Annotated in this window: 107 protein-coding genes, 1 tRNA gene and 2 other annotated features (1 of these 110 cut by a window edge); of the genes, 18 read left to right on the top strand and 90 right to left on the bottom strand. The window is 39.1% G+C overall.

Features of this window, described 5'->3' with window-relative positions:
- The 14 genes from mreD to HMPREF9707_RS02150 all read right to left on the bottom strand — a co-directional run.
- Positions 1-48 carry the beginning of a rod shape-determining protein MreD gene (gene mreD / locus HMPREF9707_RS02215; RefSeq protein WP_006701087.1) on the bottom strand. The gene continues 495 nt to the left of window position 1, outside the view, so the window shows 48 of its 543 coding nt (coding positions 1-48); it begins with the start codon at positions 46-48; its stop codon lies off the left edge, out of view.
- Positions 48-890, bottom strand: a complete 843-nt coding sequence (gene mreC, locus HMPREF9707_RS02210; RefSeq protein ID WP_006701086.1) for a rod shape-determining protein MreC — start codon at positions 888-890, stop codon at positions 48-50. The genes mreD and mreC overlap by 1 nt, the downstream gene beginning before the upstream one ends.
- Before the next feature lie 31 nt (positions 891-921).
- Complete coding sequence (gene mreB / locus HMPREF9707_RS02205; RefSeq protein ID WP_006701085.1) at positions 922-1,926, bottom strand: rod shape-determining protein; 1,005 nt, start codon at positions 1,924-1,926, stop codon at positions 922-924.
- 140 nt (positions 1,927-2,066) lie between these two features.
- Positions 2,067-2,267, bottom strand: a complete 201-nt coding sequence (locus HMPREF9707_RS02200; RefSeq protein ID WP_006701084.1) for a cold-shock protein — start codon at positions 2,265-2,267, stop codon at positions 2,067-2,069.
- Positions 2,268-2,410: 143 nt separating this feature from the next.
- Positions 2,411-3,106 (bottom strand): RadC family protein, encoded by a 696-nt coding sequence (gene radC, locus HMPREF9707_RS02195; RefSeq protein ID WP_006701083.1) that lies wholly within the window; start codon positions 3,104-3,106, stop codon positions 2,411-2,413.
- A gap of 51 nt (positions 3,107-3,157) precedes the next feature.
- Positions 3,158-4,483: a bifunctional folylpolyglutamate synthase/dihydrofolate synthase gene (locus tag HMPREF9707_RS02190; RefSeq protein ID WP_006701082.1), complete on the bottom strand. Its 1,326-nt coding sequence runs from the start codon at positions 4,481-4,483 to the stop codon at positions 3,158-3,160.
- 22 nt (positions 4,484-4,505) lie between these two features.
- On the bottom strand, positions 4,506-7,139 hold the full coding sequence (locus HMPREF9707_RS02185) for a valine--tRNA ligase (RefSeq protein ID WP_006701081.1): 2,634 nt from the start codon (positions 7,137-7,139) through the stop codon (positions 4,506-4,508).
- A gap of 40 nt (positions 7,140-7,179) precedes the next feature.
- Positions 7,180-7,376 (bottom strand) — a binding site (T-box leader).
- A 61-nt stretch (positions 7,377-7,437) separates the two neighbouring features.
- Positions 7,438-8,655 carry a tRNA uracil 4-sulfurtransferase ThiI gene (gene thiI, locus HMPREF9707_RS02180; protein ID WP_006701080.1) on the bottom strand — a complete coding sequence of 406 codons (1,218 nt, stop codon included), beginning with the start codon at positions 8,653-8,655 and terminating at the stop codon, positions 7,438-7,440.
- A 1-nt stretch (position 8,656) separates the two neighbouring features.
- On the bottom strand, positions 8,657-9,805 hold the full coding sequence (locus HMPREF9707_RS02175; RefSeq protein WP_006701079.1) for a cysteine desulfurase family protein: 1,149 nt from the start codon (positions 9,803-9,805) through the stop codon (positions 8,657-8,659).
- A 97-nt stretch (positions 9,806-9,902) separates the two neighbouring features.
- On the bottom strand, positions 9,903-11,627 hold the full coding sequence (locus tag HMPREF9707_RS02170; protein WP_006701078.1) for a septation ring formation regulator EzrA: 1,725 nt from the start codon (positions 11,625-11,627) through the stop codon (positions 9,903-9,905).
- 240 nt (positions 11,628-11,867) lie between these two features.
- On the bottom strand, positions 11,868-12,473 hold the full coding sequence (rpsD, locus tag HMPREF9707_RS02165) for a 30S ribosomal protein S4 (protein ID WP_006701077.1): 606 nt from the start codon (positions 12,471-12,473) through the stop codon (positions 11,868-11,870).
- A gap of 213 nt (positions 12,474-12,686) precedes the next feature.
- The gene (locus HMPREF9707_RS02160) at positions 12,687-13,388 is read right to left on the bottom strand and encodes a 5'-methylthioadenosine/adenosylhomocysteine nucleosidase (RefSeq protein ID WP_006701076.1); all 702 of its coding nucleotides are present in this window, start codon (positions 13,386-13,388) and stop codon (positions 12,687-12,689) included.
- 21 nt (positions 13,389-13,409) lie between these two features.
- The gene (locus tag HMPREF9707_RS02155; protein ID WP_006701075.1) at positions 13,410-13,685 is read right to left on the bottom strand and encodes a hypothetical protein; all 276 of its coding nucleotides are present in this window, start codon (positions 13,683-13,685) and stop codon (positions 13,410-13,412) included.
- Positions 13,685-14,251, bottom strand: coding sequence for an NUDIX hydrolase (locus tag HMPREF9707_RS02150; RefSeq protein WP_006701074.1), 567 nt, complete (start codon positions 14,249-14,251; stop codon positions 13,685-13,687). The genes HMPREF9707_RS02155 and HMPREF9707_RS02150 overlap by 1 nt, the downstream gene beginning before the upstream one ends.
- A 129-nt stretch (positions 14,252-14,380) precedes the next feature.
- Here HMPREF9707_RS02150 and HMPREF9707_RS08435 point away from each other — a divergent pair, with 129 nt between their 5' ends.
- The 3 genes from HMPREF9707_RS08435 to HMPREF9707_RS02135 all read left to right on the top strand — a co-directional run bounded on the left by HMPREF9707_RS08435 (position 14,381) and on the right by HMPREF9707_RS02135 (position 18,243).
- Positions 14,381-15,349: a 5-bromo-4-chloroindolyl phosphate hydrolysis family protein gene (locus HMPREF9707_RS08435; RefSeq protein ID WP_006701073.1), complete on the top strand. Its 969-nt coding sequence runs from the start codon at positions 14,381-14,383 to the stop codon at positions 15,347-15,349.
- 20 nt (positions 15,350-15,369) lie between these two features.
- On the top strand, positions 15,370-16,563 hold the full coding sequence (locus HMPREF9707_RS02140; protein ID WP_006701072.1) for a toxic anion resistance protein: 1,194 nt from the start codon (positions 15,370-15,372) through the stop codon (positions 16,561-16,563).
- Between the two features lie 114 nt (positions 16,564-16,677).
- Entirely contained in the window at positions 16,678-18,243 is a 1,566-nt protein-coding gene (locus tag HMPREF9707_RS02135; protein ID WP_006701071.1) for an AbgT family transporter, read from the top strand.
- 70 nt (positions 18,244-18,313) lie between these two features.
- Here the strand turns inward: HMPREF9707_RS02135 and ileS are convergent, their stop codons facing one another.
- The 30 genes from ileS to HMPREF9707_RS01980 all read right to left on the bottom strand — a co-directional run bounded on the left by ileS (position 18,314) and on the right by HMPREF9707_RS01980 (position 51,545).
- Positions 18,314-21,097 (bottom strand): isoleucine--tRNA ligase, encoded by a 2,784-nt coding sequence (gene ileS / locus HMPREF9707_RS02130; RefSeq protein ID WP_006701070.1) that lies wholly within the window; start codon positions 21,095-21,097, stop codon positions 18,314-18,316.
- Between the two features lie 262 nt (positions 21,098-21,359).
- Positions 21,360-22,124 carry a DivIVA domain-containing protein gene (locus HMPREF9707_RS02125; protein WP_232217653.1) on the bottom strand — a complete coding sequence of 255 codons (765 nt, stop codon included), beginning with the start codon at positions 22,122-22,124 and terminating at the stop codon, positions 21,360-21,362.
- 15 nt (positions 22,125-22,139) lie between these two features.
- Entirely contained in the window at positions 22,140-22,922 is a 783-nt protein-coding gene (locus HMPREF9707_RS02120) for a YlmH family RNA-binding protein (protein WP_006701068.1), read from the bottom strand.
- Positions 22,919-23,194, bottom strand: a complete 276-nt coding sequence (locus HMPREF9707_RS02115) for a YggT family protein (protein ID WP_006701067.1) — start codon at positions 23,192-23,194, stop codon at positions 22,919-22,921. Before HMPREF9707_RS02115 ends, HMPREF9707_RS02120 begins: the two co-directional genes overlap by 4 nt.
- 62 nt (positions 23,195-23,256) lie before the next feature.
- Positions 23,257-24,552, bottom strand: coding sequence for a cell division protein FtsZ (gene ftsZ, locus HMPREF9707_RS02110; protein ID WP_006701066.1), 1,296 nt, complete (start codon positions 24,550-24,552; stop codon positions 23,257-23,259).
- Between the two features lie 32 nt (positions 24,553-24,584).
- Entirely contained in the window at positions 24,585-26,162 is a 1,578-nt protein-coding gene (ftsA, locus tag HMPREF9707_RS02105; RefSeq protein WP_006701065.1) for a cell division protein FtsA, read from the bottom strand.
- 138 nt (positions 26,163-26,300) lie between these two features.
- Positions 26,301-27,389, bottom strand: a complete 1,089-nt coding sequence (locus HMPREF9707_RS08430; RefSeq protein WP_006701064.1) for a cell division protein FtsQ/DivIB — start codon at positions 27,387-27,389, stop codon at positions 26,301-26,303.
- Positions 27,390-27,421: 32 nt separating this feature from the next.
- Positions 27,422-28,543 (bottom strand): undecaprenyldiphospho-muramoylpentapeptide beta-N-acetylglucosaminyltransferase, encoded by a 1,122-nt coding sequence (gene murG / locus HMPREF9707_RS02095; protein WP_006701063.1) that lies wholly within the window; start codon positions 28,541-28,543, stop codon positions 27,422-27,424.
- 3 nt (positions 28,544-28,546) lie between these two features.
- Positions 28,547-29,944, bottom strand: coding sequence for a UDP-N-acetylmuramoyl-L-alanine--D-glutamate ligase (murD, locus tag HMPREF9707_RS02090; RefSeq protein ID WP_006701062.1), 1,398 nt, complete (start codon positions 29,942-29,944; stop codon positions 28,547-28,549).
- 17 nt (positions 29,945-29,961) lie between these two features.
- The gene (mraY, locus tag HMPREF9707_RS02085) at positions 29,962-30,915 is read right to left on the bottom strand and encodes a phospho-N-acetylmuramoyl-pentapeptide-transferase (protein ID WP_006701061.1); all 954 of its coding nucleotides are present in this window, start codon (positions 30,913-30,915) and stop codon (positions 29,962-29,964) included.
- An 8-nt stretch (positions 30,916-30,923) separates the two neighbouring features.
- On the bottom strand, positions 30,924-32,435 hold the full coding sequence (locus HMPREF9707_RS02080) for a UDP-N-acetylmuramoyl-L-alanyl-D-glutamate--2,6-diaminopimelate ligase (RefSeq protein WP_006701060.1): 1,512 nt from the start codon (positions 32,433-32,435) through the stop codon (positions 30,924-30,926).
- A 21-nt stretch (positions 32,436-32,456) separates the two neighbouring features.
- Positions 32,457-34,151 carry a peptidoglycan D,D-transpeptidase FtsI family protein gene (locus tag HMPREF9707_RS02075; RefSeq protein ID WP_006701059.1) on the bottom strand — a complete coding sequence of 565 codons (1,695 nt, stop codon included), beginning with the start codon at positions 34,149-34,151 and terminating at the stop codon, positions 32,457-32,459.
- On the bottom strand, positions 34,138-34,551 hold the full coding sequence (locus tag HMPREF9707_RS02070; protein WP_006701058.1) for a hypothetical protein: 414 nt from the start codon (positions 34,549-34,551) through the stop codon (positions 34,138-34,140). The genes HMPREF9707_RS02075 and HMPREF9707_RS02070 overlap by 14 nt, the downstream gene beginning before the upstream one ends.
- Positions 34,552-34,572: 21 nt before the next feature.
- Entirely contained in the window at positions 34,573-35,520 is a 948-nt protein-coding gene (rsmH, locus tag HMPREF9707_RS02065) for a 16S rRNA (cytosine(1402)-N(4))-methyltransferase RsmH (protein ID WP_006701057.1), read from the bottom strand.
- Positions 35,521-35,533: 13 nt separating this feature from the next.
- A complete protein-coding gene (gene mraZ, locus HMPREF9707_RS02060) occupies positions 35,534-35,965 on the bottom strand; it encodes a division/cell wall cluster transcriptional repressor MraZ (protein WP_006701056.1) in 432 nt (143 codons plus the stop codon).
- A gap of 541 nt (positions 35,966-36,506) precedes the next feature.
- A complete protein-coding gene (locus tag HMPREF9707_RS02050) occupies positions 36,507-36,704 on the bottom strand; it encodes a DNA-directed RNA polymerase subunit beta (RefSeq protein WP_006701054.1) in 198 nt (65 codons plus the stop codon).
- A 20-nt stretch (positions 36,705-36,724) separates the two neighbouring features.
- On the bottom strand, positions 36,725-37,789 hold the full coding sequence (mreB, locus tag HMPREF9707_RS02045; protein ID WP_006701053.1) for a rod shape-determining protein: 1,065 nt from the start codon (positions 37,787-37,789) through the stop codon (positions 36,725-36,727).
- Between the two features lie 9 nt (positions 37,790-37,798).
- Positions 37,799-39,109: a UDP-N-acetylglucosamine 1-carboxyvinyltransferase gene (gene murA / locus HMPREF9707_RS02040; RefSeq protein WP_006701052.1), complete on the bottom strand. Its 1,311-nt coding sequence runs from the start codon at positions 39,107-39,109 to the stop codon at positions 37,799-37,801.
- Positions 39,110-39,174: 65 nt separating this feature from the next.
- Positions 39,175-39,405, bottom strand: coding sequence for a DUF1146 family protein (locus tag HMPREF9707_RS02035; protein WP_006701051.1), 231 nt, complete (start codon positions 39,403-39,405; stop codon positions 39,175-39,177).
- A gap of 139 nt (positions 39,406-39,544) precedes the next feature.
- The gene (locus HMPREF9707_RS02030; protein ID WP_006701050.1) at positions 39,545-41,377 is read right to left on the bottom strand and encodes a heavy metal translocating P-type ATPase; all 1,833 of its coding nucleotides are present in this window, start codon (positions 41,375-41,377) and stop codon (positions 39,545-39,547) included.
- A gap of 97 nt (positions 41,378-41,474) precedes the next feature.
- The gene (locus tag HMPREF9707_RS02025) at positions 41,475-42,635 is read right to left on the bottom strand and encodes a hydroxymethylglutaryl-CoA synthase (RefSeq protein WP_006701049.1); all 1,161 of its coding nucleotides are present in this window, start codon (positions 42,633-42,635) and stop codon (positions 41,475-41,477) included.
- 8 nt (positions 42,636-42,643) lie between these two features.
- The gene (locus tag HMPREF9707_RS02020) at positions 42,644-43,921 is read right to left on the bottom strand and encodes a hydroxymethylglutaryl-CoA reductase, degradative (protein WP_156790219.1); all 1,278 of its coding nucleotides are present in this window, start codon (positions 43,919-43,921) and stop codon (positions 42,644-42,646) included.
- 65 nt (positions 43,922-43,986) lie between these two features.
- Positions 43,987-44,625, bottom strand: a complete 639-nt coding sequence (gene upp, locus HMPREF9707_RS02015; protein ID WP_006701047.1) for a uracil phosphoribosyltransferase — start codon at positions 44,623-44,625, stop codon at positions 43,987-43,989.
- 24 nt (positions 44,626-44,649) lie between these two features.
- Positions 44,650-45,876 carry a serine hydroxymethyltransferase gene (locus HMPREF9707_RS02010; protein ID WP_006701046.1) on the bottom strand — a complete coding sequence of 409 codons (1,227 nt, stop codon included), beginning with the start codon at positions 45,874-45,876 and terminating at the stop codon, positions 44,650-44,652.
- A gap of 113 nt (positions 45,877-45,989) precedes the next feature.
- Complete coding sequence (locus tag HMPREF9707_RS02005) at positions 45,990-47,012, bottom strand: L-threonylcarbamoyladenylate synthase (protein WP_006701045.1); 1,023 nt, start codon at positions 47,010-47,012, stop codon at positions 45,990-45,992.
- A complete protein-coding gene (gene prmC, locus HMPREF9707_RS02000; protein ID WP_006701044.1) occupies positions 47,005-47,883 on the bottom strand; it encodes a peptide chain release factor N(5)-glutamine methyltransferase in 879 nt (292 codons plus the stop codon). The genes HMPREF9707_RS02005 and prmC overlap by 8 nt, the downstream gene beginning before the upstream one ends.
- Positions 47,873-48,946, bottom strand: coding sequence for a peptide chain release factor 1 (gene prfA / locus HMPREF9707_RS01995; protein ID WP_006701043.1), 1,074 nt, complete (start codon positions 48,944-48,946; stop codon positions 47,873-47,875). The genes prmC and prfA overlap by 11 nt, the downstream gene beginning before the upstream one ends.
- A gap of 13 nt (positions 48,947-48,959) precedes the next feature.
- Entirely contained in the window at positions 48,960-49,538 is a 579-nt protein-coding gene (locus tag HMPREF9707_RS01990; protein ID WP_006701042.1) for a thymidine kinase, read from the bottom strand.
- 135 nt (positions 49,539-49,673) lie between these two features.
- Positions 49,674-50,360: a DUF554 domain-containing protein gene (locus HMPREF9707_RS01985; protein WP_006701041.1), complete on the bottom strand. Its 687-nt coding sequence runs from the start codon at positions 50,358-50,360 to the stop codon at positions 49,674-49,676.
- 18 nt (positions 50,361-50,378) lie between these two features.
- Positions 50,379-51,545 carry an AI-2E family transporter gene (locus HMPREF9707_RS01980; RefSeq protein ID WP_006701040.1) on the bottom strand — a complete coding sequence of 389 codons (1,167 nt, stop codon included), beginning with the start codon at positions 51,543-51,545 and terminating at the stop codon, positions 50,379-50,381.
- Between the two features lie 198 nt (positions 51,546-51,743).
- On the opposite strand from HMPREF9707_RS01980, the gene HMPREF9707_RS01975 reads away from it, so the two are divergent.
- Positions 51,744-52,583, top strand: coding sequence for an undecaprenyl-diphosphate phosphatase (locus HMPREF9707_RS01975; RefSeq protein WP_006701039.1), 840 nt, complete (start codon positions 51,744-51,746; stop codon positions 52,581-52,583).
- 291 nt (positions 52,584-52,874) lie between these two features.
- Here the strand turns inward: HMPREF9707_RS01975 and HMPREF9707_RS01970 are convergent, their stop codons facing one another.
- The 6 genes from HMPREF9707_RS01970 to HMPREF9707_RS08425 all read right to left on the bottom strand — a co-directional run bounded on the left by HMPREF9707_RS01970 (position 52,875) and on the right by HMPREF9707_RS08425 (position 58,432).
- Positions 52,875-53,081, bottom strand: coding sequence for a helix-turn-helix transcriptional regulator (locus tag HMPREF9707_RS01970; protein WP_006701038.1), 207 nt, complete (start codon positions 53,079-53,081; stop codon positions 52,875-52,877).
- A gap of 9 nt (positions 53,082-53,090) precedes the next feature.
- Positions 53,091-53,408 (bottom strand): DUF6442 family protein, encoded by a 318-nt coding sequence (locus HMPREF9707_RS01965; RefSeq protein WP_006701037.1) that lies wholly within the window; start codon positions 53,406-53,408, stop codon positions 53,091-53,093.
- Between the two features lie 251 nt (positions 53,409-53,659).
- Positions 53,660-54,961: a serine--tRNA ligase gene (serS, locus tag HMPREF9707_RS01960; protein WP_006701036.1), complete on the bottom strand. Its 1,302-nt coding sequence runs from the start codon at positions 54,959-54,961 to the stop codon at positions 53,660-53,662.
- A 43-nt stretch (positions 54,962-55,004) separates the two neighbouring features.
- Positions 55,005-55,215 (bottom strand) — a binding site (T-box leader).
- A 37-nt stretch (positions 55,216-55,252) separates the two neighbouring features.
- A complete protein-coding gene (gene trmL / locus HMPREF9707_RS01955; protein ID WP_040443010.1) occupies positions 55,253-55,780 on the bottom strand; it encodes a tRNA (uridine(34)/cytosine(34)/5-carboxymethylaminomethyluridine(34)-2'-O)-methyltransferase TrmL in 528 nt (175 codons plus the stop codon).
- Between the two features lie 72 nt (positions 55,781-55,852).
- Positions 55,853-56,473 carry a 50S ribosomal protein L25 gene (locus HMPREF9707_RS01950; protein ID WP_006701034.1) on the bottom strand — a complete coding sequence of 207 codons (621 nt, stop codon included), beginning with the start codon at positions 56,471-56,473 and terminating at the stop codon, positions 55,853-55,855.
- A gap of 183 nt (positions 56,474-56,656) precedes the next feature.
- A complete protein-coding gene (locus HMPREF9707_RS08425; protein ID WP_006701033.1) occupies positions 56,657-58,432 on the bottom strand; it encodes a cytochrome b5-like heme/steroid binding domain-containing protein in 1,776 nt (591 codons plus the stop codon).
- 364 nt (positions 58,433-58,796) lie between these two features.
- Between HMPREF9707_RS08425 and HMPREF9707_RS01940 the strand changes: the two genes are divergently transcribed.
- Positions 58,797-58,868: transfer RNA gene (locus HMPREF9707_RS01940), tRNA-Arg, on the top strand.
- Positions 58,869-59,011: 143 nt separating this feature from the next.
- Here HMPREF9707_RS01940 and HMPREF9707_RS01935 read toward each other — a convergent pair.
- Positions 59,012-59,749: a hypothetical protein gene (locus tag HMPREF9707_RS01935; RefSeq protein ID WP_040442823.1), complete on the bottom strand. Its 738-nt coding sequence runs from the start codon at positions 59,747-59,749 to the stop codon at positions 59,012-59,014.
- Between the two features lie 154 nt (positions 59,750-59,903).
- On the opposite strand from HMPREF9707_RS01935, the gene HMPREF9707_RS01930 reads away from it, so the two are divergent.
- The 3 genes from HMPREF9707_RS01930 (at position 59,904) to HMPREF9707_RS01920 (ending at position 61,803) form a co-directional block, all read left to right on the top strand.
- A complete protein-coding gene (locus HMPREF9707_RS01930; protein WP_006701031.1) occupies positions 59,904-60,332 on the top strand; it encodes an HIT family protein in 429 nt (142 codons plus the stop codon).
- A 20-nt stretch (positions 60,333-60,352) separates the two neighbouring features.
- Positions 60,353-60,703 (top strand): YtxH domain-containing protein, encoded by a 351-nt coding sequence (locus HMPREF9707_RS01925; RefSeq protein WP_006701030.1) that lies wholly within the window; start codon positions 60,353-60,355, stop codon positions 60,701-60,703.
- Positions 60,704-60,786: 83 nt separating this feature from the next.
- Positions 60,787-61,803 (top strand): peptidylprolyl isomerase, encoded by a 1,017-nt coding sequence (locus tag HMPREF9707_RS01920; protein ID WP_006701029.1) that lies wholly within the window; start codon positions 60,787-60,789, stop codon positions 61,801-61,803.
- A 45-nt stretch (positions 61,804-61,848) separates the two neighbouring features.
- On the opposite strand, the gene HMPREF9707_RS01915 is transcribed toward HMPREF9707_RS01920, so the two are convergent.
- From HMPREF9707_RS01915 to HMPREF9707_RS01880, 8 genes are all read right to left on the bottom strand, one after another.
- The gene (locus HMPREF9707_RS01915) at positions 61,849-62,796 is read right to left on the bottom strand and encodes a 3'-5' exoribonuclease YhaM family protein (protein WP_006701028.1); all 948 of its coding nucleotides are present in this window, start codon (positions 62,794-62,796) and stop codon (positions 61,849-61,851) included.
- A 9-nt stretch (positions 62,797-62,805) separates the two neighbouring features.
- Positions 62,806-65,592 carry an ATP-binding protein gene (locus HMPREF9707_RS01910; protein ID WP_006701027.1) on the bottom strand — a complete coding sequence of 929 codons (2,787 nt, stop codon included), beginning with the start codon at positions 65,590-65,592 and terminating at the stop codon, positions 62,806-62,808.
- 16 nt (positions 65,593-65,608) lie between these two features.
- Positions 65,609-66,853, bottom strand: a complete 1,245-nt coding sequence (locus tag HMPREF9707_RS01905; RefSeq protein ID WP_006701026.1) for a metallophosphoesterase family protein — start codon at positions 66,851-66,853, stop codon at positions 65,609-65,611.
- An 87-nt stretch (positions 66,854-66,940) separates the two neighbouring features.
- On the bottom strand, positions 66,941-67,288 hold the full coding sequence (locus HMPREF9707_RS01900) for a YlbF/YmcA family competence regulator (RefSeq protein WP_006701025.1): 348 nt from the start codon (positions 67,286-67,288) through the stop codon (positions 66,941-66,943).
- A gap of 76 nt (positions 67,289-67,364) precedes the next feature.
- Positions 67,365-69,449: a PBP1A family penicillin-binding protein gene (locus HMPREF9707_RS01895; RefSeq protein ID WP_006701024.1), complete on the bottom strand. Its 2,085-nt coding sequence runs from the start codon at positions 69,447-69,449 to the stop codon at positions 67,365-67,367.
- A gap of 339 nt (positions 69,450-69,788) precedes the next feature.
- The gene (gene gloA, locus HMPREF9707_RS01890) at positions 69,789-70,172 is read right to left on the bottom strand and encodes a lactoylglutathione lyase (RefSeq protein WP_006701023.1); all 384 of its coding nucleotides are present in this window, start codon (positions 70,170-70,172) and stop codon (positions 69,789-69,791) included.
- A 21-nt stretch (positions 70,173-70,193) separates the two neighbouring features.
- On the bottom strand, positions 70,194-70,598 hold the full coding sequence (cdd, locus tag HMPREF9707_RS01885; RefSeq protein WP_006701022.1) for a cytidine deaminase: 405 nt from the start codon (positions 70,596-70,598) through the stop codon (positions 70,194-70,196).
- Positions 70,599-70,613: 15 nt separating this feature from the next.
- Entirely contained in the window at positions 70,614-70,868 is a 255-nt protein-coding gene (locus tag HMPREF9707_RS01880) for a hypothetical protein (protein WP_006701021.1), read from the bottom strand.
- A gap of 139 nt (positions 70,869-71,007) precedes the next feature.
- Between HMPREF9707_RS01880 and HMPREF9707_RS01875 the strand changes: the two genes are divergently transcribed.
- The gene (locus HMPREF9707_RS01875; protein WP_006701020.1) at positions 71,008-71,850 is read left to right on the top strand and encodes a DUF368 domain-containing protein; all 843 of its coding nucleotides are present in this window, start codon (positions 71,008-71,010) and stop codon (positions 71,848-71,850) included.
- 50 nt (positions 71,851-71,900) lie between these two features.
- Here HMPREF9707_RS01875 and HMPREF9707_RS01870 read toward each other — a convergent pair whose 3' ends face one another.
- The 9 genes from HMPREF9707_RS01870 to recX all read right to left on the bottom strand — a co-directional run bounded on the left by HMPREF9707_RS01870 (position 71,901) and on the right by recX (position 80,914).
- Positions 71,901-72,434: a hypothetical protein gene (locus tag HMPREF9707_RS01870; protein WP_006701019.1), complete on the bottom strand. Its 534-nt coding sequence runs from the start codon at positions 72,432-72,434 to the stop codon at positions 71,901-71,903.
- A 202-nt stretch (positions 72,435-72,636) separates the two neighbouring features.
- Positions 72,637-74,607 carry an alpha/beta hydrolase family protein gene (locus HMPREF9707_RS01865; protein ID WP_006701018.1) on the bottom strand — a complete coding sequence of 657 codons (1,971 nt, stop codon included), beginning with the start codon at positions 74,605-74,607 and terminating at the stop codon, positions 72,637-72,639.
- A gap of 12 nt (positions 74,608-74,619) precedes the next feature.
- Positions 74,620-75,084: an S-ribosylhomocysteine lyase gene (locus tag HMPREF9707_RS01860; protein ID WP_006701017.1), complete on the bottom strand. Its 465-nt coding sequence runs from the start codon at positions 75,082-75,084 to the stop codon at positions 74,620-74,622.
- A 41-nt stretch (positions 75,085-75,125) separates the two neighbouring features.
- Positions 75,126-76,043, bottom strand: a complete 918-nt coding sequence (locus tag HMPREF9707_RS01855; protein ID WP_006701016.1) for an aldo/keto reductase — start codon at positions 76,041-76,043, stop codon at positions 75,126-75,128.
- Between the two features lie 20 nt (positions 76,044-76,063).
- Positions 76,064-77,560, bottom strand: coding sequence for a glycerol kinase GlpK (gene glpK / locus HMPREF9707_RS01850; protein WP_006701015.1), 1,497 nt, complete (start codon positions 77,558-77,560; stop codon positions 76,064-76,066).
- 93 nt (positions 77,561-77,653) lie between these two features.
- Positions 77,654-78,199 (bottom strand): TIGR01440 family protein, encoded by a 546-nt coding sequence (locus tag HMPREF9707_RS01845; protein WP_006701014.1) that lies wholly within the window; start codon positions 78,197-78,199, stop codon positions 77,654-77,656.
- A gap of 87 nt (positions 78,200-78,286) precedes the next feature.
- Entirely contained in the window at positions 78,287-78,841 is a 555-nt protein-coding gene (locus HMPREF9707_RS01840; RefSeq protein WP_006701013.1) for a DUF402 domain-containing protein, read from the bottom strand.
- 104 nt (positions 78,842-78,945) lie between these two features.
- Positions 78,946-80,106 (bottom strand): A/G-specific adenine glycosylase, encoded by a 1,161-nt coding sequence (mutY, locus tag HMPREF9707_RS01835; protein WP_006701012.1) that lies wholly within the window; start codon positions 80,104-80,106, stop codon positions 78,946-78,948.
- Positions 80,090-80,914, bottom strand: a complete 825-nt coding sequence (gene recX, locus HMPREF9707_RS01830) for a recombination regulator RecX (RefSeq protein WP_006701011.1) — start codon at positions 80,912-80,914, stop codon at positions 80,090-80,092. Before recX ends, mutY begins: the two co-directional genes overlap by 17 nt.
- Before the next feature lie 108 nt (positions 80,915-81,022).
- On the opposite strand from recX, the gene HMPREF9707_RS01825 reads away from it, so the two are divergent.
- On the top strand, positions 81,023-81,796 hold the full coding sequence (locus HMPREF9707_RS01825; protein ID WP_006701010.1) for a threonine/serine exporter family protein: 774 nt from the start codon (positions 81,023-81,025) through the stop codon (positions 81,794-81,796).
- Positions 81,793-82,251 carry a threonine/serine exporter family protein gene (locus HMPREF9707_RS01820; RefSeq protein ID WP_006701009.1) on the top strand — a complete coding sequence of 153 codons (459 nt, stop codon included), beginning with the start codon at positions 81,793-81,795 and terminating at the stop codon, positions 82,249-82,251. The genes HMPREF9707_RS01825 and HMPREF9707_RS01820 overlap by 4 nt, the downstream gene beginning before the upstream one ends.
- Positions 82,252-82,318: 67 nt before the next feature.
- Here HMPREF9707_RS01820 and HMPREF9707_RS01815 read toward each other — a convergent pair whose 3' ends face one another.
- The 9 genes from HMPREF9707_RS01815 to galE all read right to left on the bottom strand — a co-directional run bounded on the left by HMPREF9707_RS01815 (position 82,319) and on the right by galE (position 92,203).
- A complete protein-coding gene (locus HMPREF9707_RS01815; RefSeq protein ID WP_006701008.1) occupies positions 82,319-83,278 on the bottom strand; it encodes an NAD(P)-dependent oxidoreductase in 960 nt (319 codons plus the stop codon).
- A gap of 45 nt (positions 83,279-83,323) precedes the next feature.
- Positions 83,324-84,085, bottom strand: coding sequence for a glycosyltransferase family 2 protein (locus HMPREF9707_RS01810; protein WP_006701007.1), 762 nt, complete (start codon positions 84,083-84,085; stop codon positions 83,324-83,326).
- A gap of 12 nt (positions 84,086-84,097) precedes the next feature.
- Positions 84,098-85,156, bottom strand: a complete 1,059-nt coding sequence (locus tag HMPREF9707_RS01805) for a YveK family protein (protein WP_006701006.1) — start codon at positions 85,154-85,156, stop codon at positions 84,098-84,100.
- Positions 85,131-86,438, bottom strand: coding sequence for an O-antigen ligase family protein (locus HMPREF9707_RS01800; protein WP_006701005.1), 1,308 nt, complete (start codon positions 86,436-86,438; stop codon positions 85,131-85,133). The genes HMPREF9707_RS01805 and HMPREF9707_RS01800 overlap by 26 nt, the downstream gene beginning before the upstream one ends.
- A gap of 13 nt (positions 86,439-86,451) precedes the next feature.
- The gene (locus tag HMPREF9707_RS01795) at positions 86,452-87,870 is read right to left on the bottom strand and encodes a lipopolysaccharide biosynthesis protein (protein WP_006701004.1); all 1,419 of its coding nucleotides are present in this window, start codon (positions 87,868-87,870) and stop codon (positions 86,452-86,454) included.
- 8 nt (positions 87,871-87,878) lie between these two features.
- Positions 87,879-89,030 (bottom strand): glycosyltransferase, encoded by a 1,152-nt coding sequence (locus HMPREF9707_RS01790; protein WP_006701003.1) that lies wholly within the window; start codon positions 89,028-89,030, stop codon positions 87,879-87,881.
- A 62-nt stretch (positions 89,031-89,092) separates the two neighbouring features.
- Positions 89,093-90,259, bottom strand: a complete 1,167-nt coding sequence (locus HMPREF9707_RS01785; RefSeq protein ID WP_006701002.1) for a nucleotide sugar dehydrogenase — start codon at positions 90,257-90,259, stop codon at positions 89,093-89,095.
- A gap of 32 nt (positions 90,260-90,291) precedes the next feature.
- Positions 90,292-91,182: a hypothetical protein gene (locus HMPREF9707_RS01780; protein ID WP_006701001.1), complete on the bottom strand. Its 891-nt coding sequence runs from the start codon at positions 91,180-91,182 to the stop codon at positions 90,292-90,294.
- A gap of 1 nt (position 91,183) precedes the next feature.
- A complete protein-coding gene (gene galE / locus HMPREF9707_RS01775; protein WP_040442998.1) occupies positions 91,184-92,203 on the bottom strand; it encodes a UDP-glucose 4-epimerase GalE in 1,020 nt (339 codons plus the stop codon).
- Positions 92,204-92,369: 166 nt separating this feature from the next.
- Here galE and HMPREF9707_RS01770 point away from each other — a divergent pair, with 166 nt between their 5' ends.
- The 4 genes from HMPREF9707_RS01770 to galU all read left to right on the top strand — a co-directional run bounded on the left by HMPREF9707_RS01770 (position 92,370) and on the right by galU (position 95,144).
- Entirely contained in the window at positions 92,370-92,828 is a 459-nt protein-coding gene (locus HMPREF9707_RS01770; protein ID WP_006700999.1) for a flavodoxin, read from the top strand.
- Between the two features lie 88 nt (positions 92,829-92,916).
- A complete protein-coding gene (locus HMPREF9707_RS01765) occupies positions 92,917-93,123 on the top strand; it encodes a hypothetical protein (protein WP_006700998.1) in 207 nt (68 codons plus the stop codon).
- 8 nt (positions 93,124-93,131) lie between these two features.
- Positions 93,132-94,262: a glycosyltransferase family 4 protein gene (locus HMPREF9707_RS01760; RefSeq protein ID WP_006700997.1), complete on the top strand. Its 1,131-nt coding sequence runs from the start codon at positions 93,132-93,134 to the stop codon at positions 94,260-94,262.
- Positions 94,263-94,265: 3 nt separating this feature from the next.
- A complete protein-coding gene (gene galU / locus HMPREF9707_RS01755) occupies positions 94,266-95,144 on the top strand; it encodes a UTP--glucose-1-phosphate uridylyltransferase GalU (RefSeq protein WP_006700996.1) in 879 nt (292 codons plus the stop codon).
- Between the two features lie 65 nt (positions 95,145-95,209).
- On the opposite strand, the gene map is transcribed toward galU, so the two are convergent.
- Positions 95,210-95,962, bottom strand: coding sequence for a type I methionyl aminopeptidase (gene map, locus HMPREF9707_RS01750; protein WP_006700995.1), 753 nt, complete (start codon positions 95,960-95,962; stop codon positions 95,210-95,212).
- A gap of 152 nt (positions 95,963-96,114) precedes the next feature.
- Here map and HMPREF9707_RS01745 point away from each other — a divergent pair, with 152 nt between their 5' ends.
- Entirely contained in the window at positions 96,115-97,044 is a 930-nt protein-coding gene (locus HMPREF9707_RS01745; RefSeq protein WP_006700994.1) for a nuclease-related domain-containing protein, read from the top strand.
- 388 nt (positions 97,045-97,432) lie between these two features.
- Here the strand turns inward: HMPREF9707_RS01745 and HMPREF9707_RS01740 are convergent, their stop codons facing one another.
- From HMPREF9707_RS01740 to HMPREF9707_RS01730, 3 genes are all read right to left on the bottom strand, one after another.
- Positions 97,433-97,690 carry a GlsB/YeaQ/YmgE family stress response membrane protein gene (locus HMPREF9707_RS01740; protein ID WP_006700993.1) on the bottom strand — a complete coding sequence of 86 codons (258 nt, stop codon included), beginning with the start codon at positions 97,688-97,690 and terminating at the stop codon, positions 97,433-97,435.
- A gap of 102 nt (positions 97,691-97,792) precedes the next feature.
- On the bottom strand, positions 97,793-98,812 hold the full coding sequence (locus tag HMPREF9707_RS01735) for a Gfo/Idh/MocA family protein (protein ID WP_006700992.1): 1,020 nt from the start codon (positions 98,810-98,812) through the stop codon (positions 97,793-97,795).
- A 9-nt stretch (positions 98,813-98,821) separates the two neighbouring features.
- Complete coding sequence (locus HMPREF9707_RS01730; RefSeq protein WP_006700991.1) at positions 98,822-100,522, bottom strand: M3 family oligoendopeptidase; 1,701 nt, start codon at positions 100,520-100,522, stop codon at positions 98,822-98,824.
- 151 nt (positions 100,523-100,673) lie between these two features.
- Here HMPREF9707_RS01730 and HMPREF9707_RS01725 point away from each other — a divergent pair, with 151 nt between their 5' ends.
- Positions 100,674-100,994: a hypothetical protein gene (locus tag HMPREF9707_RS01725; protein WP_006700990.1), complete on the top strand. Its 321-nt coding sequence runs from the start codon at positions 100,674-100,676 to the stop codon at positions 100,992-100,994.
- Positions 100,994-102,805, top strand: a complete 1,812-nt coding sequence (gene uvrC / locus HMPREF9707_RS01720; protein ID WP_006700989.1) for an excinuclease ABC subunit UvrC — start codon at positions 100,994-100,996, stop codon at positions 102,803-102,805. The genes HMPREF9707_RS01725 and uvrC overlap by 1 nt, the downstream gene beginning before the upstream one ends.
- Before the next feature lie 387 nt (positions 102,806-103,192).
- On the opposite strand, the gene HMPREF9707_RS01715 is transcribed toward uvrC, so the two are convergent.
- The 9 genes from HMPREF9707_RS01715 to HMPREF9707_RS09175 all read right to left on the bottom strand — a co-directional run.
- Entirely contained in the window at positions 103,193-104,569 is a 1,377-nt protein-coding gene (locus tag HMPREF9707_RS01715) for a L,D-transpeptidase family protein (protein WP_006700988.1), read from the bottom strand.
- 209 nt (positions 104,570-104,778) lie between these two features.
- On the bottom strand, positions 104,779-106,206 hold the full coding sequence (gene gatB, locus HMPREF9707_RS01710; protein ID WP_006700987.1) for an Asp-tRNA(Asn)/Glu-tRNA(Gln) amidotransferase subunit GatB: 1,428 nt from the start codon (positions 106,204-106,206) through the stop codon (positions 104,779-104,781).
- A 12-nt stretch (positions 106,207-106,218) separates the two neighbouring features.
- Positions 106,219-107,676, bottom strand: coding sequence for an Asp-tRNA(Asn)/Glu-tRNA(Gln) amidotransferase subunit GatA (gatA, locus tag HMPREF9707_RS01705; RefSeq protein ID WP_006700986.1), 1,458 nt, complete (start codon positions 107,674-107,676; stop codon positions 106,219-106,221).
- A 3-nt stretch (positions 107,677-107,679) separates the two neighbouring features.
- A complete protein-coding gene (gene gatC / locus HMPREF9707_RS01700) occupies positions 107,680-107,976 on the bottom strand; it encodes an Asp-tRNA(Asn)/Glu-tRNA(Gln) amidotransferase subunit GatC (RefSeq protein ID WP_006700985.1) in 297 nt (98 codons plus the stop codon).
- A gap of 11 nt (positions 107,977-107,987) precedes the next feature.
- On the bottom strand, positions 107,988-109,232 hold the full coding sequence (locus HMPREF9707_RS01695) for a CamS family sex pheromone protein (protein WP_232217652.1): 1,245 nt from the start codon (positions 109,230-109,232) through the stop codon (positions 107,988-107,990).
- A gap of 15 nt (positions 109,233-109,247) precedes the next feature.
- Complete coding sequence (gene ligA / locus HMPREF9707_RS01690) at positions 109,248-111,269, bottom strand: NAD-dependent DNA ligase LigA (RefSeq protein ID WP_006700983.1); 2,022 nt, start codon at positions 111,267-111,269, stop codon at positions 109,248-109,250.
- 94 nt (positions 111,270-111,363) lie between these two features.
- Positions 111,364-113,667 (bottom strand): DNA helicase PcrA, encoded by a 2,304-nt coding sequence (pcrA, locus tag HMPREF9707_RS01685; RefSeq protein WP_006700982.1) that lies wholly within the window; start codon positions 113,665-113,667, stop codon positions 111,364-111,366.
- 128 nt (positions 113,668-113,795) lie between these two features.
- Entirely contained in the window at positions 113,796-114,926 is a 1,131-nt protein-coding gene (locus HMPREF9707_RS01680) for an ATP-grasp domain-containing protein (RefSeq protein ID WP_006700981.1), read from the bottom strand.
- Positions 114,927-115,107: 181 nt separating this feature from the next.
- A partial coding sequence (locus HMPREF9707_RS09175) for a hypothetical protein (protein ID WP_232217651.1) occupies positions 115,108-115,343 on the bottom strand: 236 nt, incomplete at its 5' end.

Genomic DNA, 115,343 nt, shown 5'->3' with positions numbered 1-115,343 from the left:
TATAAGTGGAATCGTCCACTTTAGACGATGCCAGCGATTAAATTTCATCAAGATTCATTCCGCCCTTCTCGACGAATAACGGTCACAAAACGAATATCCGTCATTTCACCAGCCGGAATCACTTCGACAACTTGAAAGAGCCCATACTCATCCATATAAGTCTCCGCTACTTTCCCAATCAATAAACGACTTGGAATCACACCACCCAGACCAGATGTAATCACCATATCCCCCGGCATAATTTCTGCAGATGGATCAACCTGTGTCATTAAGTAATGTCCGTTCCGGCGATTATAACTACTAATAACCCCATTCGCTGAGGACTCCCCTTGGGTTTGAACACGTGCTGCTACCATACTATTGTTCTGTTGTTGTGTTGTCAATAATTCAACTTTAGAACTGGTTGGATTCACCTCAACAATTCGTCCGATAAGACCATTCCCTGCCATCACAGCCATATCCTTAGTGATGCCATCATTTTGTCCTAAGTTAATCGTCAATGTTTCCATCCATTGGTCTGGATTTCGTGAAATAACGGTGCCATGAATAATATCATAATTTCCTAGAACTTCAGTTAATTTTAATTCCTGACGCATCTTCTCATTTTCAGTTTCTAAATCAACCACTTTCACTTGAAGCTCATCAATTTCATCAATTTTCAACTTCAAACGTTGATTTTCTTCGTGAGTATTAATTAAATTATCGATTGAATCGACAAAACGCACTACGCCATTGACTGGATTTGAAAAGACTCGTCCTACCCAAGCCCCTGTTTCATTAAAGGCACTTGATATAACATTACTTGTACCGTTGGTTATGGAGTAAAATAGTAACGCGATAACCACGATACTTCCAATCAAGGCTCCAATTATTTTTTTATTATTTAACATTTTATTCATCCTTATATATTGTAATCTCAAATTATCCCTGTTTGCTCATTGAGGTCATATTTTTAATCAATTGTCCCGCCCCCATCGCAACAGCATCTAACGGTGAATCTGTTATATTTACCGGAATTTTTAACACTTTTTCAATTCTTTCACCAAGACGTGGGAGTAAAGCGCCGCCTCCCGTTAAGGTAATACCATTAGATAAGATGTCAACGGATAATTCAACATCCACTAATTCTAAAACTTTTTGAATCGCTGTAATAATCTCTAAAAATAAAGGATCAATGGATTCTAAGATAAATTGCTTCGTAATCGCTTGTTCAGTTGGCAATTGTGTCACAATATGACGTCCTTGAACTTTTTCAGAAATTTCTCTCTCGTCATCAAACACGATTGCGCTAGCTAATTTGATTTTTAATGCCTCAGCATCTTCTGGCGAAACTTTAATTTGATAATGTTGACGGATTGCCATCCGAATGGCATCATCAAATTGATTGCCAGCTATTTTGAGCATCTGTGATTTTATAATGTGTTGATATGATAAAATCGCAATATCGGTCGTACCTCCGCCAATATCACAAATTAATTGTCCTTCAGCTGCTTCTATATTTAACTTTGCACCTAGTGCTGCAGCATAGGGTTCTTCAATAATCATCGCACGAGTGATTCCCAAACCTTTGATCGTATCAGTTAAAGCTTTATGTTCTAATTTAGTAATGTTGCTAGGCACACAGATAACAACATCAGGATTAGACAATTTTCGGATCAAAGCTTTACGAATAAAAAATGCGAGCATTTCTTTAGTATAATTCAAATGGGCAATAACACCATTCACTAAGGGAGATATCACTTCACAATGTTCTGGAAGATGTCCAATCATTGCTGCGGCTTCTTTTCCAAAGGCAATTATTTGATTCGTCTGATGATCTACTACGACTAATGAGGGCTCTCTTAGCGCGACTCCGCGATCTTCAATATAAATTACAGTATTTACGGTGCCCAAATCAATACCTAGGCGCTGTCGATTGAATATCATTACGTCATCCCTCCGTGCTGTAGTAATACTTCAACCATTATAGCAAACTCAACAAATGAAAACTACTATCCTTGTTTTGTTTAATAAAAAATTAAAAACCTACTAAAAATAGTAGGTTTAAATGTTTAATGTTTTTAAAATTATTGTTTTACAACGTTTGCAGCTTGAGGGCCACGTGCGCCTTCTTCAATATCAAAAGTCACTTCTTGACCTTCTTCTAAAGTTTTGAATCCTTCACTTTGAATTGCTGAGAAATGAACGAATACGTCATCTCCATCTTCACGTTCAATAAATCCAAAACCTTTTTCTGCATTAAACCATTTTACTTTACCTTCTGCCATGGGCTAATTCCTCCTATTCATGCAATGCATGTTCTTTATTGATATTCTTGCATAGTATGAATTGGAGTTAAACCTCTAACAATCAATCTAATACAAAAACACATTATTATTGTAGCATACTGTCAAATAATTGCAAGTTAAAGCTATTCATCAAATACGTTTGTCTTTTCACGTAAACTTAAATATTTGTCATGTCCGATAATTAAATGATCTAATAACTCAATCCCCATCAGTTCACCGCATTGAATTAACCGCTCGGTAAAATAAAGGTCTGCCTGGCTTGGCATAATATCTCCGGATGGATGATTATGGGCCACAATCATCCGTGCTGTTGGATACTTACATGCTTCTTTAAAAATTTCCCGTGGATGTGCTACGGAACTATTGACGGTTCCAATAAAAATAGTTTTTTTACGAATAATATGATTTTTAGAATTTAGAAAAACAACACTTAAATGTTCTTGGTGCAAATCACCCATCTCACTAATAAACCACTTCCCAGCATCTTGCGTTGATAAAATATGCCCTAACTTAGGTAGTTCTGCGCGGTGAATTCGACCACCTAACTCGATTGCGGCTTTTAATTCCACCGCTTTTACAGGTCCTATCCCAGACACTTCTTGCAACTCTTCGAGACTGGCATTTTTAAGGCCATATAGATGCTCGAAATGATGTAATAATTTCATTGCTAAATGAAATACATTCTTTTGTCGCGTCCCAGTTCGAAGTAAGATTGCAAGCAATTCATGATCAGCTAGGGCTTTCTCCCCATAAGCTAATAACCTTTCACGCGGTTGTGAATTGATGGCAACTTCTTGAATATAATTTTGTTTAAACATATTTTCCCCTCCTGCATAATAAATACACTGGAGGGGAGATAAATACTTATTTTAATTTAAAGTTTCTAAAATAAATTTTCGGACCGCTGAGATAAAGTACAATGAACCTGTAATCAACAACAACGAGTCCTGTTTATTTTCAGTAAAAAATTGTTGAATTAATTGTCGCCAATCCGCCACTAAGTGAAATTGTTCACGTGGCAAGTGATGTGATTTAATAAGCGCATCGAATTGTTCAAGCGACATCGCTTCGAAGTGATCAAACGTCGTTAAATCAACTTCTTCGCTTGAAAATTGTCGTAATATTTCCAGTTGTGCTTCTTGATTTTTTCGTTCAAGTCCCGCATAAAGAACGTGGATATGTTTATCTGAAAAGTTCTCCTCAATCAACTGTTTAACTGCTTCTAAGCCTTGTACATTATGGGCTCCGTCAATATAGATTAATGGCATTTGATGCACGCGTTCCATCCGACCAATCCAATGGGTTTGACTCAACGCTTGTCGTGCGGCATCCCAATTGATAGCACGTTGATGCTGTTGCATCCACTCATAGAACGCGGTTAACGCTACTGCACTATTATCTACTTGATAAGCGCCAAGCATCGAAATTTTCCAATCTCTCCAAGCTTGTCCTCCAAATTGATAAGTGTATTCAGCACCTTCGCCAGGGTTAACTTGGATATCTATTGCATCAAAGTCTTCGTGATAGACACGTAATGTCGCATCTTGCTCGTTAGAAAATTGCTTTATCACACTGAGCGCTTCAGATGGGACATCTCCAACTACCGCAATGGCTCCTGGTTTGATAATACCCGCTTTTTGGTAAGCGACTTCTTCAAAGGTATTACCTAAACGATCTGCATGATCAATACCCACAGTCGTAATAACTGCAACTTCACCATCCATAATATTGGTCGAATCATGTAAGCCACCAATCCCTACTTCGACGACGACAATATCTGGCTGGACCTGTTGAAAATATAGAGCCATCATCACGGTATAGTTTTCAAAAAACACTAGTCGTCCGTATTCAGTAGTCGATAAATATTCATTCACATCATACATCTTTTCAATAATCGCCAATAAATCTTCGTCTGAGATAGGTTGTCCGTTCACCGCAATCCGTTCGTTGATTCGTTCGATATGTGGTGAAGTAAACGTCCCTACTGTAAGTCCTTGACTCATCAGTAAGTCTCTTAAATAACTCGTAACAGAACCCTTACCATTGGTTCCAGTTACATGAATAATTGGAAAAGTTTCGTGTGGATTATTAAAAAAATCCATCGCGACTTTTATTTTTTCGTTGAATCGTTTGGATTCGTTATTATGCTGTGACTCTAACCATTTTAATCCTGCTTCTAACGTCTCAAATTTCATACTTTACTCCTACTGCTTGTTTTTATAACATCGCTTGTAATTTTTGAATTTGTTGAACCACGCCCGCTAACTGAGTCTCATAGTTTTCAAGTTTTTCTCTTTCTTGATTCACTAACTTTTCTGGCGCATTTTGAACAAATTTTTCATTGTTCAGCTTACCTTGTGCTCGCTTCACTTCTTGCTTTAATTTTTGTTGTTCTTTTGTTAATCGCTTAATTTCATCCTCTAAAACAACTAATCCCTTCAGGGGCATATAAATTTGAGCAAAAGCGAGACTTTGAGTAACGACCTCTTCAGGCGTTTCTACTTCAAGGGCAATTTGTAGATCATTTGGATTACAGAATCGGCGAATATACTCTTCATTGGATGTTAAAATTGCTAGACTCTCTTCATTTTTAACTTGTATCATCATATCAACCGGTTTACTCAATGGGGTATTCATTTCATTACGAATTTGACGAACAGCAATAATGACATCCATCAATTGTCCCATCGCTTTTTCACTCGTTTGATCGATAAATTCTGATTGAACTACCGGGTAATCTGCGACCACAATTGAACGATCATCACCCGCTAGATGCCCCCAAATTTCTTCAGTTACAAATGGCATAATCGGATGTAGTAGGCGTAAAAATTGGTCTAACACATAAATTAAAATACTTTGTGTCGTTGTTTTGTCAGATGTCTCACTTTGTAAGACTTCCTTAGTCATCTCAATATACCAATCACAATAGTCATCCCAAATAAAGTGGAATAATAATCGACCCGCTTCACCAAATTCAAATTTTTCAAATAGTCGCGTAACAGATTCAATGGTTGACTGAAGTCGCGATAAAATCCAACGGTCAGCTAATGTTTTCTCACCCGAAAGATCAATTTCATCGAATGTTTTTCCGTCGACGTTCATCAATACGTAGCGGCTCGCATTCCATATTTTATTGATAAAATTCCAAGCAGAGGACAATTTTTCAGGCATATAACGCACGTCTTGCCCTGGAGCGGAACCATTGGCTAAGAACCAGCGCAATGCATCAACGCCATATTCTTCGATGACGTCCATTGGGTCAATTCCATTACCTAACGATTTACTCATCTTACGGCCTTCGCTATCACGAATTAATCCGTGAAGCAGAACATTTTTGAAAGGTGCTTTATCTGTAAATTCCAGCGATTGGAAAATCATTCGGCTAACCCAGAAGAAAATAATGTCATAACCCGTCACTAACGTGTTCGTTGGGAAATAACGTTGATAGTCAGCTGCTGATTCATCTGGCCAGCCCATCGTTGAAAATGGCCATAGTGCACTAGAGAACCAAGTATCCAATACATCCGGATCTTGAGTGTACTCTTCAATATTAGTAGGAGGTTCCTCACCAACGTAGATTTCACCAGTTTCATTATGATACCATGCCGGAATTTGATGTCCCCACCATAATTGACGTGATATTACCCAATCGTGTACATTTTCCATCCATTGGCGGAAAGTATCTTCAAAACGTGGTGGATAAAAATCGACTCGATCGTCTGTCATTTGATTTTCGAGAGCTTGTTTTGCTAATGGCTCCATCTTAACAAACCATTGCGTTGATAAATATGGCTCCACCACTGCGCCAGATCGTTCAGAATGGCCAACACTATGGACCATCTCTTCAATCTTAATAAGGTACCCTTGCTCTTTAAGATCTGCTACCACTCGTTTTCTAGCTTCAAAGCGATCAAGATTTGCATAAGGACCTCCGGCTTCATTAATCACTCCCGCTGTATCCATAATATTGATGCGCGGTAAGTCATGACGATTTCCAACTTCAAAGTCATTCGGATCATGAGCTGGTGTAATTTTAACAACACCTGTTCCAAATTCCATGTCGACATAAGTATCCGCCACGATAGGAATTTCACGATTGACGAGTGGTAATAAAACTTTCTTACCAATCAAATGTTGATAGCGTTCATCATCTGGATGAACCGCAATCGCAGTGTCTCCGAGCATCGTTTCTGGACGCGTCGTTGCGATTTCAACGCGTTCATCTGAGTCAACAATAGGATATTCAATATGATAAAAAGCCCCTTGAATATCTTTATAAATTACTTCAATATCCGATAATGCTGTTTGAGCTTCAGGATCCCAGTTAATAATATATTCCCCACGATAAATAAGTCCCTTGCGATATAATTCAACAAATACCTTATTAACTGCTTTATTTAAGCCCTCATCTAAAGTAAATCGTTCACGGCTATAATCTACTGAAATCCCCATTTTTGCCCATTGTTCGCGGATTGTTGCAGCATATTCATTTTTCCATTCCCAAACTTTATCGAGGAATTTTTCACGACCTAAATCATATCGGCTAATTCCTTGTTCGCGTAAACGTGCCTCAACACGCGCTTGGGTCGCAATCCCAGCGTGGTCCATCCCTGGGAGATAAAGTGTGTCGTACCCTTGCATACGCTTTTGGCGGATAATCATATCTTGCAACGTCACATCCCATGCGTGACCTAAGTGCAACTTACCTGTCACGTTCGGCGGTGGAATAACAATCGAATACGGAGCGGCTTTAACATCTCCTGACGGTTTAAACACGTCTTGGTCAACCCATTTTTGATATCTACCTTTTTCTACATCATGCTGATTATATTTACTGGCCATTTCAACCATTGTATCGCCTTCCTTTCTCAATAAAAAAACGTCCTACATAACATAGGACGCTGTGAATCGTGGTACCACCTAATTTAATGACATCTGTCATTCTCAATGTTGATAACGGAAATCTATCCGTAATGCACTCAATTATTCGTACACTATTGCTCCGAGCTACCTTCGTCAACGTAAAGACTTTCACCATCCGTCTTCTCTCTAATATTTGTTAACTACTCTTCTCTTCTTCGCTTCAATTATATACGCCTAGTTTAGCAGATGTCACCCTAATAAACAAGTAAGTTTTGAGAGGGTGTCATTATAAGAACTGATCGTATTGCTCTATTTGTCTCGCTTGATAATGCTCATCAATAACTTCAATCGTTAAATTATTAATCGCATCTTCAACGAGCACTTCAATCGGCAATCGTGATTCCAGTTCTTCAATCTTCTCAATTCTCGGCTTAGTATGTGGAGATGCTGGAGCAAAAACTGTACAACAATCTTCAAAAGGCTCATTTGAAATATCATGCGTCCCGATATTTTGGGCAATATCGATAATGTCATTTTTATCATAAGCAATTAAAGGCCTTAAAATCGGTGTGTGTGTCACTTCATTAATCACTCGCATACTTTGAATCGTTTGAGAGGCTACTTGTCCGAGGGATTCCCCATTCACAATCGCATCAGCTTTTCGTAACACAATTAAGCGATCCATAATTCGTAACATCATTCGCCGCATGACCGTCATCGACGCTTGATCATGAACATGAGCTTTAATTGACTCTTGAATCTTAGCAAAGGGGATATTAATAAATTGAATCGGCATCCCGTAATGTGCTAAAGCACCCGCTAACCGTTTTGCTTTGTCTAATGCCTGAGGACTCGTATAAGGAGGGCTACTAAAGTGAACAGCTTCAATCTCGAGACCGCGCTTCATCATTAGATACCCTGCCACTGGTGAATCAAACCCACCTGATAACATCAGTAGACCACGCCCGCTGGAACCGTATGGCATTCCTTGCAATCCTAGATAAGTCACTAAGCTTAAATAAGCATGGTTCCCTTGATCAATTTGAACGGCTAAGCGATAAGTCGGTTGGCGCATTTCAACTTTGAGTTGTGGAAAAATTTCTCCGATGACATGCCCAACTTCACGCTGTATATCATAAGTATCGTAAACAAAATTTTTATCCGAACGTTTTGCTACAACTTTAAAGGAATCTCCTGGTTCAATAGATAATTCGTTAAATAATTCTACTGCACGTGATTGAATCGCTCCCAGATTTTTTTCGACTTGATAAACCGGTTCAAATCGAGCAATTCCAGGAATTGTTTTAATAATTTCAATGATTGATTCATAAGGTGTTGTTTCCCACTCTAAATACATAAAATCAAAATTAGCTATGATTTTAATTTTTTCGAGTGATTTGGTCTTATAGCGAATTTGTTCGGCTAATTTCTGCTGAAACATTCGACGATTTTTCCCTTTAGTTGACAATTCCCCATAATGAATTTTAAGTCGTTTGGTTGTCATTCTATGACTCCTTCCTGAGCTGTAATTGTTGACTGACTTTCGCAATCGCTTGAATAAGTGAATCCACCTCTTGTGGTGAAGTGTGTTGTGATAGACTAATACGAATAGCCGATTGACTGATTACATCGTTTACACCCATGGCTCTGAGCGTAGCGTGAGGTTGATGTTTACGACTTGAGCAAGCGCTCGTAGTAGAAAGGTAAATTTCGTTTTCTTCAAAAGCATGCACTAAAACTTCACCAGGAATTGGTGGCAATGCTGCACAAATAATATGTTCACTACTATGCGTTGGATTAAATAGTTGCCAGCCATACTGAGATAATTGGTGTATAATTTGGTCTTTAAATTGTACCAACGTAGCCTTTGCCACTGCTTGTCTTTCAGCAGTGAGGCGAAGAGCTTTGGCAGTTGCGACAATGCTGGCTAGGTTTTCTGTACTACTTCGCATCCCCATCTCTTGACCTCCCCCGTCCAAGAAAGGTAGGAGATTTACCCGTTGTCGACAAGCTAAAATTCCGGTGCCTCGCCCACTATGGAACTTATGCCCTGATAAAGTTAACATATCAATTCTTGGGTGAAGGATTGAATCTAATTGGGTCGTCAAACATTGGACCGCATCCACATGCCAAATCACTTGCGGATACGGCTCTAGCAACTTCGCAATTCGATCAAAATCTAGTAGGCTGCCTACTTCATTATTGACGCCCATCGTTGATAACATTCCAATCGGTTTATCGGTTAACAACTTTTCTAACGTTTCATAATCACAAGCACCGCTAGAATCAATCGGTAAGTATTCAATCGAGTGGCCCGATGATTGCAAATATTGGACGGATTCACGAATCGATGGGTGCTCATAAGACGTTGTAATTAGAGTTGCTTTTTTTGCACCACTTATATAGGATGGCGCAATCGCTTTAATGACCCAATTATTTACTTCCGTTCCACTTGAAGCAAAGTAAATTTCATCGCTACGATACGATAGTATTTCAGCAACTTGCTTGCGAGCTTGTTCTAATAATTGACGAGCCCTTTGCCCTAGTTCATGCGCACTCGATGGATTGGCGAAAAACTGGGTAGCTACTTGCTGATACGTTCCCATCACTTCAGGTAGTGGCTGAGTCGTGGCACTATGGTCAAAATAATTCACGATGATCCCCTCTTTTCAATAAAAAATTGAACAAAACAGGTGTCTTGTTCAATTTAAAATATTTAATATCAAATTGTCCGAAAAAATGTGCTTTAATTTAATAAATTCGATGTTGTTTTTCTTGTTGATACATACGACGAACTTGAGTTGGTCCTTCTCGATCAACACGATAAAGTGCTTTTTCAATTACATTTAAAGCTTCACCGTAGCGGAATTGCTCATAAAATAGAAACTCTGCTTCACGAATCGCTTGTTCCATTTCTGGAATATCATAACGGAATCGATTACTATGTTGAATCATATATTCCGTGAGTGTTGCATTATCAATGTATTCTTCCGCCATCTCTTCTAATGTCGCCATATTTTCGGCCAAATCTTGTTCTAATGCTTCTACTTCATTCATATCGACTTGGACCCGATTAAGTTCTTTAGACATATACTCGATTTGATCAGTCACTAAGTAGAACTTATCGTAAAATGATTGCGACAATCCAGGTAGATGTTGTTTTTCCAAACGTCGCTTCATATTTCGTAAATCAAGTTCAAATAAATCTAAATTGCTCTTTGCATCTTTTTCGCGTTGACTCAACGAAGCAAGACTTTGGATAATTCCTTGTTGTTGTGTGAGATATTCATCGATTCTCTTTTCAATACGCTTAAGCCGTTGTAATACCTTGGTATAAATCGCTTCATGTTCTTTAACTTCTTGGCTTAATTGAGCAAATTCTTCCTGATCACGTTGGATGTTTTCGGTAATATTCGCAATCCGGTCTTCTTGATTATCATGCAAAACATAACTTTGCGCAATCCGATCTACTTCAATAGTCGTATAGCGATTATCATCTTTAATTTGTGCTAATGATTGAGTTAATTGATGCATTAATCCCTGTACAGCCTCTTTAGCATCAATTTCTGCTTGTAAGAAATCGTACATGGCGTTAATATCGCGTTCAGATTTATCCATCAGTGTCTGTGCTTCAGCTAAGTCGGCATTCTTAATATGCGTTTTTGCTTCATTCAAACGTTCTTGAATCTCATCTACACGTTCTAAGACATGGACATCATCAAATTTGAACTTGCTCTCTTCCATGCGCTTATAGCCTTGGGCAATATCTTCTAGATTCTCCTCATACTCACTGGTGATCTTCGAATACATCTTAGGTAATTTTTCTAAAATTTCCTCTAACGTAGATAAATCTGAATCAGTTTTGCCAAGCATATCTTGCGCCTCAAGATAATCTCCTTCACTCATTAATTCATTGTAACGAGTAAAGTTCAACTCTAAATACTGTAAATTCTTTTCTAATGTCTCGATCGCTGGACCGTAGTCAAAAGAATGGTTCATAATATTTTTGCGGGATGTATTGTATCGTTCAAGTAAGCTTTCATAGCGAACTTGATTTGATTCCGTCACATCAATTAACTTCGTCAATTCATCATGCAACTCATTGACTTCAATTTCCGTCGATTCGAGTAAATCGGCTGCTTCATTCATTGCATTTTTGGCTTTAATTAATTTCATTTGATCAATGTACTGTTCAGCAATAATAATCGTAGATTCTATCTCAGTAAATTGATAATTGGTTAAAGTTTGCCATGTCGCTACTAAACTTTCATATTTCCGTTTAGTCTGACCGGATAACTCCATATTTTTTAAGGTAAATAATTGATCCGCTATTGAAACTGTCATCATCTCATCTTTTCGATTCTCTAACTCACGAACTTCTTTTGTTCGTTGAGTTTTCATGAAAAAGACAATTCCTGATATGACCAAGAAGATAACAACAATCGCAAATAGGATATCTGTGAAAGTCACACTCATTGTCTACGTCCCTTCTAACACTCGTACATAATGATTATATAATTCCTTTTAAAGTATACCATTGACCATCGCTAAATAAAAGTATTTCTCATTAATTAAACGTATTTTACCCTGGTTGAGCCTATACATACCGTATTTTTTGATAATTTTTGACACACAGCGTTTTTCATTCGAATTAACTCAGAAAAAAACCACTTAGAAATCTTGAAACCAACATTTCTAAGTGGTGCGTTTTTGTAATTAACCTAATTTGTTGTAGTATTCAACAACGAATGATTCGTCGATTTCAGCGTTTAATTCGCTACGTTCAGGTAAACGAGTCATTTTACCAGATTTAGAATTTTCATCAAACTCGATAAATTCTAAACGAGTTACTGTGTTTTCTAAGTTATCTTTAATCAATGCTAAGCTTTCTGAACGCTCACGTAGACCAATCACTTGACCTGGTTCTACTAAGTAAGATGGAATATCAACACGTGATCCATCAACTTGAATATGACCGTGGTTAACTAATTGACGTGCTTGGCGACGTGTGTTCGCAAATCCTAAACGATAAACTAAGTTATCTAAGCGTGTTTCAAGTAAGATAAGGAAGTTTTCACCATGTTTCCCTTCCATCTTACCTGCACGGTCGTATAACTTACGGAATTGACGTTCGTTAATACCATACATAAAGCGAAGTTTTTGCTTCTCTTGAAGTTGTAATGCGTATTCTGATAATTTTTTACGTTGGTTACCATGCTGTCCTGGTGGGTAGTTGCGTTTTGCAATTTCCTTTCCAGTTTCTGTTAAAGAAATACCAAGACGACGTGATTTTTTCCATGCTGGTCCTGTATAACGTGCCATATTTAAATTCCTCCATTAATTTCATTTTGGAGTAAAATAATTCGATGAAAATCCGAATAAGTACATTCTTCTTATAAGCTTTCACATTTAGCAGCCGCAGTTACTCACTCTCCGTATGGATTCCGAATGAAAGCCTTACTCTATCTTCAATGCTGCATTATTTTACACAATCGCTATTGTATCAGATATATTCAAGTCTTGCAACTTTATTTCTTATTTTGTTAAAGTTCCTATTTGTTCCACTAAATACATAACTAGCGTAGCAGAAGATTGACTCGCAACCTCCAGAAATTCATCAAAGCTGAGATGCGCTTGTCCATCTGCTTGATCTGAAATTGCCCGAATAATAATAAATGGAATATCAAATCGATAGCACGCTTGCGCAATGGCAGTGGATTCCATTTCACAGGCTCGAGCAAAAGGCAGTTTCTCAAGAATTGCTTGACGTTCCTCGGCACCAGCCACAAATTGATCGCCAGAGACGATCATTCCAACATAAGGCTCGATTCCAATATGATGACTCGCTTCTTTCGCTAAGGATTGTAGCTGAGAATCCGGATAATACGCTTCAGGCATCCCAGCCATTTGTCCATATTTATAGCCGAAACTCGTGACATCCACATCATGATATACGAGTGAATGAGCGATGACGACATCACCTATACTTAAAGCTGAATCAAGTGCTCCGGCACTTCCAGTATTAATAATATAATCGACTTCAAAGAGCATCTTGAGTAGCGGAACGACGATGGCTGCATTAACTTTCCCAATCCCGGATTGAACCACTACCACCTCCTGTTCTCCCAATTGTCCTGTATAAAATTGATGCTCGTAATGTTCAATCAATTGACGGTTTTGTAACTGCTCCTTTAATATTGCAACTTCTTGGGCCATTGCCCCAATAATTCCAATCATCTCTATAAGTAACTCCTCTCGTTAAATTAAAAATGCTATTACTAATACTAAAATTAGAAGTACCGCTGTAACGACAATGCTATTGTTTAAAAAGTAATCAATCTTCGCACTATAGTGAAGTCGTTGCTCCGGAAGCTCCTCTTCAAAGTCTTCTTGCAATGGGATTTCCCCCCGTTCTGATTGGGGCTTTGAATCCATTGAGTATGGCATTTCATCTAACGGCGGTTCTGATGCATTCGATTGGTAATCCAAATAATCTTGGTACAGTGAATCTGATTTTTTTTGATTCAATGGCATTATATCCCTCCTAATAGCCATAGTTTAAGAATTAGATGTGTCTTCATATCTGAAATAAGTCTCTCATCCAACATAGATTGAATAGTTGAGCGAGAATATTTTTTAACCGTAATAAACTCATCCTCGTCCCCTGCTATCGGATGTGGAACTCCTTTAACATCTCTAGCAATATAGAATTCCATCGCCTCATTACAAAATCCCGGTGAGCAATCTAACTTGCCATAATACTCCCAACAATCGGATTGCATCCCAGTCTCTTCTTCGAGCTCGCGTTTAGCCGCTATCAATGGATCTTCAGCTGCCAACTGATGAATATCAATCAACCCTGCAGGTAATTCGAGTAATACTTGATCTACTGCTGGACGATACTGTGAGACTAAAATAATTTCATCGGTGTCGGTAATAGGAAGAATTACTACCGCGTTCTGATGGTTAACCAATTCACGCGCCACCACAACTTGCGGATGAATTTCAACTTGATTACGATATAGCTGAATAATTTGCCCGTCATAAATCAGTTCACTCGCACGTAAACGGTCACTTTTCATAAACTCTGCTTCTAACATACTCTCTCACATCCACTCTTATTTTTTAGAATATCAGCCTTGAGTCCGATAACCAGCACCCAAAGCTATGCTACAATTATTATACAATAACTAAGATTATCTACCTACTCGAATAGGAGGAATTTCGATATGGATACAATTATTCTAATGCTAGCGTTAGCATGCTTCATTTACCAAGGATATTACTATGTCCGACTTAACGCCACTTACCCATTAAGTCTATTTGTTCTACAACACTATGGCGCCTACATTATTATAGCATTGATGTTTACTTTTCTAACGGGTCTTTCAGCAGCTCATATTACTGTTTGGTTTACTGGCTTTATCTTTTTAGACTTACTTGCCCATGTTTACCGAAAATATTTTAAAAAAAGCAACGTAAGATTGCGACATCTAATCTACGGAGGGATGGTAGGTGTCGTGACGCTAGCCACGCTATTAGCGATTGAGAATACCCCCTACATGGGCACTGGCCACCTTATGAGTTTAATAATAACCTACGGTACCATCGCTATCCCAACACTATTGATTTTGTGGCTCAACCAAAAAGGTTCAATCGACTTTAATCGTCTGTTTAAACATAACACAGCTAGTTCCTTTAAGAAAAATTCGACATTAACCAAACATTATCACGATGCTGGATTAAGCGATGAAGATATTCAGTATTTCCGACAAGAAATGTCTGTCCTACGAGATTTAATCATTCAATTAGAAGATGAGATGAATCAAGCAGCTAAATTAAAAGCAGTCAATGTACGTCATAATACGATTGATGTCGCGCAAAAATTCTTTCAAGCAATTGTTAAAGACCCAACGCGCATTGTCAATGCTAGTAATACAATTTACCGAACCATTCCATCATTAGCCGATTTAGCTGCAAAATACAACGAGATCAATCATCATATTGCTAAGACTAAGCAGACTTATTTACTACTTGAACGCACCGTTCAAACAATTGAAGAATTATCCGAACAATTGACCGAAGAATATCTAGCTTTCCATCAAGAAATGATTAATGATCTTGATGATGAGATTAAGTTTGCTGAAAAAAATATTCATCGCTCTCAACATGATTTCAATGACACATCGAACTTATAAAATATTTAGGAGGGGTTCTTATGACACAACCTACATCTAATTCACCTCAAACCATTGAAGATTTAATCCAAAATCCTTTTCTCGATCCAACCCACGAATCATCTCAAAAATTTGATGATTTAGGAGTCATTTCAAATAAAGTCATCACAAACCATCAGTTGATTCAACAACTGCCTGAACATCGACAACAACAGGCACGAGAATTAGCGAAACAAATTAATGAAGAAGATATGCAATCCATTATTACTTATGGTGCCAATGCTCAAAGTCAACTGAAAGATTTTTCAAATGCGATGCTAGAGCACATTCAAGTAAAAGATGTAACCGGGATTGGTGATGCAATTGTCGATTTAATGACTCAATTGCAGCAAAACGACCCAAAAGAGTTAAGTGCTCGTCCAAATTTACTGCAAAAGGTATTCGGTAAAGTGAAAACGTCAATCTCTGAGACGACATTGCGGTATCAACAAATTAGTACCCAAATTGATCGCGTGGCGATTCGATTAGAGCGCGATCAAAATGAGCTCCTTAATGATAATGTGATGCTTGAGTCCTTTTATGAGAAAAATCGGGATTATTTTGAAGCACTCAATGTTTACATTGCTGCGAGTGAAGTAAAAATGCAAGAACTCCAAGAAAAAACAATCCCAGCTGCTTTGGAAAAAGCGCAAGCAAGTCAAGACGCGATGGATATTCAAAAAGTCAATGATCTCAATCAATTTCTTGAACGATTGGATAAACGGACCCATGATTTGCGCTTAACACGACAACTGACAATCCAACAGGCCCCACAAATTCGGATGATTCAAAATACAAATCAGCTCCTAGCTGAAAAGATACAAGCTTCTATTATGACGGCTATCCCACTGTGGGAGAACCAAATAACAATTGCATTAGCCATCTTGAGACAGCAAAATGCTGCAGTATCACAACAAATGGTGTCAGATACTACGAACAATCTTTTGCTTAAAAATTCAGAGATGTTAAAACAAAGTACCATTGATGTTGCTCGCGAAGCAGAGCGCGGCGTGATTGATATTGAAACTTTACGACAAACACAGAACAATCTTTTGTCTGCCCTCTCTGAAACATTACAAATCCAGCAAACGGGTCGCCAACAGCGAATCCAAGCTGAAACTGAATTGATTGAAATGGAAAATGATCTGCGTAATCAACTGCTATCGATTACTCAAAATAAACAAGCAAACCATTAAATATAATCTCCTTTGCGATTCGCGCAGGGGAGATTTTTTCTCCTTTACATACTTGTTTGAATTAAATATACTGAAAGAGTATAGATTATACAATTTTTTGCAAAGGAGAATGATATGAAAGAAAAAGAGAAAAAAAGCTTTGTCCAGCGTGGTTTAGACTTTATCGAACGCGTGGGGAATAAGTTGCCACACCCTGTCTTTATTTTTATTATTTTAGCACTGATTACCATAGTGGTATCAGAAATTATTTATCGCCTCGGCGTGACAGTGAGTTTCTACGATGCGAAAGAAGAAGCTGAACGAACGGTTGCTGCGATTTCATTAATGAATGCGGAAGGATTACGGCACATTTTTAACACAGCCGTTAAAAACTTTACCAATTTCGCACCTTTAGGTACCGTGATTGTCGCGATGCTAGGGGTAGGAATTGCTGAATGGGGCGGATTAATTGCGACTGCATTAAAGAAATTAATTACGCGTGTTCCACACTCATTACTAACGACGGTGATTGTTTTTGCAGGTATTATTTCCAACATCGCTAGCGATGCTGGATATGTCGTGGTCATTCCTTTAGGTGCTTTAGTTTTTGCTAGTGCCAAGCGTCATCCAATTGCAGGATTGGCAGCAGCATTTGCCGGTGTATCTGGTGGTTTCTCAGCCAACTTAATTTTTGGTCCAACGGATGCCATGCTAAGTGGTATTACCAATGCAGCTTTAGCGGGAACAACGTCAGGGTATACGGTTGATGTGAGTGGAAACTGGTACTTCTTAATTGTATCCACCTTCATTTTAACCATAGCCGGTACGCTTGTGACCGAATGGGTGGTAGAACCTTTCCTTGGAACTTATGAGGGAGATTATTCTGAGCATGAACAAGAAGATATCACTCCATTAGAGAACGAAGCTTTAGCGAAAGCGGGTAAAGCTTTATTAGTGACTTTAGTAGTTTTTGCTATTTTGATGAACCCATGGTTTGGGCCTTTACAAGAAATTGATCCTGAAACACAACAAAAAACGATTCAACCATTTATGAATAATGGATTAATTTTAATGGTATTCTTCCTCTTTGGTATACCAGGCTATGTTTATGGTAAAACAGTTGGAAAATACCAATCAACAAATGATATTGTTGAAGGCTTAACACAAGCTGTAAAATCATTAGCTGGATTTATTGTTTTAGCGTTCTTTGCTTCTCAACTCATCGCCTACTTTAACTACACCAACTTAGGCGTTTTACTTGCCAGTTCAGGAGCAGACTTACTCGAACGTGCTAACTTTACAGGTATTCCACTTGTCTTAGTCTTTATTATTTTATCAGCCTTTATTAACTTATTTATTGGTTCTGCTTCCGCGAAATGGGCTATTTTAGCTCCGATTTTTGTACCAATGTTTATGGCTGTCGGTCTATCACCTGAAATGACTCAAATGGCCTACCGTGTAGCGGACTCAGCAACGAATATTATTTCACCGTTAATGACATATTTTGCAATGGTTCTTGTCTTTATGCAACGCTATGATAAGAAGAGCGGGATGGGTACACTGATTTCAGTGATGTTACCCTACTCAATGGCATTCTTAATTATTTGGAGTATTCTATTAATCATTTGGTTTGCTCTAAACCTTCCATTAGGACCTGGAGCACCCGTATCGATGCAAGCGATTATCTCTATTTTGTTATAATCCATATTGATTCTTATCAAAATAATCAACGCCAGTCACATTAAAATGACTGGCGTTTTTATTGAATATTTTATTGGAAAAACTCTGGCGTTTCTTCTTTAACGATATCGTAGCAGCGTTGACAGAATTCAGGTGCTGCTTCAATTGTTCCTACTTCAGGACGTACCGCACGGCAGCGATCGCAAATATGGCCTTTCGCAGGTTCAACTTTCACTGCAAAATCATCAAAATCAACTGCGGATGTATCACGTTCACTGAATGGCTGAATATCCAATTCTGACACAATCAATAATTGATCTAAGTGCTCACTATACTGTGCTAATGCTTGGGCTAGATCTGTATCACAATACAAGGTAACTTTCGCTTCAAAACCTTTTTTAACTGGTGCATGCTCATCGTCTTTCGCTAATTCTTTCGCTTTATCGACACCTTCTTTAACTTTGAAGAATGTTTCCCATTGATCAACAAGCTCTTGATCTGCATCAACATTAACAAAATGTGGCATCTCTTGAAGTTGAATATAATTCTCTGCTCCTGGAATAAATTGCCAAATTTCTTCCATGGTATGCAGTAAAATCGGTGTTAGCATGCGAGTTAAACCAGATAATATTTCATAAAAGACGGTTTGAATACTGCGACGCTTACGATTATTCATTTGTTCAATATAGACAATATCTTTCGCAATATCGGAATAGAAAGCCGATAGATCGACTGTCACGAAATTAATTAATCGTTTATAAACTCGGTTAAATTCATAATGCGTATAGGCTTCATGCATGTCGTGAACCAATAGGCGATATTGACTCATCATATAGCGATCGACCGGTTCCATCTCCTCTTCTTGAACACAATCAACCGCTGGGTCAAAATCAGCTTCAATATTCGATAAGATAAAGCGGAAAGTGTTACGAATTTTACGATAAGCCTCAGCAACTTGATTTAATATGTCACGCGAAATTCGTACATCATTTTCATAGTCAACACTTGAAACCCAAAGACGGATAATATCCGCTCCAAGATCTTGCGTAATTTCTTCTGGCGTAATCACATTACCGATCGACTTACTCATTTTTTGTCCTTTACCATCCATCACAAAGCCTTGAGATAAGACCGCCTTGTAAGGAGGCATATCGCGCGTTGCAACGGAAGTCGTAAAGCTTGAGTTAAACCAACCACGATATTGGTCAGACCCTTCAAGATATAGGTCCGCTGGATAGCTTAATTCTTCGCGCGTCTCTAACACACCCGACCAAGAACTACCAGAATCGAACCACACATCCATAATATCTAATTCTTTAGTAAATTGGCCGTTCGGGCTTGATGGATGTTGGTAGCCTTCTGGTAATAAATCCTTTGGTTCCCATTCGAACCAAATATTTGTGCCATGCTCTTCAACGAGGTCCGCCACATGATCAATCACTTGTCGATCAATAATTGGCTCGCCATCTTCACCATAGAAAATTGGTAGTGGCACACCCCAAACGCGTTGTCTTGAAATAACCCAGTCCCCACGATCACGAATCATATTATAAATACGGCGAAGACCTGATGGGTGATACCACGTTACCTCATTTTCAACTGCATCGAGTAACTGATCACGGAATTTATCAATTGAAGCAAACCATTGTGGTGTCGCACGGAAAATAACCGGTTGCTTCGTACGCCAATCATGTGGGTAGCTATGTTCAATTTCACTTAAATAAAGTAAAGTGCCATTTTCTTCAATGATTTTTAAGACTTCTTTTTGGCCTTTTAAGTAGAACATTCCTTCAAAACCTGGTGCTTCATCGGTAAAATGGCCACGATTATCAACTGGACTTAATACTTCCAAGCCATAACGTTGTCCAATAATAAAGTCGTCTTCCCCATGCCCTGGTGCGGTATGAACTAAGCCAGTCCCAGATTCTAAGGTAACATGATCTCCAACCATAACTAATGAATCCCGGTCGTAGAATGGATGTTTTACTTTAAGGCGATCAAATTCTGCTCCTTGGTACTCTTTGACAACTTGGTAATTTTCCCAACCAATTTCATTTGCAATGGTTTCTAATAAATCTTTAGCAACAATAAATATTCTCGTGCCTACTTCAACTGCGACATAGGTTGCTTCACCCAAAACAGAGATTCCTAAGTTAGCAGGTAATGTCCATGGTGTCGTCGTCCAAATAACAAATTCTGCATGATCAGGTACAACACCAGAACCAGATCGAACTGGAAATGCAACGTAGATTGATGGAGACTTCACATCTTTATACTCAATTTCAGCTTCTGCGAGCGAAGATTCACTCGATGGCGACCAATAAATCGGCTTTAATCCCTTATAAATATACCCACGCTCTGCCATCTTACCGAAAACACGTAGTTGTTGCGCTTCATACTCTGGCGTAAGCGTTAAATAAGGATGGTCCCAATCTCCTGTGACTCCGAGACGTTTAAAGTCTGCTTTTTGATTTTCAACTTGTTTTAAAGCATAGGCTTCACATAGTTTTCTAAATTCTGCCGTCGATAAGCTTTTACGATCTACTTTATCAGAATTAACTAGCGCTTGTTCGATTGGCAATCCATGTGTATCCCAACCTGGCACGTACGGTGCACGATGACCATTCATCGAATAATAGCGCACAATAAAATCTTTAGAAATTTTATTTAACGCGTGCCCCATATGTAACTGGCCATTCGCATATGGAGGACCATCATGAAGAATAAAGGTAGGTTTCCCTTCATTTTTTTGTTGGATTTTTTGATAGATTGATTCTTTTTCCCATTCTTCTTGCAAAGCGACTTCTTTTTGCGGTAAATTAGCTCGCATATCAAATTTTGTTTGACCTAAATGTAATGTGTCTTTTACTTTCATACTCTTCTCCTTTAAATCATCCTGAAAAATAAAAAAACGCCCCGAAAAATCGGGACGCAGTCGGCGTGGTACCACCCAAAATTAATAGAATTAACCATTCTATTCACTCATCTTTGATAACGCTCGTTAGAGCGACTTCACTTAGAAGTGTTTAAATAAAGGTGATATGACCCCTACGAGTAACTATTGAGCTCGCACCCATCTCAATTCGCTTGGAGTATCCTAGGAGGCACTGGTCCTTCATCATCATAATTTATATTATTTAATTTTTGGGATTGATTTGAATTGTTTCGCCGAGTAAATCCTCATCGTCGTGTTCTTGTGAATATTCTTCTTGCAATTTCGTAGCCACTTCCTGCGCTGGATCTACTGCTACATCTTCAAAATTATAAAGTTCAGTTTGCTGATCTTCTTTAATTTGTTCAGCAATTTCATTGATTTGGTTGAACCCTTCAGGGTCTTGTTGTTCCAAATAATCAACACGATCGATTGCACGTTGATTTGCTTCTTTCAGATGCTCATCGTCATAAGTGGTGTCTAATTCTTCATCAAATAGACGGTGGTATTCTGAGCTTGTTACTTCTGCTAATTGTTCACGGATGATTTGTTCTAACTTAGCTCGATAGCTTTTACTTGAGCGGCGTAATACATCTGATTCTTTGACAATATCTTTTGCCGTAGTCGAAGCGCGATCAATAATTAAATCTGCTTCACGCTCTGCTTCAAAAAGAATTAATTCTGCTTCTTTACGTGCATTTTGTTTTAATCTTTCAGCAGCTTCTTGAGCTACTAAAATAGAACTATTTAATGATTCTTGTAATTGAGCGAAGTAAGCATTTTTCTCATGCGCTTGTGCTAATTGTTCCTTTAATCGCTCACTCTCTACTATCAGTTGATCGTAATCTGCCACAATCATATCTAAGAAATCATTAACTTGATTCGCATCATATCCTCTAAAACGTGAATCAAATTCTTTAGTTAAGATTTCATTCGGTGTAATCGCCATACTATCTCCCTTTCTATTCAAACTAAGTCCTTCTAATTATCGTTTCAATACATTAACCGTTAAATGGACATTATCCTTTTTTGTTCTTCCATTAATACTCTCAATCCAGAAACGGCCAAATTTACGTACTGAGATAATATCTTGTTCACTGACTTCAATATCTGGTCGTTCCGTCAACGTAAAGTTAACTTTTATATTTCCTTGTTGAATCAAATCTTTTGCACGCTGTCTAGAAAAATTATAGACATTGCTAATTAAAGTGTCAAGGCGCATCGAGCTCACAACAATGGACTCCGTTTCCCATTCTTCTTGGGATATCAACATTAATTCAGCAGGCATCTCTTCCAATCGAACTCCTACATTGCTAATTTTATCAATTGAATGGATTAAATACGTGCTTATTTCATGTTCAACAACGACTTGCCATTGCTCACCATCACTTATAATATCTCCAATACGGTTGCGATCAACTCCTTGAGACATCAATGTTCCCAATATTTTTCCGTGAGAAATATCTGCAAACTTCACAGGATAATGTAACTGTAAAAGTGTCAAACCGTAATCAACATCGGTTGGTTGATAATAATCTGGATAAATAAGACCTCGACGCCGTTCCGTCGCATGAATTCCACCGTAAAAGGCAATTTTAAAATCGCCATACTCTTCAACAATTTGTTGCGCAATCATTTGCTCGCGTGGTGTTAAAAAATGTAACAAGACAGGAACATAATGGTTATCTACTCTGTGTAACCCATCGTAGACCAAATCAATAAATTCGGCTTCTTCCGGCCGGTAATGTTGATAGACTTGTTCGTTCATCGAATCGACCGACTCACCAAGTTAAAGACCAACGTGATAAAGCCGCGTTGAACTAAATTTAAAACGAACAAGGCAATAATTACGTTAAAACTAATGCCACCAATTGATGGAATATAACGATCGAATATCCCGATATAAGGTTCAGCTAACTTCGATATTAACTTCCCTAAACTACTCTCTCTCGCTCCAGGTAACCATGATAATAACGCATATAAAACTAAAACCATGGAGTACGCTCTAAACAAATAATTAATTATGATCACTAGTTTCATTCGTAACTCCTTTCATTCCATATAAAATGAGGAGGAAGCGAATGCTTCCTCGCTAAGTTAAATTAATTACGGTGACGTTTTCTGAAAAATGGCGGAGTATCTAATTCTTCGGAATCATTCACTTCGCTCGGTTGTTGGTTTACATGAGATGGAGTAGATTCAAACTGGCGCTCTGTTGGTGCTTCAGCTTCAATATCACTAATATCTCGTGTACTTTGCTCTCGGTTAATTTCCCAGTCGCTGAATAAATCACGTTCGGGACGTTTTTCACGAGTATAATTAGTATTCGCATTAGATTCACGTTGTCCTGCTTCACTTGTGCGTTGAGGTTGGCCTGTTGCTTCTTTTGAACCAAATGATCTACGAGGCTGTTTTATAGAATGACTCGTATCAGACTTTTCATGCTCAATACCCGTTGCGATGACTGTGACAACAACTTCATCTCCGAGTTCTTCGTTAATTGACGTACCAAAGATAATGTTTACATCACTACTTGACGCATTTGCAACAATTTCACTTGCATCCTGTGCCTCATATAGACTTAAGTCTGCGCCGCCCGTAATATTTAATAGAATTTGCTCTGCTCCATCGATTGATACTTCTAATAATGGAGAAGAAATAGCTTTCTTTGTTGCTTCAGCTGTACGATTTTCACCAGAAGCTTGACCAATTCCCATTAATGCGGTGCCTTGATCTTTCATAACAGTTTTGACGTCAGCGAAGTCTAAGTTAACGTAACCTGGTGAAGTAATTAAATCAGAGATTCCTTGTACACCTTGACGCAGCACGTTATCTGCTTCACGGAATGCTTCAAGCATTGGGGTCTTGCGATCAACAATCTCTAACAAACGATTATTGGAGATAGTCACCAGTGTATCAACATTCTCTTTTAAGTTCTTAAGACCTTCTGCAGCTGCACGACCACGTTTTGGTCCTTCAAATGTGAATGGACGTGTAACAACTCCGACCGTCAATGCGCCTAATTCTTTAGCAATTTTCGCTACAACGGGTGCGGCACCTGTCCCAGTACCACCACCCATTCCTGCTGTAACAAAGACTAAGTCTGCGCCTTCAAGTGATTTGCGAATTTGCTCTTCACTTTCTTCAGCCGCTTTCAGACCGATTTCTGGTAGCGCACCTGCACCCAGTCCTTTTGTAATTTTTTGACCTAATTGAATTTTAGTATCCGCATTGGATAAATTTAATGCTTGTGTATCGGTATTCGCTACAATAAACTCGACACCTTGGACGTGTTCTTCAATCATACGGTTAACCGCATTGCCGCCTGCTCCACCGACACCAATTACTTTAATATTTGCGCCATCGTGATTTAATGTTGTATCGAACGATAATTCCATCTCAATAACCTCCTATGTAGTTACTTAACTTATTAATCAAAAAATGTATTGAAATAATTACGAATTCGTGCCATAAAATTATTTTCATCTTTCGGGTAGGATTCTTCTCGGTAGTAGTTATCTCGATAATCATTTGATTCTTCCACCGGACCTCTTACTGAAGATGACGGATAAGCATTATAATCTTGATATGGGTACTGCTCATCTCTAACTTGATTCTTTTCTCGTTGACCAAATAAATTAGGGAAACGATTTGTCAATTGCGAACGGTTATCCTCAGCTGAGTTTCGTTGTTCATATTCAGATTCCGCAGAGAAATAATCATCATCACGCCATGTTTGAGCGTGAGACTGTTGGGAAGATGCCGCTGGTGTCGAACGCCCTACAGGCCCTTCCATTTGTCTACTTTGCGCATAAGGTGGGTGCATCTCTTGGTTTGAGTATGCAAGATTTGAATAAGTTCCTTGAGCGATTCGATGAATATCATCAAGTTGAGCTACGTAATTAATCAACCCTAGGCTCGTTGCATAAATTGGATTACGCATTCCCATCTCATCAGGAATAAAGACGCGAATTTGATTGCCGAAGTAGCGTTTCGCTAATTCAACGACACCAGGTAGACTTACACCACCACCGGTCATTACAAACCCTCCTGGCAAATCTAAGCCATCTACGCGTTGAAGTTCGTCATGTAGCGTTTCGAAAATTTGAACCATACGTGCTTCAATAATTTCAGCTAAGAAATGTTCATCGACACGTACCGGCTCTTTCTTTCCAACCGTTTCAACAGGAAAATACTCTTGATCTGAGGTGTCAGCACTGACCGCATAGCCATATTCACGTTTAATGCGTTCAGCACTTTCAATTGAGGTGTTTAAAATAATTGAGATATCTTTGGTAACGAAATCCCCACCCTCTTGATCTACCATTGTGTACTTCAATTGGTTATCATGAATAATCGATGCAGTGGTCTGTCCACCACCCATATCAATAATTACCGTACCAAACTCACGTTCATCGCGTGATAAGGCAACGGATGCAATGGCTTGGGGTTGAACTACTAATTCTGCAATCTCAAGTCCTGCTTTTTGCACACAGCGTTTAATATTATGAATAATTGTGCGGGGTCCTGTTACAAGTCGAGCATATAATTCTAATCGGACACCGAGCATACCTCTTGGGTCTTTAATTCCATTAAAGCCATCCACAATAAATTCTTCTGGAATAATTGAAATAATATCGCGCTCAGGCGGTACTGAACGTACCTTTGCTGCTGAAATAACATTATCCACATCACGATTGGTGATTTCACGGTTTTCGCTAGCCACTGCAACCATTCCATGACATTCTTCAATCATAATTTGGTTACTTGGTACACCTACAATCACTGAACGAATTTGATAATTCGCTTTGCGTGATGCTTGATCTACTGCCCTTTGAATGGAATAGACAGTTTCATCTATATCAACAATAACACCTCGGCTTAACCCGCGAGATTTTTCATTGCCGACACCAATGATGTTAACAGATCCATTAATATATTCCGCTACAACTACTTTAATTGAAGTTGTCCCGATATCTAAGCTCACAAAAGTCTCATGTTGTCGCATCGAGGGAGCCTCCTTAATCTAGTTCATATTCTTATATATCTTAGCATAATCAACATTCCATTAGAAGAAGAAACCATTATCGACATAGAAATCTAATAATAGTTATCTTTATTAATGGAACTTTAGTGTTAATTGGTTTTATTCGAACGGTGTAAAATAAGCGCCCACTTCTAAATTAATAATTCCCGTACGACCTTCCAATTGATTTAAAATTTTGGGGTAATGTTGTACTTTTTGAGCAAACGTTGAAGCAATAGCCATAATGATATTGCCATCTTTCATTTGAACTTCAATCCCCTGAGGTTTATTAATATCCGTGGATGCACGAATATTTTGCATTTGCGCTAAAATTTCTGGCGGTATTTGTTCTAAACTCTCAGCAATTGTTCGTAATTCACCAGTATTATTAAATCCCTCAAGTATCGGTAACTTATCAGCAGCAACGGCTAAATCCAGTTCCGGTCTTTCTGTGCTGATTACCTCGCCACTCGAACTCACTGGATAGAAATTAGAATTAATCTCTGTTAACCCTACGAAACGATGTTCACTTACTTTTATATTTAATGCCGATCCATTAGGACGTCCAAACGTGACGGATTCAACCATTGGATTTTCCGAAACAATTACCCGTTCAATCGCTTCACGTTGACGGAATACTTCTTTCACCCGATCAAAAGGTTCAATTCGTGACGATTGTTGAATTAATGCATCAACAACTAATTCATTACCCGAAACCGTGACTTGGTTAACAAATTGATAAGGGTTTATTTTAATACCATTTACCATAACCATGATTAATAAAAATAAGTAGACTGCACCTGCTTTTACGATTCCTTTTGGATAGGGGTCATGTCGTCCTCGTTCTAATTCTGAGTCGAACCAACGCTTTAACTTTTCAACTTTAGAAATACGTTGTACGTGTGAATGTGGGGTCTTTTTTCGAGAGTTAAACGATGTTGACCTAAAACCTTGCAATGATGCTTCATTGCGCCAAGGTTGAAAATCATCGAAATGATAATGCGTGCGCTCATAAGGATTAAAATTTCGTTCTCGAGGCTGTTGAACACGCATATCCCATTCTTGTCTGCGTGCAGGGTGTCGCATTGAAATTACCTTGTTTTGCGAAGGGCCAGAGGTATTCAATGAGGTACGATGGCCATAAATAGAGTGATTCCCTTGATTATTGGACGTATTAAAATTAAATCGTTCTTTTGAATCGTACCTCATCTCTATACCTCCTCTCATACTTTCGCATCATTCTACTTAACTAATTTTTCAATTTCAACTACTAGTGCATCAATCGCATCTGGTTTCCCCAAGTTTTTGGCTTTTTCAGACATTTGTTTGAGCTGACTTGGTGAAGCCATTAATTCATCAATTTGCTCCTTAAGTGTTTGAGCCGTTAAATCTTTTTCCTCAATCATTACGGCGGCTTGCTGATTGACTAATGCTAAAGCATTTTTTACTTGATGATTATTTGTTACATAAGGACTTGGAATTAAGATACTCGGTAGACCCAAAGCAGTAATCTCCGCTAAAGTTGTTGCGCCACTTCGTGATACAATCAAGTCAATTTGATTCATCAAGCTCGGCATTTGGTCGATATAGTTTATAATTTTAACATTCGCTGGCACCGTCACCTTACGCTCAGCTAAATATTGGATCCATTCATCATAATGGACTTTCCCAGTCCCAATAATGACTTGATATGGTGCAGAAGCAAAAGCTTCTACTGATTCGATTGCTGCTTGATTAATTGCGGGTGCACCCCGACTTCCACCAAAGATTAAGACCGTGCCCAAATCCGGGTTCAACCCAAATTGTGAGGTTAAACGATCTATTTCACTAACTTTATCCAATACCTCTTGTCCTCGTGGATTTCCAGTATAGACTAATTTTTGTGGATGCTGAGCAAAATCTCGGTGTACTTCTTTAAAAGAAGTCGCGATTTTATCAACTTTACTCGCTAAAAATTTATTTGTCACACCCGCAACACTATTTTGTTCATGAATTAAGGTTGGGACCTTCAGCTGAGTGGCTGCCCAGAGTACAGGTCCACAAACAAATCCTCCAGTTCCAATCACAACGTCGGGATTAAAGTCGCGAATCATTTTTTTAGCTTTATGCGTACTGTTGAGCATTTGGAAAATAACCTTAAAGTTGCTCAATGTTAATTTACGTTTAAACCCAGAAATCTCAATCGTTTTAAATTGAATATCTGGATGTTGTTTTAAAATTTCAGCCTCAAGTCCTTTTGCTGTTCCTATAAAAAGGCATTCTAAATCTGGGTAACGTCGTTTAAGTTCTTGATAAACAGATAGACCTGGATAGACGTGTCCTCCTGTTCCACCGCCACTTAGTACAATGCGTTTTATTGTCATAAATTAATTCTCCTTTTTATAAGGCTGTTGCTTTAGTAAAGCCTTGACTGTTTTTACAAAGCAATCCCCTCTTTGTTCAAAATGATCGAATTGATCCCAACTCGCACAGCACGGTGACAGTAAAATAACCTCTCCCGCTTGCGCATCATAGTAGGCTTGTTCTGTTGCTTGTTCAAGGTTGTCAAACAAGTGCACTTTAACCCCTGGAAGTTTATCAAAGGTCTCTTTCATCTTATGCTTCGTCTCTCCATAGAGATATGCACCTTGAATTTGCCCAATATATGGTATTAATTCATCAAATCCATTACCGCGATCTAATCCGCCACCTATATAGCGAATGGGTTCTTTAAAGCTCTTTAATGCCGTAATTGTTGCTATAATATTTGTTGCTTTAGAATCATTCACAAATGTGCGGCCTTTTACTCGCTCGATGACCTGAATTCGATGTGCAACCCCTGTATACTGATTGATAACATCTGCAATGATTTTTGAATCAAGTTTTTTTAATTTTGCAACCGCAATAGCAGCTAAAATATTTTCCAAGTTATGTTGTCCAGGTAATTGGATATGTTGAGTAGACATCACAAATTCACCTTGATAATAAATCGCCTCATTCTCAAAATAAACTCCCGTTTTTCGAACGACATCATCAATACATTGGACACTAAAAGGAATAAGGATTGCTTGAGTTCCACTTTCTTTAATTAACTGAGTTAATTCACCTTGGTCATAACGATAAATTAAATAGTCATTCTCCGTTTGGTTTTGGGTAATTTTTAATTTTGCTTGAATATAATTATCATGCGTTTGATGGTAATCTAGATGTGCTTCATAAATATTACAAATAATCGCAATGTGTGGGTGGAATTTTTGCGTTCCCTCTAATTGAAAACTCGATAACTCCATTACCAATTGATTTTTTGGGTTAAGATTATCAACTTGTGATAGCACCGGAATGCCAATGTTACCTGATAAGTAGGTTTCAAATTGGTCACTTGCTTTCAACAAATTGTAAATCAATTGGGTCGTTGTCGTCTTACCATTACTCCCGGTAATACCAATAATATCGCCTGATGCGATCCAACTCGCAATTTCTACATCAGTATAGATTGGAATATTTTGTTGCTTAGCGGCTTGTATAATATCAATTGAATAAGGAATGCCAGGATTCTTTATAATATAGTCCCACGGTTGTTCCAATAACGACAGCGGGTGACCGCCAGTCACGAACTTAGCACCTTGTCGAATTAAAGCATCGACCGATTCGTCTTCATTTAAATTTCCTCGGTCATTGACCGTGACATTGGCCCCTTTTCGAACAAGAAATTCTGCCACAGATTGCCCTGTCATCGCATAACCGATAATTAATATGTTTTTTTGATCAAACAATTCCTGGTTCATTCCGTCTACTCCCTTTTTTATGTAAAAAGAATCAATGAGATAATCGCACAAATCGCACCAACACTCCAAAATACGTATACCACTTTCAATTCGCTCCACCCTGACATTTCAAAATGATGGTGGATTGGGCTCATTTTAAAGACCCGTTTACCGGTAGTTTTAAATGAAATTACTTGAATAATCACACTTAACGTCTCAAGTACAAAGACAAGACCGATTAATAATAGGCTCCAAGGTTTATTTAAAACAATCGAGATAACTGCGAGTCCCGCGCCTAGCGCCAGAGATCCCACATCCCCCATAAAAATCTTCGCTGGTTTAACATTGTAAATTAAAAATCCACTTAAAGCCCCTACCACAATCAAGCAAATTAAAGCAATATCAAAATAGCCATGCGATTTCGCAATGAAATAATAGGTGAGATAGGCAATAATATTCAATCCGGTAGCTAAACCATCTAAGCCATCTGTTAAATTAACCGCATTTGAAAAACCTGTAATCCAAACAAACATAAAAATTGTAATTAAAAAGTAATTTTGGATATTAAAAGCAAATAGAGGAATCGTTATTAATTGCTGTGTTAGCCAACCGATTAAAGCAATAATCCCCGAGAAGGCAATTTGAGCTAAAAATTTCTGACGTGCGGTCAGGCCTTCATTTTTTTGATGGAAAACAGCAATAAAATCATCGATAAAACCGATACCACCAAATAACAAGAGTGCTAACCATACCATCCAAAAAGAACCGTCAAAATATCGTGATAGTACAGCAAAGATGAGTGATAAAACTAGAGAAACTAGAATAAAAACGGTCCCTCCCATTGTAGGTGTTCCTGTTTTTACTTCATGCCAACTTGGCCCCTCTTCTCGAGTCACTTGGCCAATTTTTTTATTCATAAATAACTTAATAAAAAATGGAACAAAAATAAGGCTTAAAAAGGCACTTGAAATTACTGGTATTAAATCTTTCATCGTTATGTCTACCCCTCACTTTTCGATAATTTATCTTGAATAGTTTGCCGGACTACACTCGCTTCATCATATGGTAAATACTGGTTTTCAATTACTTGATATGGTTCTCCACCCTTACCTAGAAATACTAAGATATCATTCGTTTGGGCTTGATCCACAGCGAATTGAATGGCTTCTTTTCTATCAACTACAATATGATAGGCTTTATCATTGTGAGAGCCAATCATCTCCTGACAAATTTTCGTCACATCTTCATAACGCGGGTTATCAGCTGTTAAAATAACAAGATCACTATACTTAAATAGTATATTACCCAATTCAGGCCGAGCTTCACTGTCACGATTCCCTCCACTGTGACCCATCAACGTAATAAGACGTTGATTATCCGATTTATGTGCTACTAATTCACTAAGCACACGTTCCAAAGCATCGGTCGTATGGGCAAAATCAACAATCACCTCATAAGGTTGGCCCTCTTGAATGGATTGCATTCGACCAGAGACCCCTTCAAAGTGTTGCATCATTTCAATCACTTTAGTGACATCATAATCATAATAATACACTAAGCATAAACAACTCGCTAAAAAGTTTGAAACATTATAGCTCCCTCGCACTGGAATCATCACTTCGTAACTTTCTCCTTGGAATTCCATCACAAAATCTGTGCGTCCCGATGAAGAAGTAATCGAGTGCGCATAAGCTGTTGCACCCTTATCTTGCAAGCTATACGTTACAATATCCGCTGAAGTTACAGCGCTCATCAGTTCACCCGCACCATCATCTTGATTAATAATTGCCAGAGGCGCTCTACCAACATTAAATTGTTGACCTAATTGACTAAATAGAAGACTTTTCGCTTGAGCATAGCCATCCATTGTTTTATGGAAATCTAAATGCTCACGTGTTAAATTCGTAAAAATAGCACAATTAACCGATGTATACCATAAACGTCCTAACATTAATGCGTGAGAAGAAGCTTCGAGTAAAACATCTTGACATGATGCTTCAACCATTTGATGATACATCTGTTGTAAACTTAATGAGTCGGGTGTCGTATTAATCGCTGGTAAAATTTGCTGATCAATCTTATATTGCACCGTCCCAATTAATCCCGTCCGATGTCCTATTCGCTCAAGCATAAAATTAATCATATGCGTAATGGTCGTTTTACCGTTGGTTCCGGTAACTGCCACCACATCCATTTTCTTTGAAGGTTCTTGATAAAATTGATTCCCCAAAATTGCCTGAGCCTTTACCGTTGATGGAACATGAACGATGGTCGCATTTAAGCTCTCAATATTTTTAGGTTTCTTTTCAACAATTATCAACCGTGCGCCTGCTTCAATCACTTCTGCTAGAACTCGATGACCATCAAATTGTTCTCCTTGAATCGCAATAAAACCACACCCTGGTGTTATTTTTCGGGAATCATTCGTTAATGATGTCACCGATTCATCTAAAGCAATATCTTTTAATATAGTATAGTTATAAAGTGGCTTTAATAATTCCGTTTGATTCACTATCAAGTCTCCTTATCTGTCTTAGTTATTTAATAACACATAATCTACGAACGGTTTAAAGACCTCGGCTAAAATCTGACTTCCCATACGTCCTTGATTATTCTCGGGACGCTTCAAGGTCAAATAAAGCATATATTCTGGTTGTTCTGCCGGGAAAAATGATACGACCGAAAAATAGTAATCATTAGGCCCCGCCAAATAGCCTGCTCCCGTAGGATTAGCAATTTGAGCGGTCCCAGTTTTAGCCGCGATACGTACATTCGGCATTTTAAAATCTTGTGCCGTACCATACGGTTGTTCTACAGCGTCCATTAAAATATCCAAGATATGCTGCGCGGATTCTGGGCGGATCATTGTTTTTATTTTCTGCGTTTCATAATCCGACGTGTCGCTGCCATAGGCATATTGAATTTTTATAATATCTCCTTGGTTACCGATCATTGAATAAGCTTGCATCAATTGAATCGGAGTGGCAGATATTGCTTGTCCAAAGCCTGACATATAGACAGAAACTGGATTATCAAAATCGATAAAGCCAGTATTTTCACCTGGCAAATCTGAATGTGTTGATTGTCCAAAGCCTAATTCTTCTAAAGTTTGCTCCCAGCTTTCCAATCCCATTCGGCGGACCAATTCCACCATAGATACGTTACTTGAGCGCGCGAGCGCCTCATCGAATGGAATTTCTCCCCAACCATATAAATTATAGTCTTTGACGACGGTATCTTCAATCTCGATTGATCCAGTCATAACAAGCTCGTTAGGTTGATAAATATTTCGGTCATAGGCGATACTTTGTGTCAAAATTTTCAAAGTAGAACCTGGCTCATAAGCTTCACTCACAAATTGTCCTTCCCAGTCTTGGTCAATGCCTTCTAACGTATTTAAATTGTAAGAAGGGCGCTGTCCAGCAGAAAGTAATTTGCCTGTTCCCAACTCGACAAGATAACCACTTATCAGTTCGGGTTCATATTTTTCGTAAGCCGTCGTTAACAGTTGCTCAAGGTGATTTTGTAACTGACTATTAATTGTTAAATAGACATCGCGTCCGCGCAATAGCTTTTCATGAGTCTGCATCAAATAAAAATCATCAATACCGCTCAATTGATCATTAAAAGCAGCTTCTACACCACTTTTACCGACTCGAGTTCGGACAGCCTCACCATTATACAAATATTGCTCGTCTTCGGATAAATAACCAATAAGATGTGAGGCAAAATAATTATTAATATATTTCCGTTGCTGATTCTCATAAAAGCCTAGTCCCGAAAACCCTTCGGATTCGATTGATTCCTTCAACTCTCGTGAAATGTTTTTTCCAGCAGGACCAAACTCTACTTGAACAACATCTTCGGTTTGTAAAATATCATAAATCTCTTGTGCACTCATATTTAAATGTTCACTCAACATGTTTGCCGTTTCTATCGGACGACTAACGGTTGATAACCCCTCATTATCAACAATTGCAAAAAGCGAATAGGAAGTAGCATCAATGGCTAAAGGAACCCCATTTTGATCATAAATCGTTCCTCTAGGTATATCATTGATACTACTTCCTACTATAGATGACATCGATAGTTCCGTTAAATCGATTCCATTTGTACTTTTAAATATCCCGAGTTGCACAAAGCGTCCCATCACGATAAGTGCCATTACAACAACGATAAAAATATGGTTTAATAAAAACTTATTTGAAGTATTGTTATCTATTCTCATAATCTAATTCCTTAACTCGTTCGCTACTAATTGACATTCCTTCGCTTTCGGCAGATGCTTTAATCGCTTCGTAATTGTATTGATCCACCATTAAACTTTGATAATGTTTAATTTGAGAAATCTGTTTTTCATTTCGAGCTTCAATTTGCTCAATCGCATGATTTATTTTACGAACTTCGAATTGGGTGGTCATCGCAAGGACTAATAACACCCCACAAATTAAAGTTGTTAAAGTATAAATAAGATACAACCAGCGCCGTTGCAAAGATAGGACGTCGCTTGATGAAGGTATCGTGTAATCGTCATTGGCTGGGATCGGTTTTCTCGCTAAACTCCCAGAATTCGTATATTCTGGCGTTTCATAATGCGAATATTTTTTTACAGCAGTCATGACTTTCACCTACCTTCCTTCATAACTCTTTTATGCTCGAATACGCTCGAGTACCCGTAGACGTGCACTTCTTGCCCGTCGATTTTGCTCTAATTCATCTTGTGTCGCTTCAATGGGTTTTCTTGATACCATTCGATATTTTGGCAACAATTCTTCTGGAATCATTGGCATATTTGGCGGTGTCTCAGGCATCGCACTCAATTCTCTGAAATAACCTTTTACAATGCGATCTTCTAACGAATGGAATGAAATAACCGATATACGTCCGCCCTCTTTGAGTAATTGAACAGCAGCTTCTAGTGATGCTTCTAAGACACCCAATTCATTATTTACCGCAATGCGAATCGCTTGAAATGTTCGTTTCGCAGGATGCCCGCCTTTACGTCGCGTCGCAGCAGGAATCGCTTGTTTAACAAGTTCACTTAACTCTAACGTTGTATCAATTGATGCATTTTTACGTGATTCGACAATTTGACGTGCAATCCGCCCTGAAAATCGTTCTTCTCCATATCGACGAATAATCCGACTTAATTCCGACTCTGACCATTCATTAACAATTTGATGGGCATCCAGTGCTTGCGATTGATTCATTCGCATATCCAATTGGCCTTCGTGTTGGTAACTAAAACCACGTTCTGCAATATCAAATTGTGGAGAAGAAACACCTAAATCGTAGTAAATGCCGTCGACTTGATTGACATTATATTTTTCTAGTTCATCTTTTAAATTTGAAAAATTACTATGAATTAGCGTAACACGCCCTCTTTGAATGTCGTCAGCTAAGACTTGCTTTGCATTTTCTAATGCTGTCAAGTCTTGATCAAACGCATAAAGATGTCCCTCTTCATCCAGTAGACTCAATAAATATTGAGCATGACCACACCCGCCCAAGGTGCAATCCACATAAATCCCATTAGGTACAACATTTAATGAATCAATCGTCTCGTGTAATAGGACTGTCTCATGATTAAAAGTCATTAAAACTCCTCCATTACAATCCAAAATCAATCATATCTTCAGCTAATGATTCAAAATCATCTTCCATATCTGCCGCAAAAGCTTCCCAAACTTCACTGCTCCAAATCTCGATTCGATCTGATACGCCGATCACGCGACAGGACTTATCGATTTTAGCGAAATCTATGAGCGTTTGCGGTAAATTAATTCTTCCTTGTTTATCGACTTCTACCTCAGTGGCAGCTGAATAGAAAAATCGAGTAAATTTTCGTGCATCTTTTTTAGAGAGAGGTAATTGTTCAAGTTTCGCTTCAACTTTCGCCCAATTTTCTAAAGGATAACCGAACAAGCAGCCATCCAATCCTCTCGTTACAATAAAACTATAACCTAAATCTTGTCTGAATTTGGCTGGCATAATTAAGCGACCTTTCGCGTCAATATTATGCTGATATTCCCCGATTAACATCGCTAATTATACCTCCTCCAGTTTAAGATACATAAAGTATACCACATCCCCCCACAATCTACCACTTTAAATCCATTTTTCTCCACAAAAAAACACTTTGCATTTCGCAAAGTGCTTTTCGAATTTTTATACTATAAAATAAGTGATTACCCTCAAGATAATTAAGGATATTAAAAATATCGAGAGTAGAAAGAAGGCTAGTTTACTCGCTTTAATACTATATTTTTGCAATGAAAAATAGTCAATAAATCGAACATAATCATACAAGTGAATCGCCAAAGCAAAAGATACCATCAACAAAACATAATGGATAATACTAAAGCCATAAATCAATTTTGATAACAGTACAATATTCACGATCCAAATTGGAATCAGTAACATGGCTAAAGTCACTTTAAACGGAAGTCCTGTCGCTAATTCTCGGCGAAAATAGGAATGAACGATATAAATAATAATAGGGGGCAACAGATAAATTAGTAGCTCAGAAAGCTTAAATGGACTGGTCACGTTATTCCCTCATTTCCTCTTAGAGAGACTAATATTACTGGACAAAGTCAATAATATGACGCCAAGTATCCGTATTAACAACTTCCCAGAAATGTCCATCCCCGATGCCAGCATACCCAATAAACAATCCTACAATGAAAAAAATAATTACCAGCAACAAAATTAATATTACAAAGAACGTTACTTTCGATATATTTTTCCAAACAGAATCTTTCAACGTAGTCTGTTCCATTGGTATCACCTCATTTTTAATTATTTTACAATTCGTCTAAAGCTAGATTGGATTGTTTGCTTCAGACGTTGGATTGGAGAAGGATTCCGTCGCATCAATTTATTAGTTCCAATTGTATCTAACATCACACCCGTGCCGATAGCCACGCATTGCATCGGCTGGTCTGAAGCAATCACTGAAACTTCTAATTCATTTGACAAATAGTCATCGAGTGACCGAATCAATGCTCCACCACCCGTTAAGATAATACCTCGTTCCATAATATCCCCCGCTAACTCGGGATCGACTTCTTCAATTAGCATTTTTGCATTGCAAGCAATTTTATCAATAATCGGTAAAATAGCATTGTATAAATCATTTGACGTTGCATTAATTGACATTGGTAATCCCGTTAATAGGTTGCGCCCTTTTACCGTCGCCGTAACGACCTCACTTTCCGGCACTTCGATTGCAGAAGCAATTTGAATCTTCAATTGTTCTGCAGAGCGTTCACCAAGCAATAATTTTCGCTGTTTACGAAAATAATCGCATACCGCTTCGTCCATATCTCGACCTGCCAGGGGCAATGTTTCACTCACAACAACCGAGCCTTTTGAAATAATGGCGATATCAGTCGTACCACCGCCAATATCAATCACCATATGTCCCTCTGGGCTATCATGCGAAATGCCTGCTCCTATCCCAGCGACCTTCGGTTCAATATCCATAAAGACGCGCCCTGCTCCAGCACGTTCTACCGCTTCAATCAGTGCGCGTTCTTCGACTTCACTAATAACAGAAGGACGAGAAACTAAGACGTTTGGCTTGCTAAAGAAACTTGGACGATAAATACGTTGAAAGAACATGACGAGTAAAGCTTCCGTCCGCTCATAATCAGCAATAACCCCGCGTTCCAGCGGATAGACAATTTCATAGGCATTTCCTGTTCGGCCAATCAAATCATATGCATCGCGCCCAACAGCAACAATCTCTTGAGTATAGCGATCTACCGCTATTACGGAAGGCTCGTTTAAAACGACGCCACGACCTTTCAAATGTATCACAACATTTGTGGTCCCTAAGTCTATTCCGATTTCTTTTGCCATGGTAATCTCCTATTTAGCCTCAGCTAGCGTGCGTTCAGCATGACGACTTCCAATTGGATTGATTTCAACACGCTCGATATCGGCTCCTAAAGCTGCTAATTTTTCATGAAACTTATAATATCCACGATCTAAATATTTCAATTCTGAAACACGCGTCAAACCTTTTGCAGTTAATCCTGCAATAATTAAGGCTGCAGCAGATCTTAAATCGGACGCTTTAACACTAGATCCGCTAAAATCAGCCGGACCGTACATAACGCATGTTTGACGATCAATCGTAAAACGTGCACCCATGCGACGCAATTCTTCAAAATGCATAAAACGATTTTCAAAAACTGTTTCAGTAAGCACACTCGTTCCATCTGCAAGAAGTTGAGCAATCGACATTGGTGATTGTAAATCCGTTGGGAAGCCTGGATAAGGCAGTGTCTTAACATCTGTCGCTTTTAAAGTTTTAGGACCCATTACACGAATGCCTTCAGCGTATTCTTCGATTTCAACGCCCATTTCGATTAATTTACTTATGAGTGGTTTATTATGTTCACGTAATGCGCCTTCTACAAATACATCTCCTTGTGTAACAGCTGCTGCAATCATAAAGGTTCCGGCTTCAATACGATCTGCAATAATCGCATGATCCGTACCATGGAGACGTTCTACACCTGTAATTTTTAGTGTTTCAGTTCCGGCACCTGTAATTTCCGCGCCCATTTTATTTAAGAAGTTGGCTAGGTCTACGATTTCTGGTTCACGGGCTACGTTCTCAAGAATCGTCACACCTTCTGCTAAAACAGCTGCCATCATAATGTTTTGAGTGGCACCTACACTTGGGAAGTCTAAATAAATGCGCGCACCTTTTAGCCGGGTCGCTGTCGCTTCGACATACCCAGCTTGATTATTGATTGTTGCACCGAGTGCTTCAAATCCTTTTAAGTGGAGGTCAATCGGACGTGTGCCAATTGCGCATCCACCTGGCATTGCTACTTTTGCATGTCCATAACGCGCTAATAATGGTCCCATTACAACAATTGACGCGCGCATCTTGCTAACAAAATCATAATCCGCAACCGTTCTCAATGTCTCAGTTGCGTCGATAGTAACGGTGTTTTCCGTTTCATTAAAGTTTACTCCAGCATTTAAATTACTTAATAATTCATTCATCAAGGTTACATCTGAAAGTACTGGAACATTCGATAATTCAGTTACACCTTCCTCTGCCAAGAGCGATGCAGCTAAAATCGGTAATACGGCGTTCTTCGCACCTTCAACTTTGACAGATCCTTCCAGGCGTTGCCCACCTTGAACAATAATCTCTTGCATTACAAAAAATCCCCTTTTAATCCCCTGTCGTTTTGGAGCGGACGAGAGAGTAAAATGTATAGTAGTTAATTGAGATAGGTTAACGTAATATTTTGAACCGTCTCAATGATCGATAATAAGAAAGTTGCGAGCCCTGATCCAATCGAAATACTAATCAGCCAGATCGCATATTGGGCGAATTCTTCTTTCTCCATTGGATAGAAGTGCTTTAAGTTAAAGTCTTTAAACACACTATAACTTAACAGGATACATACGAGATAAACTAAAAGTACTGCCATACCATATAGTGTTGTCATCGTTGCGCCCCTTTCTAATATATTTTCATCATAGCATAATTTACCCATCATGCAAACAAATAACTAGACTCTCATTGATTCCTAATCATTCAAAAAACCGTATTGATTCATTAAAATCAATACGGTTGATCAATACCCTCTATTTTTTTGTTTTTAAAATTCTCAATCCGTTGAGAATTACTAAGATTGTTGATCCCTCATGGAATACAACACCGGTTGGAAGATCTAACCAGCCAATTAAGTTCAAGACAATCAGAGCGATAATCACGCCGACTGCGAAAATAATATTTTGACGAATAATCCGATTTAAACGATGACTCAAGTCGTAACTATAGAAAAGTTTAAGTAAATCATTTTGCACAATCACAACATCAGAGGATTCCATCGCAACCGATGAACCACTTCCCATAGCGATACCAATATCTGCATTAGCTAACGCTGGCGCATCATTGATACCATCACCAATCATTCCTACAACGTGTCCTGCTTGTTGATCTCGTTGAACAAACTCTATTTTGTCTTCTGGTAAGCAGTTAGCATAATAATGTTCGATTGCAACGTGTTGCGAAACTTCTTTAGCAACCGATTCATTATCCCCTGTCACCATTTGGACATGGACACCGCTATCCGTAAATAGACGAATTGCTTCTGCTGATTCTTCACGGACTTGGTCTTGCAAGGTTAAGAACCCTACTACTTGCTTTCCTTTTGCTACAAATACTGTCGTAAAACTTGATTCTAAATGTTCAGCAAAATGATCATAATCTTTATAATTTAAGAAGCTGCTTGGCTTACCAATAAGAATATCACCTTTTTTTAAGCCAGATCCTGCCACCTCTTCAACTTCTTGTGTCGTATTAACTTGGCTCAATGAAATATCTGAGAACGAATTTACAATTGCTTCTGCAATCGGATGGTTAGATTGCTGTTCCATATAGACTACTTCCGCTAAGATTGAATCCGCCAACTGGTATTCAACAACTTTAAAAACACCTTCCGTGATTGTTCCGGTTTTATCAGAGTAGAGAATATCCATCGTACTGAATGCTTCCATGGCTGCCCCACCTTTGAAGAGCACACCATTACGCGCACCATTCGAAATAGCTGATAGTGTAGCAGGTGTCGCCGAAGCAACCAAAGCACATGGGCTCGCTACCGTTAATAATACCATTCCCCGATAAAATGCATCTTGGAAAGAATATCCTCGCCAGAAATAAAGTAAGGCTATAAAAAGCGGAACGACGGTCAATGTTGTAATAACGTATTTTGACTCAAAACGATCAATAAAACTTGAAATTTTAGAAGGACGTCCTTGGGCTTCCTCAACCATCCGAACAATATTTGAGAAGACGGTCTCATCATACGCGGTCGTCACTTTAAGATAAAATGCGTTCCCTTCATTGATAGTCCCAGCAAAAGCTGCATCTCCTTTTTCTTTCTCAATCGGAATCGATTCTCCGGTCAGAGCCGCTTCGTTTAGCATCGCACTTCGGTCAATTTCACCATCAATTGGAATTTGATCACCCTTCGAGACAACAACTACATCTCCAATTTCAAGCGAATATGTTGGAACTTCTACCACCTCACCGTTGTCGAGGAGTTTCTGGGCCACTGAAGGAACATGTGACATCAATCCTTCAATCGCACTGGAAGTTTTGTTCATTGCGTATTCTTCCAACATTTCTGCCGTTGCAAAAATAAAAAGTAGCATCGCACCTTCTGATTCATACTGAATCGCCATCGCACCAACGGCCGCTAATATCATTAGTAAGTCTACATTGGGTGATTTTTGTTCAATCGTCTCCACTAATGCATTCTTTGCGGCATAGTAACCTAAGAAAAACATCGAAACAATAAATACGGGTCGACTGAGACTAGAGTTCATCCCCGTTAAGATAAATCCAATTATCATCAGCACCGTTCCAATTAATAAAAATCGGCCTTCCTTATTTTTTATGATATAGCGAAACATAAAACGCACTCCTTATTTGTAATTGTTATAAATAATTATAGCATACAAATTAAAGGAGTGCATACAAAATACAAAGTTTCTTAAAGTTATTTTCTAATTATCTTGACTGATAGATCCGGCGTCCTTCTTTAATTTCCGCTAAATAAAAACCAGAAGAAGTTGGTAAAGACTGCCATGAAGCATCTTCTAATGATGCATCGTAGACCGCTTCATAGTCATCAATCGATAATTTTTCTCTTTGGTTTAATTTTTGTTCAATTGTTAAATCCGCTATCATGTCAAGTGGTGGATTTACTACTTCTGCTGTAAACATTTCAGCAACGGCACCCGACCCATAACTGAACAAGCCAATTTTGTCATGAACGTGCAAATCTCCATGAATCAAAAGCGAAATTAAACTTAAAAATAATGACCCAGTGTAAATATTACCTACTTGTCGATTTAACCTTACAGATGCATCGTAACGTTCCAACCACTGATCAATTCGAGATGTCCACGGCTCAGAAAGTTGCGATTGCGCAGCTACCATCGCTTTGCGTCCCATTTTAGTAAATGGCGTATGGCAGATAAGCGTCTGATATTGACTTACCGTATCTGGATAGCGTTGAATCATCTCTGCTAAGACTTCATGGAACATTTGTATATAGAGTTCTGTAGAGTATTTGCCATCTACGAGTGGATAAGGCTGGTCGTTAGGTCGCCAAAAATCATGTTCATTGTATGATTTTGCCACCGTTTCACGTTCAATATTTAATAACTGCGGATTCGCAGAAACGAGCATGGCGACGGCACCGGCCCCTTGAGTCACTTCTCCCCCTGTATTCAGTCCGTATTTAGCAATATCACTTGCAATAATTAATACTTTGCGATCGGGTCTTAATGCCACATAGTCACAAGCATTCAACAGACCTGCTGTGGCACCATAACAAGCTTGTTTAATTTCAAACGCACGAGCAAAGGGTTGGATTCCCAATAACTCCATTAAGAAAGTAGCTCCAGACTTGGAATAATCCACTCCAGACTCTGTCGCAAAAATAACTTGATCAATTTGTTCTTTATCTGCCGAAGTAAGTATTGGCTCAGCGGCATTCGCAGCCATCGCAATCGCATCTTCATTCGGCAATGCATAACTCATGCGATCTTGCCCTATCCCAATCGTAAATTTATCTGGGTCAACACCGCGTGTCTTGGCTAATTCAACCATATCGATATAATGATGTGGGACTGCTAAATTTATTTTATCAATTCCTACTCGCATTCTATCACCTACTTATTTTTTCTTATTTTATCTAAAAGTTGTGCTGCAACACGTTGATTGATTTCAGACTGTTGCATTAATAAGTGTACCATATCTGGTAGCTCTTCGGGTAGCGTACCTACTTGTTGAGCTGTCGAACGTGCTTGTAGTTGCATATGACCTGCTTGTATCCCTTCACTCACGAGCGCTCTTAATGCTGCAAAGTTTTGAATCAGACCGACGCTAACCATAACATTCGCTAGTTCTTTCGCCGAAGTAACATTGAGTGTTTTAAGCACTTGTTGACTTTGTGGGTGACTCGATAAAGTCCCCCCAACCGTCGCAACAGGCATCGGGATTGTTAACTCCCCTTTTAGTACTCCATCTTCCGCATCATAGTTCCATTGACTTAATCCACGATATTGCCCGTCCCGACTCGCATGGGCATGAACTGCTGCCTCGATTGCTCGTGTATCGTTCCCCGTTGCTAAAGCGAGTGCCGTGATACCATTCATAATCCCTTTATTATGGGTTACTGCTCGGTACGGATCCAATTGCGCATAATGACTTGCCCATTCGATTCGCTGCGCTAATTGTTCAGGTGAATATTGGTTTGATTTTAACCGATCGATGGGAACTTCAACCATCGCTTGCGTCAATGCTAAGTCTTGGTAATTCGACAAAATTGCCATAACAACCTCTGTATCAATTATCCGACTAACGTCCGGTGCCAATGCTTCAAGTACCGTATTTAATTGATTCGCTCCCATCGCATCTACCGGGTCAAATGATAAATAAATCGTCGCGAATTCTGGTAAATCTTCCGGATATCCTTTGAGCCAAATATCAACTGGCCCTCCTCCATATGAGCGAATCGATTCACAGTATTGATTAGCTACTTCAAGTAAATGGTCTTTATTTTTTTCTATTTGCTGTGTCATTTGTTCTAGATTATTTTCAGGGTGACACTTCATAATAATTTGACCAATAATTCGTCGTTCCTTTGTGGTCGCATCAATATTCCCTAAAATTTTACCCCCATTGCTGAGAGCCGCTACTACAGAAGGTTCCTCCGTAGCAAGTGGGACAAGATAGGCTTGATGATTGACCTGCACATTTAATCCCACTCCCAGAGGAACTGCATAATTGGTCAAGTAATTTTCAATCAGTTGACTCCCTTGCTCCTCACTTAACGTAGTGCTTTGAAAATCCTGGTGGGTAAGTTCTTTGATAATCTTGTTTCGCTCTGCGGTCGTCTTTTTATAGAATTTTGATAATAATTCACTCACGCTAGCCCTCCTTATCATCGTTCCGAATAAAAAAACGAGCCACAAATAAATTATGGCTCGTTGTATCAATGATTCGTTTTATATTATTTTGTACCAAAGATACGGTCACCCGCATCACCTAGCCCAGGTAAAATATATCCATGTTCGTTTAATTTTTCATCCAATGCTGCGGTATAGATATCAACATCTGGATGAGCTTCCTGCAATGCTTTTACACCTTCAGGAGCCGCGACTAAGCAACAAAATGTAATATGTGATTCTGGAACTTGGTACTTATTCACTAATTGATTTAATGCAGCAATAGCAGACACACCTGTTGCTAACATCGGATCAACGACGAATACTCGACGCTCTTCAATATCTTGAGGGAATTTGGCAAAATACTCCACGGCTTGCAATGTCTCTGGATCACGGTACATTCCAATGTGCCCTACTCGAGCCGCAGGAACTAATTTTAAAATACCGTCTACCATTCCAAGACCTGCTCTTAATATTGGCACAACCGCCATTTTTTTACCGGCAATTTGTTTTTGTATACATTTTACCAGCGGGGTTTCGATTTCAACTTCTTCCAATTCTAAGTCACGTGTGATCTCGTATGCCATTAGCATCGCAATCTCATTTGTCACTTCTCGGAAATCTTTAGTTGATGTGTCCTTATCACGGATAATTGTCAATTTATGTTGAACCAGTGGATGATCTACTACTTGAAACTTTGCCATTTTAAATCCCCCTATAGTATTAAATTATTGATTGAACAGTGGGCGTCCATCCATCATATCGTGAACGCGCTGCTTAATTGATTCTAATTCAGATTCTTCTGCTTGTAAAGCCTCAATAATTAATTTTGCAATAACACGTGCTTCATCTTCTTTAATACCACGTGTTGTAATAGCTGGGGTACCCACACGAATACCACTTGTTTCCACAAATGATTGAGTATCGTTAGGGATTGAGTTTTTATTGACTGTAATGGCTACTTTATCAAGACGTTCTTGAGCCCATTTACCAGTGATACCCATACCAGTTACATCGATTAACATTAAGTGGTTATCAGTACCATTTGAGATAATATGTAGTGGGCTATCTTCAAAGACTTCAGCCATTGCTTTCGCATTCGCTTTAACTTGTTTTGCATATTCTTTAAATGCAGGTTGTAATGCTTCGTTAAACGCAACTGCTTTAGCTGCAATTACATGCTCTAAAGGTCCACCTTGAATACCAGGGAATACTGTTTTATTTAAAGCTTTCGCATGTTCTTTTTTCGCTAAGATTAAACCACCACGTGGTCCGCGCAATGTTTTGTGTGTTGTAGAAGTGACGACGTCTGCAAATGGAACTGGGTTTGGATGTTCACCCGTTGCAACAAGTCCTGCAATATGCGCCATGTCTACCATGTAGATTGCGCCGACTTCTTTAGCAACCTTACCAATACGTTCGAAGTCAATTACACGAGAATAAGCACTTGCTCCAGCGATAATCATTTTAGGTTTAACTTCGCGAGCAATTTCTTCTAACTTATCATAATCAATTTGTTCTGTTTCTGGATCCAATCCATATGCGTACATATCATATGATTGCCCTGAGAAGTTAACTGGAGAACCGTGTGTTAAGTGACCTCCTTGAGATAAGTCCATTCCCAATACTTTGTCACCAGGCTCTAAGAACGTACGGTAAACTGCCATGTTTGCACTTGATCCAGAGTGAGGTTGGACGTTCGCATATTCAGCTCCAAATAATTCTTTCGCTCGGTCGATTGCTGCTTGTTCAATCTCGTCAACAAATTCGCAACCACCATAATAGCGACGACGCGGATAACCTTCAGCGTATTTATTTGTTAAAATACTACCTTGAGCCTTCATCACTTCTGGAGATACGAAGTTTTCTGATGCAATCAGTTCGATCCCGTGAAGTTGACGGTCGTATTCCTTATCAATTAAATCAAAAACAAATTCATCTTTTTTAAAGCTCATTAATGTGCCTCCTACAATTTTTTGATACTCATAGTATACCACTTAATAAACCGTTTACAACTATATCACATTTTGTTGCGTATTTTTTAGACAATAATCATTTTAATTTAATTTTATTTTAATGTTTCGGCAGGTTGCCCTGCTCGATTTAGTCGATTTAAGTAAGCATGTGTCCGCTCGTCATCTTCAAATGATTCCACAAAAATAATTTTTGCATCACTTTGATCCAACGCTCTCAATCCTCGATATAAATACTGCGATACCGTATCCATGGTCCCGAGCGTTTCATATATAATCGAAAGTTTAGCCATACGAAGTTTCAACGCTTCAATTGTTTTCTGTGTTGCTAACACACCGACGTGACTCGTTGACGAAATCCATTCTTCCCACTGCTCAAGCGTCGCATCGGGTGGAATAATGTAGACAGGCTGTTTAGGACTGTAGTGCTTATATTTCACACCCGGGCTTGCAATCCGCTCCTCTGATAATTGTTCTTTTGCTGTTTTTTCAATGACCTTTGCACCCGTTGATTGGTGAAGCATCTCTGCAGTAATTGCACCCGGTCGAAGAATATAAATGATTTCTGTATCGAGCGCGACAACTGTAGACTCAACTCCAATGGATGTTAGCGGCGTCCTTGGTACAATTACTCCCGCAATTTGATCTCCAAAATCATCTAGTACATGTGTATATTGTGTAGGGCTCGGTTTACCCGATAGATTTGCACTCGGACCGACTAATGGAAAATCAACTTGTCGAATAAGTTCAAGAGTCAAGGGTTGATCAGGCATCCGAATTCCTACCGTTGGGAGACCACTTACTAAATTCGATACAATCCCTGGCTTGACTGGAAAAATAATTGTCAATGGCCCTGGCCAGAATGTTTGCATCAATTGCTTTGCAATCGGACTAATCTCACTGGCTAACTGTTCCACACGTTGAATCGAATCCACATGCACAATCAATGGATTGTCACCTGGACGTCCCTTCACTTGGAAGACGCGCTGAATCGCTTGATCATCATTTGCCAGAGCACCTAGCCCAAAGACGGTCTCGGTTGGAAATGCAACCAATTCGCCCGCGCGCAATAACTGTGCTGCCTCAGGTATATCCGAACGATAAAATAATTTACTCATCTTTTCCCTCCTCTCCGGGTGTTCCAAAATCTACTACTACATAACGGTCGAGTTGATTAAAATCTTGGTGAACCGATACTTCAGCTGTTGGGCAAGCTTCTTGGAAGATTGCCCTCACCGACTCCCCTTGACGATAGCCTATTTCAAGAATCGCAATCCCCTCCGACGCAATATAAGAATGGAGTCCTGACGCAATGCGTTGATAGATGGCAAGCCCATTCGATTTCGCAAATAATGCTTTAGTGGGTTCATATTTTAAGACACTGGCATCCATGACCGACTGTTCATCCTCGCTAATATAAGGTGGATTCGAAAGTATAACATCATAACGTTTGGATGGTACTTGATTCCAGACATCACTTTCTATCCAACGAATAGCGACTTGGTGTTCTGCAGCATTTTCTCTAGCAACTTCGAGTGCACCTTCCGAAATATCCGTGCCTATCACCTCTGCAGCTGGATAATATTGTGCAGCGCATATCGCTAGAATACCCGTACCCGTTCCAATATCAATCAATCGCTGAACTTGCTCTTTAGAACGATGCTCAATTAATAAATCTAAGATTCCTTCAGTCTCTTCTCTCGGAATTAAAGTGTGGGGATTCACCTTAAAGCATTGATCTTTGAAATAACTTCGTCCCAAAATATAAGCTAACGGTTCATCGGCCACAAATCGGCTTAAAATCTGTTGAAAGGCTTCAGATTCATCCGAAGTAAGAGGGCTGTTCATTCGAGAAACGAGATCTGTTAACGTCCAATCTTTCCACTGAAGAAAAATAGCTTGAGCTAATTGAGGGTCTTTCTTATGCTGACTTAAAAAAATAGAAGCTTTATGCAAAGCTTCATAAATCAAAATGGTATTATTGACCATTTAGTTCCTCCAATTGTTGTGTTTGATCGTATAAAATCAAAGCATCTATGATCTCATCGATTTGCCCGTCCATAATCGCATCTAACTGTTGAATCGTTAAACCAATTCGGTGATCGGTTACGCGATTTTGTGGATAATTATAAGTACGAATTCGCTCAGAGCGATCCCCCGTACCGACTTTTAATTTCCGTTCTGAATCGTACTCAGATTGTGCTTGCGATTGTAGTAAGTCATAAACACGCGCTCTAAGAACTTTCATCGCTTTTTCACGGTTTTTAAGCTGTGACCGTTCATCTTGCATGGCGACTACCGTATTCGTAGGAATATGCGTTAAACGAACTGCAGAGGCAGTCTTGTTAACATGTTGCCCACCAGCTCCACTCGCATGGTAAATATCAACGCGAATATCATTTTCATCCAAATCAAAATCAATTTCTTCAGCTTCAGGCATTACAACAACCGTCGCTGTCGACGTATGAACTCGGCCTTGCGATTCTGTCTCAGGAACACGTTGAACACGATGGGCCCCATTTTCAAATTTTAATTTTGAATACACTTTAGAGCCAGTAATCATGAGCGACACTTCTTTATAGCCACCAATTCCTGTAATATTGGCATCCAACAATTCGACTTTCCAACCTTGATTATTTGCATACTTGGTGTACATATCTAATAAATCTTTTGCAAATAATTGTGCTTCGTCACCACCTGCTGCACCGCGGATTTCCATAATAATATTTTTGTTATCGTTTGGATCTTCAGGAATCATCATTAACTTAATGGTTTGTTCTAAAGATTCACGTTCATCTTTGAGTTCATTTAATTCTTCTTTCGCTAGTTCAATCATCTCGGCATCGGATGAATCATTCAATATCTCTTCCGCTTCTTCAATTTCTTGAATAACGGTCTTAAAACGTTTGATTTTTTCAACTTTTGGACGGAGCTCACTCTCTTCAATCGTCAATTCACGGAGTCGTTCCGTATTTGAAATCACATCTGGGTCACTTAGTAACTCTGTAATTTCTTCATAGCGTATAATTAATGAATCTAATTGTTCAATCATTTATGTACCTCTCTTAATTCTCTATCGTACCAGGATTCTTATAGCATTTTCGACAGACAGGAATATAGGATTCATTCCCCCCAATTTGAATTTGCTCTCCATGATAAACGGGTTTTCCATCCGCAAAACGTAAATTCATAATCGCTTTTTTATGACAGAACCAACAAATAGTTTTTATCTCTTCAATTTTATCTGCATAGAGTAACAAATACTTTGAACCTTCAAATAATTGATTCGAAAAATCGTTTTTCAAACCGAATGCCATGACTGGAATATCTAGTTCATCTACCACACGAGCCAATTGCAAGATATGCACTTTATTTAAAAACTGCGCTTCATCAATTAAGATGCAGTACAATTTCTCCTTAACAGACACAATATCCTCAAATAAATCAGTATTATCATAAATAATCTCAGCTTGCCGTTCAAATCCCGTCCGACTTGCGATATAACCTACTCCAGAGCGGTGATCTACAGCACTTGTATACAAGCGAACAGGTTTTTTCTGTTCTTCATAATTATGGGCTACTTTAATAATCTCGATCGATTTCCCACTATTCATCGCACCATATTTAAAGTATAGCTTGGCCATTTCATCGCTCCTTAGATAAGTTCTCAATCTATAATAATAGAAGATTCCCTCATTTTAGTCAATCCACAGACCCATTAATGAGACAAAAAAAGCTGCTTACTTTGTGAAAAATGTAAACAGCTTTAATTTCCATGATTAACCTAATAGTGGCACTAAAATAACCGGCATAATCATTGCGGGTGTAAAATTCATCACCTTTAACTTTGTAATATTAAGTAAGTTTAATCCCATTCCAAATAATAAGATCGAGCCGACGGCCACAATTTCAGTAATCACAACAGGTGGCAAATATGGAGCTACTACACGGGATAATAGAATAATCGCACTTTCAATTACTACAACAGGGATGGCCGCAAAGACGACCCCAATGCCAAGTGAAGATGCTAATAGAATCGAGGTGACCGAATCGAAAATACTCTTTAAGTATAGAGTCGTATTACTTCCTGTTAAACCACTTTCTAACGGTCCAAGGATGGCTAAAGAACCTATACAGAAAATCATTGTGGCGCTCACAAAGCCCGTTGAAAATTTATCCGCTCCTTCTCCTCCACCACGAACAAATTTACGACTGACGACATTAACACCTTTTCGAATATGTTTATCGATATCAATCATTTCTCCGATGAACGTCCCAATCACTAAAGATAAAATCATCACCAATTGATTTTCATTTTGAATGATTCCAGCAATGGCAATACCAAAAACAGCAATCCCAATCGCTTCCATCAATCGTTCATTCAGATTGACTGGAATACCCGAATGAATCAATAGGCCAAGCGTACCTGGAACAACAATCAATATAAAGTTTACTAATACTCCCATATTCCACCTCTACCTTTACTAATTATCTGGATATAGCTTAGAATACCGACGAAAAGCGTAATAAATTTCTTTTACTATGACTTTAACGACCGCATAAATTGGTACAACTAAAAGAACCCCTGTTACACCAAACACACGTCCCGCTCCTAAAATAAGGAACAATATTGTTAAAGGATGAATACTTAAACTGCCGCCAATGATAAATGGTTGCAATAAGCGGCTTTCAACTAACTGCTCAATCATTAAGACAATGATCACTTTGACAAACATCATCGGTGACGTTAAGAGCGCAATAATCAAAGCTGGGATGACTGAAACAATCGACCCAATGTAGGGGACTAAATTTAATAGACCCGATAAAAATGCCAGCGACAATGCATAATCCAAACCAATGATTTTGTAGCTAATCCAAAAGAAAATTCCAACTAAGACTGCTAAAGTAATAATACTTCGAACAAATTGAGATATATAATAGTTTGCTTGAAGCAATACTCGTTCGACATAAGGTTCAATTCTTGGCGGAACAAGTCTTAAAATGTTGTAAGGCAACTTCTCGCCTTCCAACAATAAATAATACAATATCACCGGAATGGTCACCAGACCGACCGCGATTTGGGTGACCGAACCGATAAAGGTCGATAATCCACCAAAAGTCGATGTAACTAAATTTTGCAAATTGTTGGTAATATTATTCCAATTAATGCGACTGACAAAACGACTCAAAGGCTCTTGACTGAGTGCCTTTTCAACGTTAAATGGTAAATCACCTAACATTTCATTGAGTCGAGAATTATATTCTGGCATATTCGCTAGAAATGCTTCTGCCTGCTTGGCTAAGACAGGATAGAGCGAGAAAATTCCCCACACAATTAACAAGATTAACAAAATAAAAATCCCAATAATTGGAATATGACGTGAAACGCCCATCTCTGAAACTCGTTCAACAATTGGCGAGAATAAATAATATAAAATACCTGAACCAATAATCGGAAAAGAAACGAACCGAATAAATAGCCAAATCGGTTGAAACACATATGCTACCTGAGTAAATACGAGGATAATTAATAAAATTAATAAGATCGTAGTTAACGTCGTTAAAGCTCTTGAATTAATAAAGCTTACCGGCATTCCGAGACGTTCTCGTTCCGACTTTTTACGTTCTGGCGTTGAGTCTGTATTTTTCACTCTACCCCTCCTATCTATCTCCAGTGTAACATATTCACTTATATTAAGAATACAGTGACTTGCGCCAATAACCAATAAGAATACGGTTACATTTTAATGAGAGTACCTTAACCATTCAGTATCTGCTTTGAATACTTCATTAATGCAAAAAAAAATGATAAGATAATACCAACTTATTTGTGAAATGAGGCTCACCCAATGGAACAATTAATTGATCTCGTTGAATTATTAAAAATAATTATTTTAAGCGTCGTTCAAGGCATTACTGAATGGCTGCCGATTAGTAGTACAGGGCACATGATTATATTGGAAGATTTCTTAACACTTAATCTTCGTCCAGAATTTGTTGAATTCTTTTTTGTTGCTGTACAGCTCGGGTCTATCCTAGCGGTCGTTATTTTATACTTTAGCAAATTAAATCCCTTTAGCTTAAGGAAAACGCCTGCCCAACAAAAAAATACTTGGATGCTATGGTTCAAGGTTGCTTTTGCAAGTATCCCGGTAGCGATTTTAGGTGTCGCGTTGAATGACTATATGGATGAATATTTCTATAATATTTTCGTTGTTGCGATTGCGCTAATTGCCTATGGAATTATCTTTATTCTTATTGAGAACCGCCAAACGGGCCGACATCAACGTCAAATCCGATATTTTAATGAACTAAGTTTCTCAAGAGCTTTCAAAATTGGAATCTATCAAGCTTTATCCATTATTCCTGGAACTTCCCGCTCCGGTTCCACCATTATCGGAGGACTATTAGAAGGAACTTCACGCAGCTTAGCTACAGAATTCTCATTCTTTCTGAGTATTCCTGCTATGTTTGGGGCAACTGCCTATAAATTCTTGAAATTGAGTATTGCTCTCACCCTTTCTGAAGTCATTTATTTAGCAGTAGGGTTGCTTGTCGCATTTGTAATTTCAATTATTTCCATTAAATTTTTACTCAACTATATTAAACACAATGACTTCAAATCTTTCGGTATCTATCGGATTGTTTTAGGAATAATTTTGATTGCCTACCAAATGTTCTTCAAATAAACTTTTCCATTACAAAGGCCCTATCTATGTTGGTTGAATTTTTAGTTCCCAATATACTATAAAATATATAACTTCTCCCCTAGGCCTCTGCTTCTGCAAGCACACTTAGGAGCGTTTTGTTTTATAAAGGCGAAAACATATGAGTGTAAAATTTTTCTAACTATTAATGAGCAAATAAGCCTTTTGGAAAATCGATGTGATATTAACATCTACTGTCACTTAAATATTAAATCTCCCTTCCAGAAATAATAGTCTCTGATGAAGGGAGATTTTCAGTCTAACTATATTCACCTAAAAATAGAAAAGATCTTCAAATTTCATTTCTAAAGCGATGCAAAGTATCAAAGCTAACTTAGCAGTTGGACTAAATTGTCCAGTTTCAATTGAACTAATTGTGTTTCTTGAAACACCCACTTCATCAGCAAGCTGTTGTTGCGAATAACCTTTTTCTTTTCTGACATCTTTCAAATTATTTTTGAGAACTAATTTATCATCCATAAATTATCACTACTTTAAAGTTATGAGGTGAGCCACAAATAAAGCTAACCCTATAATTGACATTATTATCCCCATCATCAGTTGTTTTCTTTCTTTTAAGTTTACATACTTTACCAGTTCTCTCGTTGCTTCGATGCTAAAATAAATGCTCAATATACCATAATTAAATGAATTAAAGAAAAAAGCTTCAATTCCAAATAGAATAGCAACTACAACCAATCCAATTTGACTGGATGTTTCACCAGCTTTTTTTAAGGTATCAACCATCATTTCATCTTGATTTTTATACTCTTCTCGACTTCTTGCTAGAACTTCCTCTCGTCTCATATTCATTCTCCTTCTTTCTTTTGACAAGTATACTTGGTATTTAAATTATACTTCTGCCAAGTTTTATTGTCAATAGATCTGGATAAATTTTTAATTTTGAATTTTATCTTTCGGTATCTATCGGATCGTTTTAGAATTATTTTGCTTGCCTACCAAATATTCTTCAAATAAATTTTTTCATTACAAAAGCCCTATCTATACTGGCATAAAGTCAAATAGATAGGGCTATTTCAATAGCGTTTCCAATCTTCTTAACGATAAATTGAACGTGCGTTGTCTACCGTAATTTCAGTAATTCCACCCATATATGGTACTAAAACGTCTGGAATTTTCACTGAGCCATCTGCTTGTTGGTAATTTTCTAAAACGGCCACAACTGTTCGCCCTACTGCGAGTCCAGAACCATTGAGTGTATGCACGTAGTCCACCTTTTTGTCCTCATTACGGAAACGAATTTTAGCTCGGCGAGCTTGGAAGTCTTCACAGTTAGAACATGAACTAATCTCGCGATATCGATCTTGTCCTGGAATCCAAGCTTCAATATCATAAGTCTTCGCAGCAGAGAAGCCCATATCCCCAGTACATAACACAATCGTACGATAAGGAATACCTAAGTCTTGTAGAATTTCCTCTGCATTTTGCGTCATCAGTTCCAACTCTTGGTAAGATTGACTTGGATGGGTCAACTTCACTAATTCCACTTTGTTGAATTGATGCATACGGATAAGTCCTCGTGTATCGCGCCCCGCACTTCCTGCTTCTGAACGGAATGAAGGAGATAGCGCCGTTAATCTAATCGGTAAAGCATCCTCAGGAATAATTTCATTTGAATAGTAATTGGTTAGGGGCACTTCCGCAGTTGGGATTAAAGTAAAACCACGGTGGTCATTTAATTGAAAGACATCTTCAGTAAATTTAGGGAATTGGCCCGTTCCAAACATCGCCTGCTCATTGACGATATAAGGTGGAATTACTTCTTGGTAACCATTTTGAGTTGTGTGTTTATCGAGCATAAAGTTGTAGATGGCACGCTCTAAACGAGCCCCTAAACCGACATAATAAACAAAACGAGATCCTGCCACCTTACCACCACGTTCGAAGTCTAATATCCCTAATTTCTCAGCAATATCCCAATGATTGAGCGGTTCAAAGTCAAATTGTGGCAATTCACCCCAACGACGAATCTCAACATTATCGTCTTCATCTTCTCCAACAGGAGTTGATTCATGCGGTACATTTGGAAAGCGATGTTCAATATGTTCTAATTTACCTTCTACTTCGGATAATTGATGTTCAAGTTGGCCGATTTGTTGACCTAAAGCTTGCATTTGTTCAATTCTATCTGTAGCATCTTGTTTTTCACGTTTTAGAGCTGCAATTTCTTGACTTGCGGTATTTCGTGATTGTTTTAGTTCTTCCACTTGAACTAGTAATTCACGACGTTCTACATCTAATTGACGATATTCTTCCAACGTTTCGCCAGCAACACCTCTCGTTTTTAATAATTGACTTGCTACTTCATAATTATTTCTCAAAAATTTACGATCCAGCATAATACTTCCTCCTTTTGTATAATAAAAAGAACCTTCCATCCTGGAAAGGGACGAAAGGTTCAGTCGCGGTACCACCCTAATTCAAGATTCATCATAAATCTTGCGCTTAACCAATAACGGCTGGGACCGGCACTACTTGATGTTTTTCATAGGCAGAATAAGATGTGGATTCATTACAGGCTAACGATGATTCACACCTACCATCATCTCGCTGAAGTTTGCACTATAATTACTAGTCATCTCTCTTTGTTTCTCATTATAATTTAATCTTTTAAGTGAGTCAAGCTTAATTTACCATTTTAGCTGTTGAGCCTTTTCAGTATCTCGATATTGATGATATGTTTCAAGATTCGCCCAATTTTGTTGTCTTAAGGCTTCGAATAAGATAATATTTGCCGTATTTGAAAGATTTAACGAGCGAACATGTTCGTCATTCATCGGAATACGCAATGTTTTTTCTTCATGCGCCTCCATAAACTCAATCGGTAATCCGGTAGTTTCTTTCCCAAAAATAAAATATTGGTCGGGATAAGTTTCATCAGCTAAATTAGCTTCACTATAGATATGGTGGGCAAATTTAGTAATTAAGAAAAGTTGTTCCGGTTGAATATCTTTCATAAAAGTTGCTAAATTATCGTGTTCATAGATTTCAACTTTATCCCAGTAATCCAATCCCGCTCGCTTTAACATCCGGTCCTCGGTAGAAAATCCTAACGGATGAATTAAATGCAAGGCGCTATTTGTTGCAGCACATGTTCTAGCAATATTTCCTGTATTAGCTGGCATCACCGGTTCAAATAAGACAATATGGTTCTTAATCAAGCTTAGTAACCTCCTAAATAACAAAACCAACAAGTAAAAACTTGTTGGTTAAAAACGTTGTAATAATGATTATTCTTCTTCAGATTCTTCAGCTTCTTCACCAATAACTTCTGGTTCTGGAGCTTCTTCGTCATCTTCAACTGGTTCTGCTTCTTCAGTTGGAGCAGATACAGTAATAACCACTTCTTCTGGATCTAATAATACTTCAACGCCTGCATGTTTATCAAGGTCCGCAACCGTCTTCGTATCACCAATTTCCATTCCTTCTACATCGATTTCAAAATGAGATGGAATTGAATCTGGTTTCGTTTCAACTAAGATGTCGTTAATAACAACTTCTACAATACCAACTTTAACGCTATCGACATTCACTGCGTGAAGTGGTACTTCAACTTGTAATTTTTGATCTGCTGAAATAGCGTTCAAGTCAACACTGTATACTTCATCTTTTAAAGCAGCGCGTTCATAATCATGTAAAATTACTTTTTGGGTCTTACCATCGTATTCAACATCGAATACCGCGTTCGTCCCTTCAGCTTTAAGTAACGCTTCAAATTCACGACGATTAATTAATAGTGATACAGCTTCAGTATCTTTTCCATATAACGAAACAGGGATCATTCCTTCGCGACGCGCTTTACGTGCTGCGCCTGTACCTGTTTGAGTTCTTAATTCTGCTTTTAAACTCATATCTTTACTCCTTACTTCATATTTTGCATTTCAATGCCAAGTATTTTCGCACATACTCCATATTACCAAAGTTTCACAGAGAAATCTAGCAGAAACCAACAAAAAAGCTACTTTTTATTCAAAAAGAAACTTAGAAAAGGAAATACTTTACTAAGTTTCTTAGATTAATTGAAAATTAATTTATTATTCTTCAGATGTTTCTTCTTCTGATTCTGAAGATTCTTCAGCTGATGTTTCTTCTAATTCTTCTGTTTCTTCTGCTTCTTCTGATGATTCCTCTACTTCCTCAACTGGTCCGTCAAGATTGATAATCGTTTGAACCTTAGATAAATTGATTGCATAATTTACTAACCCTTTCAGGTGTTCATATATTGCTTGATTGCGTTGTGCTGTTTCTTCATCTTCATCTTCTGCCGCAACATATGTCAATTCGTCTAATGTTTTTACACCCATAAATTCTTCGATGAATTTCTCAACGATTTCAGCATCCTCCTCATTTGAGACTGATGAGATTTCCAATGCTTTCACTTCATTATTTTCAACTTTCAAGGTCACTTCATAGAAAGAATCTTTAACGACATATTCTGAATCTTTCATTTCTACCTCATCAAGGTTGATTATTTCACTCATTCCTTGTTGTGCCAATGTACGTAAAATTTCACTATTTGCAATCAATTGGTACGCAATAAATGGCGTTCCTTCTTCGCTTGGCAGCAACAATTCCCCTTGATCGACGAATTGTTTTGTCAATGTTTCAACGATTTGAGCTTCTGCTTCATCGAGGGCAACTTCTTCTTCACCATGAAGTACTTTAAAAGCAGCTTCTGTAATCTTACCTTCTTCAACTGTAATCATCTGTTCAATGACTTCATCTTTAGAATTTGGTGAGCTCGTTACAATATAAGTTCCATCTTGAAGCGGTTGTGCTTCGGCTTCATCACTTTCATCGACAGCTTCCTCTTCCTCTGACGCTACTAATTTCTCAAATGAGCCAACCACTGGTAAATCTTTCAGTGATTCATCTTCACCTAGTAATAACGAATTATATAAAGTATTAACGCCAACTTTATAATCACCATAATAACCATCTTTTAATTCTTGATCCGTAACGTCATAGATAACATCATTGACACCAATATAAGCTTTACGTCCATCTTGCCCATCATATTTAGCTAACTCTTCTTGGTTAATTGCTGGCAGATCCTCGTTCTCATCTTGACTATCTTCTTCAGCAACTTCTTCAGCTGGTTCCTCAGTTTCTTCCACCATTTCTAAAACGCCGACAATTGGAAGATCTTTCAATGCTTCATCTTCGCCTAATAGTAGAACATTATAAAGTGTATTTACCCCAACTTTATAATCACCATAATGACCGTCTTTTAATTCTTGGTCTGTAACATCATAAATTACATCATTAACAGCGATGTACGCCTTATTGTCTCCCTGACCATCAAATTCAGCAAGTTCATGTTGATTTAGTACAAGGGTTTCTTCCGAAGATGTTTCATCCGAATCTTCGCTAGACTCTTTAGATTCTTCTGATGCTTCTTCGGTTTCTTCAGATTCTTTTGATTCTTCAGATTCATCTTTAGATTCTTCTTTAGTTTCTTCTTTAGATTCTTCTTCGGTTTCTTCAGATTCTTTTGATTCTTCTTTAGTTTCTTCTTTAGATTCTTCTTCGGTTGCTTCAGATTCTTTTGATTTTTCAGATTCTTTTGATTCTTCAGATTCATCTTTAGATTCTTTTTCAGATTCTTCTGTTGACTCTTGATCCTCTGATGCCTCAGCTTCTTCAGTAGTTGCTTCTGGCTCGCTCGATTCTTCTTGCTCTTCCGTTGTTTCTTCAATCACTGTAGTGACTTCTTCAACGGTTTGTTCACTATCTGGCTGGCTACTACATGCGACTAAAACAAAAGCACTTGACAATAACAACGTTCCTCTTAATAAATGTTTCTTCACAAAAGTCAGCTCCTTTTATTTTGATAACACTTACATTATAACATTACTTATTTAAAAAAAGAATTAATTCAAATCATTAATTTAAATAAATTTATCGATACCTTTTTACTCATTCAACCATGTTTGATAAATATTTTGATAACAGGTAAGTTTAAATAAACCTTTCGAACAGGTCTTGTTTGAGCATAAGATGTCGGATCGAAATCATTGGCAATTAAAATTTAATTTTCCCTAATAGTATAATTATTCATAGGGTACGTCTCTTGTTACACTTTTGATTCTATGTATATTTCACTTTACTTCAAAGCTTCTCGTTATAATCGCTTTATTTTTTAGATATATTTAGGTATAATAAAATCGTTATGCCGCTGTAGTGTAATGGATATCACGTAAGATTCCGGTTCTTAAAATGGGGGTTCGATTCCCTCCAGCGGTGTTTATTATGATGATATATCAACGTATATCGAGGTTGAGTGCAAAGTGAATTCAAATTTCGTGTGTTGTATTATTTAAAATTCAAAAACGGTGAAGAAGCTAATTTAATAGCATCTTCACCGTTTTTCTTTCTTTTATTTCCAGTTACTGAGCCGACATAATTTGAAGCAATATTTGACTCTCGCCCGCTTGATTAACTCGTTCTACAACAATCAGCCCGTATGCAGGAGCATAATAGTAATTTGTAACATAATCTGAGTGAGTTAAGTCTTCCTCTTCGATTTTCACAACATCTTGATAGGCTACATCGTTAATTTCGTAGTTCATCGATGTCTCAACTACTGTTCGAATTTTTGTTCCATCGGCACTCGAGGCATAAGACATTCCTTCTTGAATATTTGAAGGGAGAACCAACACAGGTGTCTGACTCAGAGTCGTTGGAGCATTACGCAAATCTTCCACATTATAATAATTATCGTATGACGCTAACAAATAGATACCTTGATCTCTTATTTGATAAACTTGACAAATCGCGCTATTATTTTCTACCGTAAACATTGCCACTTGAAATATACCGTTACTATCAGGTTGATACTCACGGATGACGTCTTGAATCATCGGTTGAGATCCGTTGATCTGATATTGATAGCTCACATACTGTCCGTATGGGGTATATGGATTGACGGGCCCATGGTATTCTGTCGGTGCATCGATATCATTCTCAGATTGCGCGTTAATAGTAGTGCCTGTTGTGCTGTTAATAATTAGGAAACTAACACATATAAAAAAGATGACACTCACGATACAACGTATTATTTTTTTGGATTTAAGCAATAACATGGAATCCCTCGCTTTCTTCATTGTACGTTCATAGTATAACATACTATGCATCCAATAATTGTAGCAAAATACGGAATAATTTGTGAATTTATTATACAAATATGGAGATTCTGTGAAGATTGCTAACCGCAAAATCGTATTCATCTTGTAGAAAATATGTTAAGCTAAGATGGAACAATAAGATGGAGGTATCAAGATGTCTGATTGTATTTTTTGTAAAATTATTCAAGGTGAGATTCCAAGCGCTAAAGTCTATGAAGATGAAAATATCTTAGCATTTTTAGATATTACACAAGTCACACCTGGCCATACGCTTGTCATTCCAAAAAAACACGTACAAGATATTTATGCATACGATGATGAAATCGCTAGTTTGGTTGCTAAAAAATTACCGGTCATTGCACGTGCAATTAAAGAAACATTTCCTGATTGTAAAGGTATTAATATTTTAAATAATAATGAACCTACTGCCTATCAAAGTGTCTTCCACACACATTGGCATATTATTCCGCGTTACCATGCGGAAGATGGTTTAGGAATTGTCTTTACAGACCATTCAAAAGACTATTCACAAGAAGAATTCCAAGAAAGAGCACAACGTATTAACCAACAAATCAAGCTGTAGTCATAGAAAGAAGGATTATTATGAAAAGATTTCGTTCAGGTATCTTTTGGGGAGGGCTCATTGGTGGAATTGTGACGCTACTTAATGCTCCTGCCTCTGGAAAAGAAACACGTCAACAATTAAAGTACTTTATTGATAATACGACAGAAGACGTCAATGACTTACGATATAAAGTGGACCATTTGCGCATAGCCATTCAAAAATTAACCCATGAAGGTATTGCCAGTGTTCAAGAAGCCACTGAGGATATTCAAACTTCAATTACTCGCTTCCAACGCGAGGCGCAACCACGTATTAATCGTGTCCAAGATCGCGTTCAAACATTACAAAATTCAATTAATTCAATCAATTTTGATGATTCAGCGAATTAAATATGACTTTAACATGAACTCTGTCTTTTTTAACTGCGATTATGTTATAGTGAACAAGTACTAAAAAATTATGGAGGAATTTTATGTCTAAATCTTTACTTAAACAATCAATTGTCGCCTTATCAGCAAGCTTATTAATTGGCGCTGCTAGCATTCCAACTTATGTGCAAGCTAATGAAGATCCAATTGCAACGGTTGGCGAGCATCAGATTACAAAAGATGAGTTCTACGAAGCAATGAAAAAAGTAGCAGGTCCAGTTACCTTGCGTACCTTAATTCTTGAAACCATTTTAGAAGCAAATGCAGACAATCCTGAAGAATTGAAAAAATCAGCCGAAGAAGAAGTTAATGAACAAATTGAACAAGCTGGTGGCGAAGATGTCTTCAAACAATTATTAGTGAGTCAAAAATTAGGAACGATTGAAGAATATCGATACCAAGTTTATGTTCGTAATCTCTTCCAAAATGTAGTTGAGAAAAATATCGACCTCTCAGACGAAGCAATTAAAGCTTATTATGATGAAGGATATGCTCCTATGATGGAAGCTCAACATATCTTGGTCGAAACAGAAGAAGAAGCTCTTGAAGCCATTCAACGTATCAACGATGGCGAAGAATTTGATGCAGTCGCTCGTGAGATTTCTAAAGACGGTACTGCTTCTAACGGTGGACTTCTACAACCTTTCAAAACAGGACAAATGGTTTCTGAATTTGAAGAAGCTGTAAAAGGTCTTGAAAATGGCAAAATGACCGAAACACCTGTTAAATCTCAATTCGGTTACCACGTCATTAAAGCAATCAATAATGGTGAGAAAAAACCATTTGAAGAAGTTAAAGAAGAAGTTAAAGAACAATACATTGTTTCTAAATTCTCTGACACACAATTCTCTTATAAAATTATTGGACAATTGTTAGTCGATACTGGGTATGAAATTAAAGATGAAGATCTCAAAGATGCGGTCTCAGACTTAATCGAACTTACAAAAGAGCCTGAAGAGAAAGTTGAAAACAGCGACGAAAGCAAAGAAGAAACTGAAACTGAAGCCGCTGAAGAAGAACAAGAAGAAGCTGAATCTGAAGAAAACGAAGCAAGCGAATAATAACAAAGACTCTGGTTCCGAAATAAATTGGAACCAGAGTTTTTATTATTTATTCAAATTAGGCCGATAAAAAGAACGGCGATCTAATGGGAAGATTTGTGCTGAAAACTCCCCTTTTTCGGTATGCTCTAAAGCAGATGTAATCATATTAATTTTCGCATCCATATCATCAATATAGTGAATCACTTCTGCTTCAAGAATATGCGGCATTACCGGACTACCATAATCTAGCTGACCATGGTGAGCGAGTACCAAATGCTTCAACAATAAAATTGATTCACTGTCTGCATCGATGTCTAAATCTAAACACGCTTGATTGATTAAATCATTAATAATCACAATATGACCGATTAATTGTCCTTTCAACGTATACTCCGTTGAAATCGGCCCACTTAGCTCAATGGTTTTTCCTAGATCGTGTAAGATAATCCCCCCAATCAATAAACTTTGATTGAGTTGAGGGTAGATTTCACACAATTGCTTCCCGATTTGAACCATAGTTAAAGTATGGAAACTTAAACCTCCTGCAATCGCATGGTGGTTTCGCTTTGCGGCAGGAAACGCAAAGAAATCTTCTCCCACACGTGAAACAATATGGCGAACGACGCGCGCAATACTCGAGTCACGGATTAATAGAAGTGCTTGATCTAATTGCTCTTCAACTTCCTCTCGCTTCATTGCGACTCGTTCTACGTACATCGTAGGATCGTTCGGCTCCCCCACCTCCGCCAGTCGGAGCCCTTCAATCTTCACTTGAGGAGACCCATTATAAGTATCCCGTTTTCCTTTCAAATAGACAACATGTCCAGCTTGGAATTGATTAATCTCTTGTTCACTTGCCGACCAATACATGCCGTCCATCGAGCCACTTCGATCTTGAAAACGAAAAGCGATAAATGGATTGCCATTTCGGGCTGTCCGAATATCCGCCGACTTAATTAAAACATACAGAGCCATATCATCGCCATGTGAATAGTCCATTAATTGTTGCATAATTTCCTCCTAGTTCATTTTCTCTAAATCGATTATTTGTTCGGATTCAAATTGATCACAAACTGCTTTATCAAAAGTAAAATACAAGATTTGATGTTTTTTCCCGACTTGTTTTAAGACATCATAAGCATAGGATCGGCGTGTCTCATCAAAATTAACAAAGGCATCATCGATAATAATCGGCATCCGAATCATCGTCACTGCGCTTTGAATAAAGGCCAGTCGTAACGAAACATAAAGTTGCTCTAATGTTCCTTGTGAAAGTTCATGCGGCTCAAATACATCTCCCGTAGCCATTACTACTTTTAGATTGCGCTTATTAATACGAATATGTTCATATCGATGGTTGCTTAAAATCTTAAAGATTTGATTTGCTAAATCATTCATCTCTTCAATCGGATTATCTAACCCTTGTCTAAGTGTCTGAACAATCATTGATGAACTGAGTTTTCGTGTAGCCCAGTCTTGATACAATTCGATGATTGCTGCGCGTTGATCTTCAAGCTGTTGTAATAAATCCGAATACGTCCCATCTTGTTCTAAATTATTAATTTCCACTGCACAATTAGCGCGTTGATGTTGCAGTGGTTCAATACTATCTCTTAGGCTGTGTAATTTCCGTTGATGGCGTTCAATAATTTCTTCCAATGAAGCTTGATCCCCAATTTGCTCGAGTTGTGCTTCCTTATCGCCAATTTGTTCAAGATAAAGTCGTTCTTTCTCTTCTAATGAACGAATATATTCATTACGTTCTATTAATTGATCAAACTCTTTGCGGTTTTCAACATTCAACTTTTGGTATTCGTCTTGGATAAATTGATTTAAACGTTCAATTTCTTGCATATTTATATCGATTGACTCTTGTGTTGCTGTTTGACGTTCGAGATTAATCCGTGAATTATTTAATACAAGTTGTAAATTCGACTCAATCGTCTCAACATGTCGAATCAAATCACGCAATTGCGCACTTGATGCAGGGAAGCGCTCAAGCATTGGTGTTATTTTTTCTAGCCAGTTCGCTAATCTTGCTTGTAACCCACCGGCTTCCTTTTGAAATTGAGACTGCTTTTCCTTCTCATCAATATATTGTTGTACGGGATTAGTTTTAACAATTAATTCTAAATCCGCTGTAGGATAAAAACCATGCTGCGTTAACCAATGTCGTTTTTGTTGATTAAATTCTGTCAATTGTTGCTTGCTATGATTTTGTTCATCTTCACGCGCATTAATCGTTAGCGATAATTGCTGCATCTGTTGTGCAAAATGTTCGATCTCATGTTCGAGTGTTACTATCGACTGGTCAATTCCTTGTAAATCATACTCTTGGCGTTTTCGTGCGTGTGAAAATGCAATATAGAAAATCATCAAAATGCCCGCAACCACTAACCCGATCCCAGATCGCTTTAATAATTGGTTGAGTGGTTGGAATTGATGATATAGCCAAATCAAACCACCTATCAATAGCATCAGCAATCCGACTAAATAATCGGATGGTCGTGTCACTTCTTTCAATTGCTCTTTTAAATTTATGGCTTGATGTTCAAAATATGTAATCTGTTGCTGGCGCTGAGCAATTTGATTTTGGACATCTTTTCGTTGATCAATAAAATGTTTTCGTTCAATGCCGATACGGTCAATTTGTCGCTCTATCTCAGCAGTCTGGTTTAGTAATGATTCTGCTTCTTCATAAGGTATCGCTTTTTGTTGATTAATCTTATCTGGATAGAATTGACCTCTTTGAGCTAGCTGATTGAGGCGATGCTCAATCTCAACCAACTGTCTTTCTAACTTCTCTAAATTATTGTAATCCTCTTTAGCTTGAATCGTCAGTTGTAGCCACTGTTCTCGCTCTGTCGTCCGATTATTGGCCCATTCGATTCGAGTTTCTTGTTTTAATTGCGACTGTAGTTCTTCGAGTCGCGATGCAAGACTTACATTTTCATTTTGAAGCCGTTCAACCATCGCTTCCGTATTAGTCAATTCAGTATTGAGTGTGTTTGTAATTGGGATATAAGTCAATTCACTCAATTCTTTTCGAACTTTAACTAACCGTTGATAAATTTGATACATCGCCAGAAGTTGTTCCGATTGGTGCAAGGCAATTTCTGCTTCTTTTATGGCTGCAATATTTTGTTCGATTTGCAATTCAACGTGTTGTTTTTGGGCGATAAATTGTTGATAAGTATCGTTTTGACTTTCATATTGAGCCGTACGCTGTTGTAATTCTTCATATTCATTCAACAGAACATTGAGTGGTGGAACTGACCCTCCTTTTTTATATAGCTGAGTCGATTGTTTCTCCAAATGATTTGCCAGCTCAATAAATTTATCACTACCTAATGTACCAATCCCCAAAAAGTAATCGTTCAGTTGGTCCGAGCCAATATTCGCTAGTTCTTGTAAATTCGCTAATGTAAATGAATAAAAGCTATCATACAAGTTAACATCGAGTCCAGCCAAGATTTGATCAAGTTGACTCTCAGGTAAAATTTGTCCATCAGGGGTAGTAATAGTCACACCCGATTGCGTTCTTTCAACCCATACGTCACCCACCGTAGTTTCTTTCAATAAAAGACGACCGCCATATTTTTCGCTTGTTTTGGGTTCATAAGTATTGAGTTGATTCACTCGACGATGGCGGGTCGGAAAACCAAACAAAATAGAACGAATAAAGGATTGTAAGGTGGATTTGCCCGCTTCATTCTCACCCACAAAGAGTTGGAGCCCTTCACTCAATTCAAATTGTTGATTAACCCACTTTCCATAACCATAGATATCAATTTTATCGATGATCATCGAACTCCTCCTCTCCTTATCGATCTATCCCAACGGATTGAACAATTAATTCTTTAGCATGATTAATATAATCTTCGGATAGTTCCAATAATTCTTCTTGATTAAAATAACGGCGAACGATTGGATGCGCCAAGAAGTCGTCTAGAACTTCCTTCCGATTTGATACCTCAGACATTGCCTGCTCTACTTCTGTAAATTGATCCTTCAATGCTTGATCAAATTCAAACACATTAAAATTCCGAAGATTAGCAAGTTCAAATTGATTCACAAGTACAAACTGGTCACCTTTCATCCGAGTTGTAATCACTTCGAAAAGCTCCCCTTGCTGAATTTGTTGCCAGAGATCTGCATTCAACCGTTGTGACTGTAATAAATGGACTGTCAAAATAAAGGAGACAGATTCTTCGATTGCACGTTGCTCATATTGATTCAACTGAGCACGAATCAATTCAACCAAGTCATTAGCAGACGCATCAACTGGACACTCAATTTCACAATTTTCCCAAATAATTTCTGCCAGAGGGATAAATTCATTTTTAATAACGCTGCCTTCGACTAACTCGATTAGATAACATCCATGAGCTCCGACTTCATTCCGGTGACGTCCCTGTGGCGTTCCAGCATATTGAATGAGTGGAAATTCAGATAGTATCTGTGGTTTATGAATGTGACCTAGAGCAAAATAGCTATATTGTTTATCTTTTAAATCTTGCAGTGTGAAAGGAGCATACCGGTTTTGTTGAGGATGACTCGTTTGCAAGGCCCCATGCAAGAGTCCAATCACATTCGAACGATTGTCTTGATTTACTGGAAATTGATCGATCATCCGCTCCGTTAATGCTTGATGACAATAACTAAAGCCGTAGACCGTCAACGTTTCTTCATTTCGAGTAGTTAATTGGACTTTCGATACGCTCTCATCTTTTAAGAGATGGATGCCCTCAGGGTAGTGCAACTGAGAATACCCTTCACGGATAAAATCGTGGTTACCATGACAGAAGACAACTTGAATTTCTTCTTGCAATAATCGCTCTAACTGTTGATTAAAGAAGCGTTGAGCTTGAATTGTTTGACGCTGACTATTATAAATATCTCCGGTAATCAACATAACATCAATCTGATTCGTAATCGCATAATTAACGCATGATTCAAAGGCTTGATAAGGGGCTTGAATTAACGCTCGATGAATTGATTTTGATGTATGGCTCATCCCTTGAAAAGGGGTGTCCAAATGTAAATCACTAATATGGATTATTTTCACCTTGCTATCGCTCCTTTCATTATAATAAAAGCCAACTGCTCGTCGAATAAATGACACTGACAGCTGGCTTTCTGGTTAGATCGGTAATTATTTATGATATAAATCACTTAATGGTTGGGTAATAACGCGATTCAGATCATTAATTAAGTAACTCATTTGTTGTTCTTTAAGAATTAAATCACTAATTAATTCATCCAGTCCTACTTGCTCTGTTAAAGCTTGGATTTTCTCTAAATCTGCCTCTTCCATCTCTTGACCCGACACTTGTTGGCTTTGTAACTTAACATTCAACTCGCTAAATTCTTCAAATAATTTCTTGCTAGTCTCATTTGCTTGAATACGTTCAAATGCTTCTTTTAACGCATTATATTGACTCGATTCGCGAATCTCTCTTTCAAGTTGATTGGCTGTGTCATAAATATTTGTATCTGACATGCTCTCACTCCTTTATCATTTTATTCATTTTATCATTTTTTTAATAAATTATCTATTCATCCTAGGAGATAATAGGTTAATTCAGTAAACTTTTAATGGTTTCAGAGATATTTTCACTCGCATACTGAAGTTGTTCCATTAATTTTGTAATATTCTCACTAAACCACTCGCCCATTTGGGAAAGAAATTGATCCGCTTGATCTTCCCAGTGTCCTTCAGACGATTCAACTTCTTCAGGTATTTCCCCACCTTGCGAAGCAGCAGTTACTTGAAACGGTGTTTGGTTAGAATAACTCATTAAGCCGGTCGTTTGGACATTGAATAGACTCCCTAGACCACTTGGCATTAATTCATCAAGCGAGACACCGCCTTCTTCATCTAATCCGACCCATGTCGCAATCACAAAGTCTGGCGTGTAACCTACCATCCAGCGGTCACGTGTAGACATATTCCCCTCACTTACTTCTGTACTCCCAGTTTTACCAGCGAGTTGACCGTAATCAGGTCCCGCACCGTAACCCGTACCATACCCACCATAAGTATCAAGCATCATTCGGGTCATCTCAAGGGCAACTTTCGACGTCATTACCATATGCTTCGTAGGCCGCTCATTGGAATAAATAACTTTCCCAGATGTATCTTCAATACGGCGAATCAAGGCACTTTCTAGGCGAATCCCTCGATTTGCAAAGGCACTATAAGCATTTGCTAATTCCAATGGACTAATTCCTTTTTGCATTGCTCCTAGAGCTAATGTCAGTGCTTCATCTTTTGGATCAATCGTAATTCCAAATTGCTTCAATTTATTAACCGATGTACCAATACCAAGTTTATCCATCAAATAAACAGCGGAGGTATTTTTACTTTGGGCTAAAGCATAATACAACGGTGTTTCGCCACTCGGTTCCGTATAATGATTATAGTTTTCGGGTGCGTAATGATCTGGACCGTAGCCTTGAACTACGTCAGGAACTAATGTATCTACTTGATACCCCGCTTCAATAGCTGGTACATAGACAGCTAATGGCTTAATGGTCGATCCTGGAGAGCGGCGCATATCGATCGCTCGGTTAAAACCTCGGAACACATAATCTCCTCGTCCTCCATAAAGCGCGGCAACACCTCCTGTTTTCGGATCAATTACGACACTAGCACTTTGAACGAGCGGTTCTCCGCTTCCATCATCAGGAAAAACCCAAGTATTCGCATAGGCTTGATCAATCACTTGTTGATAAGCTGGGTTCAAATATGTATAAATTCGATAGCCATTTCGTAATAATTCTTGTTCAGGAATATCAGCACGCTCAATCGCCTCATCGATCACCGCATCAAAATATTGTGGAAATTGATGGTGCTGATAAGAATTATACGCATCTGCTAAGTAGATACCTGATTGATCTAGATATGCTTCATCTTCAGGTGTAATCGTCCCATTTTTAGCCAGAACACTTAGTACTACATTACGTCGCTCAATCGCTGCGTCATAATCATCAATTGGATTATAGATGGACGGTCCTTTAAGAATCCCTGTTAATACGGCACTTTCATTCCAATCTAAAGTAGCCGCAGAATGCCCAAAATACTTCATTGAGGCATCTTCTACCCCCCAGACTCCATTGCCAAAATAGGCATGATTCAAATACATTTCAAGTATTTGATCTTTTGAATAGTGCTTCTCAACTTCTAATGCAAGGAAGAACTCCTTTAACTTTCGTTGTAAGGTTTGGTCTAGGCTAAGGAAAGCATTTTTTACAATTTGTTGAGTAATCGTACTTCCTCCACCACCACTGGCATTTCGGTTAATCAACAGCCGGACAAAAGCACGTCCCATTCCGAGCGTATCAAACCCATTATGTTCATAAAATCGTTTATCTTCTACGCTCACTACAGATTGGCGCATTTGTGGAGAAATCTCACTCAATTCAACATAAGATCCTTTTTGTGACGAATAACTTCCTACCTGTGTATCATCATAGGCGTAGAGGGTTGTTTGAGAACGCAAAGCATCTTGTAGTGTCGATACACTGGTAGTCTTCGCAATAAAAACTAAGTAACTGGATGTCATTAAGCTAACTAATAATCCGATAAAAATAAGCCATTTCCATCCTCGATAATAAGTCCACATGTACTTAAAACGATAGGGTCGATTATGTCGTCTCAACTGCTTCCCTCCTTTAATCATTGTAATTGTATTATAGCATTGAGTTGTGAATTATTTTAGAAGATAAGACAGAAAAAAACCAGCCGATCACTCTTCTCAGAGTAAATCGCTGGCTTCTTAGGTTAATCATAACCTTTCGAATCGCAAAACAATACCAAAAGGTATTATCGATCAGCATTGTTCACAGCAAGCTGATACGCATCGTCTTCCTGACTTGAGATTAAACTCAGATGCTTGCATTGGACAATATAAGCTATTGTCATTCGACTCATCGCATGACAATCATTATAGACGAATCGAAGTGATTGTCAAGCGTATGAAGATCAGTTCGATTTAAGTTTATTTCTTATTTGACATAACTTCCACACGGTACCCATCTGGATCCGTTACGAAGAAATATTTATTATCACTACCGGATAAACTCTTGAATTCGGTCATCTCATAACCTGCGGCTTTAGCTTTCTCATAGGTTGCTTCAAGGTCATCCACACCGATGGCTAGATGACTAAAACCATTCCCAATTACATAAGGGTCGCTCTCGTAATTATAAGTTAACTCGAGTTCAAAATCTCCCTCTGGGGCAATTAAATAACATAAAGTAAATTTATCTTCTGGATAATCTTTTTCACGATTAACCTTTAAATCAAATAACTCCATATAAAATTTCTTTGACGCCTCTAAATCTAATACGCGATAACATGCATGTAACATTTTTACTGCCATCTTCTTACTCCCTTTCTTTTATTAAATATCCATCGAATCAAATGCGAATGGTACTAATTCGCTAACGGTCGTTGTTAAAATTGTTCCATCCTGCCTCGTCAAATACACCGGAGTATCTGCATCACAAAATTCAACCATCACTTGACGACAAATACTACAAGGCGATAAAAAATCCTCTGTTTGTCCCGCTACAGCAATACTTTCAATGCTTTTAGGTCGGTATCCTTGACTAACCGCTGAAAAAATTGCACTGCGTTCCGCACAGTTCGTCGCTCCAAATGACACATTCTCAATATTCACTCCCGTATAGATCTTTCCATCCTTCATTCGAATGGCACAGCCCACAGGGAAATTAGAATAAGGACTATAAGAATGCGTCATCGCTTCACGAGCTTGATTCATCAATTCAACTATGTGTTGTTCCATAAGCCCTCCTAATGTCTATGCTAACTGCTCAACAGCTTGTTGAACATCAAAATATAGGTGGTCCGATGAGTCTATTAATAATGGAACACCGACGGCGGTTTGGCGGATCGCATCAAACTCATTTCGTTGATCACGATATTGGAGAAACTGCTTTAAATTCGCAATCGATTCATTAATATTAATGGCTTCATATGGAATTTGATGTTGGTCCAATTGGGCCATAAAAGGTTCTGTCTGAGGACACTTATCACTATAAAATAATCGATTCACTAATCACTCAACCCTTTCCATCCTCTAAATATTAATTTTATTGTATCAAATATTTGCGCCAGACAATAATAAATTGATTTAATTTTCAGAAAAGATATAATACGGATGTTATTAAAATTTGAATAAAGGAGTTTCTATCATGGAGCAAAAACTGAAACACCCTGGACAAAATTGGTTATTCCGTTTTGTCAAAGGAATGTTTATCGGGTCTGGTTTTATTATCCCAGGAGTAAGTGGGGGTGCTTTAGCAGCCATCTTTGGGGTCTACCAACAAATTATTACGTTTTTAGCGAACCCCTTTAAAAATTTAAAAGAAAACATCTTATTCTTTATACCGATTGGACTGGGTGCATTATTTGGCATCGGAATTTTAGCATGGGGTGTAAGTTACTTACTGCAAAATTATCAAACGATTGTTAGCTGGTTCTTTGTTGGGGCGGTCGTTGGTACACTTCCAGCACTCTGGCAAGAAGCTGGCAGTCAAGGCCGAACACCTCAAAGTTATCTAACAGCGATCATCGCTTTTATCGCTGCTCTGGCCCTTTTATTTTATGGGAATCAATTATTTACTGAAGAAGTTCCCGCTCATTTCATATCATGGATGGTGTGCGGTGGATTAATTGCTTTAGGTATTTTAATTCCGGGATTGAGTCCGTCTAATTTTATTCTCTATATGGGACTTTACGAAAAGATGTCCGATGGTTTTAAACACTTTGATCTATCGGTCATTATTCCGATCGGTTTGGGTGGCATTGTTATTCTACTCGCTTTAGCAAAGCTGATTGAATGGATCTTTAACCATTATTACACGCTCTTCTTCCATTTTATTTTTGGAGTCGTCGTTGCCTCAACATTGATGATTATCCCTACTCATTATCCGGCCTCATTCGGTTGGGTACAATATACTTTTTGCGTTGGAATGTTAGTCTTAGGTACTGCGCTGGGACACTGGATGACGCAACTGGAAGCAAAATATAAGTAAACAAAAACTCGTCTACCTCTTTTGAAAGGTAAGCGAGTTTTTTTAAGTTATTACTCGGTTTCAAGTGTATATTCAATATTATCGAATACTAATTTATCATCTTCAACTTGTGCGTCGATGACAACAACTTTGTTATATCTAACTCTTAGAACGTTATCTTTATTATAGATATCAATTCCATTAAATTCTATAATAAACGCCCCATCTTTATTAACAACATATTGAACTGGGTCATAAATTTTAGACAATTCATCATAAATTACTCCATCCGCAAGACCTTGTTCTTCGAGTTCCTTAGCCTTTGAAACTAAAGACCCATTCGGTTGACTTGGCGGCATTGTTAGATTTGCATTTTTAATTGCCGCTTCGTCTTCTATTTGTAAGTATGGTATGACCTCAATAAATTTTTCGCCTATAGCACCTCCAGCAAAAGATAAGATTAATGAATCTTCTGAAATTAAAATTTGTTCAATAACCGCATTTTCGTCTGAAGTTGTATAGACTTTATAATTTTCCTCAGCAAATATATTTTGTGAAGGTAACAGCCACACGATAGACACGATGGTTAAAAATATTTTTTTCATTTTATCCTCCTTTTATTAAAAACATTTGCAAAATCACAGTACTTAGCTCGATACTATCTCCATTGTACAAAAGTTTTAATTTTTTTCAACACTTTATTATATTTTGATTAAAATATTTTTTCGTTTTTAATATTATTTTAGAAGTGTCGAAATAGGACAACGAAAGAAATGGCAGTTAAAAATAGATTTTAATTAAAACATATTATGAATGTTTTTTGAACCAATCTTTGATAGCTTGAATGCGAGCCACTCGCAAATTAGGTAGTCCATTGCGCGAAAGTCCATGGCTAGAAGATGGAAATTCAATCATCTTCGTATCAATTCCCTTTTTCTTCATAGCAATATACATTTGCTGGGCTTGTTCAAGTGGACAGCGATAATCCTCTCGACCATGGAGAATTAATAGTGGCGTTTTTGATTGGTGAGCGTACTTCAATGGCGATAAATTCCACAATCCTTCACTATCCGATAGATCACGCTCAAGTTGGCACTCTACAAAGAAAGCGCCAATATCACTCGTTCCATAGAAGCTAATCCAATTACTGATGCAACGTTGCGTACATGCCGCACGGAAACGATCGGTATGGCCTACAATCCAGTTGGTCATAAAACCACCATAACTGCCTCCTGCTACATACAAATGGGATTGATCAATTTCAGGATGTTGTTCAAGCACGTAATCTAATCCTGTCATCAAATCTTGATAATCCACATTACCATAATCACCTAAAATTGAAGCGACATGCGCTTGTCCATAACCATTCGATCCGCGTGGATTGAGCATCATCACACCATACCCTTGAGCAGCAAAATATTGCATTTCATGGAAGAATGTTTCTCCATAACAAACTTGTGGTCCACCATGAATATATAAGATCGCTGGATGTGACTTCTCGTTAGCGCTACTCTCCTCTACTGGAGGTAAATACCAACCATATATCGGCTGTCCGGTTGAATCAGTATAATTAATTTCTTCAGCTGCTTGATAATGATATTCTGTCGTAGCGTTCGGATCATAAACTAATGTCAGTGTTCGTTCTTCAATATCAAACTTTCCTAAGGCACTCGGCAAAGATACTGATGAATACGTCACTGATATTTCCTTGCTACCAGGACAAATATTACCACCTGTGAGATGTAACGGCTGGTCTAGTAGACAATGGTAATTCCCCGCAATATCTCCTCGATAGAGATCGGTTCGCCCTTGCGCTGTGACAATAAATAAAAATGCTTCATCATCGAGCCATTCAATGGGAAACTCTTCTTTATTTTGTTGGAAATCTGCCACAATAATGTCCCCAATATAATGATCAAATTCAGGGTTAATAGCAGTTAACTGACCCGTAGCAACTTCATAGCGATACAATACTGGAAGCGTCACAAAAGCATAGTCAAACGTATTTGCAATCATGAGTAAATCTGTTTGACTCGGATTCGCACTTACAAATGATATTGAGCCTTTCTTTGGTGGAATCGCAATTAATGTATCTTCTCCATTTGAAAGATTGTGCCGATATAAATTCTCTCCAAGCTGCCATTCATCGTGGTAGCTACGGCTTTCAAACCATAGAAGATAGTTCTCATCTCGAGCTACAAAATTAACTTTAAACGGTTTAGACCGTTCCATTATTTGCTCGGATTTTAGTGAATTTAGGTCTAAATTCGATAAGTAGTACGCTTTATCATATTCAAGATAACCTGCGCCATCGGCTTTATATGTTAGGTCTTCAACGATGACTGCTTCCGGTTTTTCTGATTTTTCAGCCTGTTCAGCACCCTCTTTATCTTGAGTTGCTTCACTCCATTGGTAATAAATGGAGTGGTCATTTGCCTGTAAGTAATGACTAATGCCTTTCGGTACTTTCGTTAACTGCTCTGCAGCACCTCCTTCGAGAGACATGCGGAATAATTGTGCTTTTTTATCTTCAGTGTGATTTGAGATAAAGAATAAATATCGTTGATCAGTACTTAAAGTTAAATGTTGATTGACAGTTCCACCAGGGCTCCACACTTTTACTTCTTCCGTCTCTGTATGGTAACTTTTAATCGTTTGAACATAATGATTGGAATCCATTTGAAGTTCTGTTTCAATAAAGAATATTAATTTACCAACTTGAATCGGGTTGCTCACACTTTTTAGTTGTTCGAGTGCTTGTATATCAACTAATTTCATCGTTTCCTCCGCTTATTTAAAAATTCGCTCAAATGGGTCTAAACTAATTTGTTGATCTAACACTTGCTGAGCATAGATTTTTGCACTAAAAAGTGAATGATCGCGATAATTACCACATTCTTTTGCGGTAGTTGCTTCAACGTGATCCGCTTCAGTCACAATTTTCAACACATTTTGAACAGCTTGTTGAATTTCCTGAACCGAATGTTCGTCCCAAATCACTAAGTAAAAACCGGTGCGACACCCCATTGGCGAAATATCAATCACACCTTTCAATTCATCACGTAGATGAATTGCTAAAAAATGTTCCAAAGTGTGAACCGCTGCCGTTGGGAGTGCATCTTGATTCGGTTGGATGAAGCGAATATCGTACTTTTCAATGCGCGATCCCTCTTCAGAAACTTCAACACCTGCTAACCGAATATAGGGAGCTTTTACTGCGTTATGATCTAGACTAAAACTTTCAACTTTTGCCATGATTTATTCTCCTTTTCTTTCACCAAATTTATATCACTTTATTAAGGTAATTTCTTACCGGTACTTCGATAAATTTCGTACCATTCTGGACGGGTTAATTGAACTTCGCTTACTTTAGCAATGGCTTCAACACGCGCTGGATTCATCGATCCTACCAGCGGTTGCATCTGAGCAGGATGACGCAATATCCAAGCAATAACCATCGCTTCAAAGGATACACCGTACTGATCAGCACAACGCGTTAACGTCTCCGTTAATTGTTGGTAGTCCGGATGCTTCATAAAGAGTCCCTCTTGTAAATTGACGTGGAACGGTGACCAAGGCTGCAACGTCATTTGGTGAATTCGACTATAGTTTAGCAAATCACCACCGCGATCAACCGATGCTTCATTCACTAGATTGACATTAAATTGTTGATCAATTAAAGAAGTATAGGCCGGCCCAAACTCAACTTGATTAATTTCTAACGGTCGCTCAACCGCAGTTTTTAAATATTCAATTTGCCCTGCACTATAATTGGATACACCAAAATGTCTAACTTTTCCTGTTTGATATAAATGATCAAATGCCGCAGCAACTTCTTCAGCCTCCATCAACGTATCTGGACGATGTAATAATAAAACATCGAGAAAATCAACTTGGAGCCGCGATAATATTTGATCGACTGAAGAGAGAATATGCTCTTTGGAATGATCATAATAGCCGCTACAAATTCCCACCTTCGATTGAATTAAAATTTGATCCCGGTGAATCGAACTCTTTTTGAGTGCTTGACCAAAAATTTCCTCCGATTTTCCGTCACCATAAATATCTGCATGGTCAAAATAATTAATACCGACTTGGTGCGCCGTTTCAATGAGTTCTGTCGCTTCTTCAACGGTTTTATGTTGCATACGCCAGCAGCCTAACGCTACCGTACTTGCCTTTAAGTTACTTTTTCCAATTTGTATTTGCTTCATGATTTTTCCTTTCTAGAGGGTTACTCACTATATTGAATGGTACTTTGGACAGCTCTTTGCCAGCCAGCGAATAAGCGTTGACGGGTCTCTTCAGCCATCTTCGGTTGCAATAAAGCCGACTGCTCAATCCCGCTTGGTAATTGATCCAATGAATCCCAATAGCCTACCGTCAATCCTGCCATATAAGCAACACCTAAAGCGGTTGTTTCCAACTGGACACTTCTTCGAACCGGAATTCCTAATATATCTGCTTGAAATTGCATCAAATAATTGTTTTTAGCCGCGCCACCGTCGGCTTTTAAGACTGTGACATCGAGATTAGTATCTTTCATCATCGTATCCACTACATCGCGTGACTGATAAGCGATCGCTTGAAGCATCGCTTTAGCAAAATCAGCTCGATTCGTCCCACGATCAATGCCATAGATTGCCCCACGAACCTGTGTATTCCAGTATGGGGCACCCATCCCAGTAAAAGCAGGCACGATATATAAGTCATCACGTTCATGCGATTGCATTGCTAATGCTTCTGAGTCACTCGCTTTTTCAAATAATTCCAATCCATCACGTAGCCATTGAATCCCTGCGCCCGTAATAAATATCGAACCTTCAAGTGCATAATAGGTATTATCCTGTAATTGATAAGCAATCGTCGTAACGAGATTATGTTCAGATAATTGCATTTGCTGACCGATATTCATCATAACAAATGACCCCGTACCGTATGTATTCTTTACTGTGCCAGGCTCAAAGGCCTGTTGTCCGAACAATGCAGCTTGTTGATCCCCGGCTACGCCTGCGATAGGGATTTGTTCCCCATAAAAATGATAGGTCTGCGTATAACCAAAGATTTCTGAATTAGACTTAACTTCCGGTAACATGACCTTAGGAATATTAAATATCTCCAACAACTCTTCATCCCACTCGAGCGTTTTAATATTATATAACATCGTCCGAGCGGCATTCGTAACATCCGTTGCAAAGACTTTACCTTCGGTTAATTGATAAATTAGCCATGTATCAATTGTACCAAAACATAACTCTCCTGCCTCGGCTTTAGCTTGAGCATCAGGCACTTTATCCAAAATCCATCGAATCTTTGTTGCAGAAAAGTATGGATCCACCTTCAATCCCGTTTTCGATTGAATGAGTGCTTCGTAACCTGCTTCAATCAGTTGATTCGAGATGGCTTCTGTCTGACGGGATTGCCACACAATCGCTGGATAGATGGGTTTACCACTCTGACGGTCCCATACAACCGTTGTCTCGCGTTGATTAGTAATCCCAATCGCTGCAATTTGATGGGGTTGAAGATTACTTGTAATCAGCACCCTTGAAATAACATTTTGCACACTTTGCCAAATTTCTAATGGATCGTGTTCTACCCAGCCATTTTCTGGGTAGTATTGAGAGAATTCTTCTTGCGCAACGGCAACAATCTCCCCTTGATGATTGACGATGACGGCTCGACTGCTCGTCGTTCCTTGATCAATCGCCATAATAAATTGTTTTTGCAACGCTTTCACCTCACTTTCATTTCATTTTATGGTAGTCCTTATATGAATTCAAGCAAAAAAGAATTACCCAATAACGAGTAATTCTTTCAGAAATTATTTCTCGTACTGCGCACGAGGACCCCCAATATATTTAGGACGATTGCGTAATGCTGTTACATGAGCGCCACCTAGCTCTTTAATGGTTGGACGAACAGGGACTTGAACATGCTGAACGTGCATCCCGATAAATGTGTCACCAACATCAATCCCACCCGATACACAGACATGTTCAACATTAACTGGATCATCAAATTGATTATAAGCAGCGACCGAGGCAGCGCCTCCGGCATGCATTGCTGGCACTACATTGACAATTTCCCAGCCATGTTGAATCGCATCGGCTCTCTCTACCACCAGACTTCGATTAATATGTTCACATCCTTGAACACATAAAAACATTTCGCGTTCCTTCAAGGCTGCTAAAAGAACACGAATAATCATTTCTCCCACATCGGCATTAGATCCTTTTCCAATTCGTTCGCCCATCACTTCACTTGTACTACACCCTAACACAAACCCTTGCCCTGGCTGTGGATTCAGTTGATTAAGGACATCTTGAACGATTTCACGCCAAGTATTTTCTAATTCATTTAAATTCATCCTTCTCACCTCAATCTTATTATAACGCTTTTTTAAAAAACAAAAAAGCCAATACTAACGTATTAGCTTCAATACTGTGAATTCACACTATTTAGTTAGACGATTCGCTCGCTCATGGGTCAGCTGGCAATAACGCTTATACCATATATCGATAAAACTTGGTGAAAAAGGACCACGTTCCTCTTCTATCCAACGTACTAACTCTTGGATTTGATCTTTAATGATTGTATCAATTTCATTCGAGTAATGGTATTTTCTACCATGTAGTTCATATTCATCCAAATCTAATAAGCGTTTTTCTCCATCCGGAAATACCTTAATATCCAAATCATAGTCTATATACTTTAATGCTTCTCTATCCATCACATAAGGTGAGGCCAAGTTGCAATAATAGGTCACGCCGCGTTTACGCAGCATAGCAATGATGTTAAACCAGAAATGCTTATGGTAGTATACTAAAGCGACTTCTCGAGTAACCCAGCGTCGTCCATCCGATTCAATTACAAGTGTGTGATCATTGCATGCGATCAATGAATTTTCACTTGTCTTCAACACCATATTGTCTCTCCAAGTACGGTGCAGCGAACCATCGTGTTTATAACTTTTAATAGTGATGAATTCTCCTTCACGAGGTTGCTTCATCACCTAACCTACTTTCGTTAAAGGCGAGATATTTTATCCGCCAAATTCACTTCGTCAAACATTATATCATACCCTAATTATTTTGAAAGGTGATAAAGCTTTTATTATGATTTTATTTGTTGCATTAATTTTTGCTGTAAGGTGGACAAAGGTAATTCAGTCATTTGAGCCATACTTGCCCATTTTAATGATTCAAAATTGGATATTGCTGAATTGTTTAATGCGACTTCTACAAGGGTAACCGTCCACTTGCGATGACTAAATTGATGGATAATGGTAGGTGCTTGTAACTGATCACCATTAAATTGAATCAATTGTGCTTGTCGCAAGAGTGATTCAGTAATTTCAGGATATTGGTCCAACAGTGGTTCCAATAACTCATGCTGAGTCACACCTTCCATGACCATCTCAACATCAGCCATGGGAAAATGCCACAATCCATGAAGTAACTCATCTTCTGTATGTTGCCGCACTAAGTATTCTCCTTCAACATTTCGAATCGCATAGGCAAATTTCATTTGTGGGATCACTTTAACTTTTTTCGCTTTAATCGGAAATAAATGTGCCGTTCCATTGTGATACGATTGATCAAAATCTAACAATGGACTTTCAAGTGGCTCATAATTCGTCGGCGTCATAATGGTTGCGCCAATATCCATTAAGGCTTGGTTAAAATCTCCAGGCCGCTCTGGATCAATCAATTGGTATAAGTATGCAGCCATTAGTTTTCGCGTACTCGTTAATGTTATATCTTGATCTATCTCAAATAAACGACTCATAATACGCATCACGTTGCCATCGATAGCGGGTTCTACTAGCCCAAAAGCGATGCTGCCGACGGCCCCAGCAGTGTAGGGCCCTATTCCTTTCAAGGATAAAAGTCCTTCTATTGTCTTAGGCATCTGTCCATCATAATCCGACATTACTTGTTGTGCAGCGACTTGCATATTACGGACACGTGAATAATATCCCAGTCCTTGCCATAGCGACAACAACTCCGCTTCACTGGCAGTAGCCAATGCTTCAATCGTCGGCAACGTCTCAATAAAACGTTCATAATATGGTTTCACCGTATCAACTTGTGTTTGCTGCAACATAATCTCGCTAACCCAAATATAATAAGGATTATCCGTTCGACGCCACGGCAAGTCACGTTGATGTTGGTCATACCACCCTAATAATTGTTCACGAAAAGATTGGATTTTGGCTTCAGACCAATTCAGTGGGTACTGTTCAATCAATTGTTGTTTAGCGTTGCTCTTCAAAAGCCTCCTCCTTATCTAATAGCCATTGTTGGATTAAATCATAATCATATCCTTTGCTGTAAAGCCCGCTGGATACACGGTGTTGGAGCTCATATCCAGTATATTTACGTTGATGACGACGCAATAAGCGTTCTCCTTCTCGATTTAGACGATCATATTGTTCTTCGGGATTGCTCGAAAATTCAACTTGATCAATGGATTCTTGAATAACTTCTCTAGCGAAGCCTTTTTGTAATAAATATTGATACAACTTATTTTTTAACATTGCTGGAGGATATTTTGTTTTACTGCGACAATATTTTTCAGCTAAGTCGAATGCATTTTCCAATTGTTGCGTCATTGGATATTCATCAAGCCCGGTCATAATATGGGACTCACTGACACCCCGCTGCTTTAATTCTTGATGAATTTTTCGCGGTCCTTTTCGATTAAGGTTTGCAGCAGTACGCACATAGCTTTTAGCGTATTCTTCATCATTTAAATAATTCATTTGAATTAATTTTTCAATCGTCCGTTCAATAGTCGCTTCGATATGTTCTAATTCAAAGGACTGTTGCATTAAATACTTGCGCATCTCAGAAATCGAACGTAAGCCGTAACTTAAATAATTCAATGCCTTATCAATTACTTTATGTTCTTTTTCATGATGCGTTAATTGATCGAGTTGTGCTTGGGTCACTGTCTGTCCTTGGTACAGTCCCATTTGAATTAAGACTTCTTCATGGATTCCAACATAAAATTCCTCATCAACATAAATTGAATAACGCTCATGATTATTTTTTTGAGGTTCAATCTTCGTTATTTTCATGCTTACTCCTTCTATATATATTAAACATCTCGATAGCTTAAGGAGCCACTTCAAACCCGCATCATTTTCTGATATGATACTATTATTAATGGACTGGAGGTGGCGAATTTGACACAACAATATATGATTTACGCACGAACCGCTGAGCTCGCTGGTAAGATCCTACTTGAATCTCGAGCAGAAAGTTACCGAGTGGAAGAAACGGCACGCCACTTCTTGTTGGCAAGTGGGTTGCCGGTGGCTGAGGTCAGTACTAATAACACGGGGCTGTATCTTACTTTGGCAGACCACGATAATAACATGATTCCTATTACTATGGTAACGAGAGTTCACAACTTTAGCAATCGTTTAGGACGAATTTATAAAGTGAACAATGTCTCCCGTCAATTAACAAGTGGACAAATCGATATTTATCAAGCTTATGATAAATTAGTCGAAATCGATCGAGCTGAATATAGTGAATTCAACAAAGATATTGCCAATATTTTTCTCGTAATGAGTTTTACAATGTTATTGGGCGGTGGACTGGTTGATATTTTAGCATCCTCTTTAGTCGGTACGATTGTTATGTTCTCTCGTATGCTTCATAAAAAATTAGGGCTTAATGAATTTATACGGGGTTCCGTCACCACTTTAAGTATTGCGCTTGTTGCCCACGGTATAGACCGATTAGCACCGGGGTGGTATTCGCCGGACTTAGTAATTATTGCTGGATTGATGCCTCTTTATCCTGGAACGCTTGTGACCAATGGAATTCGCGATATGCTAAAAGGGGATTATTTATCGGGGGTCGCTTTTATTTCAGCCGCTTTAGTTACGGCCATCAGTCTTGCAATTGGTGTTGTACTGGGAATTTTTATCTTTAGAGGGGTGTTACGATGATTGCAGTCTTTACTCAATTGATAGGTGCCCTATGTGCTTCAATGGCGGCCGGGGTTACTTTCGAAATTCCTAGATTTTTTATCTTCCGGGCGAGCATCATCGGAGCCTTAAGTTATATGGTATTTTTATATGCACAAGGACGTTATGGAAGTTATCCCGCATATTTAATTGCCTGTATATTTTTCACGGTCGCAGCTCATATTTTTGCGAGAAAATATAAAGCACCGGTCACAATTTTTTTAATTCCATCTTTCTTCCTTTATGTACCTGGAACTTCAATGTATCGGATGGCCCTTTCCTTTATTCAATTAGATTACGTCCAGTCGCAACACTACCTCATCGATACTTTATCAATCGCTGGTATTATTGCGGTAGGTGTCTTCTTCGTCGACTCAATGGTCGAAATTATCGTTAAAATTATCAACCACCGCCATCGAATCATTGCAAACAAATAGTAAGATAAAGAATAACATACCCAACTTCAACGGCATATAAAGCTGTAGAAATTGAGTATGTTATTTTTTATGGTTGAACTAAATTACTTGGCTCTTCATTTATAAAATTCATTGTATTATCGAAAGCAATGCGTGCACGATGTGCCATGGCTTCTTTCGTATAATAACCGATATGGGGAGTTAAGACGACATTTGGTGCTTCAAATATTGGCGCATCAGCTGATAAAGGTGGCTCAGTATCATAGACATCCAATCCTGCTCCAACAATCTGACCATTCTTTAACGCTTCAACTAAATCATCCATTTTAATAATCGGACCTCTTGCAATATTAATTAATATTGCCGATGACTTCATCTGACGAAGCTTTTCGGCATTAATAATATGGCGTGTCGAGTCATTAAGTGGTAGATGAAGTGAGACGATATCACTTTGTTGTAGGACTTCACCGAGCGTCCCATATGTCATACCGATTTCTTTGGCTTCAGCATTTTCAACTTGATCATAACCAAGTAGGTTTGCGCCAAACGCTTTGAAAAGTCGTGCTGTCTCCATACCAATTAATCCCGTACCAATAATACCCACAGTCTTGCCACGAATTTCCTGTCCGATAATCGCTCCAGGGTAATTCTCAGCCATTCTTAAATCGCGTTCACTCGGTCCAATCTCTCGGTACAAACTAAGTGTCATGGCAATTGCTAGCTCTGCGACGGCTGTATTCGCATACCCTGCTGCATTACAAACTTTAATCCCCTTTTCATCAGCCTGTTTAACAGGCACATGGTCCACCCCTGTAAAGGCCACATTAATTAATTTTAAATTTGGATTGCGCGCAATCACTTCCTCGCTAATGGGTGTATTAGCTAACATAATAATATCTGCGCCATCCGTACGGCTTAATAACTCTTCCTCATCTGCCCACTTAGAATCATAACAAGTAAACTGGTGCCCCGATTCTTTGATTGGCTGCGCTAACGCTTCAATCAGCTCTTTAGGAACACTCAAAGGTTCGATTAAACTTACTAACATTCTGTTCATCCTTTCTATCAATTCCAGTATCTTATCTATAGTCTACTATAACCGGCGACGAACTGCATTGAATCCGTACCAGATAAAGTAATAGATGGCTTGAAAGAGAGGAAGTTTTTCGACATTACGATATAAATGCCATGTCCGTTTTAAAGCGGTCCATCGATTGCTAGAAATCGACCCCGGCACTTGACGATAATAATTTAATACTTTATCAAGACCATAAGCTTCAATATTCCGTTCGCGCATTAACATTAACCACGTCGCCGTGTCTTGCCCACGGCGTAAATTTGGCATTCGGAAATCTCCCACTATTTGTCGATTGATCATGACAGTTGAACATGCAATCGCAGTGTTCTTTAAAAGTTGGCGGTAACTCGTCTTGAGTGGTATCGGAACTGAATCTTGTATGATTTCACCTGATAAATTCATCCGAGCCAGCCCTGTATAAGTAAAACCATAGTGATGCTCTTGCATAAATTTAAGCTGGCGTTCTAACTTTTCAGGTGACCATACGTCGTCACTATCTACAAATGCAATATATTCTCCCTGCGCCTGCTCTAGACCCGTATTACGTGCTACAGCCGCACCTTGATTAACCGATAAATCAATCACTTTAATTCTTTCATCCGCTTCAGCGTAAGCTTGACAAATTGCAAGTGAATCATCTTGACTCGCATCATTGACTAAAAATAATTCCCATTGAGGGTAAGTCTGTAGCTGAATTGAATCAATGGTGGATTGAATTAAGTCTGCACTATTATAGACAGGTGTAATAATTGAAATCAAACCACTCTTATAATCCATCTGTAATACCTCCTAAGGATTTAGTTGTAGAATTCGAATGGGACAGTGGTAACGTTCGGTTAATTCACGTACCCGACGATACCATGCTTTATCCGTCTGTCCTGCTTGGATTATGATCATTATTTCATCTGGCGCATCCGCTAATTGGATTAATTGACCGAAATCTGTAAGATAATGACTTTCTGAGGAGAACGAATCCGTTTCAAACAAGTTGCCAATTTGATCGAAAATCCAACGTTGAGTAACCCTTGGATATTGAAAAGACTCCACTTGGCGCGCATGATCAAAATCACGCCATGAAAGAAGTTCATGTCGATCCGATAATTCCCATGAATATTCAAATGCGTATTGAATTTTTTCACTAAATAATCGTTTTAATAACATGACGCCAAAAGCTAAGATTGCTCCTAATAAAATTCCTAATACTCCGTACAAGATTAAAGGTTTAGCGCGGGTCGAACGATAGATATTCAATGTTTCGATAGTAGGTACAATCGATAATTCATCGATATTATCTAATTCTAAAATTTCCGGCTCACTTAGGAGTGTTACTCGCTGCCCTGCATCAAGAATATCTGGTTGATTTTGAAGTAAATCGTAATAAGCATTCGCGACCGCTAAATTTTCTTCTGCTGTTTTACCAACTAAGAAACGAAACGTAAAAACACCCGAAGCTGAGTCGCGCAATGCTGCAACGCCTCCTCGGAAGGCATAATTTTTATACAACTCTACTTGTCGTTCGCTATCTAATGTACGAGCAATATCAACTTGTGTCAACGATTCAATTTGTGAAACGACTGTTGGCGTACTAAATAGCTCGTCATAGGCATATGCGTTATTAAACAGTTGTCCGTCTTCTACTAGCACAATTGCTTTGAACGTAGCGGGTTGTTGCTGATAAACTTGTGTTAAATGATTGATAGGTTCTTTAATTTCACTTAAGCGATAATTGGTAATTTGATAACGAAAAAATACACTGAGACCACCAATTAGTAGTGAGCTAAGGACAACTATTAATATATGATCTCGTAGCATTCGCCAAAATTCACGCAATATGGTTGATAAGTTCATAATATCCCTCTTTTTCATTTCGATAATGTTGATATTCAATGCGAAGATAACTGATGATAAGACCAAAATACACCCAATGCCATTCAATCTTTATATTATTTGCACTGGTAATACTAGCAAAAATATAAACAATTAAAAATGCAATAAAAACATTGGTTATCTGCCGCCTCCTAACAGGCTGCCAATTACGCAATTCAAATAATTGACGAAGCATCATCCCGTAACTAAATACATAAAATACAAAAGTAATAGCTCCATATGAGACTAAAATTTCTAACCACCAATTATGAATATTGGTAAATCCATCCACTGGGAGAAAAGGTTGCATTTGCATCTGATATTCAATATTACCAGCACCAACTCCAAGGCCTAAGCTCTGGGAAAATAAGACTAAGCCGTTCCGCCAAAGATTCATACGGCGAGAATCCCCCGTATTCATACTCGGTCCCACAATATGAATCAAATGCATGACTTTCTCTCTAAAGCTAGGTGTAATAATAATGACTCCTGCCAATATAAAGCCTGCAAGTACAGCCAGCTTGATAATTTGCTTGGCACTATAATCAATCCGATATTCAAGTAGCCATAAAATAATAAAGTAAAGCAGCGTACTGAGTAAAATCATACGGGAATCCGTGAGAAAAATTAATAAGCCCGTTAATAATAGGTAGACGAGATATAGAACTTTCCACCAGGGCTGTTTGGTTTGAATGCATCGGACAACTGTTAAGGATATGTACGCAATTAACATTGTGGCATAATCATTTTGATTGGTGAAAATAGTGACCGGGATTCGTCGTGTCCATCCTAGCGCAAACTGATTATAAGGGTCTAACTTACTCAAATCTGCTAGTAAGTATGTATTTGTAAAGACTTCGAATAGCCCCCATAATAAGAGTCCTGTCATCATCCACCAAATACTTCGCGCCAATTTGTTCCAGTCGAATCGATTCTCAATCCATAAAACAAGTGCCCACACACTTGAGACGCCTACTAAAAGTAGAAAAGAGGCTTGAACCCAGTGTTTGAACGAGCCCGCCCAAAGCCCAGAAAAAAGACCCCAAATTAACCAAATTAAATAAACTAGTGGATGGAGCCAAGCGGGATTGTTAACGTCAATCTTAATTTGCCGAGAATCGATGATCGTACTATACAGTAAGATCGGCCAGCAGCCTAATGCCATGAGTCGATATAGTGTCAATTGTCCCACAGGCGTGGATAACGCTAAAATTTCAGTCCCTAAAAATACCATCATGGCCATCATTAGAACATAACGACGCATTCAATCCCTCCTTTTATGTAAAATCCCACTCATCAGGTGCTTGATATATTTGATAGGTTGTCTTAAATGTAGGAATCTGAATAACGAGTGCAACTACTGCAAAAAGTGCCGTCCACAATAATATTGACGGACGTTCATATAAATTCATGATCCCAGCGATGAGCATCAGTGTCGCAACGGATAATTGCTTCACTTGGCTAAAGTAAAATCCTGTTCGCCATGAGAAGTAAGTTCGAGCTAAGTAGAAAACAAAGTAAGCGACCGACGAAGCCACTGCAGCTCCACGATAACCGAATGTTGGCGTTAAAAGACCGTTTAAAGTTGCACTGACGATTAACGAAAGCAAACTCACCACAACGTTATATCCGGTACGTTTCGAGAACACAATACCTAGCGTTGTTGTTTCAGAAAGTGTATACATTAAGTGCGGAAAAGCCAATAACCCCACAATATACATTAACTCAAGATATTCTCGACTCGGATTAAGCACAAACGTAATTGGATACTTTAATAACAGTAACCCAAAATATATCAGTGACATAAACATCAAAATCAAGTCACTAATATAAGCATAGTGCTTAATATCGCGCTCTTCGTGATACCAGCGGTAGGCTGTTGGTATCCAGAAACTCGTAAACGCGGTCTTCATAATACCTAAAATTGCCGCGAGCTGACTCCCCGCTTTATAAATCCCTAAGTTACGAAAATCAGAATAGCTTTGTAAAAAGATAATATCCATCAAATTCAATAATGCACTGAGCGAAACAGCCATCATAATTGGCAAGCCAAAAGAAAATAATTGACGAATCAGAGAGGAATCAAAATTATATCCTCTAAAATCAAGTAAATGGCGGTAGCGATAAAACAAAATACTATCCGCTAATATCGTCCCTAGTAATAGACCATAAATAACGACACGGAAGTCACGAATACCTAGGAAAATCAATCCTAGCGTCGCAATAAAGATTCCTATTTTAATACTTAAAGTAAATAAAGAATATTCAAGGGCACGCTCTTCCATTCGAATATGTAATTGAACAAAACGTTCAATAATAGTAATAATAACCCAGCCCATGGATGCAATCACGATATAGTAATAATCCCCATTCCCTAAGCTCCACTGAGCAATCGGTCGAGCAAAAAATGACATGACCAAAGTTACAAGTGCCCCCATCGCTAAGGATGGTAACATTGCTTGCTGAATCAAATATTTCTTATCTTCGTGATGGTTAAATTCCCGCGTATAAGCCTGGTCTAATCCTAAATAAATAAACGTAGGTAATTGAACGAGCAAGCTTTGAAAACCACCCGCACGACCATATTCTCCGACAGGTAATAAATTTATAAAAATTGGAAATAAGATAAAAGAAATCGCTGCACCTAAAATTGGGCCTAAACTAAACCCAGCCAATCGTTTAATAAAGTGTTTCATAATCTCACCTATATCTTAATAACACCCGCAATGGAACTCGCATATACACGAGCAGCTTGGTGATTTGTATATTTACTACGAGTCAGAGCATAACTTCGTTCTTCAACTGGAACGGGTTGATGTGTCATGGCAGTTTGTAAGCTTTCAAGCCAGAATTCAATCGGGGCAGTTAAATTTTGACGATAAACTAGCCCCATCCCTAAATCCGCTTCAGCTGGCACATTTTCTGATAAAACAACCGGTATCCCTCCTGCTTGACTCTCAATGGCCACGGTACCCAGTCCTTCATTAAAGGAAGGGAGAATCGTCGCATCAAGCATCGGGAAGATTTGATCCATTTGCTCATATCGACCTGCTAAAATTACGATTTTTTCGAGCTGATATTCTTCAATCATCATCTTTAACTCTGACTCCATTGGACCTTGACCAAAGAAAATAAAGCGATATGGCAGATGCTTTTCTTTAGCAAGTTGTGCAATTTGCAATGTCAGTTTGTGATTTTTTATTTTAGCTAATCGACCAATTTGACCGGTCACATACTGATCTGATTCAATGTCAAAATAACCACGCCATTGTTCTCGCAATGTTTGATATTGTTCTTTTGAGTAAAGAAATTTCGACTCATCAATACTATTTGGAATAATAATACCTTGTGATTTAGACACTTGATAGCCAAAAATCGACTCAATCGCTTGATAACTACAACCGACATAGAGGTCACTTAACGACCGATTCAGTTGTTGTGTCATAAAGTATCCAATCCGTTTCACCGGATGTTCAGGCATTGTCGCGATATAATGCGCATGAATCACAAATTTACTCTGAGGACTAAAACGTCGGACCATACTCCAATAGATTCCCGCTCGATAACCTGTAATATGGCAATGAACAACCTGATAGTCATAAAGCTTTAATACCCGACTTATCGAATGTTTGAACGCTGACCAACCCGATTTCTTTGGGTTTTTCAGCTGATAAACATCGCCACCTGTCTGACGAATTGCTTTGACAAAATGTTCTGGACAGTCACTGTAAGTAACTACATCAAAGACAATATGATACTTCGACATCTCAGTTGCTAAATTATGAATAAACGTCGAGATGCCTCCACCATAAGAGCTCATAATATGCAGTATTCTGACTTGGTTCACTCGCTTCATCTTCCTATTCCCCTTACACAAAACAATACCCACTATTAGCCAATAGTGAGTATTGTCTCTGACTAATTCTCGTTATAAATATCACGGGTATACACCTTTGCCAACACATCTTGTAAATCTTGATGGTATCGATTCGTAATAATTACATCCGATTGTTGTTTAAATTGCTCTAAGTCTGCCATACATTGGTAGTCTAAATAATAGTCTTCATCAATTGTAGGTTCATAAATAATCACTTGAACCTCTGCTTGCTTCAGTTGCTTCATCACACTTTGAACAGCTGATTCTCTAAAGTTATCTGACCCTTGCTTCATCGTCAGCCGATAGACTCCCACCGTTGTAGGGTTCAGTTCAAGAATAGACTGCGTTATAAATTGCTTCCGTGTATCATTCGATTGAACAATCGCTCGAACTAATTCATTCGGTACATCTTTAAAGTTCGCTAAAAGTTGTTTCGTATCTTTTGGAAGACAATACCCTCCGTAACCGAAAGATGGATTATTATAATGTTGGCCGATACGCGGATCAAGTCCTACACCTTCGATAATCGATTGGGTGTCCAACCCTCTAACTTGCGCGTAAGTATCTAATTCATTAAAGAACGCCACGCGCATCGCTAAATATGTATTAGCAAATAATTTTACAGCTTCGGCTTCGGTCGCAGGCATCTGCAAGACCTCTATTGGAGATTTCTCCGCACCTTCGACTAACATTTGGGCAAATTGATTCGCTGCCTCTCCTTCATCACTCACAATAATCCGTGAAGGATAGAGATTATCATAAAGTGCTTTACCTTCTCGTAGAAATTCTGGTGAAAATATAATGGTTTCAGCTGGATATTGTCGATGCTTCGATTGCGTGTAACCTACAGGCACGGTGGACTTGATGACAATTGGGATATTTCTACCTAATTGAACTACCTCATCGATCACCGCGTCCACAGAAGATGTATCGAAGAAGTTATTCGTTTCATCGTAATTGGTTGGTGTCGCAATGACGACCATTTCAGCATCTTTATACGCTGCTTGGCGATCAGTCGTTGCTTTGAAATCTAGCTGGTCCTGCTGAATAAAGGATTCAATTTCTTTATCTTGCAGATGACTTTGCTTTTGATTAAGCATTTTGACAATGTCTGGATTGATATCTAACGCAGTGACTGAATGGTGTTGTGCTAATAATAACGCATTGGCTAATCCTACATACCCAACGCCTACCACTGTAACTTTCATTTTTATTCCCTTCTTAATGACTATTGCTGTATCTATTGTATGACTTCCTGTAATGATTCTTCCCATTCATACCGATTTTCTTCTGCATTATAGCGAATATTCACTCGATCACTTAGAAATTCAGTCTCCCAATGATAGTGTTGAATCGACCATAAGTATCGGTTATTAAATGGAATATCGGTAACAACCGCTTCTTTTAAGCAGTTTAAAATTTCAACCCACTTCAAACGATACGCTCTAGATTGGATTGTCGTAAATAATTCTTGGATGATAGTTTGCTGAATTTGATAGAGGTGCTGATAATCCTGACCCGTTGAACGGCTCAACAACTGATCCATTTCTAATGGTGTTAATGTGATTGTCTGTTGAGCAGGAAATGTTCGCTCTGCAATTGTTATTTCATTTGGCAAAATAATATCAATCGGCCCTACCAAATCTAACAACGGACGCAACCGATTTAACCGCACGGTAATCTGATGTTGTATTGCTACTTGCGCATCAATCAACTGATCAATACCTCGTCCAACGCCCTGGCGTCCATAATCAAATAACCAACTTTGCGATGGTAGATGATATAAATCTAACGGCATCACAAGTTGATTGACCTGCGGTTCAGTGGCGTCTAGCGTGATAATATTCAACCACGCAACATTCTCTTGCGTTACGCCTTGTTGAATTTGATTATTTAAAGCAATCAAGGCAATTGGTCCTTGTAACCTATCCGATTCCGTTTCTGAATGCGCTTGATAGATGGTCTCTCGATAAGTCCTGTCAACTTGGTGTTGATAATACAAGACATAAGATAAACCTACAAAGATTAAAACAATGAAGATTAATAAGCCAATTGGCCAACGGCGACTTCGCTTGGGACGTTGCCCATAAGTTACCGTCACCTTCGGAATCGGATGAGATGATTTGGCCATCTTAATCCCCCTTATAGCCTGTCACATTTTGCGACTGCCAGCGCCAACTATCACGGCACATATCTTCTAAGTTATATTGCGCTTGCCAATGGAGCTCTTTTGCTGCTAAAGCAGGATTGGCATAAACTTCTGCTAAATCTCCGGCCCGACGGTCAACATATTCTAAAGGAATCGATTGCCCCGTTACCGCTTCAAAGGTATGGACAAGCTCTAAGACCGAGTAGCCTTTACCCGTTCCTAAATTATAAATTTGATAGCCTGATTGGGCTTGCGTATATTGTAGTGCTTTGACATGAGCTTTTGCTAAATCGACCACATGAATATAGTCCCGAACGCCGGTTCCATCTTGTGTTGAATAATCATTGCCGTAAACTCGAAGTACCGGTAACTTCCCAATCGCAACTTGAGTCAAATAAGGCATAATATTTGCGGGAATACCACTTGGTTCTTCACCAATTAACCCACTCTGATGAGCACCAATCGGATTAAAGTAGCGTAACATCACAGCACTCCATACTGGATTCGATTTGACTAAATCATGAATCATTTGCTCGACCACAATTTTACTGTAGCCATAGGGATTGGTTGCTTCCCCGATGGGCATCGATTCATCGAGAGGAGATTGATTATGGGCACCGTATACCGTTGCTGATGAACTATAAACGATACGCTCCACCTCATGCGCTTGCATAACTTCAAGTAGTGTCAGGGAACCTGCCACATTATTTTGGTAATAATCAATGGGTTGTTCAACGGACTCCCCGACCGATTTTAATCCTGCAAAATGAATAACCCCATCAATTGTATGTTCATTAAATATTTGATCTAATATTTTCGCATCACGAATATCTCCATAATAAAAAGGAACGTGCTGCCTCGTTATTTGATATAGCCGTTCTAATACTTCTGGGTCACTATTTGATAAGTTATCAATAATCACGACATCGTAATCATTTTCGATTAACTCAACAACCGTATGACTCCCGATATATCCTGTTCCACCTGTTACTAATATCGTCACCTTATGATCTTCCTTATCCATGTAATTATCCTATGTATTATACCATATTTAGCTATTGATGAATATGCTGACTTCTACTAATTCATGTCGAAAAAGCGTCGCGACTGTTAGCTTTTAATTTTTTTTGCTATAATAACGATGAATGTATAGAGAGGAGTGAAGCATCATGGTACGTGCTTTAATAGTTTATTCAAGTTTAACAGGGAATACAGAAGCTTGTTGTGATATTGTTGCTGAAGAATTAGAAAATCAAGGAGTAGAAGTGACGACTTTCCATGCATACGATGCAATGCCTGAAGATTATTTATCTTTTGATATTTGTGTGTTAGGAAGTTATGCCTACGGAGACCACGGCGTTGTTCCCGATGAGTTTGAAGAGTTTTACGAAGAAATGGCTCAATTGAACCTCAGCGGCAAAATCTATGGTGTCTTTGGTTCAGGCGATACTTTCTATCCTACTTTCTGCGGGCAAGTGGATGATTTCCAAGCGAGATTCGATCAAACTCAAGCCTCCCGTGGCGCTGAAGGTGTCAAAGTCAATCTTTATCCTGAAGAGGAAGATGCAGAACGTCTCGTTCATTTTGCCCGTCAACTGGTAGAAACATATCAGTCAACGGCATCATAGTTAGGAGGTAGCAAGATGTCTGAGCCGAACTTACTGCAATCTCAAACAGAAGAAATTAAGCAACACATCGAAAAAAATGGATCGCCGTATGGATAAAAGTGGCTGGCTAGTCATCACCTTATCTTTTATTGTCTTATTTATCTGCATCTATTTAGTGATGTACTTTTTCGGAATTGCCAACCACGATTCGCAAGAAACTTTCCCTGAACTTCAAAGTCAGGTGGAACAGCTTGAATTGCGCGTTGAAGAGTTAGAAGGTCAAATCGATAAATTAACGAACCTTATTGGAGAATAGGTCTTGCTATGCGTATTTTACATATTAATTCATATTATTCGACCTCTCCCCTATTCCATAATTTATATCAACGCCAACTTGAACTCGGTAATGAAGTCAATGTCTATGTTCCGATTGCAAAAGAATACCCTGAAGAACGCATCGCCGTTCGTGGAGATTATGCAACGGTCCGGCGCAATCACCCGAAGCTTTCACGTTGGGTATTCCCTTGGAAACATCAGCTAATCTTACGTGATTTAAATCAGACTTTTTCAAATATTCAGTCCTTTGATTTAATTCATGCTCACTCGCTATTTTCAAACGGATGGCTCGCCTATCAACTGCATCGTCGCGAACAAGTGCCTTATATAGTGGCTGTCCGCAATGCGGATTTGCGAACCTTTTTCCAACGGATGCCGTGGATGCGATCGACCGGAATTAAGATAATGCAACATGCCGCTCGAATTATTTTTATCTCAAAGAACACGCAAAAAGAAGTTTTCGAGCGTTACATTCCGGACCATTTGAAGCAACAACTTTGGGACAAGTCGCTCGTCATTGCAAATGGAATTGACACCTTTTGGCATGAAAATCAACCCGAAGAACCTCACTCGAGTTGGCATGATCCAATTAAGCTGGTAGTTACAAGTAAAATTATCCGTACTAAACGACTTTGCGAGTTAGCTGAATTAGTTAAGACCTACTCTCAGACGGTGAGACCGGCTCAACTCTTTGTCATCGGGCCACCATGGGATAATAAGGAATTAGAAAAACTTCAACGTTACTCATGCGTGACCTATTTAGGTCCTAAAAACCAAACTGAAATGGCTGAAATCTATCGATCGATGGATATTTATGCGATGTTAAGTTATCCAGAAACCTTTGGTTTGGTGTATGCTGAAGCGATGAGTCAAGGCCTCCCGGTAATCTATACGCAAGGTGAAGGATTCGATAATTTCTTCCCAAATTATTCGATTGGCGTTTCAGTACAACCTAAAAATCAAGCTGCTTTTAACCAAGCAGTTGATTATATTTGCCATCCGGACCATTATTCAACACTATCCAAACGTGCTCAAGAAGCAATATCGGTGTTTAATTGGGACGATATTACCCAACAATACCAAGCGCTATATCAACAAGTGAAGCAAGAGGTGAATTAGTTTATGAAAAAAGTTAAAAAAGCTGTTATTCCAGCTGCAGGGCTGGGAACGCGTTTCCTCCCCGCTACAAAAGCCATGCCGAAAGAAATGCTTCCGATTGTCGATAAGCCAGCGATTCAGTATATTGTCGAAGAAGCAGCAGCATCGGGCATTGAAGAAATCTTGATTATTACTGGAAAAAGTAAACGGACCATCGAAGACCACTTCGACACCAATATGGAGTTAGAGCACTACTTAATGGAGCATGGTCAAGAGGAACTCCTCCCCATTGTTCAAGATCATTTAAAAGTCAGCTTACTCTTTGTCCGCCAACCTTATCCGAAAGGCTTAGGACATGCGGTACTACTTGCAAAAGCCTTTGCTGGAGATGAACCCTTTGTTGTCCTACTCGGCGATGATATTATGGAAAGCGATGTACCATTAACTCGTCAACTTATCGATATTTATCAAGATACACAAAGTTCGAGTATTGCAGTAATGGAGGTACCGCACGAAGATACCCAGAAATTTGGCATTATTGACCCCGAACAAGAATTTCTTCCAGGGTTGTACAATGTCCGTCAATTTGTGGAAAAACCTACTCCAGAAGACGCACCGAGCAACTTAGCGATTATTGGACGTTATTTATTAACTCCTGAAATTTTTCCGATTTTAGAAACGTTGCCTGCCGGAGCTGGCGGTGAGATTCAACTTACCGATGCGATTGATATTTTGAATCAAACCCAACGCGTCTTTGCGCATCAATATCGTGGCAAACGTTACGATATTGGAAGTAAGTTTGGTTTCTTAGAAATGAGTGTTGAGAAAGGTCTGGCACATCCAGAAATTTCTCATGAACTTAAAGAATATATTCAACAAACCGTTGAAAAAATAAACGCATAATTAAACAGGCTGTGGTTAAGAATTGTCTTACCACAGCTGTTTTTGTATGTTTTTTACTTGACAAGTTAGTCAGCTTGTTCCGTCATAATGATTGGTCCGTCAGCAGTAATCGCAATCGAATGCTCGTACTGTGCACAATAACCTCCATCACGGGTTCGAGCCGTCCATCCATTCGAATCCATCTTCATCTTCCATGTTCCAGTAGTAATCATCGGCTCAATCGTAATCGTCATACCTTCTTTTAGTCTAAGCCCTTTTCCAGCCAGTCCATAGTGCGGAACTTGCGGTTCTTCATGAATCGTTGGCCCGATGCCATGCCCGATAAAGTCACGGACTACACCGAATCCTTTCGATTCTGCGTACTCTTGAATCGCATGCCCAATATCACCAATACGATTGCCTACTACAGCTTGTTCAATACCGCGATAGAGGCACTCTTTGGTCACTTCCATCAATTCTTGATGTTCAGGAGACACTTCTCCAACTGCATAGCACCAGCAACTATCAGATATGGCTCCATTTAAGTCGACACAGAAATCGACCTTCACAACATCCCCTTCTTTCAGACGATAATTTGATGGAAAACCATGACATATCTCATCATTGACACTAATACAAGTTGCATATTCATAGCCTTGATAGCCGATTTGAGCAGCAACCGCCCCATGGGATTCAATTTGCTGTTGAACAAATTTATCGATGTCTCTTGTTCTTACACCCGGCTTTATACGTTCACGCAGTTGTTCATGAATCGACGCTAAAATACGCCCTGATTCTGTCATTTGTTCAATTTCACGATTTGATTTTAAAGTTAACATAGTTACACCTACCTTATTTTCTCAATTACCATGATACCCTCTTTTAGTTGGATAAACAAATTGAAAGTGAATTGGAAGCGTTGAATTATTTTTTATATGGAATTTTTAAAAAAATAATTTTTGTGTGTATCTATTAGTAAGGAGGTAAAATTATGAAAGAACTTAAAACACTTTTGGTAAGATATTTTCGTGGTGATGAGACGAATCGGCTTGATAATTTTGTGATGGGGTATGAAGGCGAGCAAGATTTTCTGCAGATTGTTAAACAGTTTATCCCTAATCAAGGACTTTTTATAAAAGACTTTATTTTTGAAACACCTGGTTTTGTTCAAGTTGATGGGGTCTTAATCATGCCTGACCAGATTCATTTGTATGAAGTGAAAAATTATGATGCAGATTGTTCGCTCATTGATGGGAAAATTTATTATAATGATCGCCATATAAATTATAATCCCCTGCAACAAATCGACCGGGCATGTGATTCTTTTAAAAATATTTTGATTAAAGAAAACATAAGAATTCCAGTTATTCCTCACTTAGTGCTGATCCATCCTTATGGAACATTTAAATCGGACAACTCTTCAGAACTTTCCATCTTATTGCGGTATGAACTACGCAGGCATTTCCAAAGCCTGCAGTATCACTGTAATCATGCCAACTATGACCCTCATTCGATTTATCAGGTTTTAAGAAAATATCAAATTGACGATTGGCACAATCACTTTAAGATTAATCCGTTCAATGTCAAAGATTTATGGCGTGGCATTTATTGTCATCAATGTGGTAGTTTTCAGATGACCAAGCTATACAAAAGTTTCCAGTGCCAAGAATGTTCAGCCAAGATTACGAAGCATGAAGCACTGAAGTATATTATTGCAGAATGTTGCTCATTATATGATCGAGAGACTATCAGCCCAATAGAAGTTTATAATCTGTGCGACAAACAGCTCGATAAATACTGGATATCAAAACAGATGTCAGAGCTTTTAATAAGAGTTGATCACGGACATTACGCCAAAGTATCAGAAAGCGAATACCTCGAAGATATGTTGCGTCTGTACCATAGACTGAAAAACAAATAGATGGGATGTGGCGGGCTAGATGACGGAATGCGACAAGCAATCGATCATTCTCGTAATCTTGAACTAGGATTTGCAGAACAGTACACAAATTCTACTAATCATGAGTGGAAATTTGGAGAACAGCACCTGTATTCTACTAAATTTGTCTGAAGTTTTGTAGAACAACACTACTATTCTACTAAACTTGTTCAAAGTTTTGGAGAACAGCACTCCCATTCTACTAAACTTGTTCGAAGTTATAGAGAACACCACTCTCATTCTAGTATTCTTAAACAGAAGTCACGAGAACCAAACATACATTCCCAGCTTTAGACTCATAAAACATAAGAAAACCCTTCAAGGACTTCTAGATCCTTGAAGGGTTTGATTTTGAACAATTTAAGATAAATTATGCACGTCTATTTGAGGATTTGAAAATCCATGACACGATCAATACGAGAATAATCGCACCTAAAATTGCAGGTATAATCGCAATTCCAGCTAATTGTGGGCCGAAATCTTTAAATAAATATCCACCTACAGATGAACCAATTAAGCCTGCAACAATGTTTCCAATTACGCCACCAGGAATATCACGGCCAAGAATTAAGCCTGCGATCCACCCAATAAGTCCTCCGACGATTAGATACCAAATTGTACTTAACATATAAATACACTCCTTTACAAAATAAAGATATGTTACAACTATAATTATATCAATTAGTTATACTTTATGCAAAAGATACACATCGGACATATTTTTTAATTGTTAAACATCAAACACGATATTGGCAGACTTTCGTAATAACTCCATTGTTTGTGCCACTTGGAGACTCAATTGCTTCCAACCTTCATATTGAAGTTGATGGTGCAAATCGTCCGGATTTCGAATGATTTCTGAAAAATTTAACACTTCATCATACATGACATTCTCTGGCTGATATTTAATCACATTGGCAACTTGCCCCTCTTTATTCACCAAGTCGACTTGAGATATGCGAGAAATATCATGAATAACCACGGTCTCATCGTCGATATAAATTTCGCTTGACAACGTCGAATGGGCTGCTTTCGACACAAAAATATTCACTTGAAAATCAGAATAAGTAAGTAAAATATGGCCGAATAAATCAACGCCATTAGGCCCTTTTTGTGCGTTATAGCGCAATGAGTCTGGCGACCCAAAGAGGTCCATTGCAACATAGATTGGATAGACACCGAGATCCATCAAGCTACCCCCAGCATACTCCAAGGTAAAGACATTCGGGAGCTCACGGTGCTGTTCTAAGGCATGATTATAAGCAAAATATCGGCTCGAATATTGACCGATATTAAAGTTTGCTCCCAAGAACGGTTGTTCCGCATCCATCAATTTCTTTTGTACCCATTGCTTCATCCGTTGGTAATTACGGTTATGAATATGCAAAGCGGCTTCGAAAATTTTCACTCCGAGGCGTTCTGCTTCTGCATGGGCTTGGTGCCATTCTTTGGTTGAAGTAAACATCGGTTTTTCGATAATTACATGCTTGCCTGCTTTAATCGCACGCATCGCATGTTCATAATGCAGCGAGTTTGGACTAGCAACATAGATTAAATCGATTTCCGGATCAAAGAGTAAATTATTCAACTCATCCGAGTAGTATGTTGCTTTATAAACTGTTGCAATGTCTTTAGCACGATAAGCGTTGCGCGAATAGACAGCTCGAAGTTCGTATTGATTGGTCAGTTGACATGCTTCAATAAAGCGTTCCGTAATCCAAGACGTTCCGATTGTTCCAACTCTTATCATGGTTGGCCTCTATTCAAGTTCAGACTCAGGAATTTGCTCTAAGTAGTCACGAATCGCATGGCTGACAGATTCTAAGCTACCTTCTTGGAAAGGTACTTTCAAGTTAGCTAACTCAACAACTTGGGTAAAGGACTTCGTTCCCCCTACTTTACAAATGGCTAAGTAGTCTTCCCAGAACGTATCATCTTGAATAATTTGACCACGTTGCCAGAATTGTAATGCACAAACTTGCGCTAAAGTATAGTCAATATAGTAGAATGGTGAGTTGTAAATATGGTGTTGACGCATCCAGAACGCACCGCCTTCTAGAACTTCGTTTCCATCATAATCTTTCCATGGATTGTATAGTTTTTCAAGTTCACGCCATTTTAGACGACGCTCTTCTGGAGTCATCTCAGGATGCTCGTAAACTTCATGTTGGAAGTGGTCGACTAGCACACCATATGGTAGGAAAATAGCCGTTCCCGCTAAGTGAGCATATTTTTGCTTCGTTGTTTGTTCTTTAAAGAACAACTCTAACCATGGCCATGCCATAAATTCCATACTCATTGAATGAATCTCACACGTTTCAAATGTTGGCCATACTACTTCAGGTGTTTCAATCCAACGAGATTCAAACACTTGGAAACCATGCCCTGCTTCATGTGTTAGGACGTCCACATCATTCGATGTGCCATTAAAGTTAGCAAATAAGAATGGGGCTTTGTAATTCGGAATATAGGTACAGTATGCGCCACCTTGTTTACCAGGTTTTGTTTCTAAATCCATCACATCATGCTCGAGCATGAAATCAAAATATTCTTTCGTTTCAGGTGACATTTCGCTATACATACGTTTTGCATTCGCAATAATTTCTTCCGAATCCCCTTTCGGTGTTGGGTTTCCTGATAAGAAACTTAAGCCTAAGTCGTAGTTTTTCATTGAGTCGATACCGAGACGTTTGCTTTGACGTTCGTAAATATATTCGACTAGTGGAACAACATGTTTTAAGACTTCTTTGCGGTATACTTCTACATCTTCACGGGTATAGTCTAAACGATTCATTCGTGCGTAACCCATCTCAACATAGTCTTTAAAGCCTAATTGAACTGCCATTTTGTGACGTAATTTCACTAATTCATCATAGATTCGGTCGAGCTGTTCCAAGTTTTCTTGGAAGAAATTCCACGATAATTGGTTCACTTCTTGACGAACTGCACGGTCTGGCGATTCAAAGAATTTACTTAATCCCGTTAAGTTATATGTTTCGCCTTGGAATTCAATTTCTGCTGAAGCTAAAAGCTTAGAATATTCAGAAGATAATTTATTCTCTTGTTGAAGTAATGGAATAATTTCCGGACTGAAAACTTTCAAATCATTTTCCATCATTTTAAAGAACGTTTCAGGAAGTTCTTTTTTGAAGTCTTCAAGGTAAGGTGAATCTAGGATTGCCTTATAATATTCAGTATTATATTCACTAATATAAGGTAAATTTTCATCCCAAAATTCATTTTCTTTCTCATAAAATTCATCGCGCGTATCAATCGAATGACGAATTGAAACTAGCGTGTACTGTGTATCAATATCACGTTGGAGTGATTGAATTTGCTTAATCACATCCAATCCTGCTGATGCACTATCCGCTTCACGAAGCGATTGGATTAAGCTTCCATATTGCTCTTTAAGTTGTTCTAAGTTCGGACGTTGATATTCAAAATCTTTAAATTTCATCTCATAACCTCCATTTTTATTGTTTAGTTTATTATAACACATCCATGAAAGAGGATACATGAGAGAATGTTCTCGTAATCAGAAAATCAAAGCAAATTGACAACCTATGGTATAATTAATAATGCAGATAAATGTATAAGGAGGGATGATGATGCCACATTCTAAATCGAATAAACAACAACTATCAGGGGTCGTCACCCGTTACAAGATTATTAAACCAATGGATCCAACGCTCGTGTACGTCGAAATATCCACAGAAGCTGAGGAAATCGTGCGTTGCATTATTGCTCGTCAAGCACTCACTTTCTTAATGGATGTGGCTGTCGGTGATTTAATCCAAATCTATGGACATTACAACAACCGCCAACAATTTGTTATTGAACGATACACTTCAAACCAAATTCAAGCAAATCGCTCAGCAGTGGACCATCCACCCCATTTACGCTACCCTCATCGAAAGGAGGATGAATAATGGCAGGTTATAGCACCAATCCTGAAGTTCGTCAACGGATTGAACAAAAATTACAACTTCTACCCGACCTCCCGGGAATTTATATGATGAAAGATCAACACGACCAAATTATTTATGTAGGAAAAGCTAAAAACTTACGTAATCGAGTTCGGTCGTATTTTCGTGGAGCGCACGATACGAAAACTACAAAATTAGTGGCCGATATCCATAATTTCGAAACGATTGTCACTAACAGTGACAAGGAAGCGTTGATTCTGGAAATTAATCTGATTCAAGAATATAAGCCGATTTACAATATTCGACTCAAAGATTCGACAATGTACCCGTACTTAAAAATTACGAGTGAACGTGATCCACAATTAATCATCGTTAATCAAGTGGAAAAGGACGGCGCCACTTACTTTGGTCCTTTCCCAAATGTATATGCTGCAACAAGTACGATGGATTTATTGAACCGTGCCTACCCGCTCAGACGCTGCAGCAAGACCGAAAAACGAGCCTGCTTCTATTATCACCTCGGACAATGTATTGGTCCATGTGACCACGAAGTCAGCCCTGAGGAATACCAAACCCAAATCCAAAAAATTAAACGATTCTTTAATGGCGATGTTAACGAGATAAAAAGTGAACTCGTTCATAAAATGGAGCGAGCTGCTGAAAATTTGGAATTTGAACAAGCAGCAGATTACCGCGACCAAATTCAATATATTGAGAAAACCGTCGAGCGCCAAGTGATTATGAGCCAAGGTTATGACAATATGGATGTCTTTGGCTATACTTATGATTTAGGGTGGCTGTCGATCCAAGTCTTTATGTTGCGTCAAGGTTCCATAATAAAGCGTAAAGCAGCGATTTTCCCGTGTGTTGGAGACCCTGAACAAGAAGTCACAACCTTTATCGCTCGCTTCTATACTGAGCAAGAGCAACTTTTACCGAAATCCATCCTAGTACCGAGTCAAGTTGACCATGCCCTGCTCGAAGATTACTTTGAAATTCCTGTGACTACCCCGCTTCGTGGTAAGAAACGGGCGATGTTAGAACTTTGCGAGAAGAATAGTCGAATTGCTTTGGATGAGCGTTTCCGTTTATTTGCTCAAAATGAACAGCGGACGACGATCGCGACGACTCAACTCGCCGAAGCCTTAAATATTGTTTCCGCGGAACGGATCGAGTCGTTTGACCATTCTAATATTCAAGGAATTCATGCGGTTTCTGGGATGGTCAGCTACTTCAACGGTCAACCTGATAAGAGCCAATACCGGAAATTTAGAATTAAAACGGTCGAAGGCGCTAACGAGTACGCTTCGACCCAAGAGATTATCCGCCGCCGTTATACGCGACTCATTAAAGAAGATCAACCGCTGCCGGATTTGATTTTAATGGATGGAGGACTCATTCAAGTTCGAGCTGCGCGAGATGTCTTAGAAAATGAGCTCGGCCTATCCATCCCAGTTGCAGGAATGGTCAAAGATGACCGACACCGAACAGCAAACTTGTTAGATGGCTACAGCGAGGAAATCATTGACTTACCACATGACAGTCAAGCATTCCTATTGTTGCAGCGAATTCAAGAGGAAGTTCACCGCTACGCGATTACTTATCACCGTTCGGTCCGGTCTAAGTCACAATTCGGCTCTATCTTAGATCAAGTCCCTGGTGTCGGTCCGAAGACTCGCAATAAATTGTTAAAACACTTTAAAGATTTACCTGCTATGCGCGATGCAGACCTCGATGAATTCAAATTGATTGGTGTGCCTCGAAAAACCGCCGAGCGCGTTCAAGAAACACTCCGTGAGCAACTTACTTCATAAAAAATACGCTCAAAGACATGAAGTCTTTGAGCGATTTTTTGTTGCGATGGTGAACAGCTTGATGCCAAGTCGTTATGTGGTAATTTTGACTGTGGAGTGGCCTTGTGGAACAAGAATTTGGAGATTAAGACCATTGTTGTACAAATCTTATCTGAAAGTTTGGAGAATGGGACCACAGTTCTACCAATCTTATCAGAAAGTTTGGAGAATGGGACCACGGTTGTACCAATCTTATCTAAAAGTTTAAAGAATGGAAACACGGTTCTACCAATCTTATCCGAATGTTTGGAGATTACAATACCGATTCTCGTAAATCAATCCTATTTCAAAATAATCTCCCCATCTTTCAAAAAAAACAGGTTGGAACATCGTCCAACCTATTATATATTAAAAGACAATTACAGGTGTACCGTAAGTTACATAGTTGTAAATAGTGATGACTGCATCGAGTGGCGTATTGATACAGCCAAGTGATCCGGCATAAGTCCAGACATCTCCACCGTATGCGCCCTGCCAGCTTGCATCGTGGATTCCTTGGTCTTTATCATCGAAGCGAATCCAATATTTAACCGGTGTTGCATAATCAACATTTAAGAAAGGATTGGTTCCACGTAACTTCGTGTCCGTCAACATTTCGATGACCGCACCCGCTCCTGGGACCGTTTCAGCACCAGGTTGTCCTGATACAATTGGCGTTTCTACGACCAGTTGGTGGTCCACATATAAGAACATATATTGATTCGCTAAGTCAATTTCAATATAAGTTGGACCAATTTCATCAGCTTGGCCTGCATAATTACCGACGCTAACCAAAGCCGGTGTACGAGTTACATCATGACCACTTTGCACATCATTAACAAGATTGCGCGTTTCAGTCTCAATATCGATGCCCCAGCCAAGAATGCCCGGTTCAACCGTCACCACGCCGCGCCAAGTAGACTCAAATTCACGATATTTATTAAAAGTAGCATATTTATCATCAAGTTCTACTAAATAAGCTCGAACGGCTTCTTCATCAACAATTAAATCATTACCTTCGCCAAAATATAGCCAGCTCTCAATTTCTTGTTTCGGAATCGTAATTTCTTCTCCAGCTAACTCATACGTAATCGAAACAGAAGCAATCCGATCGATTGTATCGAGCACTTCGTCAATCACCTCGGAATTACCTTCGTTAAGGGGACGTTCATACGTTGACTCTAACGAGATTGAATCTTTATTTTCAATAATGGCTTGGGCAATCGCTTCTTTCATTAACAGCGGATCGACTTTTGTCCCACGTTTCCCCGGAACCGAATAATAGCCTGATTTCTTGTCATATTTGATTTGAGCTTCTTGAACTGGTTCACGCTTTGTATTATCAATACCTATCTTCTTCAATTGTTCAACGAGCGCTTCTTGATCGAGTTCAACCTCTTCAAGCTCCGTTCCAGCTTGATCAGGTTCTAAAAGCTTTGAAAGCCATACATTCGGATTTTGTTGATAGAATAATTCTTTTAATTCTTTATCAACTTTAAATGTTGGCGCCATCGATGACAAATCGAGTTGACCTAATGTTTTTTCTGCTTCAGTCAAAGTAAATTGACGTTGCCCTAATTCTTTTTCAATTTTTTGTTCAGCTTGAGCCATCGTCAAATTGCTGATATCAATATGATAGAATTGTGTCATTGGAACGAAACGGTCCGCATAAAAACCAATCCCGGCCATATAAATTACTAAGACGATGATGAACGATGCGACAATCGTTCCCAAAGTTTTTCGCACACAACCCCTTCTTTCTTCATAATCTCTTACCTAGCATACCAAAGATTTAACTTATTTTGTAAAAATTCATAAAATTTTCATAATTCTTTTTTAACATTTTAAATTTTACTTATTCATACTAACATAAATTTAGTTAAAATTTAAACTATTCTGCATAATTTCAACTAAAAACTCCAATCGAACTTTGAAAGCGATTGGAGTCTAAAAAATTATTTTTTAAGTTTCTGACTTAAGAGTTGGTTAACAGTTTGTGGGTTGGCCTTCCCTTGGGTTTGCTTCATAATTTGCCCAACGAGGTAGCCCATCGCACGTCCTTTACCTGCATGGAAATCATCGATGGACTCTTGATTATCCGCTAAGACCGCATCGACAATCGGCTCTAACTTCGCAGGGTCACTTATTTGAGCCATCCCTTTCGCTTCAACGACTTCATTGGCATCTCCACCGTTGGTCACTAGTTCTTGGAAGAGTTGTTTTGCAATCTTGCTTGAGATGGTACCATCTTCAATTAAACCTATCATTTGCGCTAAGTTTTGTGGTGTTAACTGAGTATCTCCTAACTCAACTTGCGCTTTATTTAAGTATGCTGAGACTTCTCCCATTAACCAGTTCGAAGCTTGCTTAGGATCTGCTCCGGCTTGAATCGTTTCCTCAAAGAAGTCCGACATTACTTTCGTTAAGGTTAAGACATGTGCGTCATATTCTGGAAGACCGTATTCTGTAACATAACGTCGACGACGTTCTCCTGGCATTTCCGGAATTTCAGACTGAACTCGGTCGATCCATTCTTGTGAGATTTTAATCGGTGGAACATCCGCTTCTGGGAAGTAGCGATAATCTGCTGCCCCTTCTTTCGTACGCATCGCAATGGTAGTATTATTCGATTCGTCATAACGGCGTGTCTCTTGCGCTACTTGGCCACCACTACGAATTAAGTTGGCTTGACGTTGTTGTTCATAAATTAATCCTTTACGGACAAAGTTAAAACTATTTAAGTTTTTCAATTCGGCTTTCGTTCCAAATTTCTCTGCTCCATAAGGACGCAGTGAGATATTGGCATCACAACGCAAGGATCCTTCTTCCATCCGAACATCTGAGACACCCGTAAAGAGCAAGGTTTCACGCAAAGCTTCTAAGAAAGCATACGCTTCATCAGGACTACGCAAATCAGCCTCGGTTACAATCTCAACCAATGGTGTTCCTTGACGGTTTAAATCGACATAGGAATAACCATCGTCCGCATGAGTATTTTTACCGGCGTCTTCTTCTAAATGAATTCGGTTAATACGAATTCGCTTCGTCTCACCTTCAACTTCAATATCCAAATAACCGTGTTGGCCGATCGGTTCAAAGTTTTGCGTAATTTGGTAAGCAGAAGGGTTGTCCGGATAGAAGTAATTCTTCCGGTCAAAGCTCGTTTCACGAGCTATCTCACAATGCAACGCAAGTGCCGCTCGCATTCCGTATTCCAAAGCGCCTTTATTTAATACAGGGAGGACGCCTGGATAAGCCCAATCTTTCTCATTGGCATTACTATTGGGCTCTGCTCCAAAGTGTGCAGGTGAAGTACTAAAAATTTTGGCTTCTGTCTTTAATTCAACATGGACTTCCAGTCCGATAATCGTTTCAAAATTCATTCCTCTTACCTCCTACAAAGGTGCTTGCTGACCGGCAAAGTCATGGGCTTGTTCAAAATGATAAGCTAACTGGAATAAAGTTGCTTCATCTTGTGGCTTGCCAATTAATTGCATTCCAATTGGTAAATTCAAGTGATCTAAACCTACAGGAATCGACATTGCAGGCAGACCCGCTAAGTTAGCAGGAACGGTCAGTAAATCTGCCATATACATCTCAATCGGATCTTCAAATTGGCTGCCTAACTCATAAGCGGTATTCGTCGTCACAGGACCTATCACTACATCATAAGATTCAAAGACACGTTTGAAATCTTCAATAATTAATGTTCGGATACGCGCTGCCTTCTCAAAGAAACGTTCATAGTTATTTACACCCAAACTATATGTTCCAATCATAATACGGCGCTTCACTTCTTTACCAAAACCTTCCGAACGCGAGCGCACATAAACTTCTTCGTTCGTATGAGCATCTGGTGAACGGTAACCGTAACGAACACCATCATAACGTTGCAAGTTCGAACTTGCTTCCGCGGATGCTAAGATATAGTACACGTTCACGCCATGGGCTAAGCTCGGCATTGAAACTTCCTCAATAATCGCTCCTTCTGATCGGTAGAAGTCAATTGCTGCATCCACTTGTTTACGAATTTCCTCGTTAATCGCATCGGAACGAAATTCTTTCGGTACCGCAATCTTCATCCCTTGAATCGATTGGCCAATCTTGGTGCTATAATCTGTATCATTTTGTTCAAAAGATGTCATATCATGTTCGTCATGGCCTGCAATCACACTTGTTACTAGTGCTGCGTCTTTCACCGTTAAAGCTAATGGCCCCACTTGGTCGAAACTTGAACCAAAGGCAATCGCTCCATACCGCGATACTGCACCGTAAGTTGGCTTAACCCCAACGAGACCATTTAATGCGGCTGGTTGGCGAATACTACCACCTGTATCAGTTCCTAAGCTCGCAGGAACCATACCGGCAGCAACGGCTGCGGCTGAACCTCCAGATGAGCCTCCTGGTATACGTTTCGTGTCCCATGGATTATGAACCGGCCCATAATAAGACGTTTCATTCGATCCCCCCATGGCAAATTCATCTAGGTTCAACTTACCGATAATAACTGCCCCAGCATCTTTTAATTTTTTAACGACCGTTGCATCGTATGTTGGGATAAAGCCTTCAAGCATGCGGCTCGCTGCGGTCGTCTCGATACCTTCTGTGAGGATATTGTCTTTAATACCAATAGGTACCCCATTTAAGACAGGACTATCTTCACTGTAGCCACGCTCATCAGCTGCTTGAGCTTGCGCTAAAGCCTGCTCTTTAGCGACCGTAATAAATGCGTTAATCGTGTCATCTACTTGTTCAATGCGGTCAAAGTAATGGTTGACTAACTCCACACTGGACAATTCACCTGTTTTAAACGCTGCTTGAATTGCTTCGATTGTCTTAGGAAATTGTGTCATCGCTTATGCCTCCTGACTCTCTAGAATGGCCGGCACTTTAATGTAGCCATCTTGTACCATCGGCGCATTATTTAATAATTGTTGGTAGTGCTCATTCTTGATCGCTTTATCTTCACGGTATACATTCATCAGATGATTGCCGTGATACGTTGGTTTAACGTTGCTCGTATCCACTTCTTCTAGCGAGTCCAACATATCGAGAATTTCTTTGAAATCTTCGATAAATCCAGCGACTTCGTTCGCATCAAAAGCCAACTTCGATAACTCGGCTACCTTCAATACTTCTTGTTCTTGTACCATCGCAATTCCTCCTAATTAAATACATGACTTTCGAACTGAGTTGCCCCAGCAGGTCGACCGACATACCCTTCAACGCCGACATCCGAGGTAATTTTTATTTCTATTTCAATACCACCAGGTAGGGTTGATTGGGCAACATCAGTAATATGTTGCTCGAGTGCAATAATTTCTGATTTTTGGTAGAACTGCGTCACAATTTCAATGTGTAGCGCAGCAAGACCATCATTAATATAGAGCGCTTCGCCAACAATACCGTTTAAATTCGGGAAGAAATTAACAATTTGTTGACGGAAATTATCAAAGTAACTGAATTGTTCATCTCCATCTTGCGGATTTAAAATCGGTAAAGCGATTCGATATTCATTAATTTCTGTCCAGTCTGTCACCGAGTTGCCTTCGCGTGAGATACCATCCAGTAAGAATGTACCTCCGACGATTTCTTCATTTGGCGCATTCCGGAAGATACCAACCGCAATCGGAACTGAACGCAAGTCTTGACTATTACGCAAACGACCGACAATAATATTGGCCAATTGACGTCCACGCTCACGCATCTCACCAACGGAGATTTCTTGAGTATGAATAACCCCTTCCGAATCTTGATATTCATAGACACTGTTCATTGCCAGTCCGATAACAATGCCGCTCAGGCTATAACCTTCTTCCGTCTCTACCAATAAATTCTTTTCCATTATTTGTGATAAATAAACTGGCGTTGGCGCTACGTCCGTTACTTGAGAGTCTACTTCAGTTGTTGTCGTCTCTAAGTTGGCTGCTTCGTTTAATTCATTTGCCGGTGAACCATCTTCTAATGTCGCTTCTTCCATATTGAGTTCACTCGTTTCTTCAGCAATCGACTCAATTTCTGGTAAAGCAGGGTTTAATCCTTCTGGATTAGTCTCAGATTCACGCCCAACCCAGCTTGTTAAGGTTTCTCGACCAATGACTTGCCCTTCTCGCATAAAGTATTGATCCGTTGGAAAAATACTTTGACTCATTCGAAGAAGTCCGTCTTCAAGGGCTCGAATATTGCGCGCAGAATTTACTGCGTAATAAGTACTCGCAGAGCTTGAAGGTTGATACTTACCATCCACAATGGCTGCGCGATAATAGTTATTCGCTAATTGATTTGTGGTTGTCTGAACATCGACCTGATTCGGTTGATATTCGGTACGACCTTCATCCACTTCGTTGGAAATATCTCCTAAGCAGCCGGCTAGTAAAAGGATGACTGCACTCAAGAGAAATGGTTTCATTGTTTGCTTCATAGTTTACTCACTTTCTTGCTTCATTTGAATAAATTGACTTTCATCAATAATTGGAATATTCAGCGATTGTGCCTTAGTATATTTGCTGCCGGGATCTGCTCCGGTAATCAAGTAGTCCGTATTTTTAGAGACACTACCAGTCACTTTAGCTCCTTGCAGCGTCAGCCATTCTTTCGCTTCTTGACGCGTCATTTGGCTTAAGGTCCCGGTTAATACAATCGTCTTGCCAGCCCATGGTGACTCGCTTAAATCTTGCTCCGAGCGTTGTGGACCTAAGTATTGCATATTAACACCCGCGTCTTTTAGCTCCTCAATTAATTGCTGGCTTTCAGGCATTTGCATAAAATGAACGATGGACTCGCTAATAATCTGCCCAATCCCTTCAATGGTCTCTAATTGAGTGGCCGTTACTTCCTTTAAGGCATCCATATCTTCAAATTGCTCAGCAATCATCCGAGCTGCTTTTGCACCGACATGGCGTATGCCAAACCCAAATAGTAGACGCTCTAACGAATTTTCTTTCGAAGCTTCAATCGCCTTTAGGTAATTCATTGCACTTTTCTCACGAACATTCGGTAAGGTTAACAATTGTTCTTTGGTTAAATGATAAAAATCAGCGACCGTCTCAACTAAATCCGCATCAATCAATTTTTCAATCACTTTCTCGCCGACTCCGACAATATTCATCGCACCACGTGAGGTAAAATGACTTAAGTTGGCCAGACGTTGTGCCGGGCAAAGTGAATTGTCACAGCGTAAAGCTACTTCGTCTGCGTGACGCGTTAACGGTTCGCCACACTCTGGACACTCCGTTGGAATTGCCAGAGGTTCACTCTCCGCTGAACGGCGCGCTGTATCAACAGACAATACTTCTGGAATAATATCTCCCGCCTTATGGATGGTGACGATATCTTCTAAACGTAAGTCGAGCGCTTGGATTAGGTCAACATTATGGAGCGAGGCCCGGCTGACCGTTGTGCCAGCTAGAGGAACGGGATCCATCACCGCGGTCGGCGTAACAACCCCCGTCCGGCCGACCGTCCATTCGACCTCCCGCACTGTTGTCTCAGCTACTTCGGCCTTGAATTTATAAGCAATCGCCCAGCGAGGGGATTTGACGGTATAGCCAAGTTCGCTCTGGACTGCGACGTCATTGACTTTAATGACGACACCATCAATCTCGTAAGGTAAGGAGTGACGCAACTCATCAATATGTTCAATATAGTGCCATATCTCATCAAGTGTTTGGCATAATTGACGCTCTGGATTTGAGCGCAACCCAATTGTCTTCAGCCAATCAAATAATTGAGCTTGCGATGTTGGAGTATCGCTCCCCGCCTGCGCGACACCATACATAAAAATATTTAACTGACGCTCACTAGCAGCTCGAGGATCTACTTGTCTAAGTCCTCCTGCTGCAGCATTGCGCGGATTCGCAAAAGGAGCTTGCCCTTGTTGTTCTCGGGTTTCATTTAATTGTTGAAAGACCGCCTTAGGCATATAAGCTTCGCCACGAAACTCCCCACTGACGGATTCATTGAGTCGCAAAGGTAACGATTTGATGGTCTTCAAATTCGACGTGATATCTTCGCCAACTGTCCCATCACCACGGGTTGCTCCACGAATAAACTTCCCATCTTGATAGGTTAAAGCTACCGCTAAACCGTCAATTTTACACTCACACATATAGGTCAATGACCGGCCAGCTAAAGCTTCGCAACGCTCGATAAAAGCGGCTAAATCTGCTCGATTAAATGCGTTACTTAAACTATACATTGGCTCGGCATGACTTACTTTAGAAAAGCCTTCTAACAATTGGTCTCCCACGCGTTGCGTTGGGGAATCGGATCGAATCCAAGAAGGATGCGCTGCTTCTAACTTGAGTAACTCGTGATACAGCTGATCGTATTCGTAATCTGTAATTTCAGATTGGTCTAAGACGTAATATTGATACGCATAATGATTTAATAGATCGGTCAGCTGATGCATGCGCTGCTTAACATCATTCGTATGTGTTTCGACCATCCGATGCTCCTCCTTTATTCAAGTTCTACCAACAAATTGTTTCTAAGCAATTATAACACTTTTAGCGTGAATACTTAACTATTATCTGATGATACTATTCATCAAGGGGCTCAATCGGTGCTAACGAACCTAGTAGTTGTTTGATACCTTGAGATTCAAAGGCAATACTCAGTTGTTGGTCACTGCCCTCATCTTTAATTGCCACAATCGTACCTTGCCCCCATGCTTTATGACTGACTTTGTCACCGACAGTCCAAGTTTGACTTTGATTTTGTTGGACACGTTGACGAATTTCTGCGCGAGTCGGTGTTTTCCGGCGTGGACCAATCGATCTGCGTCTTGAAGTGTTTTGCCCTAATACTGTTGATTGGAAGCTACTGCCAACGTGTTGTAGATATTGGCTGTCAATCTCATCGATAAAGCGACTTGGTTCATTATATTGATAATTACCATACAACAGACGACGGCGTGTCGAAGTTAAAAATAACCGATCTTCTGCTCGAGTCATCCCAACATAAGCGAGACGACGTTCTTCTTCAACCTCACTTGGGTCTTCCAACGCACGACGGATTGGAAACAACCCCTCTTCCATCCCTACCATAAAGACATAAGGGAACTCCAATCCTTTGGCAGCATGGAGTGTCATCAAAGTGACTTGGTTTTCCGTCTCATTTTCAGCTGCATCGGTCATTAAGGATAAATCCGTTAAAAAGAATCGCAGACGTTGCTTCGGCGTTGCTTCGGTTGAAGTCGCATTGGCTTCTCCTTCTCGTTCCGATTGCGCCAAATAATCAGGGTCGCGTTCTAAAAAATCGGCATTCTCGAGTTCATCGTATTCATGAGCGACCGATAGAAATTCATTTAAGTTATCCAATCTGGCTTCCGCTTCAATGGTACCTTCTAGCTTAAGACTTTCTTGGTAGCCAGCCGCTTGCCAGACCGCCTCAATCAGCTCACTTAGCGTTAAAAACTCCGCCTGACGGTGCCACTGCTCTACCATATTCGCAAAGTCGACTAATTTCTCCTGGGTCGCTTTCGATAAGTTCGAATAGCTCAAACGCGAAATCGATTCGAATAAGCTCATGTCAATTGACGCTGCAAATTCTGTCAGTCGCTCAACTGTGGTCGCGCCAATACCTCGTTTAGGGACATTAACAATCCTTAAGAAACTTAAATTATCAGCTGGATTATCAATGAGGCGTAAATACGCTAACGTATCTTGAATTTCTTTACGGGCGTAGAACTTGGTCCCGCCGACAACTTTATAAGGCAGGTTCACTCGCATCAATGCTTCTTCGAGCGCACGCGACTGCGCTTGAGTCCGATATAGAATCGCAAAGTCACGGTATTCCAACCCTTGATCCTCTTTGGCTTCCATAATTTGTTGAATCACATAGCGAGATTCCTCGACATCCGTCTCCGCTTGGTAGTAGCGGATTTTTTCGTCAGATTCACGCTCACTCCACAGTTGCTTCGGTTGACGATGTGGGTTGTTTTGGATAACCGAGTTGGCTGCTTTGAGAATCGGCTGGGTCGAACGATAATTTTGTTCAAGCAGGATGACTTGTGCGTCTTTGAAGTCACGTTCAAAGTTTAGAATATTTTCCATATTAGCACCACGCCAACCGTAAATACTTTGGTCCGCATCCCCGACCACACAAATATTTTGCAAGATACCTCCGGCTAAATAACGAATCAATTGGTACTGACTCTCGTTCGTATCTTGGTACTCGTCGACATGGATATATTGGAACTTCCGTTGATAGAAAGCCAACACCTCAGGTTGTTCCGCAAAAAGTTGGTTGGTCAGCATAATTAAATCGTTAAAATCCATCGCATTACTCTGCTTCAAGCGCTTCTGATAGCCCCGGTAGACTTGTGAATAAATATCCGCTAAATAACCGACTGCCTCCTCGGCGTATTGTTCCGGTGTTTGCCCTTTGTTTTTTGCTTGATCAATCAGGCTGAGCATTTCTTTGGGGTGATAGCGTTTGGAATCTAGATTGAGATCTTTTAGAACCTGCTTCATCACGGTCTGCTGCTCCCCAGCATCAATAATTGTAAAGTTACGGTCATAACCAATATGGTGATATTCTCGCCGTAAAATTCGCGCACACATCGCATGGAAGGTCGCAACCCAGATGGATTCGGCACCTTCTCCAACGAGTTGCTCCACCCGTGTGCCCATTTCGCTCGCGGCCTTATTGGTAAACGTAATTGCTAAAATATTCCAAGGGTTCACATCTTGATAAGCGATTAAATACGCAATTCGGTGCGTTAAGACACGCGTCTTACCGCTCCCAGCACCTGCCGCAATGAGTAGCGGCCCTTCGGTCGTCATCACAGCTTGTCGTTGTAGATCATTTAATCGATTGATGCTGTCCATTAATCGTGACATCTTATTCTCCTTTACTAATACTGGCTGACGTGAATTGTCACGCCGTAACATTCCTCTTGACAACGAAATGGAGAATAAAATTTTCACTTCGTGAAGTGATTCGCTTTACTCTCCATCTGTTCATTTAATTAGTTTAATAATAATTCTGTTGCTTCAATTTGACGGCGACACGATTCAAGCGAGTCTCCCGTCACATTGACGTATCCTTGAATCGGCTGATGTAATGAATTTGATGGGAAAATCGCAAATCCCCAATCCGTTCGTGTTAAGTACTGAATCATCAACTTATCCGTATCGATTGCGGTAAGTGGTAACGCGATACCAGCCGGATGATTGAGCGTCAAGCTGGGTAGCGCCATGTCAAACATCGCCCGCAAGGTCGCTTCATAATGCGACACACTCATCGTCCCAATCGTGAACATCGATTCTTCATTCATTCCAATACTAGCTTGGTTAACGTACATAACCCCCGCAGACGTCACTAAGAATTTCAAAGTGAGCGATCCACGTAAATTCAGCTGGTTGGCAAGATGATAAGCGATACGTCGCATTTCTTCTTCCACCGGACGCATCAATTGCGCTGGGTAGGCTACTTGACGGGCAACTGGCATCCCTTCATGACGAATATCAAATGGTGGATAGATCAAAATTTCACCACGCTCATTGCGTATGACAATGAGCGACACTTGTTTTTCAGCCGGAATCCAAGCTTCAAGTAAACAAGTTGTTTGAGCCAATTTAGCTTCTGCTAAATTGAAATCATTCTCGCTATACAGAATTACGTGGTCGTCTGCTTTCGCAATATGACGCTGCGTAGCTTTTAAGACGCAAGGATAGCCGATATATTCGACCGCCTCTTTCAAGTCGGTCATATTGGTGACCATCGAGAACGGCGCCACTAAGACATGATGGGTATCTAGGTAAACTTTTTCAATCAGACGATCTGTTGTAATCGCCATCAAGTCGTCAGACATCGGCAAATCAGTGTGCTGATTCAACACGCGTAGTGCTTGGTTAGATAGGATTCCCTTTTCAGGAATTGCCAAATCAACACGCGCGCCAAAGTATTTTAACGCCTCATCTTCATAATCTTCAACCACAGTCTGCCACAAGGCATGCTGCCGCACTGGGTTCTGCTCCTCAGTAACGAGACTCGCCACTCGGTAACCGAGCCGCCCTGCTGTTTGCGCTAAGACGGCCGCCGACAGACTAGAGCCGATAATACCAATCGTTGAGCCAGGTAGATGTCGCTGAGCCATCCTATCGCTCCTTTCATTCATATCGTATATCTGATATCTTACCATTTTGTCCTCATTTACGCTAGAGAGTTCTACCAATGCCGCTTGAATATTGTGGGTGCATCACGCTTGATTAGACAAAGTGCCGGTGTGGAGGGGCTGAGTAAGCGGGATTGGGGTGGGGAGAAAGAAGAGATATTAATCAACAGCAGGTTTGGCTTGGCGAGAGCGGGGTTAGACTAATAAAACCCAGACTTTGGTTTGGCAAATACCGTGCCAGACTAATCGAACACTTAATTTGGTTTGGTAACCCTAAAGCCAGACTAATCAAACACTTACTTTGGTTTGGCGAACACCGTGCCAGACCAATCAAGCACTTACTTTGGTTTGGCGAACCCCGTGCCAGACCAATCAAACTCTTACTTTGGTTTAGCGAAC

This window comes from Falseniella ignava CCUG 37419, assembly GCF_000301055.1.
GTDB lineage: Bacteria > Bacillota > Bacilli > Lactobacillales > Aerococcaceae > Falseniella > Falseniella ignava.
Note: the sequence above shows the minus strand (reverse complement) of the source record. Positions and strands in the feature narration are given on the sequence as shown.

Bases quoted from the DNA above. Each gene is read 5' to 3' on its own strand.
- mreC (WP_006701086.1), bottom strand. From the start codon at position 890: ATGTTAAATAATAAAAAAATAATTGGAGCCTTGATTGGAAGTATCGTG.
- mreB (WP_006701085.1), bottom strand. From the start codon at position 1,926: ATGATATTCAATCGACAGCGCCTAGGTATTGATTTGGGCACCGTAAAT.
- HMPREF9707_RS02200 (WP_006701084.1), bottom strand. From the start codon at position 2,267: ATGGCAGAAGGTAAAGTAAAATGGTTTAATGCAGAAAAAGGTTTTGGA.
- radC (WP_006701083.1), bottom strand. From the start codon at position 3,106: ATGTTTAAACAAAATTATATTCAAGAAGTTGCCATCAATTCACAACCG.
- HMPREF9707_RS02190 (WP_006701082.1), bottom strand. From the start codon at position 4,483: ATGAAATTTGAGACGTTAGAAGCAGGATTAAAATGGTTAGAGTCACAG.
- HMPREF9707_RS02185 (WP_006701081.1), bottom strand. From the start codon at position 7,139: ATGGTTGAAATGGCCAGTAAATATAATCAGCATGATGTAGAAAAAGGT.
- thiI (WP_006701080.1), bottom strand. From the start codon at position 8,655: ATGACAACCAAACGACTTAAAATTCATTATGGGGAATTGTCAACTAAA.
- HMPREF9707_RS02170 (WP_006701078.1), bottom strand. From the start codon at position 11,627: ATGAGTGTGACTTTCACAGATATCCTATTTGCGATTGTTGTTATCTTC.
- rpsD (WP_006701077.1), bottom strand. From the start codon at position 12,473: ATGGCACGTTATACAGGACCAGCATGGAAAAAATCACGTCGTCTTGGT.
- HMPREF9707_RS02160 (WP_006701076.1), bottom strand. From the start codon at position 13,388: ATGATTGGAATTATTGGGGCAATGGCCCAAGAAGTTGCAATATTAAAG.
- HMPREF9707_RS02155 (WP_006701075.1), bottom strand. From the start codon at position 13,685: ATGCCATTGAATCAAAAAAAATCAGATTCACTGTACCAAGATTATTTG.
- HMPREF9707_RS02150 (WP_006701074.1), bottom strand. From the start codon at position 14,251: ATGTTAGAAGCAGAGTTTATGAAAAGTGACCGTTTACGTGCGAGTGAA.
- HMPREF9707_RS08435 (WP_006701073.1), top strand. From the start codon at position 14,381: ATGGATACAATTATTCTAATGCTAGCGTTAGCATGCTTCATTTACCAA.
- HMPREF9707_RS02140 (WP_006701072.1), top strand. From the start codon at position 15,370: ATGACACAACCTACATCTAATTCACCTCAAACCATTGAAGATTTAATC.
- HMPREF9707_RS02135 (WP_006701071.1), top strand. From the start codon at position 16,678: ATGAAAGAAAAAGAGAAAAAAAGCTTTGTCCAGCGTGGTTTAGACTTT.
- ileS (WP_006701070.1), bottom strand. From the start codon at position 21,097: ATGAAAGTAAAAGACACATTACATTTAGGTCAAACAAAATTTGATATG.
- HMPREF9707_RS02120 (WP_006701068.1), bottom strand. From the start codon at position 22,922: ATGAACGAACAAGTCTATCAACATTACCGGCCGGAAGAAGCCGAATTT.
- HMPREF9707_RS02115 (WP_006701067.1), bottom strand. From the start codon at position 23,194: ATGAAACTAGTGATCATAATTAATTATTTGTTTAGAGCGTACTCCATG.
- ftsZ (WP_006701066.1), bottom strand. From the start codon at position 24,552: ATGGAATTATCGTTCGATACAACATTAAATCACGATGGCGCAAATATT.
- ftsA (WP_006701065.1), bottom strand. From the start codon at position 26,162: ATGCGACAACATGAGACTTTTGTGAGCTTAGATATCGGGACAACTTCA.
- HMPREF9707_RS08430 (WP_006701064.1), bottom strand. From the start codon at position 27,389: ATGAGGTACGATTCAAAAGAACGATTTAATTTTAATACGTCCAATAAT.
- murG (WP_006701063.1), bottom strand. From the start codon at position 28,543: ATGACAATAAAACGCATTGTACTAAGTGGCGGTGGAACAGGAGGACAC.
- murD (WP_006701062.1), bottom strand. From the start codon at position 29,944: ATGAACCAGGAATTGTTTGATCAAAAAAACATATTAATTATCGGTTAT.
- mraY (WP_006701061.1), bottom strand. From the start codon at position 30,915: ATGAAAGATTTAATACCAGTAATTTCAAGTGCCTTTTTAAGCCTTATT.
- HMPREF9707_RS02075 (WP_006701059.1), bottom strand. From the start codon at position 34,151: ATGAGAATAGATAACAATACTTCAAATAAGTTTTTATTAAACCATATT.
- rsmH (WP_006701057.1), bottom strand. From the start codon at position 35,520: ATGACTTTTAATCATGAGACAGTCCTATTACACGAGACGATTGATTCA.
- mraZ (WP_006701056.1), bottom strand. From the start codon at position 35,965: ATGTTAATCGGGGAATATCAGCATAATATTGACGCGAAAGGTCGCTTA.
- HMPREF9707_RS02050 (WP_006701054.1), bottom strand. From the start codon at position 36,704: ATGGAACAGACTACGTTGAAAGATTCTGTTTGGAAAAATATATCGAAA.
- mreB (WP_006701053.1), bottom strand. From the start codon at position 37,789: ATGGCAAAAGAAATCGGAATAGACTTAGGGACCACAAATGTTGTGATA.
- murA (WP_006701052.1), bottom strand. From the start codon at position 39,109: ATGCAAGAGATTATTGTTCAAGGTGGGCAACGCCTGGAAGGATCTGTC.
- HMPREF9707_RS02035 (WP_006701051.1), bottom strand. From the start codon at position 39,405: ATGACAACACTATATGGTATGGCAGTACTTTTAGTTTATCTCGTATGT.
- HMPREF9707_RS02030 (WP_006701050.1), bottom strand. From the start codon at position 41,377: ATGTTTCGCTATATCATAAAAAATAAGGAAGGCCGATTTTTATTAATT.
- HMPREF9707_RS02025 (WP_006701049.1), bottom strand. From the start codon at position 42,635: ATGCGAGTAGGAATTGATAAAATAAATTTAGCAGTCCCACATCATTAT.
- HMPREF9707_RS02020 (WP_156790219.1), bottom strand. From the start codon at position 43,921: ATGATAAGGAGGGCTAGCGTGAGTGAATTATTATCAAAATTCTATAAA.
- upp (WP_006701047.1), bottom strand. From the start codon at position 44,625: ATGGCAAAGTTTCAAGTAGTAGATCATCCACTGGTTCAACATAAATTG.
- HMPREF9707_RS02010 (WP_006701046.1), bottom strand. From the start codon at position 45,876: ATGAGCTTTAAAAAAGATGAATTTGTTTTTGATTTAATTGATAAGGAA.
- HMPREF9707_RS02005 (WP_006701045.1), bottom strand. From the start codon at position 47,012: ATGAGTAAATTATTTTATCGTTCGGATATACCTGAGGCAGCACAGTTA.
- prmC (WP_006701044.1), bottom strand. From the start codon at position 47,883: ATGGTCAATAATACCATTTTGATTTATGAAGCTTTGCATAAAGCTTCT.
- prfA (WP_006701043.1), bottom strand. From the start codon at position 48,946: ATGATTGAACAATTAGATTCATTAATTATACGCTATGAAGAAATTACA.
- HMPREF9707_RS01990 (WP_006701042.1), bottom strand. From the start codon at position 49,538: ATGGCCAAGCTATACTTTAAATATGGTGCGATGAATAGTGGGAAATCG.
- HMPREF9707_RS01985 (WP_006701041.1), bottom strand. From the start codon at position 50,360: ATGGGAGTATTAGTAAACTTTATATTGATTGTTGTTCCAGGTACGCTT.
- HMPREF9707_RS01975 (WP_006701039.1), top strand. From the start codon at position 51,744: ATGGAACAATTAATTGATCTCGTTGAATTATTAAAAATAATTATTTTA.
- HMPREF9707_RS01970 (WP_006701038.1), bottom strand. From the start codon at position 53,081: ATGGATGATAAATTAGTTCTCAAAAATAATTTGAAAGATGTCAGAAAA.
- HMPREF9707_RS01965 (WP_006701037.1), bottom strand. From the start codon at position 53,408: ATGAGACGAGAGGAAGTTCTAGCAAGAAGTCGAGAAGAGTATAAAAAT.
- serS (WP_006701036.1), bottom strand. From the start codon at position 54,961: ATGCTGGATCGTAAATTTTTGAGAAATAATTATGAAGTAGCAAGTCAA.
- HMPREF9707_RS01950 (WP_006701034.1), bottom strand. From the start codon at position 56,473: ATGAGTTTAAAAGCAGAATTAAGAACTCAAACAGGTACAGGCGCAGCA.
- HMPREF9707_RS01935 (WP_040442823.1), bottom strand. From the start codon at position 59,749: ATGTTATACTATGAACGTACAATGAAGAAAGCGAGGGATTCCATGTTA.
- HMPREF9707_RS01930 (WP_006701031.1), top strand. From the start codon at position 59,904: ATGTCTGATTGTATTTTTTGTAAAATTATTCAAGGTGAGATTCCAAGC.
- HMPREF9707_RS01925 (WP_006701030.1), top strand. From the start codon at position 60,353: ATGAAAAGATTTCGTTCAGGTATCTTTTGGGGAGGGCTCATTGGTGGA.
- HMPREF9707_RS01920 (WP_006701029.1), top strand. From the start codon at position 60,787: ATGTCTAAATCTTTACTTAAACAATCAATTGTCGCCTTATCAGCAAGC.
- HMPREF9707_RS01915 (WP_006701028.1), bottom strand. From the start codon at position 62,796: ATGCAACAATTAATGGACTATTCACATGGCGATGATATGGCTCTGTAT.
- HMPREF9707_RS01910 (WP_006701027.1), bottom strand. From the start codon at position 65,592: ATGATCATCGATAAAATTGATATCTATGGTTATGGAAAGTGGGTTAAT.
- HMPREF9707_RS01900 (WP_006701025.1), bottom strand. From the start codon at position 67,288: ATGTCAGATACAAATATTTATGACACAGCCAATCAACTTGAAAGAGAG.
- gloA (WP_006701023.1), bottom strand. From the start codon at position 70,172: ATGGCAGTAAAAATGTTACATGCATGTTATCGCGTATTAGATTTAGAG.
- cdd (WP_006701022.1), bottom strand. From the start codon at position 70,598: ATGGAACAACACATAGTTGAATTGATGAATCAAGCTCGTGAAGCGATG.
- HMPREF9707_RS01875 (WP_006701020.1), top strand. From the start codon at position 71,008: ATGGAGCAAAAACTGAAACACCCTGGACAAAATTGGTTATTCCGTTTT.
- HMPREF9707_RS01870 (WP_006701019.1), bottom strand. From the start codon at position 72,434: ATGAAAAAAATATTTTTAACCATCGTGTCTATCGTGTGGCTGTTACCT.
- HMPREF9707_RS01865 (WP_006701018.1), bottom strand. From the start codon at position 74,607: ATGAAATTAGTTGATATACAAGCACTCGAACAACTAAAAAGTGTGAGC.
- HMPREF9707_RS01860 (WP_006701017.1), bottom strand. From the start codon at position 75,084: ATGGCAAAAGTTGAAAGTTTTAGTCTAGATCATAACGCAGTAAAAGCT.
- HMPREF9707_RS01855 (WP_006701016.1), bottom strand. From the start codon at position 76,043: ATGAAGCAAATACAAATTGGAAAAAGTAACTTAAAGGCAAGTACGGTA.
- HMPREF9707_RS01845 (WP_006701014.1), bottom strand. From the start codon at position 78,199: ATGAATTTAAATGAATTAGAAAATACTTGGCGTGAAATCGTTCAAGAT.
- HMPREF9707_RS01840 (WP_006701013.1), bottom strand. From the start codon at position 78,841: ATGAAGCAACCTCGTGAAGGAGAATTCATCACTATTAAAAGTTATAAA.
- recX (WP_006701011.1), bottom strand. From the start codon at position 80,914: ATGAAAATAACGAAGATTGAACCTCAAAAAAATAATCATGAGCGTTAT.
- HMPREF9707_RS01820 (WP_006701009.1), top strand. From the start codon at position 81,793: ATGATTGCAGTCTTTACTCAATTGATAGGTGCCCTATGTGCTTCAATG.
- HMPREF9707_RS01815 (WP_006701008.1), bottom strand. From the start codon at position 83,278: ATGTTAGTAAGTTTAATCGAACCTTTGAGTGTTCCTAAAGAGCTGATT.
- HMPREF9707_RS01810 (WP_006701007.1), bottom strand. From the start codon at position 84,085: ATGGATTATAAGAGTGGTTTGATTTCAATTATTACACCTGTCTATAAT.
- HMPREF9707_RS01805 (WP_006701006.1), bottom strand. From the start codon at position 85,156: ATGAACTTATCAACCATATTGCGTGAATTTTGGCGAATGCTACGAGAT.
- HMPREF9707_RS01800 (WP_006701005.1), bottom strand. From the start codon at position 86,438: ATGCGTCGTTATGTTCTAATGATGGCCATGATGGTATTTTTAGGGACT.
- HMPREF9707_RS01795 (WP_006701004.1), bottom strand. From the start codon at position 87,870: ATGAAACACTTTATTAAACGATTGGCTGGGTTTAGTTTAGGCCCAATT.
- HMPREF9707_RS01790 (WP_006701003.1), bottom strand. From the start codon at position 89,030: ATGAAGCGAGTGAACCAAGTCAGAATACTGCATATTATGAGCTCTTAT.
- HMPREF9707_RS01785 (WP_006701002.1), bottom strand. From the start codon at position 90,259: ATGAAAGTTACAGTGGTAGGCGTTGGGTATGTAGGATTAGCCAATGCG.
- HMPREF9707_RS01780 (WP_006701001.1), bottom strand. From the start codon at position 91,182: ATGGCCAAATCATCTCATCCGATTCCGAAGGTGACGGTAACTTATGGG.
- HMPREF9707_RS01770 (WP_006700999.1), top strand. From the start codon at position 92,370: ATGGTACGTGCTTTAATAGTTTATTCAAGTTTAACAGGGAATACAGAA.
- HMPREF9707_RS01765 (WP_006700998.1), top strand. From the start codon at position 92,917: ATGGATAAAAGTGGCTGGCTAGTCATCACCTTATCTTTTATTGTCTTA.
- HMPREF9707_RS01760 (WP_006700997.1), top strand. From the start codon at position 93,132: ATGCGTATTTTACATATTAATTCATATTATTCGACCTCTCCCCTATTC.
- galU (WP_006700996.1), top strand. From the start codon at position 94,266: ATGAAAAAAGTTAAAAAAGCTGTTATTCCAGCTGCAGGGCTGGGAACG.
- map (WP_006700995.1), bottom strand. From the start codon at position 95,962: ATGTTAACTTTAAAATCAAATCGTGAAATTGAACAAATGACAGAATCA.
- HMPREF9707_RS01745 (WP_006700994.1), top strand. From the start codon at position 96,115: ATGAAAGAACTTAAAACACTTTTGGTAAGATATTTTCGTGGTGATGAG.
- HMPREF9707_RS01740 (WP_006700993.1), bottom strand. From the start codon at position 97,690: ATGTTAAGTACAATTTGGTATCTAATCGTCGGAGGACTTATTGGGTGG.
- HMPREF9707_RS01735 (WP_006700992.1), bottom strand. From the start codon at position 98,812: ATGATAAGAGTTGGAACAATCGGAACGTCTTGGATTACGGAACGCTTT.
- HMPREF9707_RS01730 (WP_006700991.1), bottom strand. From the start codon at position 100,522: ATGAAATTTAAAGATTTTGAATATCAACGTCCGAACTTAGAACAACTT.
- HMPREF9707_RS01725 (WP_006700990.1), top strand. From the start codon at position 100,674: ATGCCACATTCTAAATCGAATAAACAACAACTATCAGGGGTCGTCACC.
- uvrC (WP_006700989.1), top strand. From the start codon at position 100,994: ATGGCAGGTTATAGCACCAATCCTGAAGTTCGTCAACGGATTGAACAA.
- gatB (WP_006700987.1), bottom strand. From the start codon at position 106,206: ATGAATTTTGAAACGATTATCGGACTGGAAGTCCATGTTGAATTAAAG.
- gatA (WP_006700986.1), bottom strand. From the start codon at position 107,676: ATGACACAATTTCCTAAGACAATCGAAGCAATTCAAGCAGCGTTTAAA.
- gatC (WP_006700985.1), bottom strand. From the start codon at position 107,976: ATGGTACAAGAACAAGAAGTATTGAAGGTAGCCGAGTTATCGAAGTTG.
- HMPREF9707_RS01695 (WP_232217652.1), bottom strand. From the start codon at position 109,232: ATGAAACCATTTCTCTTGAGTGCAGTCATCCTTTTACTAGCCGGCTGC.
- ligA (WP_006700983.1), bottom strand. From the start codon at position 111,269: ATGGTCGAAACACATACGAATGATGTTAAGCAGCGCATGCATCAGCTG.
- pcrA (WP_006700982.1), bottom strand. From the start codon at position 113,667: ATGTCACGATTAATGGACAGCATCAATCGATTAAATGATCTACAACGA.
- HMPREF9707_RS01680 (WP_006700981.1), bottom strand. From the start codon at position 114,926: ATGGCTCAGCGACATCTACCTGGCTCAACGATTGGTATTATCGGCTCT.